Raw genomic sequence first — 92,956 nt, 5'->3', positions numbered from 1 at the left:
CGGGGCGGGGGGGCACCCCTCCCGCCGCGTACCCACCCCCGCGGGGGGGGGGGGGGTTTTTCCTCCCCCACCCGCCCCGCTCGCGTTGTCACAGCCTGCCGCGCCGGACCGCCGTCGGGGTGCTGCCCCACCAGCGGCGGCAGCAGCGGGTGAGCGTGGCCTGCTCGGCGAGGCCGAGCAGCGAGGCGATCTGGCTCATCGGCATGGCGGTCGTGGTCAGGTAGCGCTGCGCCTGCTCGCGGCGCACCTCGTCCAGGATCGCCGCGAAACTCGTTCCCTCCCCGGCCAGCCTGCGCTGCAGGGTGCGCGGGTGCACGGTGAGCAACTCGGCGACGACGCCGATCTCCGGCGGGGCGGTGCCGAGCAGCTGGCGGACCGTCGTCCGCACCCGCGGCGCCGCGGCGGCGCCGTCGCCCGCGGTCTGCGCGGCGAGGAAGGCCATCGCCAGCCGGTGCAGCGTCTCGTCGCCGCCCGCCAGCGAGCGGGTCTCCAGCCCGCGCGGCATGCGGAGCAGCGCGGCCGGCCGCCCGGCCCGCACCGGGGCGCCGAAGAAGCGTTCGTACTCGGCGAGCGGGGCGGGCGGGCGGTACGGCAGCTCCACCGAGCGCAGCCCGTAGCGCGGGGCGACGAGCCGCTGGATGGTCCGGTGCACGAAGCCGAGGCCGAGGTCGGTGCCCTGCACCGGGGCGGGCAGGTCGTCGCTGCGCACCTCGTAGCGCAGCGCGACCACGTGCTCGTCGCCGTACGGGTCCGGCTCCAGGCCGAGGCTGAGCGAGGGCGCGTGCACGAAGAGGTAGCGCGCGGTGCACTCCATGACCCCGGCGAGCGTCGGCGAGTTGCGGATGGCCAGCGCGAGCGGGCCGAGCATGTCCAGGTCCTGCCGGTAGGAGATGCGCAGCCCGAGGTCGGGGCAGCCGAGCCGGTGCGCGGCCAGCTCCAGCACCGTGGCGACGGCGGTATCCGGTACCAGCATGTCGTCGGTGTCCAGCGCGGCGGCGGGCAGCCCGGCGGCGGCGGCCAGCGCCTCGGCATCGCCGCCCAGCTCGGCCACGGTGGCGCGGAAACCGCGCAGGCCGGCCGAGCGGATGACGGACATGTCGTCCAGGATCAAAGTTTTGTCGCGTGAAAGCAAGAAGGCCCGGCCGCGGCCGGGCACACTGGGTGGCATGACCGAACACCTCGACGTCGTGATCGTCGGCGCAGGGCTCTCCGGGATCGGCGCCGCGTACCGGTTGCAGACCGAGTGCCCCGGCAAGAGCTACGCCGTGCTTGAGGCCCGCGCGGCGCTCGGCGGCACCTGGGATCTGTTCCGCTACCCGGGGATCCGCTCGGATTCGGACATGTTCACCCTCGGCTACCCCTTCAAGCCGTGGCGCGACGCCAAGTCCATCGCGGACGGCCCGGCCATCCTGCGCTACATCACCGAGACCGCGCGGGAGTACGGCATCGACCGGCACATCCGCTTCGGCACCAAGGTGCTCGGCGCCGACTGGTCGTCGGAAGACCTGCGCTGGACCCTGACCCTGCAGCGCACCGACGCCGACGGCCACTCCGTCGAAGCGACGGTGACCTGCGGCTTCCTCTACAGCTGCGCGGGCTACTACAACTACGACCGCGGCCACGCGCCGGAGTTCGCCGGGCTCGCCGACTTCACCGGGCAGGTGGTGCACCCGCAGTTCTGGCCGGAGGAGCTGGACTACACCGGCAAGCGGGTGGTGGTGATCGGCAGCGGCGCCACCGCGGTGACGCTGGTGCCCGCCATGGCCGCGGACGCCGATTCGGTCACCATGCTGCAGCGCAGCCCCACCTGGATCAGCGCGGTGCCCGGCCGGGACAGGATCGCCGACAAGCTGCGCGCGACGCTGCCGCCGCAGCTCGCGCACCGGCTCATCCGCACCAAGAACATCCTGTTCAGCATGGGTTTCTACCAGTACTGCCGACGCCGCCCCGAGGCCGCGCGCAAGCTGCTCACCGGGCTCACCACCCGCATCCTGGGCGACGAGAAGCTGGTGGCCGAGCACTTCACCCCGGAGTACGACCCGTGGGACCAGCGGCTCTGCGCGGTGCCGAACGCCGACTTCTTCAAGGCCATGAAGAAGGGGAAGGCGGAGGTCGTCACCGACCGGATCGACCGCTTCGTGCCGGATGGCATCCGGCTGGCGTCGGGCCGGGTGCTGCCCGCCGACATCGTGATCACCGCCACCGGGCTGGAGCTGCTCGCCTTCGGCGGCATCGCGCCCTCGGTGGACGGGGCCGAGGTGCCGCTGCCCGAGCAGTACGTGTGGCAGGGCGCCATGCTCACCGGGGTGCCGAACTTCGCCGTCTGCATCGGCTACACCAACGCCTCCTGGACGCTGCGCGCCGACCTGACCTCCCGGCTCGTCTGCAAGGTGCTGAACTTCATGGACCGCAGGGGGTACCGGGCGGTGGTGCCGGAGCCGGCGGGTGAGCTCGGCGAGCAGCCGCTGCTCGACCTGGCGTCGGGGTACGTCCAGCGCTCGATCGGCGACTTCCCGCGGCAGGGCGACCGGCACCCGTGGAAGGTGCGGCAGAACTACCTGCTGGACTCGGCCACCACGCTCCGCACCGACCTGGGCAAGACGTTGCGGCCGGTGCGGCCGCAGGTGCCCGTGCGGGTGTGAGGCTCAGTCCGGCATCTGCCGCAGCTCCAGCAGGGTGAGGCCGAGCGCGTCGATCCTGGCCAGCAGGCCGCGCAGCGCGGCGGCGTCGGTGACCGGGCCGTACAGCGTGGTCACCGCGCCCGGCGCCCGGTTCGATGCGGTCAGCTCCGGGAAGGCGGCGAGCGCGCGCTCGGAGAGGTCGCCGTCGATGATGAACTGGTAGCGCAACGGGCCCACCACCGCTCCTTCCGCCGATTCCCGTGCGCCGAGCCTGCCCGGCCCGGCGCGCCGCCGCGTCACCCGGAGCGGGTGAGATCGTGGGCCGGTAGCCTCGGGTCCGCGCGGACCCGCGCACCTGCCAGCGGAGGGAGCGGCTGTGGCCGAGGATTTCAACGCGAAGATCATCGCCGAGTTCCGGGCCAATCGGGGGAAGGTCGGCGGGCCCTTCGCCGGCGCCGAGCTGCTGTTGCTCAGCACGACCGGGGCGAAGAGCGGCGCGCGGCGGGTGAGCCCGCTGGCCCAGGCCAGGGACGGGGAGCGCTTCGTGATCGCGGCCTCGAAGGCGGGCGCCGACACCAACCCGGACTGGTACCACAACATCAGGGCCAACCCCGAGGTCACGGTGGAGTTCGGCACCGAGACCTTCCGTGCCGTCGCCACCCCGATCGAGAGCGGCCCGGAGCGCGACCGGCTCTACGGCAAGCTGATCGAGCTCATGCCGGGCTTCGCCGAGTACGAGACCAAGACCGACCGGGTGATCCCGGTGGTCGTGCTCGAGCGCGTCTGATCCTTCGAGCGACGAAGGCCCGCCCGAGAATTCGGGCGGGCCTTCGTCGTCGGAGCGGATCAGCTGTTCTCGCAGCCGATCCCGTTGCCGTCGCGGTCCAGGTCGTACTCGTCCGGGCCGATGACCTCGACCCGGCCGGTGTAAGCCGGGCCGTTGCCGCTGCCGCCCGCGCAGTCCACGTCCGAGGTGATCGGGACGCAGGGTCGGTAGGAGGCGTGGCAGCCGGACTGCGGCGCGGCCGATGCCGGGGCCGCGGCGGCGAGGAAGGCGGAGACGGCGGCGCCGGCGACGCCGAGCAGGAGTGCGTTTCGCATTGTGTCCCTTCGTGATTCGAGCCAGCGAAAGATATCAGCACACACCGGGCGAACGGGATGTTTCGGTGTCGATTAGGGGTGGGAACGGACCGGTTCGCAGTCACCCGGCAAATCGGCCGCACACCCGGGCGCGACGTCGATTGGAATCCGATCGCACTGGGTAACTCTGGTCGAGACCGTCAGGCCCGCTCGTCCCGGCACGCCGGGCAGCCGCTCGGCGACCGCCCGGACAACGCCAGAGGAAGGAACCTCCACCGATGACCGACAGCCCCCGGCCCGCACCCGCGGACCCGCGGCACGACGTGCTCGTGATCGGAAGCCTGCTGGTTGCCGGGGAGGCGGTCTCGGTGACGGTGCACCGACCGGCGCCGATTCCGCCGGTGCGCGGCTCCGGGTACTGGTGCAGGCTCGCGGTCGACCGGGCGCGGGCGGCGCCCGCCCAGTCGATCGTGGTCGGCCGGGATTCGGCGGGAGCGCTGGCCTCCGCGCTGACGCTGATCGAGACCAGGTTCGGGGTGAGCCCGGCGGAGTTCCTCGCCGACGCCACCATCGGCGCCGCGCGCTGACCCGCCCCAGGATTGGTGGCATGCCCGCCGCCCGCCCGCCGACCTAGAGTGACCGCCATCGGCGAACTCCGCCGGTGGGGCGGGCGCTGGAGGTCGGCATGGGGTCGTGGCCGGTGACCGTGCTACTCCCGATCGTGCTCGCGCTGATCATGTTCGGGCTCGGTCTCGGGCTGACCGTCGCCGACTTCACCCGGGTCGCCCGGTACCCGAGGGCGGTGCTGGTCGCGCTCGGCTGCCAGCTGGTGCTGCTGCCCGCCATCGCCTTCGGGCTGGTGCTGGCGACCGGCATCGCCCCCGCCTCGGCGGTCGGGGTGATGCTGCTGATGGCCGCGCCGGGCGGGGCCACCGCCAACCTGCTCAGCCACCTGTTCCGCGGCGACGTCGCGCTGAACGTCACGCTCACCGCGATCAACTCGCTGCTCGCCGTGCTGACCCTGCCGGTGGTCGCGAATCTCGCGCTGACGTACTTCGCCCCCGCCGGGCAGGAGCGGCTCGGGCTGCAATCGGGGAAGCTGCTCCAGGTCTTCGCGCTGGTGCTGGTCCCGGTGCTGGCCGGGATGCTGACCAGGGCTGCCCGGCCGCGCTGGAGCGCGCGGCTGGACCGGCCGGTGCGGGTGCTCGCGCTCGGCTTCCTCACCGTGGCCACGGTGGCGGCGCTGGTCGTCGAGCGCCGCAATATCGGCGGCTACCTGGCCGAGGTCGGGGTGCTGATCCCGGCGCTCTGCGCGATCGGCCTCGGCGTCGGCTACCTGGTGCCGAAGGCGGCCGGGCTGGCGCGGCCGCAGGCGCTTGCCTGCGCCATGGAGGTCGGGATCCACAACAGCGCGCTGGCCATGACGATCGCGGTGAGCGTGCTCGGCGACATCCGGATGGCGGTGCCCGCCGGGGTGTACAGCATCGTCTCGGTGCCGCTCGCGCTGCTCGCGGGGTGGCTGATCACAGCGGGCGGCGCGCGGCCGGCGCGGGCGTCGGCACCGCGATTCCGCGCACATTCGATTGCCCGCAACCGATCGGCTCGCTAACTTCGAAGCAGGAGGTGGTGCGGGATGCCGCGAACGGATGCGCTGGCACTGGACCAGCAGTTGTGCTTCGCCCTGTATTCGGCGTCCCGCGCGGTCACCCGGCTGTACCGGCCGCTGCTGGAGGCGCTCGGGCTGACCTACCCGCAGTACCTGGTGATGCTGGTGCTCTGGGAGCGCGGCACGGTCACCGTCAAGGAGCTGGGCAAGGCGCTCGACCTGGACTCCGGCACGCTCTCGCCGCTGCTCAAGCGGCTGGAGGCGAACGGGGTGGTGGCCCGGGTGCGCTCGGCCGCGGACGAGCGCTCGGTGCTGATCGCGCCGACCGAGGCGGGCGCCGCGCTGCGCGAGCAGGCGGCCACGGTGCCGGAGCGGATCGCCTGCGCCAGCGGAATGGACCCGCGCGACCTCATCGGCTTCCGGGATCAGCTCAAGGAGATGACCCGGATCGTCAACGAGACCGAGGTGGATCCCTAGGAGGCCGCGGACTTCTTCGTGGTCTGCAGCCGCTCGGCGAGCGCGGGGATCCGGGCCAGCATGTCGACGGCGAAGTCGGCGAGCAGGTCGACGAGGCCGTCCCGGTCGACCTCGAGCTGACCGTCCAGCCAGATCAGCACCAGCTCGGCGGCGCCCCCGGTGATGAGCTGCGAGGTGACGGCGACCGCGGCGTCCTGACCGTGCGGGAGGTCGAGCACCACCCTGGTCTGCTCGATGATCACCTCGGCCACCCGGCGCATGCCGTCGAAGCGGCTGCGCATCAGCGCCTCGCTGCCGTACGCCTGCGCGAAGACGATCTGCGCCCGCCGCGGGTCGTCGGTGAGCTCGGTGATCAGCGCGGCGACCCCGGCGCGGATCCTGGCCTCCGGGTCGGCCGAGGTCTCGGCGATGGCGCGGCGGGCGCGGTCCAGCCCGGCCTGCTGGATGCGCAGCAGCAGCTCGGCGGCGAGCGCGTCCAGGTCGGCGAAGGCCTCGTAGAAGAAGCGCGGCCCGACCTTGGCCTGCTCGCAGACCCCGCGCACGGTGAGCGCGGAGAGCCCCCTGGTGCCGATGATGCCGAGCGCCGCGTCCAGCAGCCGATTGCGCCGATCCTCGCGACGCTCCTCCGAGGAGGCGCCCCGGTAGGTGCCGGTCGATGCGCGGGTCATCCCGCCAGCTTGGCACAGCACCAATTGGGAAACAATCGTTTACGGAAACGAACGTTTCCTCTATCGTCGTCCCTGTTCGCAATGAAGCGAAGGGATGACCGGTCATGAGTCTTCTGCTTGCCCCGCCGACCGTCGACGGTCTCACCGAGAAGTACCGTCACGTCCGCGCCAGGGCCGCTTTCGAGGTCCAGCGGGCCGCCGTGCGGCTGGCCGATCGGATTCCGAGCCGGGTGCGGCCGCTCGCCGAGCCGCCGCCGGGCAGCGGGCTGAAACCGGTGCTCGGCGATTTCGGCCCGCCGGTGATCGGCTACACCTTCCACTCCATCGTCGACCCGCTCGGCTTCGGCCAGCGGCGCTACGACCGCTTCGGCGACGTGCAGTGGGTCGGGGTGCTCGGCCGCAAGGTGGTCTTCGTCGGCAGCCCGGCCGCCTTCGAGGCGGTGCTGCTGGACCGGAACAAGGTGATGTCGGCCGAGCGCGGCTGGGAGTACCTGATCGGCCCGTTCTTCCGCGGCGGGCTGATGCTGCGCGACTTCGACGACCACCTGCACCACCGCCGGATCATGCAGCAGGCCTTCACCCGGCCCCGGCTGGAGGGGTACCTCGCGCTCACCACGCCGCTGCTGGAGCGCGCGGTGGCGGACTGGGAGCCCGGCCCGCGGTTCCACGTCTACCCGGCGATCAAGAAGATGCTGCTGCAGCAGGCCACCGCGGTCTTCGCCGGCGCGGAGCTCGGCCCGATCGCGAACCGGCTGGAGCACGCCTTCGAGGACGCGGTGCATGGCGGCATGGCGATCATCAGGGCGAACGTGCCCGGCGGGGTCTGGGCGCGCGGGCTGCGCGGCAGGCGCACACTCTCCGAGTACTTCCGCAGCGAGCTGCCGGCCAAGCGCGCGGGCGACGGCGCCGACCTGTTCAGCGTGCTGACCAGGGCGCGCAGCACCGACGGCCACGCCTTCACCGACGAGGAGGTGGTGGAGCACATGATCTTCGTGATGATGGCGGCGCACGACACCAGCACCATCGCCTCCTCCATGCTGATCTACGAGCTGGGCAGGCACCCGGAGTGGCAGGAGCGGGTGCGCGCGGAATCGCTGGCGCTGGGCAAGGATTCGCTGGACTACGCCGATCTGGAGAAGTTGCCCTCGCTCGATCTGGCCTTCCGCGAGGCACTGCGAATGTGGGCGCCGGTGGGCCAGCAGGCCCGCGAGACCACCGAGGACACCGAGCTCTGCGGCCATTTCGTGCCGAAGGGGACGCTGGTGATGACCGGTCCGTTCGGGCTGATGCGCAACGCCGAGTTCTGGCACGACCCGGACACCTTCGACCCGGAGCGCTTCGTCGACGGCCGCCGCGAGGACAAGTCGCACCGCTTCGCCTGGCCGCCCTTCGGCGGCGGCGCGCACAAGTGCATCGGGCTCTACTTCGGCGGCATGACGGTCAAGGCGGTGCTGCACCGGATGCTGCTGAGCTACCGCTGGTCGGTGCCTGCCGGGTACGTGCCGCCGATGGTGCCGACCACCGGCCCGACCCCGGCGGACGGGCTGCCGATCCGGCTGGAGCGGCTGCCGTGACCAGGGTGCTCGCCGACACCGAGCGCTGCGAGGGCCACGGCATGTGCGAGGCGGTGGCGCCGGAGCTGTTCCGGGTCGGCGACGACGACGTGGTGATCGTGGCGCCGGGCGAGCTCGCCGCCGCCGACCTGGAGAACGCGAGGCTGGCGGCGGACAGCTGCCCGATGGCCGCGCTGCGGCTGGAGTGAGCCGCCGTCCGGGCCGGGTCCGTCGCCGGGCCGCGCCGCGCCCGAGCCGGGGCTGCGGCGCTGCGCGCGAGGCCGGGTGCGGGCGCCCGCTCCGCTAGGGTCGGGTTGCCCGCTCGGTGATCGGCGGGCGGTTCGCGCACACGAGGAGTTCGGATGAGCAAGACCGCCGTCGTCACCGGAGCGTCGTCGGGGATCGGCCGCGCTACCGCGGCCCTGTTCCTCGCGCAGGGGTACACGGTGATCGGCACCAGCCGCGATCCGGAGCGGATCCCGGCGGCGAACCGGATCGACGGCGTCGAGTACCGGGCGCTCGACCTCGCCGACGCCGAGTCGATCGAGGCGTTCGGCACCGGCCTTCCCGCGGTGGACGTGCTGGTCAACAATGCGGGCGAGAGCCAGTCCGGCCCGCTGGAGGAGCTGCCCGCCGACGCGCTGGACCGGCTCTTCCGGATCAATGTGCTCGGCCCGGTGCGGCTCACCCAGCTGGTGCTCCCCGGGATGCGCGAGCGCGGCGCGGGCCGGGTGATCATGGTCGGCTCGATGCTGGCCAGCTTCCCGCTGGCTTACCGCTCCTCGTACGTGGCGACCAAGGCGGCGCTCAAGGGCTTCGCGCACGCGGCGCGGCTGGAGGTCTCCCCGTTCGGGGTGGCGATCAGCACGGTGGAGCCCGGCTCGATCGCCACCGGGATCGGAGAGCGGCGCACCGCCTACATCGCCGCCGACTCCGCGCACCTGGCCGACTACCGGACCATGATCAGCAAGCTGGACCACAACGAGCAGAACGGCATCGCGGCCGAGCAGGTGGCCGCGCTGATCGTCAAGGTGGCGCGGGCCCGCAGGCCGAAGCCGCTGTACGCCACCGGAAGCCGGGCCCCGCTGGTCTTCGCGCTGCGCAGGCTGCTGCCCGCCGCGGCGATCCACCGGATCACCGCGCGGGCACACGGCCTGAAGCGCTGAGCGTCAGCGCTTGTAGCCGAGCCCGGCCACGATCAGCTGCTCCCAGATGGTGAGCTCGCGCTCGGTGCTGCCGATGGCGTCCGCGGCGGTGCTGTCCGGGCGCCACTGCACGGCGGGCACGATGCCGGGCTCGGCGACCTGGAGACCGTCGAAGAAGGCCGCGATCTCCTCGTCGGTGCGCCAGCGGCCGCGGCCGAAGGTCTCCTGCAGCTTGCCCTCGGCGGCCTTGGTCTCGTCGTTGTCGCCGGAGCGGAAGTGCGAGATGAACAGCGCGCTGCCCGGCGCCACCTGATCGCGCCAGAAGCGGACGATGCCGAGCGGGTTCTCCCGGTCCTCCAGGTGGTGCAGGATCGCGCTGAAGATCACCGCGACCGGCTGGTCGAAATCGATGAGCCGCTGCAACTCCGGATGGTTGCGGATGCCTTCCGGGTCGACCGCGTCGGCCTGGATCACCACGGTGTTGTCGTCGGTGGCGAGGATGGCCCTTCCGTGCGCGAGCACGATCGGGTCGTTGTCCACGTAGACCACCTTCGAGCCCGCGGCGTGCCTGGCCGCGACCTGGTGCACGTTGTCCGAGGTCGGCAGCCCGCTGCCGAGGTCGACGAACTGCCTGATGCCGTCGGCGGCGAGCTCGCGGACGGCGCGGACCAGCACGTCCCGGTTGGTCTTGGCGATGGCGACCGAGCCGGGCAGGTTGTTGATGAAGTGATCGCCGATCGCCTGGTCGACCGGGTAGTTGTCCTTCCCGCCGAGCACGTAGTCGTAGACGCGGGCAATGCTTGGCTTGCTCTGGTCGATCTCGACCGAGGGGGAATTGTCGGACACAGGCGGGAACCTCACGTTCGATGGACCGTAATCGCCCCTATCCTAGGGCGCGACGGGCCGCGATGACCGCGTGGTAGCTCGAAAGATACCGCGCGGTACCGTAATTCGGCCCGGCTGGGAGTTCAGCGCAGCCTGCGGATGTCGCCGCGCACCCGGTAGAAGCCGCCGCGGCCGGACTCGGCGATGGCGTCGACCACGTAGCGCGCGCCCGCCTCCCTGATGTCCCTGGGGAACTGCACGTTCCAGCCGTCCCGGTACCCCGGCGAGACCACCCGCACCCGCAGCCCGCCGCTCTGCTCGACGCACTCCACCACGATGCCGTCGCCCGCCTCGGCGGTCACCTCGACGGTGGAGCTCGGCGCCACCGCGGAGATCTCCGGCGCCTTGATCGAGACGGTGCGCGGCAGCACGCCCTCCTCGGCGCCGCGGATCGCGCTCTCGGTGACGTCCAGGCAGGCCAGCGCGCCGCTGGTGGTGACGAGGTAGAGCCGGTCCGCGTGGTACTGCATGGAGTACGCGGAGCCGCAGCCGGTGCCGAGCTTCCAGAGCCGCTGCCCGCTCGCGTCGAAGCAGTACACCGAGGAGTGGTTGTCACCGGCGAAGACGTAGCGGCCGTCCGGCGAGGTGGCGCAGGAGAAGACCGAGGCGTCGCAGCGGTAGGTGATCGCGTCGGTGCCGTCCTTGCCGATCATCCGCACGTTGTTGCTGGTGGTGCCCGCGTACACGGCGTCGGATTCCTGCCAGCCGAAGAGCACGTCGCCGGTCGGCACCTGCCAGAGCTGCTGCCCGCGTTCCAAGCCGTACTTGGTGACGCCGCGCGAATGCCCGTGGTAGACCCCGGTGTCGTCGATCCGCACCATCCAGGCGAAATCGCCGTTGCTGCGGTGCGACCAGAGCGACTCCTCCTCGTGGTCGATCACGGTGACGCCGCCCTCGCGGTCGGAGACGCCGAGGATGCCGTCGTGGATGTCGAGCCAGTAGATGTCGACGTCGGCGGCGATCTCGTAGGCGGCCCGCGGCACCTTGCCGGACAGGTCGTAGACCCGGCCGTCGTCACACCCGGCGTAGATCCAGAAATCGTCCGCGACAATGCACTTGACGGCGTCCGGGAGGCGGAAGCGGCCGGTGACGGTGCCGTCCGCGGTGAGCGTGAAGACGTCGCCGTGCTCGTTGCCGACCCAGCAGCGCTCGTCATCGACGAAGATGCCGAAGGCGGAGGCGCCGGAGTCGAAGCTCCAGAGCACCGGGGCCGCCTTCGCCGTGGAGCGGGTGCTGGTGATGGTGCGCCGTGTGCTCTGGCGCTTGGCGCGCTGACCTGGCACCGCGGACGCGTACCCCTTGCGCACCTTCTCGCCGATCTTCTTGGCCGCCGCGGCGCGCGCCTTGTCCTCGGTGGGAAAGCTGCTGACCTTGACCTGGCCCTGGTCGCCGATCCGGCCGTAGCGGATGGTCACCTGGGTGCCGGCCACGCCGACCTCGTAGAACTTGTGCGCCGAACCGTCGTCCTCGGACAGTTCCAGGTAGGTGCAGGCACCGGTCGTCATCGTCTTGCCCCGCTTCGTCGTTCGGTCGATCTCGAGCGAGAAGGTAGCAATGCGAACCGACAAGCCGGGTGCGGCGGCGGAAGTGTCGGTCGGATAGCGCAGACCGTTCGGTTTGCCACGCGGATGCTGGTCGTTGACTAGGTGCTGCTTCGCCGCGCATAATCCGAGGAGATCACTGTTTGCGCAACGGTTGCGGAATCCTCAGGGGAGCCCCACATGGTCTTCAGCACGGCGCACGACATGTTCCTGCTCGCTCAGGTGGGCAACCCGACCCCGGAGGCGCCGCCGCTCTCCGGCGAGATCCTGCAGATGGTCAGGTACGTCACCTGGTTCTCGATCCTCTCCGGGGTCGCCGGGATCACGGTGGCGGGCGGCAAGTTCGCCTGGGAGAAGTGGCACGGCAGCAGCTTCACCTCGCCGAAGATGATCGCGGGCGGCATGATCGGCGGGGTGGTGGCCACCAGCGCGGGCACCATCATGAACACGCTCATCTCCTGAGCGCGCACCCCGCTGCGCTAGCGTGGCGGGATGCGACTCCACGTGGGGTGTGCGATGTGGTCGCACGGGTCCTGGTTCGAGCGGCAGCCGCCCGCCGCCGAGCGGCTGCGCCGCTACGCGGAGCACTGCACCGCCGTCGAGGGCAACACCACCTTCTACGCCACCCCGGCGCGGCGGACCGCGGAATCCTGGGCGGCGCAGCTGACCCCGGACTTCCGCTTCTACGCCAAGCTGCCGCGCCCGGTCACCCACGAGCACCGGCTCGGTGGCGGCGAAGCCGAGCTCGCCGCCTTCCTGGACGCCATGGAGCCGCTCGGCCCGAGCCTGCACGCGCTCTGGGTGCAGCTGCCGCCGACCTTCGGCCCGAACGACCTCGGCGCGCTCGCCGCCTTCCTGCCCGCGCTGCCCGCGGGGCCGGGAATCGCCGTCGAGGTGCGGCACCCGGCCTTCTTCGAGGATGTCGAGCAGGCGCGGCGCCTGGTGCGGGTCTTGAACGTGGCAGGCGCCGAGTGGGTCACCTTCGACACCACGACGCTCTACGCCGCGCCCCCGCGCACCCCGGCCGAGCACGAGGCGTGGGGCAAGAAGCCGCGGCTGCCACGCCGCACCCCCGCGCTCGGCCCGCACCCGGTGGTCCGCTACCACGGCCGTGACGACGCAGAGGCCACCGCCGCCGGCTGGGCGCCCTGGCTTGAGACGGTGGCGGGCTGGTTGCACGAGGGGCGCTCGCCGACGGTCTTCGTGCACACCCCGGACAACGGTGACGCGCTCGGCCTGGCCAGGCGCTTCCACGCCGAGGTGCGGGATCTCGTCCCGGAGCTGGAGCCGCTACCCGAGCCGGAACCGACGGAGGCCCCCACCCTGTTCTGAGCGGGCCGCCGGTCGGCGCGGGCCGGGCGCGCGCCCCCGCTGAGCCCGGCGGCTCAGCCGAGCCGCTCGGCGAGCGCGGTGAGGACGGGGGAGCAGCCTGCGTCGACGGTGCGGGTGGCGCACTCGTCGCCCCTGGTGCTGCCGCGGTTCACGATCACCACCGGTTTACCCTGCTTGGCCGCGTGCCGGACGAAGCGCAGCCCGGACATGACGGTCAGCGAGGAGCCGGCGACCAGCACCGCGTCCGCGGCGTCCACCAGTGCGAAGGCCGCGGCGACCCGGGGCTTGGGGACGTTCTCGCCGAAGTAGACGATGTCGGGCTTGAGCATCCCGCCGCAGTGCGCGCAGTCGACCATGCGGAAGGTGTCGGTGCGCGCGATCACGGCGTCCGCGTCCGGCGCGACCTCCAGCCCGTCGGCAGCGGCGGCGGCCGCGAAGCCGGGGTTGGCCGCCTCCAGCCGGTCGGCCAGCGTCATCCGGGAGATCAGCCGCTCGCAGCCGAGGCAGCGCACCCTGGCGTAGGTGCCGTGCAGGTCGATCACCGCGCGGTGCCCGGCCTTGGTGTGCAGCAGGTCGACGTTCTGCGTGATCAGCCCGGTGACGACGCCCGCGCGCTCCAGCCGGGCCAGCGCGCGGTGGCCCGGGTTCGGCCGGGAGCCGTCCATGGTGCGCCAGCCGACGTGGTTGCGCGCCCAATAGCGCTGCCGGAACACCGGGTCGCCGACGAACTGCTGGTAGGTCATGGGGTTGCGGGGCGGGGAGCCGGGGCCGCGGTAGTCGGGGATGCCGCTGTCGGTGGAGATGCCCGCGCCGGTGAGCACGGCCAGCCTGCGCCCGGCGAGCAGCGCGGCAACGGGATCGACGGCTGTTCGCTCCAGGACATCGGACACGAAGTCCAGCGTACGACCTGTTTCGTCGCGGTCAGAGCGGTTCGACCGGCTCCGGCTCGCGCAGCGGGATCTCGTCGAGGAGCAGCAGTACCAGCGCGGCGAGGAAGGCGACGGCGGCGGCGGTGTAGAAGACCGGGTGCATGGCCTCGGTGAAGCCGATCAGCACCGGGGTGCGCACCGCCTCCGGCAGCGCGGCGATCCCGCTGGTGTCGCTGCGCAGCACGTCGAGCAGTGCCGGGTCGGTTCCGGCTGGCAGCGCCCCGCCCGCCGCCGCCAGGATCCGGGCGGGCAGCAGGCTGAACAGCACGGTGAGGAAGACCGCGACGCCGAGCGTGCCGCCGATCTGCCGGAAGAAGGTGGCCGATGCGGTGGAGGCGCCCATGTCGGCGCGCGGCGCGGCGTTCTGGATGGCGATGATCAGCGTCTGCAGGCTGGTGCCGAGCCCGATCCCGACCAGCCCGCCGACGGCGAGCGGGAACCACAGCGGGCTGTCGTGCGCCAGCTGGGCGAAGCAGAGCCCGCCGATCCCGACCAGCACGCTGCCGACGACCGGGAAGACCTTGTAGCGCCCGGTCATCCGGGTGACCCGCCCGGCCACCTGCGAGCCGAGCGTGATGCCGATGACCATCGGCAGCATCATCAGCCCCGCCATCGTCGGTGAGAGGCCCTGCACCACCTGGAGGTACTGCGGCAGCATGGCGAGCCCGCCGAACATCGCGATCCCGATCAGCAGCCCGCCCGCGATCCCCGCGCTGAAGGTGCGGTTCCGGAAGAGCCGCAGCGGGATCAGCGCGGCATCCCGCATTCGCCACTCGACCAGGATGAACAGCGCGGTGCCCGCGGCCCCGATGCCGTAGCAGAGCAGCGCCGACGGCGAATTCCAGCCCCAGCTCCTTCCCTGCTCGGCGACGAGCAGCAGCGGCACCACCGCGAAGGCCAGCGCGACCGCGCCGAACCAGTCGATCCGGTGCCGCTGCGGCCGGTGCGGGGTGGTGAGCACCTTGGAGACGACGACCAGCGCCACGATGCCGATCGGGACGTTCACCAGGAAGACCCAGCGCCAGCCGGTGAGCCCGAGCAGCGTGTCGTGCGCGGCGAAGAAGCCGCCGAGCACCGGGCCGAGCACGGTGGCGATGCCGAAGACCGTGGTGTTGTAGCCCTGGTAGCGCACCCGCTCCCGGGCGGGAACCAGGTCGGCGATGATGGTGAAGGCCAGCGACATCAGCCCGCCCGCGCCGAGCCCCTGGAAGGCGCGGAAGGCGGCCAGCTGGTGCATGGTGGCGGCGCAGGCGCAGGCCGCCGAGCCGAGCACGAAGATCCCGATGGCGAGCAGGTAGAGCGGCCTGCGGCCGTAGATGTCGGCGAGCTTGCCGTACAGCGGGGTGCTGATGGTCGCGGTGATCAGGTAGGCGGTGGTGGCCCATGCCTGCTGGTCGAAGCCGTTCAGGCTGTTCGCGATGGGCACGATCGCCACGCTGACGATGTTCTGGTCCAGCGCGGCGAGGAAGAGCCCGAGCAGTAGCCCGGAGAGCACGGTGAGGATCTGCCGGTGCTCGAGCTGCCCCGGCGTCCGCTCGATGGTGCCGGTCACCCGCGCGCCGCCGCGCCGGGCTCGGAATTCCTCGGGTCCGCCTCGATCCCGTCGTTCAGCCGGTCCAGCAGCACGGTGAGCTGGCCGACCTCGGCGGCCGACCACCCCGTCACCAGCCCGGCCAGCCACTCGCTGCGCCGCTGCCTGGCCTGCTCGAAGACCCGCACCCCGTCCTCGGTGGCGGCGAGCACGCTGGCCCGCCCGTCGTCCGGGTCGGCGCGCCGCTCGATCAACCCGAGCTGCACCAGCGTCCTGGTCTGTCTGCTGACCAGCGAGATCTCCGCGTAGAGCAGGTCGGCGAGGCGCCCGGTGCGCTGCGGTCCGTGCTCGACCAGCCGGAAGAGCATGGCGTAGGCGAGCTTGTCCAGGTGCCTGGCGTCGTCGGCGGCGGAGCGGTGCCGCACCCGGTTCAGCGCGCGGGCGAACCGCACCAGCTGCCTACCGAGCCGGTCGGCCGCCGCGAGTTCGGCGTCGCTCGGCGCGCCGGAGTCGGCAGAAGACATGTACTTGACCACCTCAACTAGTTGCTTCCGCCAACTATAGGGCGGCGCCCGCAGAAGCGGAAACGGGATTCTCGGACATGCCGTTTCAGGAGGTTTGTCCGATAGTTCGGGTCATCCGCGGTGGAGTGTTCACGTTGACGCGGTGGTGCGCGTGACCAACTATGGGGTATGGCCGTTTTCGCTTCGTGTCGCCGCTGAGCACCGCCGATGCCCGACGAATCCGATCGCGAGCAGGCTCGGCTGCTGTACACTCTGCTCCGGCGCGAAGCCGACGAACTCGCCAGGGTGCTGGAAGCGGATCTCACCCGCCGCGGTACACCCAGATCGACCACCGAGTCCCGGCGGCTGACGCGTGATCTGCAGGAAATCCGGCGTTGTCTCGCGAATCTCGCGACCCGCTTTCCCGAGGTAGTCGGGACGGATCGGCACTAGATCGCGACGTTCCATCGCACGATCGCACAATCGGACACATCAAGTTTTCCTGGCCTGAACTCTGCGAAGAATTCTGTGATGAGGGGAAAGATGACCAATTACCGCACCACTGGTGTGCGCATCGCCGGTGTCGGCGCCGCGGCGGCCGTGGCTCTGGGGCTGCTCTCGACCGGCGCTGCCAATGCCGACACCTTCGTGCCGCTGCCGGACGGCCAGAAGCTCGGCCCCGGCGTCACCGTCACCCGCCTCGGGGAGCACGCGATCGTCTCGCCGTCGCTCGCGGCCAATGGCGCGGGCCGGGTCGTGTGGGTCTCCGGCAATGCCGTCGCCGATGTCACCGCCACCCCCGAGGGTGAGATCGGGCCGTTCAACGGACCCGCCGACGAGCCGGGGAGCAACAACTCGTCCACCCACGGTGCCTCGCAGCTGAATACCGGTTACATCGTCGGTTGCCAGGTATCGATCAGCGACGAGGCCATCTCGGCCGGGCTCGGTGGCGGCCTCGGCTTGACCTTTCCCCTCGACGGTAGCGAAGCCACTGGCGACGGCGCCTTCGAAGGCTCCATCGGCCTGGAGCTCGGCCCTGGCGAGGTGAAGTTCGTGCAGATCGAGATCAAGGACATCACCGAGCCCGGTGTCTACTCGGTGGAGTACCAGGACGTGGAGATCGAGATCCAGGGCTGCGCCGGCTACGCGCAGGCCCGCGCCTACACCGTGGTCGAGATCATCGGCGACGACTATTCGAAAACGTCCCTCTACGGCCTCCCGTTCAGCATCGGCTGATCTGGTCCGTTCGGTCGAATCACACACTCGCTGAAGCGGTTTCAATCCAAGAGGGGTTACTCATGCTCAACAGCAAGTCACTGGCGCGGGTGGCGGGTATCGGCGCCGCCGCCACGGTCGCCCTCGGCCTGTTCTCCACCGGTGCCGCCAATGCCGACACCTTCGTCGCCCTGCCGGGCGGCACCATCACCAAGGTGCTCTCCGACGGCACCGTGGTGACGGTGAGCCTGGTCGGCGAGTCGGCCAACATCAACCCGTCGCTCGGCTCGACCCCGGCGCACCGCAATGCGTGGGTCTCGGGCTCGGCGCAGGTCAACGTCGAGGGCGGGGAGGATATCGGCGGCAAGATCTACCCCGGCTACGTCGTGGGCTGCCAGGTGAACATCTCCGGCGGTGGCGTCGAGGGCGCTCTCGCGGGAGGTTTCGACGCCGAGGAGTCCGTGCTCGGTGCCGAGACCGGCGGCAACCTGTCGCTCGGCCCCGGCCAGGCGACCTCCTTCTACATCCTCGATATCGAGAAGCCGGACGACTACGGCAGCGAGGACCACGCGACCAACAACTCGTTCAAGGGCAACAACGGCTCGGTGACCTGGGCCGACTCCACCATCGGGCTGACCGGCTGCGGCGGCTACGCCCAGGCCCGTGCCTTCGTGCGGGTCAAGGTGGAGACCGACCATGTGCAGTCGGTCGTGACCCTGTGGGGCCAGCCCTTCAGCATCGGCTGACCCACCGCTCGCAGCGAGGGGCCCGGCGCCTGCGCGCCGGGCCCCTCGTCGCGAGCGGGCTCAGTGGCCGCGGGCGATCCACTCCTCGAGGTGCGGCGCCTCGGCGCCGACGGTGGTGCCGCCGCCGTGGCCGGTGTGCACCCCGGTCTCCGCCGGGAGCGTGAGGATCCGCTCCCGGATCGAGCCGATGATGGTCGGGAAGTCGGAGAAGGAGCGGCCGGTGGCGCCGGGGCCGCCGCTGAACAGGGTGTCGCCGGAGAAGAGCACCCCGGCCTCGGGCAGGTACAGGACGACCGAGCCGGGGGAGTGGCCGGGCGTGCTGATCACCTGGAGGTCGGTGCCCGCCACCGGGATGCGCTGGTCGTCGGCGAGCGGCCGGTAGGCGGCTTCCGGGTGCGTCATCCGCCAGAGCGGCTCGTCGCCGGGGTGCAGCAGGATCGGGGCGTCCAGCCGCTCGGCGAGCTCGGGGGCCGCGGTGACGTGGTCGTTGTGGCCGTGCGTGCAGACCACGCCGAGCACCCGCCTGCCACCGACGGCCTCGGCGATCCGGCCCGCGTCGTGTGCGGCGTCGACGATCAGCACCTCGTCGTCGTCGCCGACCAGCCAGACGTTGTTGTCCACGTCCCAGCTGCCGCCGTCCAGGGTGAAGACCCCGGAGGTCACCACCTGATCGATCCGCAGCTCGCCGCTCACAGCACCACCACCGAGCGCAGCACCTTGCCGCCGTGCATGGTGTGGAAGGCCTGCTCGACCTGGTCCAGCCCGATCCGCTCGGTGACGAACTTCTCCAGCGGCAACCTGCCCTGCCGGTACAGCTCCACCAGCACGGGGAAGTCGCGCTCCGGCAGGCAGTCGCCGTACCAGGACGACTTGAGCGCGCCGCCGCGGGAGAAGAAGTCGATCAGCGGCAGCTCCAGCCGCATGTCCGGGGTCGGCACGCCGACCAGCACCACGGTGCCCGCCAGATCGCGGGCGTAGAAGGCCTGCTCGTAGGTCTCCGGGCGGCCGACCGCCTCGATCACCACGTCGGCGCCGAAGCCGCCGGTGAGCTCCTGGATGGCGGCGACCGGGTCGGTCTCGGCGGCGTTCACGGTGTGCGTGGCGCCGAGCTCCCGAGCCCACTCCAGCTTGGTGTCGTCCCGGTCAACGGCGATGATCGGCGTCGCGCCGACCAGCTTGGCGCCCGCGATGGCCGCGTCGCCGACGCCACCGCAGCCGATCACCGCGACCGAATCGCCCCGGCTCACGCCGCCGGTGTTCACCGCGGCGCCGATGCCCGCCATCACGCCGCAGCCGAGCAGCCCGACCACGGCGGGGTCGGCCTCCGGGTCGACCTTGGTGCACTGGCCCGCGTGCACCAGCGTCTTCTCCACGAAGGCGCCGATGCCGAGCGCGGGGGTGAGCTCGGTGCCGTCGGTCAGCGTCATCTTCTGGGTGGCGTTGAAGGTGTCGAAACAGTACTGCGGACGACCGCGCTTGCAGGCCCGGCAGCGGCCGCAGACCGCGCGCCAGTTCAGGATGACGAAGTCGCCCACCTCGACGGTGTCGACGCCACCGCCGACGCTCTCCACCGTGCCCGCGGCCTCGTGGCCGAGCAGGAACGGGAACTCGTCGTTGATCCCGCCCTCGCGATAGTGCAGGTCGGTGTGGCAGACGCCGCAGGCGGCGACCTTGACCACCACCTCGCCCGGGCCCGGGTCGGGAATCACGATATCGGTGAGCTCGACCGGAGCCCCCTTACTCCGCGCGACCACCCCGCGAACCTGCTGTGGCATGGCTGTTCATCCCTTCAGACGACGGTATGGACGCATGCGTGTACCCGCATGGCTACCTCGACCGTATCGGTGCGGAGGCCGGGGGTGTCCTGGCCGGACGGACAGGAAAACCTCGCCTTTCGGCCAGGTCGCCTAGACTCGGCCGCGATGGCCGAGCCCGCCGTGACCCCTGCTGACCTGCCCGCCCTGCGCGCGGTGATCGACGGCCCGCTGGCCGAGATCGCCCGCCGCTTCTCCCGATACCTGGCCGAGCGGTGGCCGCACGACGCGCTGGTGATCTTCACCAGGGAGTGCACCGGGCGGCCGCGCAAGGTGGCGGGCGCCCCCGAGGTGGTCGACCGGGTCGGCATCGGCGAGCTGGAGGCGGTGCGCTCGGCGCTCGCCCCCGGCGAGCACGCCGAGCTCACGGCGCGGCTCGGCGAGGCGGAGCGTCGCCTGTGGGCGGTGCTGGACCGCTCCGGAATCCTGCTCGTCCTGCTGCCGCGGGAACCGGCCCGGCCCGTGCGGGCCGTGCGGGCGACCGCCGGACGGGACCCCGTCGACCCGGCCGCGACCTTGCCGTGCGGAGCGGACGAGCGCTGCGCGCTGCCCGGCGCGGCCGAACTCGCGGCGCGATTCGGCATCGTCGCCACCTCGATCCGGCAGCAGGTGGCCCAGGCCAGCCCGGAGTACCTCACCGAGGCCCGCGCCGCCTCCGCGGAGCGGGCCCGCGCCGTCGCCGAGCTCACCGCCGCGCACGAGGCCACGCTCACCGCGGTCCTCGCCACCCTGCGCGCCACCGGGCTGGACGACCGGCAGGCACGGGCGGCCGCCGTCGAAACCGCCTCCGCCGCACTGCTCGCCGCCCGCGCGGGCCGCGCCACCGAGCGAGCGCTGGCCGAGGAGCCGCCCGCCGCCGCCTTCGACCGGCTGCGCGCCGAGCTCGCGCCGGTGCTCAGGGACACCGAGGTGCTCTTCGCCGCCCCCGGCGCGGGCGCCCCGCTGCCCGGCGAGATCGCCGTCGGCGCGAGGGCCATGACCACCGCCGTCGTGCTCGCCTTCGTCGGCCAGCCCGGGCTGCGCAGGCTCCGGGTCGGCTGGGAGCACGCCGACGCCGCGCTCCGCATCGATGTGCGCGACCAGGAATCCGGCGTCATCGACGCCGACGCCCTGCGCCGCGCCCTCGAAGGCCGGGTCCGCACACTGCGCGCCGCGCTGGAGATCGAGGCGCTGCCCGGCTGGGGCAGCCGGGTGGCGCTGCGGCTGCCGCTCGCCGCGCCCGCGGTGCGCAGGGAGCGCGGCGCGCTGGACCGGCTCAACCGGCGCGAGCGCGAGGTGCTCGGGCTGCTCGCCGCGGGCAGGCGCAACCGCGCCATCGCCGCCGAGCTGGGCGTCGCGGAGAGCACGGTCAAGTTCCACGTCACCGGCGTGCTGAAGAAGCTGGCGGTCTCCACCCGCGGCGAGGCCGCCGCGCTCGGCGTGCGCGCCGGGCTGCTTCCCGACGCGCCCTGAGCATCGATCCCTCGCTGCCGGAGCGGATTTCGGGGTGCGGCGGGGCAGACCCGCTGCCGCGCAACGCCGGTCGGTATTGACATATTCCGCCACCGTCTCCGGTGCCATGCCGAGGTGGCGATACGCTCTGCGCCGAAGTCGATCGCGCCCGCGCTCCGGGCGGGACCGTTCGGACCCGCGGGATTCCGCGGAATGAGCGATAGCGGAAGGGCATGAAAGCAATTCGGCCACGACGGTGCGACGAACGGCGAAGCCGGGTACCGTACCCACGCGTGATCACTTGTCTGCCATCGTATCTTCCCGGCAGGGAGTCGCAGTGACCATCGACCAGAACAACGAAGACGATGTCACCGCGCTGGCGAGGCGGGTCGAGCGGGCGAGAGGCCGTCTCGCGTACCAGTTCGATCCGGCGCTGACCCAGGCGCTCTCGGAGGACGAACTACGCGCCGAGCGCGAGCTCGCCGAGCGCATCCGCATCGAGGAGCGCGGGCAACGGTGGAAAGAGGTGCAGGCCGCCGCCTCGGCCTCGGACCGCGCCAGGCAGACCACCGAAGCCATCGAGAAGGCCGACATGCGAGATCTCCTGCTCGCCCGTAGAGCGATCGCCGCGCAGCGGCGCGAGTCGAGCCCGCACGCCAAACTCGCCTCGCTCTACCGGCATCGCGCCTGGTCGCTGCGGGCCCTCGCGGGCGTCGTCACGGCGGGCATGCTGTGGTCGGCGGTCAACGTCCAGCAGAACATCGCGCCCGGCGGCCCGTCCGACCCGCTCTTCTGGTTCAGCTACCTGCTGGAGGCGATGATCAGCGCGTGTCTGATCATCATCATGATCGGCACCAACAAGGTGGCCGAGTGGGGCGTCATCGACAACCGGCGCCAGGTGCTCGCCGCCGAGGCCGCGCTGCTGCTGCTCACCGTCTCGCTGAACACCTATCCGTATGTCCGGCTCGGCAACTGGTACGACGCCGCGGTGCACGCGGTGGCGCCGGTGATGATCGGCGTCGCGCTGCTCATCCACGACGCGGTGAGCGCCCGCTACGGCCTGGCGATCGCCAGGGCGACGGCCCAGGTGCGCGACCTGCCGGACGCCACCGACCAGATCCGGCTGCGGATGCCGGGCGCCTACCGCGGCAGCGCCATCACCGAACTCGGCAGGCCGCCGATCGACGAGCCCGCCGCGCTGCCCCCGATGGCCGAGGGCGAGTACGAGGTCGTCGAAGAGGACGAGCTGCCGCCGGAGGACCCGGACAACGATCCGGACGCCGCCGAGCAGCCGGACGAGGACGAGCGCACCGAGCTCACCGGCGGCGCTGAGGGGGCGAGCGCCTTCCGCTCGCCGAATCAGCCCGCGCGGCAGCCGGTGACGGCCGAGCTCGCCGAGGTCGAGGAGGAGGCGGCCGAGGAGCCGAAGCCGGCCCCGGTCAAGCGCACCAAGGCCGTCGTCAAGGCCACCAAGCCGGTGGCGGCGAAGCCGCAGCGCGCAGCGGAGGAGGTGGCCGCGGACGACGCCCCGACCGGCGTGATCCCGGCCATCGACGCCGAGGCCGACGCCCCCGTCGAGCAGCAGCCGGCCAAGCCGGTGCGGAAGACCGCCGCCAAGGCGGCTCGGCCTGCCGCGAAGACGGCCGCCAAGACCGTCGCCGCGAAGCAGGCCCCGGTCGAGGAGGCCGCGCCCGCCGTCGAGGAGCAGCCCGCGCCGAAGCCTGCCGCGAAGGTCGCCCAGCCTGCCGCGAAGGTGGCTCCGCCTGCCGCGGTGCAGGTTGCGGCCAAGCCGGCCGCGGTGCGGTCGAAGCCGACCGCTGTCCCGGAGCCAGCTCCGGAGCCTGCGGCCGCCGAGCCCGTCGTCCGGCCCGCCGCCGCCCGGGTGGCCGAGCCGATCGCCGCGCCCGCGGCGCAGCCCGCCGCCGCGCGGTCCGCGCAGCCGGCGGCGGCACGGTCCGCCCAGCCCGCGGCAGCGGCTCGGTCGGCGCAGCCTGCCGCGGCTGCTCGGTCCGCGCAGCCCGCCCGCGTCGCCCAGCCCGCCGCTCGGGCCGCGGGCCAGGGCAGGGCGGCCGCCGCGGCGCAGCCGGTGTCCAGGCAGGCCACGGCCCGCGCGACCGCGCCGGTCGAGGTTCCGGAGGCGGATCGCCCGGCCGCGCCGGTGATCAGCTTCGCCAGCAAGGCCGCCGCCAGGCCCGCCGCGGATCGCGACCCGATCATGATGCCGATCGAGCCGACCCCGTCCCGGCCGCGCTCCTCCGGCCCGCGCACCGGCCCGCTGGCCGCCGTCGGCAGGAAGAAGAAGGCCCCCGAGCCCGAGCCGGCGCCGATCCCGGCGACCTCGGACGTCTACGACACCGGCGCGCTCCGGGTCGCCGACATGCTGGAGCAGGAGCTCGCCGAGCTCCGCGAGAAGCGGCGCCAGGCGCGCGCCGCCGGTCGCAGCAGCCGCTCCTCCTCGAGCCGGGACTACTGAACCGGCCGCAACACCGAAGCCACAGGGCCCTGACCCCCACCCGGGGGCCGGGGCCCTGTTTTCGTCTCCGGACCTCGGGTAGCCGCGCCCCGACCTACCGAGAAGAGGAGAACGACGTGAAAGCAGTCGTCTGGCACGACGTCGGTGACATCCGCCTCGACGAGGTGAGCGACCCGAAGATCCAGGAGCCGACCGACGCGATAGTGCGGATCACCACCTCCGCCATCTGCGGCACCGACCTGCACCTGGTGCGCGGCACCATGCCCGGATTGCTGCCGGGCACGGTGCTCGGGCACGAGGCGGTCGGGGTGGTCGAGGAGACCGGCTCCGCGGTGCGCGGTTTCGCGAGGGGAGACCGGGTGGTGGTGTGCTCCACCATCGCCTGCGGCCACTGCGGCTACTGCCGGGCCGGTTACTACGCGCAGTGCGATGTCGCCAATCCGAACGGCCCGCAGGCGGGCACCAGCTTCTTCGGCGGCCCGGAGGGCACCGGCCCGGTGGACGGGCTGCAGGCCGAGTACGCGCGCATCCCGTACGCCGCGACCACCCTGGTCAAGGTGCCGGACGCGGTCACCGACGAGCAGGCCATCATGGTCTCCGACGTGCTGCCGACCGGCTGGTTCGGCGCGAAGCTGGCGCAGGTCACGCCGGGTGACACGGTGCTGGTGTTCGGCGCCGGTGTGGTCGGGCAGTGCGCGATCGCCTCGGCGCAGCGGCAGGGGGCGTCCCGGGTGCTGGTGGTGGACGGCCTCGCCGACCGGCTGGAGGTCGCCCGCTCGCAGAACGCCGAGCCGATCGACTTCAACGCCGAGGACCCGGTGGCCGCGGTGCGCGAGCTGACCGGCGGTATCGGCGTGGACCGGGTGATCGACGCGGTCGGCGTCGACGCCCAGCGCCCGAAGTCGGGACCCGCGGCGGCGAACCTGCCGGTGGACGCCGACACCTTCGACGCCGAGCGCGCGAAGGCGGCGCCCGATGGCAATACCGGCGACGGCCAGTGGCTGGCGGGTGACGGCCCGAGCCTGGTGCTGCGCTGGGCCGCCGACGCCGTCGCCAAGGCGGGCAGCATCGGCATCATCGGGGTGTACCCGCCGGACTTCGACGCCTTCCCGGTCGGCGCGACGGTGAACAAGAATCTCACGGTCCAGGGCGGCAACTGCAACCACCGCCGCTACATTCCGGGCCTGCTCGCCCGGGTGGCGCGCGGCGACATCGACCCCACCCGCTTCATCACCCAGCGCATCGAGACGGTGGCCGCCATCGATGCGTACCGGGAGTTCGACCTGCGCCACGACGGCTGGCTGAAAACCGTGGTGAACGTCTAGGAACAACGATGCGCGCCCGGCCGGGCAGGCGGGCGCGCATCGCGGGGTGCCGATCAGTCCCTGGTGAGGGAGCCGTCCACCCGCCGCCAGATGCCGAGCGGGTTCGCCGCGCGGATCTCGGCGGCGAGCAGGGCATCGGGCACGTTCTGGTAGGCGACCGGGCGCAGGAAGCGCTCGATGGCCAGGCTGCCGACCGAGGTGGTGGCGGGGGCGCTGGTGGCGGGGAAGGGGCCGCCGTGCACGACCGCGTGCCCGACCTCGACGCCGGTGGGCCAGCCGTCGAAGAGCACCCGGCCCGCGACCAGCTCCAGCTCCTCGAGCAGGGCGGCGGCCTGCTCGTGGTCGCCCGCCGCGGCGTGCACGGTGGCGGTGAGCTGCCCCTCCAGTTCGGCGGCGAGCGCGGGCAGCCGCTCGGGGCCCGCGACCCGGACCACGAGCGAGGACGGGCCGAAGACCTCGTCGCGCAGCGCCGGATCGGCGGCGAAGTGCTCCTCGTCGGTGACGAACAGGTGCGGAACGCCGGTGCAGGTATTGCTCGCGCCGGTGCCTGAGGCCGCGACGGTGACCCCCGCGCTCTCGGTCAGCCTGCGCACGCCGCCTGCGAAGGCGGACGCGATCCCGGTGTTCAGCATGGGTGCGGCGGCCGCCCCGCCGACCGCGGCGCTCGCCGCGGCCACGAACTCGTCCGCGCCCGGCCCGTCGGCCAGGAAGACCAGCCCCGGGCTGGTGCAGAGCTGCCCGACGCCGGTGGTCAGCGAGGCGACGAACTCCGCGCCGAGCTGCGCGCCGCGCTCGGCGAGCGCCGCGGGCAGTACGAAGACCGGGTTCACGCTGGACATCTCGGCGAAGACCGGGATCGGCACCGGCCGCGCCGCCGCGGCCGCGACCAGGGCGAGCCCGCCCCGCCGCGACCCGGTGAAGCCGACCGCGGCGATCCGCGGGTGCCGCACCAGCGCCAGTCCCGGCTCGACGCCGCCGTGCACCAGCGAGAAGGTGCCCTCCGGAAGCCCGTTGGCGCGCACCGCGTTCCGGATCGCGCGGCCGACCAGCTCCGAGGTGCCCGGGTGCGCCGGGTGCGCCTTGACGACCACCGGGGCGCCCGCGGCGAGCGCGGCGGCGGTGTCACCGCCCGCCACCGAGAAGGCCAGCGGGAAGTTGCTCGCCGCGAAGACCGCGACCGGGCCGAGCGGCACCCGGCGCTGCCGCAGGTCCGGCTGGGGCAGCGGGCTGCGCGCGGGGTCGGGGGTGTCCAGCCGGGCGCCGGTCCAGCTGCCCTCGCGCACCACGGCGGCGAAGAGCCGCAGCTGGCCGGTGGTCCGGCCGAGCTCGCCGCGCACCCGCGGCTCGGGCAGCCCGGTCTCCGCCATGACCCGCTCGAGCAGCGGGTCGCCGAGCGCCTCCAGCTCGGCGGCGATGCCATCCAGGAAGGCGGCGCGCTGCTCGAGGCCGGTGCGGCGGTAGAGCTTGAAGGCCGTGTGCGCGAGTTCGGCGGCCCGCGCGACGTCCGCGTCGGCCGTCGGCCGGAAGACCGGGCCCAGCGCGGCGCCGGTCGCCGGATTCACGGCGCGGAAGGGCGTGCCCCCGCCGGGCACGTCGGCATCGCCGATCAGCGCGGCGCCGGTCAGGAGGGTGTCGGTGGTGGTCAAGTCAGCTCACCCGCTTCACGAGATCGGCCAGCTCGGCCAGTTCCACGTCGTCCAGGTCGGTCAGCGGGCTGCGCACGGGGCCGGCCGGGCGGCCGATCACCGTCATGCCTGCCTTGATGATGCTCACCGCGTACCCGGATTTCCGGTTGCGCAGCTCGCAGTAGGGGATCACGAAGTCGTTCAGCGCGTTCCGCACGAACTCGGTGTCGTTCTCGCGGACCGCCCGGTAGAAGGCGAGCGCGAACTCCGGCACGAAGTTGTAGATGGCCGAGGAGTAGGTGGTGACGCCGAGCGCCAGGTACGGCAGCGCGAAGAGCTCCGCGGTCGGCAGCCCGCCCACGTAGGTGAGCCGCTCGCCGACCCGGGCGAAGATCCTGGTCATCTGCTCGATATTGCCGACGCCGTCCTTGAAGCCGACCAGGTTCGGGCAGCTGTCGGCCAGCTCGGCGACGGCCACGTCGGAGAAGACGGCATTGGCCCTGGAGTAGATGGTGACCCCGAGCCCGGTGGCGGCGCACACCTGTTTCACATGCTCGACCAGCCCCTCCTGGCTCGCCTCGGTGAGGTAGGGCGGCAATAGCAGGAGGCCGTGCGCCCCTGCCCGCTCGGCCGAGCGGGCCATCTCGACGGCGGTGGCGGTGCCGTAGCCTGCCGGTGCGATCACCGGAAGCCCGGCGGGCGCCTCCTGGACGGCGGCGGTGACGACCTGCTCGACCTCGCCGGGCGTCAGCGAGAAGAACTCGCCGGTGCCGCCCGCGGCGAAGAGCCCGGAGGCGTCGAATCGGCCGAGCCAGGCGATGTTCTCCCGGTACGCGGCCTCGTCGAACGAGCCATCGGCGCGGAAGTGGGTGACGGGGAACGAGAGCAGGCCCGAGCCGAGCTGCGCGGCGATCTCCTGCGGCGATGCGGTGGTCATGACCTCACGGTAGGAGCACCTATGATTCACGTCCAACACTGTTTTGCTCTCCATCAATACAAGGTCGGTATCGAGTGTTCACTTTCGTCCAGCTCACCCACTTCGTCGCGGTGGCCGAGGAGCTGCACTTCGGCCGCGCCGCCGAGCGGCTGCGGATGACCCAGCCGCCGCTCAGCAGGCAGATCCAGCTGCTGGAGCGGGAGGTCGGCGCGGAGCTCTTCGACCGCTCCAACCGCACCGTCCGGCTGACCAGGGCAGGCCGCGCCTTCCTCGTCGACGCCCGCAGGCTGCTGCAGCAGGCCGAGCGCGCGGCGCTGGCGGTGCGCCGGGTCTCGGACGGCACCGGCGGCGTGCTCCGGGTCGGCTTCACCGGCGCCAGCGTGCACTCCGGGCTGCCGCTCGTCCTCCGCACCACCCGCGAGCTCCTGCCCGACGTCGACGTGGAGCTGCGCGAACTGGTGACGATGGACCAGGTCGAGGCGCTCTCCGAGGGCTCGCTCGACCTCGGGCTGGTCCGCCCGCCGATCGCAAGGCCGGACCTCGCCACCCGGACCTTCGTGCGCGAGGGGCTGGTGCTGGCGCTGCCCGCCGGGCACCCGCTGACCGAATCCGGCGAGCCGGTGCCGGTCACCGCGCTGCACGGGGTCGAGATGGTGATGCACGCGCCGGTCGAGGCCCGCTACTTCCACCAGTTGGTGACCAGCGTGCTGCACGACGCGGGGGTGATTCCGCTGGTCACCCAGTACATGACCCAGGTGCACAGCCTGCTCGCGCTGGTGAACCTCGGCTGGGGCGTCGCGCTGGTGCCGGAGTCGGTGACCGGGATGCACTTCGACAACGTGGTCTACCGCGAGCTGCCCGAGGTCGCCGCGCGGGTGGAGCTGGAGCTGATCTGGCGGCAGGGCAGCGAGAACCCGGCGCTGGCCCGGCTACTGGCCGAACTCAGGCACGATACCTTTCCTGTATCGATTCACACCTAATTAGTGTTGGACGCGCATCGTGCCTGCTCTCTACATTCGGAATCTGTGAGGCGAGTCACTCGCCAGCCAGGACTCGAACGAAAGGAGTGGACGATGTCGTTCACTCGGCCGATGCCGGCGGAGCTGGAAACCGCGGTCGCCAAGTTCTTCCGCCGCGTCGTCCCGCTGTTCATCGTGATGTTGATCTGCAACCAGATCAACCGCTCCAATATCGGCTACGCCAGGGAGTACCTCGAGGCGGATGTCGGCATCGGCGCCGCCGCCTACGGCTTCGGCGCTGGCATCTTCTTCATCGCCTACGCGCTCTTCGAGCTGCCGAGCAACGTCATGATGGAGAAGTTCGGCGCTCGGATCTGGCTCACCAGGATCATGGTGAGCTGGGGGCTGATCTCCGCGGCCATGATGTTCGTGCAGAACGCGACCATGTTCTATGTGCTGCGCTTCCTGCTCGGCGCCGCCGAGGCGGGCTTCTTCCCCGCCGTGATCTTCTACCTCGCCAAGTGGCTGCCGAACTCGCACCGCGGCCGGGCCACCGCGCTCTTCGTCGCCGGGTCGTCGGTGGCGGCCGCGATCTCCGGGCCGCTCTCCGGCCCGCTGCTCTCGCTGCACGGCGCGGGCGGGCTGCACGGCTGGCAGTGGATGTTCGGCATCGAGGGGCTGTTCTCGGTGCTGGTCGGCTGCATCGCCTACTTCTTCCTCGACTCCAGGATCTCCGACGCCAAGTGGCTGACGGCGGGCGAGAAGCGCGCGCTCACCGAGACCATCGAGGCCGAGGAGGTGGAGAAGGCCGCCAACTCCGGCGTCGCGCACCGCGGCTCGCGCTGGAAGATGCTGCTCGACCCGAAGCTCATCCTGCTCTGCTGGATCTACTTCGCCATCCAGCTCTCGATCTACGCCAACACCTTCTGGCTGCCGTCCATCGTGCGCCGGATCGGCGGGCTCACCGACGTCACCGTCGGGCTGCTCTCCTCGCTGCCCTGGATCTGCGCGGTCTTCGCCATGTACCTCTCCTCCCGGGTCGGCGACCGGACCGGGAACCGCAAACCGCTGCTGATCATCGCGCTGCTCACCGCCGCCGCGGGCACCTACCTCGCGGCGATCGCCTCGCCCTGGCTCGCCCTGGTCTTCCTCTGCGTCGCCGCCATGGGCTTCAAGAGCGCGAGCCCGCTGTTCTGGTCGATCCCGCAGTCCGGGCTGCACCCGCTGGTGCTGGCCCCGGCGATCGCCATCATCAACTCGCTCGGCAACCTCGGCGGCTTCGTCGCGCCGTACGGCTTCGGGCTGATCAAGTCGGCGACCGGTGAGGTCACCTGGGGCCTCTACGCCCTGGCCGCCGCCTCCGTGCTCGCCGCGCTCTCGGTGCTGGCGGTCCGCAAGCCAAGCGGGCTGACCGCGCTGAACGCCGGCGGCGCTGTGCCCGCCGACGACCCCGCAGGCAGGTCCACCGAGCGCGACCTCGCCACCGCCGCATCCGCCCGACCCACCCTGGAGACCCGGTCATGACCAGCACCCCCCGCGTCACCGATGTGCGCGTCGTCCCGATCGCGGGCCACGACAGCATGCTGCTCAACCTGAGCGGCGCGCACGCCCCCTTCTTCACCAGGAACCTGGTGATCCTCACCGATTCCGACGGGCGCACCGGGGTCGGCGAGGTGCCGGGCGGCGAGCGCATCCGGGCCACGCTGGCGGAGGCCCGCGCGCTGATCGTCGGGCGGAACGTCGGCGACTACAACGCGGTGCTCGGTGACATCCGGCGCGCCTTCGCCGCCAGGGACGCGGGCGGCCGCGGCAACCAGACCTTCGACCTGCGGGTCACCGTGCACGCGGTGACCGCGGTGGAGTCGGCGCTGCTCGACCTGCTCGGGCAGCACCTGGAGGTGCCGGTGGCGGCGCTGCTCGGCGACGGTGTGCAGCGCACCGCCGTCCCGGTGCTCGGCTACCTCTTCTTCGTCGGCGACCGGGAGCGCACCGACCTGCCCTACCGCTCGGCCGCCGACGAGCCCGCCGGCGCCGACGCCTGGAGCCGGCTCCGGCACGCCGAGGCGCTCACGCCGGATGCCGTCGTCGCGCTGGCCAGGGCGGCCGGGGAGCGCTACGGCTTCCGCGACTTCAAGCTCAAGGGCGGGGTGCTGCCCGCTCGCGAGGAGGCGGCCGCGGTGCGCGCGCTGGCCGCGGAGTTCCCGGACGCGCGGGTCACGCTCGACCCGAACGGCGGCTGGCTGCTGGCCGAGGCGATCGAGATCGGCCGCGAGCTCAGGGACGTGCTCGCCTACGCCGAGGATCCGGTCGGGCCGGAGGGCGGCTTCTCCGGGCGCGAGGTGATGGCCGAGTTCAAGCGGGCCACCGGGCTGCCGACCGCCACCAACATGATCGCCACCGACTGGCGCGAGCTCGGCCACACCGTCCGCACCGGCGCGGTCGACATCCCACTGGCCGACCCGCACTTCTGGACCATGGCCGGTTCGGTGCGGGTGGCCCAGCTCTGCGACGCCTTCGGCCTCACCTGGGGTTCGCACTCGAACAACCACTTCGACGTCTCGCTGGCCATGTTCACCCACGTCGCGGCCGCCGCGCCGGGCCGCATCACGGCCATCGACACGCACTGGATCTGGCAGGACGGCCAGCGCGTCACCCGCGAGCCCTACCGCATCGCCGACGGCACGCTGACCCTCCCGGACCGCCCCGGCCTCGGCGTCGAGCTCGACGAGGAGCGCGTCGCCGCCGCCAACGAGCTGTACCTGCGCGAGGGGCTCGGTGACCGCAACGACGCGGCCACCATGCAGTACCTGGTGCCTGGGTGGACCTTCGACAGCAAGCGCCCCGCCCTGGTCCGCTGAGCCGTCAGCTCGCCCACTTCTCCGGGTTCAGGTGGTGGGCGGCGAGCGCGGTGGCGTGGCCGTGGCCGAGCCCGTGCTCACTCTTCAGCCAGTCGACCAGCGGCTTCTGCTTGTCGTGGCCTGCGGCGGCGATGGTCGCCAGCCACTCGGGGATGCTGCGGCCGTACTTCGCCTCGATGGCGGGGAAGTAGGAGGCCGGGCCCTTCGGCTTGTCGGTCATGTCGAATCTCCTGCTCGCGGATCGCTTCGTCAACGGTGACGGGGCGGCGGGAGGGAATTCATCGCAGCGGGTAGGCAAGGGCGAGGAAGGCGTGCACGGTGCTGAGGAGTTCGCGACCGAGGGCGCGGTCGTCGTCGTGCGCGGGGAGCTCGAGCGACCAGCGGGTGAGGGTCTGCTCGGCCTCGGTGGCGAGGTGCAGCAGGGGGAGGCGGTCGGGGCCGAGGCCGAGGACGACCAGGCGGGCGCAGCGGTCGGCGATGTCGAGGACGGCGAGCAGTTCGGCGGGGACCGCGGTGCCGGAGTGCGTGCCCGCCAGCGCGGCGGCGCCGTGGCAGCGCTGCGCCACCTCGCCGAGCGCCGCCGATTCCGGCCCGGCGAGGTTGGCGCGAACCGTCGATACGGCGGCTTCGATACCGCGCAGCCGGAGCCGGATCATCCGCGGATCGCGATCCGCGTCGAACTCGGCGCGAGCGGCGGCGATCGAGGTCGCGGCTGCTGGGGCTCCGATGCTGGTCGCTGCGGTCATCCGCCCCGCCTTCCGTTCCGCCCGGCCTTCCTGAACGAACGCCCAGGAAGGAATCGGACGTAACATACTCCCGGTCCAGTCGACCCGCCACCTGGGATTATGTGGAACAGCGATTCACATATTCCGCGCGCGGTGCGGCTGGTTCAGACCGCTTTGCGCAGCCCGGCGTCGACCAGCAGGTCGGTTCCGGTGGTGCTGGCCGAGCGCGGTGAGCAGAGCAGCACGACGGCGTCCGCGATCTCCTGCGGATCGATCAGCCGCCCGGTCGTGAGTGCCATCATGGCGGCCGCGCCGCCGCCGAGCACGGCGTCCCGATCCGAGCCGGTGGCCGCGGCGATCACCTCGGCCGCCCCGCCCGGGTCGGTCCACCAGGGCGTCACCACCGGCCCCGGCGAGACCGTGTTCACCCGGATTCCGCGCGGCCCGTACTCCTCGGAGAGCGCCTTGGTGAGGTTGTTGATCCCGGCCTTGGCCACCCCGTAATCGACATTGATCGCGCTCGGCACGTGCGCGTGCGTCGAGGAGATGTTGACGATCGCGCCGCCCCCGCGGGCCAGCATGAGCGGCACCGCCGCGCGCACCGCGCGCACCGTCGACATCACGTTGAAGTCGAACATGGCGAGCCAGTCGGCATCGTCCAGCGCGGTGAAGGAGAAGCGCGGGAGCACCGCGCCCGGCGGCGGGCCACCGGCATTGTTGACCAGCACGTCGACCCCGCCGAAGAGCTCGGCCGCGCGTTCGATCGCGCGGGCGGGGCCCGCCGGGGTGGCCAGGTCGGCGGCGACGTGCACCAGCCGGTCGCCGGCGAGTTCGGTCAGCTCGGGGGTCGGGCGGCGGGAGACCGCGATCACGAGCGCGCCCTCGGCGCGCAGGGTGCGCGCGGTGGCGAGCCCGATGCCCTTCGATGCCCCGGTGACCACCGCGACCTTGTCCTGCAACAGAAGATCCATGCGAGAAGCCTCGCCCGCGTGGCCCTCCGGTGCTGGCGGCTTCCGGCCCTCGCGCTGGCGGGTGGCGCGAATCGCACCCCCGAGTGAGCCCGCCGCGCGTGGGTAGCCTGTCGGGTGGACCGCACCGAACGACTACACGACAAGGAGTTCTACGCCTTGGAGGACGTCATCCGGCCGCTCATCGTCTTCGGCGTCACCGTCGCGATCACCGTGCTCGCCGGGCTGGTCATGGACCGCCTGCTGCGGTACAGCGCGACGCAGCGCCCGGAGAACCGATTGCCGCTCCTGCTGCGACGCCTGCAGTTACCGGTGCAGGTGCTGCTCGGAACGGTGGCCCTGCACCTCACGTACCCCCTCGCGGAACTGCATCTGAAGCAGGACGCGATGATCCGCAATATCCTCGCCACGATGGCCGTCATGGCCCTGGCCTGGACCGTCATCCGCTTCGCCGACGCGGTGGCGGAGAACACCCTCTCGGCCTACTCGCACCGCACCCAGGACATCGCCAGGGTGCGGCAGCTGCGCACCCAGCTCGGGCTGGTGCGCCGGATCATCACCTCGATCCTGGTGGTCACCACCGCCGCGGTGGCGATCCTGCTGCTCTTCCCGACCATGCGCACGCTCGGCACCTCGCTGCTCGCCTCGGCGGGTGTGATCGGCATCATCGCCGGTGTGGCTGCCCAGTCCACGCTGAGCAACCTGGTGGCCGGGCTGCAGATCGCCTTCGGCGACTCGGTCAAGATCGGCGACACCGTGGTGGTCGAGGGGGAGATGGGCACGGTCGAGGAGATCACCCTCGCCTTCCTCACCGTGCGGATCTGGGACGACCGCAGGCTGACCATGCCGGTCTCGTACTTCAACAACATGCCCTACGAGAACTGGTCGCGCGGGGGATCGGAGATCACCGGGACGGTGTTCCTGCACCTCGATCACTGCACCCCGATCGACGAGCTGCGCGACCATCTGCGGGAGTACCTGAAGCAGCGCCCGGATTGGGACCGCCGCAACTGGAATCTGCTGGTCACCGACAGCACGCCGACCAATATCGTGGTGCGCGCGTCGATGTCGGCCGCCGATTCCGACGATGTCTGGACGCTGCGCTGCGCGGTGCGCGAGGAGCTCATCGGCTGGCTCGGGGAGCACCATCCGCAGGCGCTGCCCAAGGTGGCGACCGCGGTGATCGGGGCAGGCGAATTGGAGCTGCCGTCGGCGGAGAAGCGGATGCTCGACGGGGTCGGGGCCGGGCGATAGATCGGCTCGCGGCCGACCCCGGATTCCGTCCGGGGTCCGGCTGAGCGGGCGAGCCGGAGTCCGGCTCGCCCGCGGGCCCGCGGGCGCCGGTCCGCGGCTCGCCGGTCGGGCTCACCCAGCCGGTCCGGCTCGGCGATCGGGTCAGTCAGCCCAGCTCGGCGAGGTGCGGGACGACCGGCGCCAGGCTGTCGATCCACGCCGCGGGCGAGCCGGCCGGCGGCATGACGATGGCCTGGTGCACGCCGATCCTCGCGTAGTCGGCCAGCCCGCGGACGAAGCCGTCGTGATCGTCCGGGTTCGGCGAACCGGCCATCACGGTCACCCGGATCTCGGCGAAATCCCGGCCGACGGTGTCGCAGTGCCCGCGCAGCACGTCGAGCTTGTGCTCGACATCGGCGGCCGAGGTGCCGAACAGGTTGCAGCGGTCGGCGTACTGCGCCACCAGCCGCAGCGTCTTCTTCTCGCCCCCGCCGCCGATCAGCACCGGCGGGGTGCGCAGCGGCTGCGGCGAGTTCAGCGTCTCCGCCAGCTGGTAGTGCTTGCCGTCGAACGGCCCGTTGTCCGCCGGGTCCCACATCTGCTTCGCGATCCGCAGCGCCTCCTCCAGCCGCTCGAACCGCTCCGCGATCGGCGGGTACGGCACGCCGAGGCCGAGGTGCTCGCGCTCGAACCAGGCCGCGCCGATGCCGAGCACCGCCCGCCCGCCGGAGAGCACGTCCAGCGTGCTGACGATCTTGGCGAGCAGCCCCGGGTGCCGGTAGGTGACGCCGGTGACGAGCAGCCCGAGGTCGATGGTGCTGGTGTGCGCGGCCAGGTAGCCGAGGGTGGTGTACCCCTCCAGCATGTTCGCCTCGGCAGGCAGCCCGGTCGGCTCGATCTGGAAGAAGTGGTCCATGAAGGAGAGCCAGGTCGCGCCGGACTCCTCCGCGGCCCGGCCGACCGCGGCCAGTTCACCGGCGATGGCCGCGGGCCCGCCGTCGATGTCGAAGATGGGAACGTGGATGCCGAGCTGCATGACGTGAACCCTCCAGGGTGTCGGTGACGAACTCGGTACCGACGCTATTACCTGGAGTGCACTCCAGGGCAAGTCGCCACCCACCCGGCCACCACCGCGAGCCCGCCGGCCCGGTGCACGAGCAGGAAACCGAAGGGGCGGTCGAACCGCACCCGCAGCGCGGTCGTCGTGCGCTTCGGCGGCAGCGCCGGCCTGGCCGACCCGGCCCGCATCCCGAACGCGCTCACCGCCGCCGCCGTGAAGCCGGTCGCGCCGAACTCGGCCAGCACGCCCTGCGCCCCCTGCTGCACCGCGAGCGGCTCCGGCGAGAGGCCGGGGAAGTGCCCGCGGGTCGGGTCCAGCGCCGCGCGCAGCCCGAACAGCTCCGGCCGCTCGAGCAGGTCGTGCTGCGAGCGGACCTGGAAACTCGGCAGCTCGGCCCGCAGCGAATCCCGCTGCTGGTGGCCGTACACCTCTTCCCTGATGAGCCCGGGGCCGTCGGCATTCAGCCCGGTGCGCACCGGGACCGCGTCGGCGAGTGCGGCGATTCCCGCGCCGAGCACCGCGCCGGGCTGCTCCGGGCCGAGCAGCAGGTGCACGTCGGCGTCGCCGACGCCATCGACCACCAGCCGCGTCACCGGCGTCTCGGCGTCGAGCACCGCGATATCGGTGACCCACGGGACCGTGCGGGTGAGCCCCGCCGTCCGCTGCCCGCGCCACGGGCCGTCCTCCGGGGAGAGCGTGGTCTTCTGGAATTCGTTGCGCCACCGCAGGTCAGCGGCGAGCGCGGTGGCCAGTACCAGCAGCGTGCCCCGGTCGACGGTGAGCGGGAAGCGCTCGATCAGCCCCTTCGTGTAGCGGCGGGCCCAGTCGTCGAGGGCCTGCTGCCCGGTGAGCGGCGCGACCGTCCCCGCGGGCACCGACGCGCGCCACTCCGGGCGCAGCGGCAGCCCGTCGCGCACCCAGAAGCCGAGCGCGGCGGAGAGGTCGAGCGAGTTCGCCAGCAGCTCCAGCAGCCGCAGCCCGCCCGCGTGCGCCACCGTCGCGGGAATGCCGAGCGCGGCCTCCAGCTCGGTGCGCGCCTGCCCCTCGGCGGCGCCGGTGAGCAGCGCCAGCAACGGCCACACCCCCGCTCCGGAGATCGCGAAATCGCTCGATCCAGCCGTAGCGGCCCAGCGTGCGGTCAGCTTGTTAGCGGCGGCAGACTCGGGTGAGTGGGTGCGCATGGCAACAGAATACGAAGCTATCCTCCCGGCATGCCCGACCCCATGCACGGCGTTCCGCTCGTCGAACGGGTGCTCGAGGTGGTGCGCTGCCACCCCACCGCCTCCGTGCTCGACCACTACCCCGTGCCGTGGGTGACCGGCGCACCCCGGCCCATGCCCGCCGACGAACTCGCCGACGCCGTCTTCCCCTCCGGCCGGCCGGTGAGCCCCGGCCTGCGCACCTGGCTCGGCTACGACACCGGGCTGCTGGCGCGGCACGGCTGGTTCGCCGCCGACGGCACCTTCGCCCCGCGCCCGCTGGACCGCTTCGTCGCCGACGAGATGGGCGCCGCCTGGGCGCCCGAATTCGCCGGTCTCGCCGAACGTTTCGACGAGTGCTTCCTGCTCCCCGGCGGCTCGGACTCCCGCCGCCTGCTCGCCGTCGGCCCGGTCGACGGCACCGGCGAGTACCCCGTCCTCGCGCTCGACTTCGACGACCTGCCCTACCTGGGGCTCATGTACCCCGGCTTCGACGTCTACCTCGGGGACACCGCCGGGGTGCTGGAGTTCGACTTCCCGGAGTACACCGCGCTGGTCGGGCACCCGGTGTACAGCAGGCGGATGCGGGAGCACGGGGCGCGGTGGTTCGGCGGGGAGCTGGAGGTGCAGTTTCCGTTCTGAGGGGTCAGGGGCGGGTGGTGCGGGCTCGGGCCAGGACCTCGTCCTCGGTGAGGGCGCTGGCGGGGTGGTGGCTCAGGCACATGGGCACCGCCAGCCGGGCGAAGCCGGTGCCCTCGGAGGTGCCGTAGAAGCTGCCCGCGCCGAGCCGGGCGATGTCGTCGACCTGGCCGCCCTTGGCCCTGGCCAGCTCCATGGCGGCCTGGATCTGGACCGGGGCGTTCAGCCTGCCGAAGAACTGGATGGCCGCATTGCCGGTGACCCGGTTGTCCAAACCCTTCGGCGCCTGCGTCGCGTACACCATGCCGAGCCCGTACTTGCGCGCCTGCGCCGCCAGCTGCAGCGTGCTCTCGCTGGAGACCACGGTCCTGCCCTGCGGGACGAAGGTCTGCGCCTCGTCAAGCACCAGCAGCCCGCCGAGCGGGCGATCCCCCGCCGGATTGCGCTTGATCCAGGCGAAGAGCGCGAGCTGGAGCTGGTTCACGAAGGTCTGCCGCTGCTCGTCCACCGGCAGCCCGATGCAGCTGATCACCGAGATCCTGGCCCGCTTACCCGGGCGCGGGGTGAGCAGCATGCCGGGGTCGAGCCGGGTGCCCGCGCCGCCGAAGACCGGGTCGTTGATGGTGGCGGCGGCGAGTTCGTCGGCGATGCCGCTCGCCAGCTTGGCCGCGTCCCGGATGGTGCTGACCCCGTCGGGCAGGTCGCCGAGAAGGTCGACGAACTCGCCGAGGTCGCTGCCGCCGTCCCTGGCGAACTTCGTCAGGGCCTGGATCAGCACCGCCTTCCCGGTCGCGGTGCGGCGTCCGGTGAGCCCGGTGCGGGGGAGCAGGCCGGCCACCGAGGCGTCGATGGCGATGCGGAACTCGTCCTGGTCGTCCAGGACGCCGGCGAAGTCGGGCAGTGGGTTCAGCGCGATCGGGTTGCCGGTCTCGCGCCTCGGGGTCCAGATCACCACGTCGGTGCCGTCCAGGTAGCGGGCCGAACGCTCGGCGTCGCCCTCGATCCAGCTCGCCGGTGGGGTTGGCCAGCTGTCGCCGAGGCGGGCGAGGTCGTTGTTGGTGTCGATCAGGATGGACGAGACGCCGTGCAGGGCCGCCTCTTCTACGAGGCGGCGGAGGAGGACGGTCTTGCCGGAGCCGCTGCCCGCGAAGACGGCGGTGTGTTTGCGCAGGAGGACCAGTGGGGTGCGGAGGTCTTTGCCCGTTTGAGTCTTGCGGCCGAGGAGCACGGTGGGCTCGTCCGGGTTGTCCGGCTCGACCGGGTTCCCGGTGCCCGACGGGTCGGTCACCGGCTCGTCGACGCTCTGCTGGACGGGTGTCGGTTCTTCGCGGTCCGGCAGCTCGGGTGTCCGGCCGCCGGCGTCCGGCGGATGGTGACCGTTTCCCGGCTCGCCGAAGATCCGCAGGAACAGCTCGGTACCGCTGGCCGGGCGCCGCGCCGCCAACCACCCCGCCAATCCGGGTGCGCGCTCGGCGAGCAGCGTCTCCAGCGCGGTGAACGTCTTGAGATCGGCGGCCGAGATCGGCACCGCCACACCGCGTGCCGCCTCGAAATCGGCCAGCGTGGTCGTGGTGACCGGCCCGGTGGAGAAGGTGGAGTTGCGCAGCACCACCAGGTGCCGCTTGGCCGCGTTCGGCTGGATCCCCGCCTCCAGCGAGGCCGAGCGCAGCCGGGCCAGCACGGCGCGGTGGTGGCTGTGCGCGATGGCCCGGAAGCTCCAGTGCTCCTCGTCCTCGCTGGCCTCGTCCAGGGTGCGGCGGAGGCGGGCGTGCAGGGCGGGGGAGACGGTGCGGTCCGGGTCGATGGTGAGTTCCTGGCTGCCGCGGTTCTGCTCCAGTACGTACGACTGCAGGGCGGCGTTGAGCAGGGCGACCATGCGCTCGTCCTCGTAGCGGGGGTCGAGGGGGCGGATCACGTCGGCGGACTCGTGCAGTGTGGCGAATCGGGAGTCCAGTGCTGCGAGATTTCCCGCATCGACCGTGGGCGGCGGCGCCTCGTCTCCAGCCGCGCCGAAGTCCGTGAGTTCGGTGATGACGTTCTGCGCCAGGCACTGTGCGACATGTCTGTCGAGTTGTTGGAGTAGCCGACGCGGGGTGTAGTTCAAAATCACCGGCTGGTCGAACGCCGTCGGCAGCACCGGCCATGTCGGGTGCGGCGGTTCGAAACCGATGTCGCCGTACAGTCCGCCCAGGTGCCGCTCGACGATGGCCCGGGCCATATCACCGCCCGGCATTCTCGTCGAGAGCCGGAGCACGCTGAAACGATCGGCGGCGGAATTCACTCCCCGCTGTGTGATGAGCTGCCAGGAATTGTGGATGCACGCGACCACGATGACGGTGCGGGTCGTCTCCTCCCGCATGCGCATCAAGCCGTCGGCGAGGCGGTTTGCCAGCGCATCTTCGTCGTCCTGATCCGATTGCGCGATGACAGTATCGATCTGGTCGATTGCGATCACGACCGGTCCGGCGAGCGCGAACAGCCGGCACAGGTCGCGGAAAACGAGCTGCGGGGGCTTGCTCCGCTGCCGGAAACCCCACTCGACGCGGGCGGATTCGTCGATTCCGTCATCGAGAGCGAGGTAGCTGAGCCCGATATCGCGGTGCCGGCGGGTGCGATAAAGCACCAAGGCCCGAAGCGTGTCCACGCACTCTGTCACCACCTGGATGTCGAGTTCCTCGACCCGTTCGAGAAAGGCGTCGAGGTGCGGGCGCTGTACCTCGAGATTGCCCCGCATGCGCATCGTCAGCTCTTTGTCGCACCCGGACCGTTCGGCGAGCTCACCGAGCATCCACGTGAGCCGGCCGCCCTCGGCACTCAACAGCCGGGTGACGATGCCGTGCACCGCCCCGGCCCAGTACGAGGCACCGTCGATGATCTTAGGCATGAAGAAGGTGCCGCCCATTTGCTGCTCGACGAGCTGGCGGAGCCATCCGAGCATGTGCGTCTTGCCGACACCGTGCTGGCCACTCAGTACCAGGCCGGTCGGCGGCCGATGGGGGTTCGTTGCGGCTGCGCGAACCGCTCGCTCCACTGCCGCACTCGCGTGTGGATGCAATCCGTCAACGTGATGACTTAGCGGACTCCAGATCCCATCCGGTGTCAGCGCGCTACTGAAGACCAGCGAGGCAAGAGCCTGATACTGCTCGTCGCTCACCGGGCCGCCTCGATGGTGAGCACATGGCGCGCGGTGCCACCGAGTACCACTGCGGCGTCGTGATCGCGGTCGGTCAGCGTCTTCTGGTCCGCTTCACCGTGCACGTGAACACCCGGGCGGCCGGCCAGTCGCTCGACCGCACCGTCGAATTCGGCCCGCGACACATCGGTCAACCGCTCGCGCAGCACCGCGAGCCGAATCGGGTTCTCCGTTCCCTTGGCCACCGCCGCATACGCCGCAACCACCCGGCTTGGCACATCCGGCCGGAAGATCTCGGCCACCACCTGACCACTCCCGTCCAGATGCCTGCGCAACCCGTTGAGCACCGCGTACAGCGCACCACCTGCGGGCCCGGAGCGCGCGGGCCTCGGCCCGGTCATCTCCTCGGCGCACCACACCGCCCCGCGATCGGTGAGCTCGTGCGCGTACGTGCGGCCCACCTTGGTGCTGGCGATCAACCCCCGCTCGTTCAGCTGCTCCCGCTGCGGCTTCTCCAACCGCAACCCGGCGAGCCCGTACAACTCGGCATTGGTGAGCTCCCTCGCCTCGGCCAGCAGGACGAGCAGGACGCAGCGCTGGGTGAGGGTCAACCGGTCGGACATGCGGGGTTCCGTTCTGTCGGGGTCAGGGGTGGTCGAGGACGGTGAAACCGCCGGGGGCGGCGGCGATGCCGCGGGTGCGGCCGTCGGTGACGGTGCCCTCGGCGCGCACGGACCGGCCGTCCCGGTGTGCGGCGAGGGCGCGTTCGTAGTCGGTCTCGGTGGCGAGCCGGACCGGGACGGTGCGGCGGCGTCCGGTGGCGGTGCCGTCCAGTTCGAGCACGCCGCGCACCCGGATCAGCCTGCGCTCGCCCTCCTCGTCGTCGAAGAGGCCGGTGACCGGCCCGGCGACGACGGCGGTCGCGGATTCGGCGACGGTGGCGGCGGCGTGGATGCGCGCGCCGGCCCCGGCCGGGAAGGTGATCACCTCGTGCGGGCGCGGATCGAGCGGCGACCATCGGAAGGCCAGCTCGAAGGCGCAGGCGCGCCCGGTTCCGGCCAGGTCGGCGACGGCGAGGCAGACCGGCTCCGGCACGCCGTCGGGGGCGGTTCCGGTGTCGGCTGCCCGCCGCACCGCAGTGCAGGTGCGCAGCAGCCGGAGCACGGTGCGGCGGCCGCTGTCGGCGGGGAGGACCAGGTCGACGCCGAAGAGTTCGTCGCCGACGGCGATCCGGGCGCGGTCGAGCAGGTCGCCGGCGGAGCCGTCGTCGCCGAGCGCCTCGCGCGCCGAGTGCGCGAGCAGGTCGCGCACGGCCTGGACCGCGCGCAGCCCGGCGGGCAACGATTCGGTGGGCTCGGCGCCGCGGTAGCCGATCACGTCGAAGCGGACCCGGCCCAGGTCGCGCCAGACCGCGGCGGGCGTCCGCCGCTCGGCGTCGGCGACGCAGCGGGTGAGCTCCCTGAGCCGGGCGGCGCTGTCGGGCAGCTCGCCCGCGGGCGGGATCAGCACGTCGAATTCGTCCCGGCTCCAGACCTCGGCGCCCCGCCACTGCCCGGTGCCGGTCCAGCCGGTGGCGCGCAGGTAGCCGGTGATATCGCCGATCGGCGGTGGCTGCACCGGCTACTCCGCCGGGACCACGGCGCTACCGGCGACGAGGCTGCGCAGGCTCTCCGCGGTCAGCACGTTGCCGAGCGGGATCCGGACCCGGATGCTCTGCCGCTTGTCGCAGGCGGCGAGCGGCGGCTGGTCGCTCAGCGGCAGGTAGTAGCCGATATTGCGGAGCAGCAGCCCGGCGCTGAGCACGGCGGCGTACTCGCCGGTCTTCGTCGGCACGTGCACGACGAACAGGTAGCGCGGCACGATCGACCCGGCCCCGGCCAGCCGGTTGTACTGCGGTGCGCTGAGCCCGTCGAAGGCGAGCACCCCGTTCTGGATCAGTGGCCTACGCACCGTCTTGACCTGCACATCGATCCGCGGCGAGAACCCACGCGGTGTGCGCCCCGGCAGTTTCAGGCACAGGTCGACCCCGTCCAGGTCCACATCGTCCTGGGTCCAGAGCAACCCCGCCGCCGAGGCGAGCACCCGCACGTAGTCCGCGCCGAACTTGCCCTGCTGGTTGTTCTGGTCGATCCCCTGTGCGCGGCTGGTGGCGAGCACCGGCATCCCCTCCCGACGGTCCGTCGAGAGACGGTAGCGATGCCGGGCCCGCCGCGGTGTCGGTCGAAAAGGGGACAGCTACGCGAGGAATTCCTCCAGCGCGGCGAACAGCTGCCGCTCGCGCTGCTCGTCGTAGGACTCGGGGGACGACCGCACCTCGCGATCGCGATCGATGTACCCGCCGGTCGGGGCGGTGACCTTGCCGAGCAGCACCGCCGCCAACTGTGCTCCGGCCGTGGTCATGTCGGTGGCGAGCGGGGTGCGGGCGAGGGCGGGGAGCGCGCGCCTGGCGACGAGGCGTTCGAAGGCTCCGGCGTTGCGGGCCAGTCCGGTGCCGGGAACGAAACCCGGGTTGTAGGAGACGATGTCGACGCCGGCGGGCAACCGGCGGGCCCACTCGTGCACGAGGTACTGCACGGCGAGTTTGCTGGTGGAGTAGGCGGTGCGGCCCGCGGCGGTGCTCGCCGGGCGGCGGAAGGCGGCGGGGCGGGCGAGGGTGGCCGGGTCCTGCCAGACCGGGGCCGGGACCAGGCCGAGGTTGTGCCTCAGGTCGCCGAAGTGGGTGTCGCTGCCGGTGAGCACGATGCGCGCCGGGGCGGTGAACCGCTTCTCCAAGAGCCGGAGCAGCAGGTGGTTGGCGAGCACGTTGACGGCGAAGGTGGCCTCGTAGCCGTCCTCGCCGGTGGTGGTCGCGTTCGTGTACTGGATGCCCGCATTGCCCGCGAAGCCGTGCAGCGGGGGCAGGTCGCCGCTGTCGAGCAGGGCGGTGATCCGCTCGGCGGCGGTGCGGATGCTCGCGAGCGAGCGGAGGTCGGCGGGGATCGCGGTGGCGCGCGGGTCGACGGTGGCGGGGTCGCGGGCGAGGACCACCAGGTGCAGGTCGGGCTCGGTGAGCATGTGTTCGGCGGCGATCCGGCCGATGCCGCCGGTCGCTCCGGTCATGACGAGGGTGTGCATGGGTCCACCTTCGGCGCGTGCCCGGCTCGCAACCAGGGTCCGGCGCAACGTACGGACCGGCGGTACCCAGGCTATTCGGCGCGACGCGCCCGGAAATCGGCCCGCGGCCGATCGCTCGGAACTGGCGCGTCTACCGAGTGGCCGGTTCAGAAGCATCGCCTAGGGGGAGATCAGGACGCCCGGTCAGCGGGCATCGGTCCAGCCGTCGCGGTTTCTGCGTTCGAAGTAGGCATCGTCGGCGGCCCGGATTTCCTCGTCCGAGAGTGATCGCCCGCGGTTATCGAGCGGTTGTCGCGCGTGCAGCCGTTGGATCTGGTCGTGAATGCGGGGGTCGGCCGTGTCGAGCAGCCGGTCGACTTTGCTTTTCGCATCGGCCCGCGCCCTACGGTGGCAGTCGAGCAGCGCGGCGGTGAGTTGGTTGCTACTCGAGCGCATGGCGCCGGGGGCGATCCGGAGATCGGTGATGTCGCCGCCGGCGTCGACCTCGACGAGGACACCGCGCCCGTCGCCGCGACCCCGCACGGCGGCGACGGCATCGGCCAGCCGGTCACCACTGCGACGGATCTCGGCGAGTTCCCGCTCGAGTCGGCGTTCCCATTCCTGTAAATCGGTCACCGCTGCGCACCTTCCCCACCCGAAATCGAACCGACCGAGTTCGAATCCATTCGCACGCTGTCATTCCCGACGCTGGATCACGGTGCCGACGGTGACGATGGAACGCAGGTCGGAATCCAACACGATCGTCGTCAGCCCGGGCCGGCTGTGCAGCTCGATCGATTTGATCGTCGTGATCGTCGACAGCTCGCCGTTCTGGATGGCCACTCGATCGCCGATATTGACCGGCTCGCCCGAGAGCACGCCGGTAACGAACATCCACCCGGCCCGGCTCGGGAGAACATCGACCCGCTCGACGACCAGTCGCGAAAGCTCTTCGGTCATGGTGTGTTCCTCCGCCAGGTCTCGACGAACGCGTCCTCGGCCGCGTATGCCTCGTCCTCCAGGCCGCTTGTCATCGAATTGATCTTGCCTTCCGCGTATTGACGGACATGCACATTTTCATGGGCCAGCGTACGTACCAGTGTCTCCGGATCCTGAAAGGATGCCGGTCCCAGCTGTACTCCCTGGGCGTCGGTCCTGGCTATCGCACCCTGGAAGTCGAGGTAGGAGATCGTATCGGCGTCGTCGAGGATCTCGATCTTCGCGCCGCGAAGGTCGATACCGGCCAATCGGGCGTATTCCTCGATCGTCTCCATAGTTCTGGGCAGACCGATATCGCCGTCCATCACTTCACGATTGGTCAACGCTCCGCCACGCGAGAACAGGGCGTTGGGGCCGCTGCGACCGAGGAACTTCCCCCGGGCTGCCTGGACCCACGACCGAACCTTGTCGACAAGCGGTTTCATTCGTTCGACGAGTGGCCTGACGACATCGGTGACGATCCTGGCTACCCGTGCCGCGAGCTCGCCGATGATCGTGGCGATCCGGCGGGCCTTGGCGGCTATGCGGACGGCCAGCGCTGTGTTGCCGACCCATTCCGAAACTGTCGCCGTGACCGGCGCCAATGCCAAGAAGACCGCTTCCGCGGCGACAGTTTCGACGGCGATGTCTCTGAGCTCTTCGAGGATCCGAGAATGAGCATCATCGAGATGGTGCGCGTACTCACCGCATGCGTCGCCCAGCGCCTGACAGGAGTCCGCCAACTCGTTGAGATCGGCTTGACGAGTGATACAGGTCTGTACCCCGATCTCGATCTCGGCGGACTGCTGATTTCTCAGCAGATCGACCGCGTTCGGGACCGTGCCGGCCACCGTCCGGAAATCCGACGAGGCCGTGTGCCACGCAGTCTTGACGGAATTCAATTGGTCCTGATGCCCGTTGGGCCACGCCCACCCGACCAGATCCTTGATGAGCGACCACCCGAACGGCTCCGGCATACCGTCCCCCGCCGCCGGAGCCGCGGTCTCGGGAAGGCACGGGTCCACCGACAGCGACGGTGCCGGAGGATCCGGCAGTGCTCGAAGGCTGGCGGTCGCCTCAGCGACCTGATGGTTGTAGGCACTGACAACGATCAGGTCTCTGGTCTGCCCACACGCGGTGGTCAGATTCGACGAGGTCGACAGCGCGAGCTGGGCGGCTTCGTCGTAGCCTGCCGCCCACTGCTCGCCGACGCTGTCGTTGCCGGCCATCCCCTGGTGTGCCGTCAGCACCCTGAACAATCCGGAGTGGGTGGTCGTACAATCGGCGGATATCTGGCCGAATACCTCCCCGGCGGAGGTGTACTCGTTCGCCCGGCACACGATGATCGGCACCGTGGGTGTCGGGGTCACTGCGGCCACATCTCCACGTTGGTCTGGACCGCGGTGGTGTAACTCGTATGCGCACGGCGGGCTACCGCACGCAATTCGTCGAGGTTCTCCCGCATCTCCTCGGCCCCGGCCATCCAACGATCATGCACGTCACGTTGTGCCTGTGCGGCTGGGCTCGACCACGACAGATGTAGCTCGGCAACCTTGGCGTCGACCTCCTGCAGCCACCCCTCGACCTCGGTGCCGAAGGCGGCCATCGTGGTGATCGCTTCATCGAGTTGTGTGAGATTCACCCGATAGCTGTTGTCGCCCGACATCCCCTACACCTGCTCGCCGGCGCGGTTGATCGCGTCACTGTTGGCGGAGTCGCGTGCTTCGTACTCGTCGGCCGCGACCAGTAGCTTCGTCGCGGACACCTCGAGGGCCGCGACGACCTCCTCGGCACCCTGCTTCCACTCCACCCACGATTCGTCGTAGACAGACGCCGCAATTCCCTGCCAACCATCCAACAACAATTCCCGCCCCACCGTCGCATCCAAGATCTGCAGCCTGTCCCTGATGACCTGGGCTCTCTCGGAGATGAACCGCGCCGCATCACGCAGCTGGCCCACATCGACCCGCAACTCGAACATGCCGCCCCCCTTGCGCAGTTCCTCCCACGCATCATAAGACAGCCTCCGACATCGTTCGTCTGCCGATCCGGCCGGTCTTGGTAGGTATCGGCGGTACCCAGGCTGTTCGCTCGAGGGCAGGCCAGAATGGGAGCCATGTCCTTCGGCCCGCTGTTACACGCTTGGCGCGACCGGCTCGACCCGGCAGACGCCGGGCTGCCGGCGGGCAGGCGCCGGGCCCCGGGACTCAGGCGCGAGGAACTCGCCCAACTGGCGGGAATCTCGGTCGACTACGTGCTGCGGCTGGAGCAGGGCCGCGCGACCAGTCCGTCGGCGCAGGTGGTCGGGGCCCTGGCCCGCGCACTGCAACTCTCCCGCGCCGAGCGCGACGAACTCTTCCGCGCGGCCGGGCTGCTCCCACCGCGCGACGGGACGGTCGGCAACCACGTCCCGGCGGGGGTGCAGCGGCTGGTGGCTCGCCTCGGCGACGTGCCGATCGGCGTCTTCACCGCGGCGTGGGGCCTGGTCTCCTGGAACCCGCACTGGTCCGCCTTGCACGGCGACCCCGCCCAGCTGCCGCCCGCCGAGCGCAACCTGGCCCGGCTCCTCTTCGGCCCGTACGCGGCGGCCCTGCACCCCATGCGCTCCGAGCACGGAACGGACGCCTTCGCCGCGTCGATCGTCGCCGACCTCAAGGACGCCGCCGCCCGGTACCCGGCCGACCCGCACCTCACCGACCTGATCCGCGACCTGCGCGCCGAATCGGCCGAGTTCGCCCGGCTCTGGTCCGCCCCGACCCCGCCGCAGCCGCACGCCAGCGAGCGCAAGACCATCACGCATCCCGAGGTCGGCGAGATCACCATGGACTGCGATGTGCTGCTGGTGCCCGGCGCCGACCTGCGACTGGTCACCTACACCGCGGCGGCGGGCTCGCCGGACGCGGGGAAACTCGAACTGCTCCGTGTCACCGGAGGGCATACGGCCATCCATCGCCGGGGCTAGGTTGAGCGGGTGGCAACCCCCGAGCTTCCCCGGCTGGCTTCGGTCGCAGGCCGCTGGATCGTGCTCGCGACCGTGCTCGGCTCGTCGGTCGCCTCGCTGGACGCGACCGTCGTCAATATCGCGCTGCCGCGGATCGGCGAATCGCTGGACACCGATGTCGCCGGGCTGCAGTGGACGCTGAACGGCTACACCCTGACGCTGGCCTCGTTCATCTTGCTCGGCGGCTCGCTCGGGGACCGGCTCGGCAGGCGCCGGGTCTTCGTCTGGGGCGCGATCGCCTTCGGCATCACCTCGGTGCTCTGCGGCGCCGCGACCAGTATCGAGATGCTGGTGGCGGCGCGGATCCTGCAGGGCGTCGCGGGCGCCATGCTGACCCCGGGCAGCCTGGCGCTCATCTCGGCCTCGCTGGACCGGAGGGACCAGGGCGCGGCGATCGGGCTGTGGTCCGGGTTCGGCGGGGTGGCGGGGGCGCTCGGGCCGTTCCTCGGCGGCTGGCTCATCGACCTCGCGGGCTGGCGCTCGCTCTTCTTCCTGAACGTGCCGCTGACCCTGGTCGTGGTGCTGGTCGCGCGCAAACACGTGCCGGAGAGCCGCGACCCGGACGCCCCCGCCCGGCTGGACATCCCCGGCGCCTTCGTGATCGCGCTCGCGCTCGGCGCGCTGACCTTCGGGCTGATCGAGACCCAGCCGCTGCTGCTGGTCGCGGGAGTCGCGCTGCTCGCGGCGTTCGTGGTGATCGAGCTGCGCAGCGACCATCCGCTGGTGCCGCCGCGGCTGTTCGCCTCCCGGGTGTTCACCGCGGCCAACCTGGTGACGCTCGCGGTCTACGCCGCGCTCGGCGGCGTCTTCTTCCTGCTGGTGCTACAGCTGCAGCTGGTCGCCGGGTACTCGCCGCTGCTCTCCGGCGCGGCAACGGTGCCGATCACGCTGATCATGCTGGCGCTCTCCGCACCGGCCGGGCGCTGGGCGCAGCGCAACGGCGCCCGGCTGCCGATGACCGCGGGGCCGCTGCTCGCGGCCGCGGGGCTGCTGCTGCTCATGCGGATCGGCCCGGACAGCCCGTACCTGCGCGATGTGCTGCCCGGCGTGCTGGTCTTCGGGCTCGGGCTGGCCGCGCTGGTCGCGCCGCTCACCGGGGCGGTGCTCGGCGCGGTGCCCGCGGGGGAGGCGGGGATCGCCTCCGGGGTGAACAACGCGGTGGCGCGCACCGCGCAGCTGCTCGCGGTGGCGGCGCTGCCCGGGCTGGCCGGGCTCTCGAACGCGCTGGACGACCCGGTCGCCTTCGACCGCGGGTTCGGCACCGCGATGGCCATCTGCGCGGGGCTGCTGGTCACCGGCGCGGTGCTGGCCGCCGCGTTGCTCCGGCCGCAGCACGCCGCGACCCTCGACGGGGTCGACTGCCTGCCGCAGTGCGCCGCCGCCTCCGGCCCGGCGCTGGCACCGGCCCGGAGCGGCGGGCCGGAGCAGGCGCCGCCGGACGGCCGCGGTGGCGACGCTCAGCCCAGGTAGCGCTCAGCCCAGGTAGACCGGGAGCCGCTGGTGCCCGTTGGAGACGAAGCTGCCCATCGGCACCAGCTCCGCCGGGTCGACCGCGAAGCGCAGCCCGGGGAACCGCTCGAACAGCGCGGGCAGCGCGATCGACGCCTCCAACCTGGCCAGCGGCGCGCCGATGCAGTGGTGCGCGCCGTGCCCGAAGGAGAGGTGCTCCTTGTTCGCCCGGTGCACGTCGAAGCGGGCCGCGGTGGCGCCGTGCAGCTTCGGGTCCCGGCCCGCGCCCGCGTAGGAGGCGAGGATCGCGTCGCCCTGCCGGATCGTGGTGCCGTCGACCTCGATCTCCGCGACCGCGTAGCGCAGCGGCAGGTGCGCGACCGGGGCCTGCCAGCGCAGCGCCTCCTCCACCACCTCCGACCACGGCACCCGCCCGGCCAGGACGTCGGCCTTCTGCTCCGGGTGCGTGAGCAGCGCGGTGATCGCCTGGTCGAGCAGGTTCACCGTGGTCTCGTGGCCCGCGTTAATCACCAGCATGAGGGTGTCCACGAGCTCCTTCTCGGAGAGCCGCGAGCCGTCGGAGTCCCTGGTGCCGATGAGCACACTGGTCACGTCGTCGCCGGGGTGCTCGGTGCGGTGCGCGACGAGCTGGGTGACCAGGCCGTACATCTCGATGTAGTTGGCCTGCGCGGCCTCCGGGCCGAGCGAGGTGTCGAAGAAGCCGTCCACGCACCTGTGCAGCGGCCCGCCCAGCTCGGCGGGCACGCCGAGGATCTCGGTGATCACCGTGATCGGCACCGGGTAGGCGAAACTCGTTCGCAGGTCGGCGATCTCACCTGCCGGGGTGGCCGCCAGCCGGTCCAGCAGCTCGGTGGTGATCTCGACGACGCGCTCGCGCATGCCGGTGCTGCGCCGGTGCGTGAACGCGGGCGAGACCAGCGTGCGCAGCCGCCGGTGCTCGCTGCCGTAGGCGGTGAACATGTTCTCCGCGGCCACCCACGGGTGCAGCGGCCAGGACTCGTCGATCGAGCCCTCCCGGAACGCCGTCCAGTGCTGCCTCGGGTCCTTGGAGACCCGCGGGTCGGCGAGCAGGCTCTTCAGCGCCGCCGCGTCGGTGACCGACCAGGCGGGCACGCCGCCGGGCAGCAGCACCGGCGCGACCGCGCCGCCCGCCCGGATCCGCTCCGACTCGCCCTGGATATCCGCGCCGGTCAGGTCGAGCGCGATCGCGTTCATGGTCGGGTAGCTCCTTGTCGGATGTGCATCGGTGGGGACGGCGGGAAGGTGACCGGGAGCCCGGCCAGCGCGCGGTGGAACGGGCCGGGGCGGCGCTGCAACTCCGCCTCCGGCACCGCGAGCTCGATATCCGGCAGCGCGTCGAGCAGCTGGTCGATGGCCTCCTGCACGACCAGGTAGGCGACCGACTTGGCCGGGCAGGCGTGCGGGCCCGCGCCCCAGGCCAGGTGCGAGCGGTTGCCGGTGTGGTCGGCGGCGCGGATCTGCGGGTCGTTGTTCGAGCCGGAGAGGCTGATCACCACCGGCTGGTGCGCGGGCAGCCAGGTGTTGTCGATCAGGATCGGCTGGCGCGGGTAGGAGGTGCAGAAGTTCGCCATCGGCGGGTCGTCGAAGAGCACCTCGTCCAGGGCGTCCCTCGTGGAGAGCGCGCCGCCGAGCATGTTCCCGCCGAACCGGTCGTCGGTCACCATGAGCAGCAGCGTGTTCGCGATCAGGTTCTGCTGCGGTTCGATGCCCGCGCCGTAGAAGCTGATCAGGTTGCTCAGCATCTCGGTGTCGTCCAGCCCGGCCGGGTGATGCGCGAGCCGGGAGGTGACGTCGTCGCCTGGCTCCCTGCGGCGCAGCGCGATCAGCTCCAGCAGCGCGGTGCTCAGCATCTCCATGCCGCGCGCCGCCTCGACGGTGTCGAAGAGCATGGCCATGCCCTGCGCCACCCGCGCGCCGAGCTCGGCCGAGCAGCCGACCATCCGGTTCAACACCTCGAAGACCAGCGGAAAGGCGTACTGCCCGATGAGATCCGCCGAGCCGGTGGTGCAGAACTGGTTGATCAGCGGGATCGCGATCGTCTCCACGGTGGCGTGCAGGGCGTGCAGGTCGATCCCGTCGATGGCGGCGACGTAGGCCTGCCGGTAGCGCAGGTGTGCCTGGCCGCTGTTGCGCAGCGCGTTCGGGTACCACTCCAGCATCGGCTTGACCGGGGAATCCGGCGGGATGCTGTCCTGCCAGGCGCGCGGGTCGGCCGGGAAGTGCTCCGGGTCGTTCAGGATCCGCACCGCGGCTTGGTAGCCGAGCACCAGCGTCGCCGGGACGCCGGGCGCCAGCTCGATCGGCGCCATCGACCCGTACTTCGCGCGCATGGTGCCGTAGGCACCGTGCGGGTCGGCCGCGAATTCCGCTGTGTGCAGCGGGATCCGGGGGCCGTCGGTCTCGACGGGCGAACCGTGCGCAACCGGGCAGCCCCCGGTCGGCGCGTCGGACAGCGGGGACGGGGCGGATCGGGGGGTGTTCACAGACGCGGCTCCAAGCAGGGGAACAGGACGACGCCAGGGACGGTCGGTGCGGAATCCGGCCGCGCCCGCGGAGCCGCCGGTGCGCACTCGCGACCGATCGACCCCACGCTTCCCCCAGCCTGCTGGCACCGCCTACCCCGGGAAACCCCGGGCGTGAATCCGGTGACGTGGCCGCGAAAAGCGGGCTTCGTCACAATGGACCCGCCTACGGTAACAGCGGGTCCGGATGAGCGCACTGGTCGGTATTCCCGGGCTCGAGGATGCGCGCCGCCCGCTTCGCGGCCCCGCACCGCGCGTGCTGCCGGATAGCTGGTGTCCGCGCACTCCGTACCCTGGGAACGGTGGATTCGGAACTGGTCACGTTCATCGCCCGCGAGCGCAACGAGCTCGAGCGGTTCCTGCTCGAGCACCAGTTCGCCGTCGACGAGCTGCTGACCAAGGTGAACATCCTGCGTCGGGAGTTCATGCACCTGCGGCACTACAACCCGATCGAGCACGTCACCTCGCGGGTCAAGACGCCGGCGAGCATGCTGCAGAAGGCGCTGCGCAAAGGCGTGCCCGCCGACCTCGACAGCATCCGCGCGCAGCTCACCGACATCGCCGGCATCCGGATCACCTGCAGCTTCATCGCCGACACCTACCTGGTGCTGGAGACGCTCACCGCGCAGAGCGACGTCCGGGTGCTGGAGATCAAGGACTACATCGCCAGGCCCAAGCCGAACGGCTACAAGAGCCTGCACGCCATCGTGGAGATCCCGGTCTTCCTCTCCACCGGCCCCAAGCACATGAAGGTCGAGCTACAGATCCGCACCGTGGCGATGGACTTCTGGGCCACGCTCGAGCACAAGATCTTCTACAAGTACGACGGCGACGTCCCGCCGCGGATCATCGACGACCTGGCCGAGGCGGCGCAGGTGGCGGGCGAGCTGGACCGGCGGATGGAGGAGCTGCACGAGGAGGTGCACGGCGCCGACGACCCGGTCCAGGCCGCTGTGGAGTAACGGGGAGCCCGCACGCCCTGGCTCACCGTGCGCTACGCGCTCCGAGTCAGCGCGCGCACCGCGGCGAGCAGGTCGTCGATATCGGCGGGCCGGTGCGCGAACGAGGTGACCAGCCGGACCACCCCCGGCTCCCAGCGGTCGGCGTAGAAGGCATAGCCGCGCTCGCGCAGCCCGGCGGTGAGCGCCGCCGGGAAGTGGCAGAACAGGATGTTGGCGCCGAGCTCGCCAGCCACCCGAACGCCGGGCGCCACCGCGAGCCCGGCGCGCAGCCGCTCGGCCATGGCGTTGGCGTGCGCGGCGCTGCGCAGCCAGAGGTCGTCGGCGAGGTAGGCGCCGAGCTGCGCGGTCTGGAACCGCATCTTGGCGGTGAGCTGGCCGCCGCGCTTGTGCCGGAAGGCGAGTTCGGTGGCGAGCGCGGGGTCGAAGCAGACGATGGCGTCGGCGGTCATGGTGCCGTTCTTGGTGGCGCCGAAGGAGAGCACGTCGACACCGCTGCGCCAGCTCAGCTCGGCCGGGGTGGCGCCGAGCGCGGCGAGCGCGTTGGCGAAGCGCGCGCCGTCCATGTGCACGCGCAGCCCGGCCGCGCGCGCGATGCCGGTCAGGGTCCTGAGCTCGGCCGCGCTGTAGACGCTTCCGGTCTCGGTGGCCTGGGTGACGCTCAGCACCGAGGGCTGCACGCTGTGCACGTCGCCGCGCTTGCGGCCGGCCGCGGCGCGCAGCGCCTCCGGGTCGATCTTCGAATGCGCCCCGCCGACCGGGACGATCTTCGCGCCGTTCGTGAAGAACTCCGGCGCGCCCGCCTCGTCGTTGTCGATGTGCGCGTCCGGGTGCGCGAGCACGCTGCCCCACGGCGGGGTCAGCGCGGCCAGCGCGATGCCGTTCGCCGCCGAGCCGGAGCTGACCGGGAAGACCGCGACCGGCCGCTCGAACAGCTCGTCGAAGCGCCGGTACACCGCCTGCGAGAGCGGGTCGTTGCCGTACGGCGCGGCGGGCCCGGCCGCGGCGGCGGCCACCGCGGCGAGCACCTCCGGCGCCGCACCGGCGGCGTTGTCGCTGAGGTAGCCGCGCAGGAGCTGCTCGGAGCCGGTCATCGGAGCCTTTCGGGACGCTGTGCGGTTGCCGGTTTGATCCTCGCGCATCGGGACATCCGGCGCTCAGCCGAGGGAGCAGGAGCAGGTCGCATGGATTCGGAAGATCTCGACCTGCCGACGGGTGCGAACGCGCGGCTCGCCGCCCTGCTCACCCGGCGGGCCGGCGTCGCGGTCGAGGTCGACGCGGGCGAGCCGGACGGCGAGCGCACGGTGCGCTGGGTCGACGGCCCGACCGTCGCGCAGCTGACCGAGCTCGTCGCCGAGCTGCGCGAGGACGAGCTGCTGCGGCCCGGAACGCTGAGCTACGAACACCGCCCGAGCAGCCACGGCCGCGCGGTGACGGCGCTGCTCTGGCTGGACGAGGCGCCGGAGCGCTGCGGGCTGCACGAGGCGGTGGTCGCGGACCGCGCGGAGCGCGACATCGGCTGCCCCGAGCTCGCCGAACACCACTGGCAGCGCCGCGCAGGCGCGCTGCTCGGCCTCGGCTCCGGCGGACAGCGCTTCACCCTGACCGCGCTGCGACTGCTGCTCGAGGTCTCGCGGACGTACGGCTGGGACGCCGGGCTCACCTGGCTGGACACCAACGCGAGCGCGCCGCGCACCCGATTGCGGGTCGTGCGCAGATGACACGCCCGCCGACCGGCGGCTGCGGGCGAACGGACGGCTGCCCTGGTTGGGTGGCAGCCGACACTCGGCAGGGGATCGCGAGGGGGTTGAACATGCACGCCGCAGGTACCCGGGCGCGTCGGCTGGACCTGCGCGCGGATATGCCGGTCCGGGAGTACGGCGCCGCCGGAATCGTGGACGAGCAGCTCAGGGCGGAGCTCGCCGCCCAGCTCGGGGCCGGGCTCGCCGCCCCGGTGCCAGAGGCCGCGCTGGTCTGGCTGCGCGCGGAAGACGCGGAGCCGGTCGACCCGGCCGAGGTAGCCGCCGCATTGCCGCCGTACGCGCCGATCTGGGTGCTCACCCCGAAACCCGGCCACCCCGGCCACATTCCGGCGGCCGAGCTCGGCGAGATCGCCGACCGGGCCGCCGTTGTGACCACCGACCACACCGGGATCACCGGCGGCTGGACCGCGACCTGCGTGCGCCGCCGCCGCGCGGAGCCGGGATCTTGACGCACCGGGAGTGAGCGGCAACACTACTGACCAGTAATCGGACAGTCTCGTCCGGTTGGAGCGCCGCTCGGGCGCGCCTCGACGAAGAGGATGGCAACGTGGGAACTGGGCGGGTAACCCTCGCGGTGGCTGCGGCCGCCGCCGCCGTGACGATGCTGGCGGGCGGCACCGTGCCGCCGGTCGCGAACGCGGCGCCGGACAACAGCTTCTTCTTCTCCGGTGAGCAGGCGCCGCTCGGCTCGTACGCGCCGGGAACGGTGCTGGCCAGCCGGGTGCTGCCCTACCACCTGCTCGGCATCCCGACGCCGCTCACCGCGGTGCAGATCCGCTACCGCACCACCGACGCGCAGGGCAGGCCGAGCGCCAACGTCACCTCGGTGCTGCTGCCGCCCGGCGGCGTCGACCCGTCCCGGGTCGTCACGTACGGGTCGGCCTACGACTCGCTGAACCCGGAGCACAGCCCGTCCCGCTCGATCGCGGGCAACGTGAGTTTCGGCGGCGCCATCGCCGATTCCGAGGGCGCCGTCATGGGGCTCTTCCTCGCGCAGGGCTTCACCGTGATCGTCCCCGACACCGAGGGGCAGTCGGCGAACTTCGCCGCGGGGCCGGAGTACGGCATGAACACCCTCGACGCCATCCGCGCCGCCACGAACACCGCCGCCACCGGGCTGAACCCGGCGTCGCGGGTGGGGCTCTTCGGCTACTCCGGCGGTGCGATCGCCACCAACTGGGCGGCGGCGCTGGCGCCGGAGTACGCGCCGGAGGTGAACGCCAACCTGGTCGGCGTCGCCGAGGGCGGCGTGCTGGCGAACCCGGCGCGCAACCTGCGCTACATCGACGGCAGCCTCGGCTGGGCCGGGGTGGCGGCCATGGCGATCATCGGGATCGCCCGCTCCTACGACATCGACTTCACGCCGTACCTCAACGATTTCGGCGCGCGGATCGTCGCGCAGCTCTCCTCGGCGTCGATCGCCAATGTGCTGTTCCAGTACCCGGGGCTGACCTGGGCGCAGCTGACGAAGCCGGAATTCGCCAACCCGAACAGCGTGCCGCCCTTCGTGGAGACGGTCGCCAAGATCGACCTCGGCCTGGCGCCGACCCCGACCGTGCCGATGTTCATCGGCCAGGGCGCCAACGGCATCCTGGAGGGCACCGAGGGCACGAAGCCCGGCGTCGGCCCCGGCGACGGCGTGATGATCGCGGGCGATGTGCGGGCGCTGGCCAGGCAGTACTGCGACACCGGCAACGCCACCATCACCTACCACCAGTACGACGCGCTCAGCCACATCCCGGCGCTGACGGTCTGGTCGCTGGAGGCGACCACCTGGCTGCTCGATCGGTTCGCGGGCAAGCCCGCGCCGAACAACTGCGCCTCGATCGCCCCGGGGAACTCGCTCGCCCCCGAGCTCTGAGCGCTACCGGATGACGGCGCGGCCTCGGCGGCCGTTACCCGTCGGGCCGCCCCGAAAGCGTTGTCAGCAGGTGATCTTCGCGCGGGCGTACCCTGCGGCCTCCGGTGTGTCGCCGTGCCGGAGTTCGGCCTCCAGCTCGGCGCTCGGCCCCGCCGCCGCGAGCAGCACCACGATCGCCTCCCTGGCGGCGGCTCCTGGCTCGGGGAGCGCGCGCAGCTCACCGAGGTAGAACTGCGGATCGGTCAGCTGGATGGCGCGGCGGGCGCAGGCGTGCACCCGGCGGGGGAGTTCGGCGCGGATGAGCTCGAGATCGCTCTCCAGCGCATGGCCCGGCTGCTCCGGGTCCAACCGCAGCGACCAGGGCGGATGCGGGTCGGCGAGCCGGACGATCTCGACCGCGGCGCCCCGCCACGTGACGTAGTCGCGCCAGGCATCCGGCACGGCGCCCGCGTGCAGCCCGAACCGGACGACCTGCTGCCCGTTCGTCCAGGTCCGGGTCACCCGGGTGCGCTCGACCAGCGCCACCCCCGCCCGCTCCGCCCGCGCCCAGCTCGGCTCCGACCCCGCGAACCCGTACGGCTCCAGCAACTTCCCGGTTGTCCGCCACAGGCGGCGCAGCGCCGAATCGGGTTTGACCATCGGGGAAGGGTAGCGGGCGGGGGTGACACGGCCGCCGGTCAGCGGCCGGACGGTACCGCGGCCAGGTAGTGCTCCCGCTTGCCCGGCTGGATGTTGGCGCGCCCGGCATCGCCGCCGTAGTGCGCGAGCACCCGGTGGTCCATGCACCGGCGCCAGAGCGGGGGGAGCGCGGCGAGCACGATCATCCCCGCGTAGCCGACCGGGAGCTGCGGGGCGATCTCGGTGCTGCGCAGGGTCTGGTAGCGGCGGCCGGGGTTGGCGTGGTGGTCGCTGTGCCGCTGCAGGTGGAACAGGAAGATATTGGTGACCAGGTGGTCGCTGTTCCAGCTGTCGCGCGGGGAGCAGCGGGCCCAGCGGCCGTCCGGGCGGCGCTCGCGCAGCAGGCCGTAGTGCTCGACGTAGTTCACCGTCTCCAGCAGCCCGGCGCCGATCACCGCCTGCAGCAGCAACCACGGCGTGATCTCCCAGCCGAAGCCGGCGATCAGCCCGCCGAAGAGCACCAGCGTCATGGCCCAGGCCTGCAGGATGTGGTTGCGCGGGCTCCACCACCCGAAACCGGTGCGCGCCAGCCGCTCCCGCTCCAACCGAAGCGCCGAGCGGAACCCGCCCGCCACCGTACGCGGCAGGAAGGCGTACAGCGATTCGCCGAGCCTGGCGCTGGCCGGATCGTCCGGCGTGGCCACTCGCACGTGGTGCCCGCGGTTGTGCTCGACGAAGAAGTGCCCGTACCCGGACTGGGCGAGCGCGATCTTGGCCAGCCAGCGCTCCAGGTGCTCGGCCCGGTGCCCGAGCTCGTGCGCGGCGTTGATGCCGATCCCGGAGACCAGCCCCAGCGTGGTCGCCAGCCCGACCTTGTCCCAGATCCCCAGCTCCGCGCCACCCCACATGGCGCAGGCGAGCAGCAGCCCGATGAGCTGGACCGGCAGGAACAGGTAGGTGCACCAGCGGTAGTACCGGTCTTCGGAGAGCAGCTCGTAGTCCTCCTCGCGCGGATTCGAGCCGTCCGCGCCGATCAGCAGGTCGAGCAGCGGAATGGCGGCGAGCACGATCACCGGGCCGATCCACCAGAACACCGGCAGCCCGGTCCGGTACACCAGCTGCGAGGGAAGCAGCGCGGAGGCGGGGGCGATCAGTCCGAGCATCCACAGGTGCCGTTTCGGGTCGTAACCCCGTTCGCGCGCCCACATCGTCCGGTCACCTCCTGCCCGCGTCTGCCCAGTCCGAACGCCTCGCAAACCCGTTGTTCCCGGTACATCGCCCGAAGCGACAGCAATGTTTCGGCAACGACACGCCGACGGATCGGCCGCGGTGTACGCGGCGCGCCGAACCTCAGGAATCCGGGCGCGCGGTCGCGATCATCGCGGCGTGCAGGTACCACCAGTCCCTCGGCTCGGTGGTGTTCAGCCCGGTGAGCTCGCCGACCCGGCGCAGCCGGTAGTCGAGGGTGTTGGGGTGCACGTGCAGCCGCTGCGCCGCGAGCCGGCGGTGCCGGTTCGCCTCGATGTAGACGCGCAGGGTGTGCAGCAGCTCGGGGTGCTCGGCCAGCGGGGCGAGGTGGGTGCGCAGCAGGTCGCGCCCGATGCCTGGCCGGGTGAGCTGGTACTCCAGCGCGAGCTCGTCGAAGCGGTGCACGCCCGGTTCCAGCCCGAGCTGCTCGACGGTGTCCAGCAGCTCGTGCGCCTGCCTGGCGGCGGTGGCGACGGTCTCCGGCGTCGCGCTGAACACGGTGGCGGTCAGCGGAACCCGCGCGGCCGCGGCCAGCTCCCGCACCAGCCCGTCGATCTCGGCCTCGGAGCAGTGGTCCTCGGGCACGAGGATCGTCCCGCCGTCCACCGAGAGCAGCGAGAGCGCGTGCTCGCCGAACCGCCCGGCCAGCGCGGACTGCAGCCTGCGCAGTTTGCGCCTGGCCACGACGGCCCGGTCCAGCCCTGGCCGGTGCTCGTCCGGGTGCGCCGCGACGGCGAGCGCGAGCACGAAATACCCCGGAGCCAGCGGAATCCCGGATTCCCGCGCCATGGCCGAGCCCCCGTGCCCGCCGAGCAGCGCCGAGGTCAGCGTGTGCACGGCGGTCTGGTGCCCGTCGGCGGCCCCGCGCAGCTCCCGGATGTAGGTCTTGCTGACGGTGCAGCTGATCAGATCGAGCAACTCCACCACCGCCGTGATGCCGACGCTGATGTCGAACCCCGCCGCCGGGCCGGGGAAGAGCGCGTCCAGCCCCGCCCGGACGCCGCGGTGCACGCCGCGCAGCACGGTGTCGATGGGAACGCCGTCCCGGGCCCACTCGGCCGCGGCGGGCTCCAGCCGCTCGATCCGCCCCTCCGGCGCCCGCCCCTGCTCCAGCCGCTGCACGAGCCAGCCGAGGCAGGCGCGCACGACCGCGGTGAGGTCGGCGCCCGCCGGCGCGTTCGGCGCGCCCGCGCAGGCGATGCCGGAGCGCGCCAGCTGCGCGGTCAGGTCGCGCGATATTCGGTGGATCTCCTGTCGGGCCGGTGATATCGGGGAATTTCCGGGTCCGGATTCGGGCCGGACGGTGCTCTCGGCCATCACGGCTGACCTCCTCGCGTCGAAACCGCCGCGTCGCCGTTTCTCCTCGACGAATACGGCGTTATCGAACGGTAATAGGCGCTGTCGCTCGCTTTCCACTCCGTTCTCCTCCGCTCCGGCCGATGGCTGTGAGCTGGGTGAACACGGCGTCAGGCGGGAGGGGGCGAGAGGGTCGGCGCCGCATTCCGCCGAGAGTGCTCATTTTCCGGTGTCCGAAAAGTCCGCTCCCGGAGGGGATTCGGGGCAGCTGTGGCGGGCCACCGCGCTTTCCGAACGAACTTCGTGAGCATTCCAGTAACCGCCGCTGACCCGGGTATTCGGCTCCGTTTCCACCGTAGCGTCAGCCCGCAGTCGCGGTCGGCGACGTCATCCGGAGAACGATGCCGTTCTCGCAGAAAGGCTCGGAATGAATCATCGTAGGTGTGGTCGGGTAGTTGGCTCGGCGGTGATGATGGTGGTCTCGGTGCTCGCGGTCGGGTTCACCGGGGTGGCGCAGGCGCAGCCGGTGGCGTCGGCGGACGAGCAGGTGCTCGCCGATTACATCGCGGCGGGGCGCACGGGTGCACCGGTGGCGGATTCGGGGAGCGCGTCGGGGTCGGCGTGCGACTCGGGTAGCGGCGCGGGGTCGGGGAACGGCTCGGGTGACTGCTACGGCGGGTCCGGCTCGAGCTCCGGTTCCTCGGGCGGATACGCCAGTGACACGGTGGGTTTCGGTCCGGAGCAGTCGGCGTGGGTGGCGGCGTTCGCGTACGGGCTCGGCAACCCCGATGTGGCCCCGCCCGGGACGAACGACTGGAACTGCAAGCCGACGGCGGCGCACCCCAAGCCGGTGGTGCTGGTGCACGGGACGTGGATGAACGCCTACAACGGGTTCGCCTACATGTCGAAGCCGATCACCGACGCGGGGTTCTGCACCTTCACCTTCAACTACGGGCGGTCGAACCTGCTCGAGGGCGGCGGCCTCGGCGCGGTGCTCCCGGGTGTGATGGGCACCGGGTACATCCAGGATTCGGCCAAGCAGCTGGCGACGTTCGTGGATCGGGTGCTGGCCGCGACCGGATCGAACGAGGTCGACCTGGTCGCCCACTCCCAGGGCGGGTCGATGGCGAACTGGTACACCAAGTTCGACGGCGGCGCGGCGAAGGTCGACAAGCTGGTCACCTTCGGGGCGACCCACCACGGGACCAGCCTGATCGGAATCGGCGCGCTCGGGCGGGCGATCAACAACCTCGGGATCGACATCCTCGGCTTCATCGAGATCTTCGTCGGCCACGCCGGGATCCAGCAGACGATCGGCTCGGATTTCGTGAATACGTTGAACGCCAACGGTGACACTGTCGCCGGCGTGGACTACACGGTGGTCGGGACCCGCTACGACGAGATCACCAACCCGTACGACCTGACGTTCCTGAAGGCGGGCCCGGGTGCCTCCGTCCGCAACATCACGCTGCAGGACGGCTGCGAGCAGGACGTCTCCGATCACCTGACGGTGATGTACTCCCCGCGGGCCCTGTCGATCACGCTGAACGCGCTCGATCCGCAGGCACACCCGGACCTGGTGTGCACGTTCAACCCCTGGGTGATCGGCGGCGGCGGCAAACTCTGACCACCGGAAACGACGGGGAGCCCGGGGCTTTCGCCCCGGGCTCCCCGCTGTCGTTCGTCAGGCCACGGCGGGCTCGGACAGCGCCTGCTCGCGCAGCGTGGTCAGCACCCGGGTGAGAATCCGGGACACCTGCATCTGCGAGATGCCGAGCCGCTTGGCGATCTCCGACTGGGTGAGGTTGTCGCCGAAGCGCCACATCAGCACCTGCCGGTCGCGCTCGGGCAGCGCCGCGAGCAGCGGGCCGACGGTGATCGCGTCCTCCAGCAGGTTGTAGCCGGGGTCGGGGGCGGCGAAGGAGTCGAGCGCCGAGGTGGTGCCGGAGTCCTCGTCGCCACCGCGCGGCTGCTCGATGGGCTCGGCGGCGTAGCCGTTGCGGGCGATCAGCGCCTGGGTGACCTCGACCAGATCGACGTCGAGGTGCGCGGCGATCTCACGCGCGGTCGGCATCCGGTGCAGCTTGTGTGAGAGCACCTCGATCGCGGGGGCGAGCCGCTGCTGCAGCTCCTTGGTCGCGCGCGGCACCCGGACCGCCCAGGTGCGGTCGCGGAAGTGTCTGCGCACCTCACCCATGATGGTCGGCACCGCGAACCCGACGAACGAGGCGCCCACCGTGACGTCGAAGCGGTCGACGGCCTGGACCAGCCCGACCATGGCGACCTGCACCAGGTCGTCCGCGTTCTCCCCGCGGCCGGCGAACTTCATCGCGATGTGCTCGGCCAGCGGCAGCGCCGCGGTGATGATGTCCTCGCGCAGCCGGGCGCGGGCCGGATCGGCCTGGTCCAGCGTGGCGAGTTCGGTGAAACGGGGCTCGAGGTTCTCATAGCCGCCTTTGCTGGTACGGCGGGCGACATCGCGGTAGGCGGTCATCGTCGTCGAGTTCATCGGGTACCTCTTCCGGCCGAGCAGGGCGAACGCACGTCCTAGCTGGTACCCGGAGTAGTTGACCGCAAACACTTCCGGGAAATTTTTTCATCGCCGGTCCGGTCCGGCCGCAGAAGCCCCGCTGACCAGGCAAACGGCATTTCGGACACCGACCGGGCTGCGTACGCCGCCGGACGGACCGCCCGGCATACTCGGAACTCCCGAAGCCCGATTGGAGCAGGCATGGACACCGCCGCCGCCGCACCCCCCGACAAACTGGATCGCGGCGTGATCGTCACCGGCCTGGTGATCGTGGCCGGGATGATCATGGTGGTGCTCGACACCACGATCGTGAACGTGGCACTGGATTCGCTGAGCACCGAACTCGGCGCGCCACTCTCCACCACCCAGTGGGTGGTCACCGGCTACCTGCTCGCCGTCGCCCTGGTCATCCCGCTGACCGGCTGGGCCATGGACCGCTTCGGCCCCAAGCCGACCTGGCTCACCGCCGTGACGCTGTTCGTGCTCGGCTCCGCGCTCTGCGCGACCGCCTGGTCGGTCGAGAGCCTGGTCTTCTTCCGAATACTGCAGGGGCTCGGCGGCGGCATGCTGCTCCCCGCCGGGCAGGCCATCATCGCCAGGGCGGCCGGGCCGAACCGGCTCGGCCGGGCGATGAGCATCATCGGCGTCCCCATGCTGCTCGGCCCGGTGCTCGGCCCGGTGCTCGGCGGGCTGCTCGTGGAGTACGCGGGCTGGCACTGGATCTTCCTGGTGAACGTGCCGGTCGGCGCCGTCGCCATCGCGCTCGCGGTGTGGAAGCTGCCCGCGGGCGATGCGCTGCCCGATCCGGGCAAGCTGGATCTGCGCGGGCTGGTCCTGCTCTCCGGCAGCCTGGTCTGCCTGCTCTACGGCCTCTCCGAGGCGGCCTCGCACGGCGGGTTCGGCGAGTGGGGCGTGCTCGGCTGGCTGCTCGCCGGCGCCGCCGGCCTCGCCCTTTACACCTGGCACAGCCTGAACCGCGGCTCCGCCTCGATCATCGACGTCCGGCTGCTCGGCAACCGGCTCTTCGCCGGCGCGACCTTCGCGGTGTTCCTGGTGGCCATCGCGCTCTTCGGCGGCATGCTGCTGCTCCCGCTCTACTACCAGACCGTGCGCGGCCAGGGCGCGCTCGGCGCCGGGCTGCTGCTCGCCCCGCAGGGGCTGGGCGCGATCGTGGCCATGGTGGTCGGCGGCAGGCTGGTCGACCGGATCGGCGCGGGCTACGTGGTGCCGGTCGGCGTGCTGCTCGCCCTCATCGGCACCTTCCCGTTCACCCAGGTCGGCACCGACACCTCGTACGTCTGGCTGAGCGTCGCGCTGTTCGTGCGCGGCATGGGGCTCGGCTCGGTCATGATGCCGACCATGGCCGCCGCCTACTCCAGCCTCGACCGCGACATCGTCTCCAGGGCCGCGCCGACGCTGTCGGCCATCCAGCAGGTCGGCGCATCGCTCGGCAGCGCCCTGCTGGTGACCGCGCTGACCCAGCGCCTCACCGAGCAGCTCGACGCCAAGGGCATCAGCGCGGCGGGCGGCGGCGCCGACCAGATCAGCACGGTGCCGCCGGAGGCGCTGCCGATCGTCGGGCCGCTGCTGGCGAACGCCTTCGGCTTCGCCTTCTGGGTCGCCTTCGCGCTGACCGCGGTGATCATCGTGCCCGCCATGTTCCTGCCAAGGCACCGCACCGGGGTACCGAAGGAGACCGCGGTCGCGCCGGGTGTCTAGCGAAAGCTCAACGCTTTCCGATTGATTCGAATCGGTGCGCACCCCGTCCGCGCCCGGTTACCGTTGACGACGGCGCTATCGCCGCGGCCGCGGCGCTACCGGACGTGCGGGGGGCCGATGGGGGAACCGCAGCAGTGGATCGTGCCGGTGACGGCGGCCCTGGTCGCGGTCTCGGCGCTGGCCCTCGCCTGCCCGCACCCCTGCGCGGGCCGCGGTCGGGTCGCGCACGGGGTGCTCTGCCTGGCGATGGCGGCCATGCTGGTCCCCGCCTACGACCCGCTGGGGCCGCTGCCGTTCGCGCTGCTGCTCGGCGGGGTCGGGCTGTGGCTGGCCGACACCCCGGTTCCGCTCGCCCTCCGGCTGCCGGTGATCGCGGATGTGCTGGTCATGGCGGTGTTGCTGCTCGCCGTTCCCGGTGCGGACGGCGCGGTGGCCACGCCGGGCGCGGCGCACCGGCACGGCGGGGGAGCGGGGCCGGGCTGGCTCTCGCTCCCGGTCCTCGCGCTGGTCGCGTGGGGCTGGGTGCGGCTGCACGTGTGGCGGGCCGGGCGCGGGGTGCGCGAACCGGCCCGGTCGATCACCGGCACCGTCGCGCACCTCTCGATGACCGCCGCGATGCTGCTCATGGGGCTGAGCCACCTGCAGCACCGGTGATTCAGCCTGCGAAGTCCGGGCAGAGGTTCGTCGACGCGGCGCTGACGAAGAGCGTGCCCTGGCCGAAGTGGTAGGTCTGCTCGACCGCGGAGATCTCGTCCAGGATCGATCCGCCCGCCCGCAGGTGGCCGCAGGTCTGGTACCCCGCCACCACCATCTCGTCCGCCGACTTCCCCGGCAGCGTGGCGTTGTTGATGCCGATCTCCTCCAGGAACGCCACCTCGGCGCCCCCGGTGTCGGCCGCCGCGGTGGCGACGGTGCCGCCGAGCGCGGCGAAGGCGATGGCGGCGGCGACGGTGAGGGTGCGGAGGTGGGTGCGGGTGGTGCTCATGGTCTGGTCCTCGGTTCGGGTGGTTCCGGCGGTGTGCTGTCAATGATTCCGCCGCGCGGCCAGGTGGAGAACCCACCCAAGGGGTGGAACGGGCAACCCTCGGACGCCGGCCCTGCCCTCCTGTAAAGTAAGGCTTGGCTTCGTGGTTCTCCCGCGGCCCGTAAGCTGCTGTGTCCGTGGTCGATTCATCCCACGTTCGGACTTTTCTCGCTTCCCCAGACCCGCATGAAATAGGCTAGGCTAACCTTGCATTCGCTAGGAGGGGGTCGGGTCATGCGTGAGCTGTCGTTCGAGCCCGAGATCGAGAAATGTGCGGCAGGCCCGGCCATTACGTGCGCGGGCCGCTCGGCGGCGGCCTGATCGTCGCGCCGGAGCGGAGGCGACGGGCCCCGCCCGCTCCCATCGGAACTCGCCGGTATTCCCCTGCCCGTTCGAACCGAGACAGTCGAAGGATGAAGATGGCAGACGACATTCTCGAGCGCCGCAAGCAGTTGCTCCAGCGCCGACTGCGGGAGCACGGCGTCGAGGCGTCGTCGCGGGAAGCCGCTGTCCCGGAACGTGTTCCGGGGGAGCCGGTCGCGCTCTCCGCGGCGCAGCGGCGGCTGTGGTTCGTGCAGCGGCTAGATCCGGCCGATGCCGCGCTGAACGTCGGAGTGGTCTACCGGCTGGCGGGCGAACTCGATCCGGAGCGGCTGCGCGCCGCCGTCGCGTCCGTGGTGGCCAGGCACGAGGTGCTGCGCACCACGTATCACGTCGGCGACGAGGGCGAGCCGTACCAGGTCTCGCACCTCGATCTCGGAATCGACTGGCAACGGCACGATCTCGATCATCTTCCCGAGCCGGAGCGGGTCGACCGCACCCTTTCCATCGCGGGGGAGCAGCTCGCCCGGCCGTTCGACCTCGCGGCGGACCCGCCGCTGCGCGCGACCCTCATCGCGCTCGGTGACCATGCCTGGGCGCTCGTGCTCGTGGTGCACCACATCGCCTGGGACGACGATTCCTGGCCGGTGTTCTTCACCGAGCTCGCCGCCGCCTACCGCGGCGCCGAGCTGCCCGCGCTGCCGGTGCAGTACGTCGACGTCGAACTGCGCGACCACACCGACGACGAGGCCGGGCTGGAGTACTGGCGCACCGCCCTGACCCCGCTGCCCGAGCCGCTGGAGCTGCCCGGCGGCGGGACCGGCGGCGGCGCGGACCGGGTGGTGCGGGAACTTCCCGCCGAGCTCGTCGAGCGGGTCGCCGCAGCCGCCAGGGAGCGGTCGGCGACGCCGTTCATGGTGCTGCTCGCGGGTTTCCAGGCGGTGCTGCAGCGCTACACCGCCGCCGCCGACTTCCTGGTCACCGTGCCGGTCACCGAGCGCCGCGACCCCCGCGCGGAGCCACTGATCGGCTACTTCGGCAACGCGCTGCTGGTGCGCGCGCGGCCGGACGCCGCCGAGCCGTTCGCCGCGCTGCTCGACCGCACCCGCGCCACCGTCTCCGGCGCCTTCGCCAACCAGGGCGTCGGCGTCGACCGGGTGATCGCCGCGGTCGCCCCGCAGCGGACCGGCGGCGGGGACGCGCTGCACCAGTTGGTGCGGGTGAGCTTCAGCGTGCGCAGCGCCGCCGACGGCCTCGAACTGCCCGGAGTGCGCAGCACCGAGCTGGCGATCCCACCGGTCGCGGCGCAGGAACCGCTCGGGCTCATGGTCGTTCACGACCGCGCCGGGGCCAGGATCGAGGCCACCTTCCGGCCGGGCGCGCTGGCCCGGCCGCTGGTCGAGCGGCTACTCGGGCACTACGTCCGGCTGCTGGAGAGCGCGCTGCGCGACCCGGCCGCGCCGCTGCGCACGCTGGACCTGCTCGGCCCGGCGGAGCGCGAGCTGGCGCTCGCCGACTCCCGCGGCACGCTCGTCGCCGAGCGGCCGGACACCATGATCGACATGGTGCAGCGGCAGGTCGCCGCGGGTCCGGAGCGCACCGCGGTCCGCTCCGACGAGGTCGAACTCACCTACCTGGCGCTGAACGAGCGCGCGAATCGGCTGGCACAGTGGCTGATCCGCGCGGGAGCAGGCCCGGAGCGGCTGGTCGCGCTGCGCATGGCCACCTCGGTGGAGTTCGTGGTCGCCGCGCTCGCGGTGCAGAAGGCGGGCGCCGCCTACCTGCCGATCGACCCCGCCTACCCGGCCGAGCGCACCGCCTACCTGCTCGCCGACGCCGCCCCCGCGCTGGTCATCGACCCGGAGGCGTTGGCGGCGGCCGAGCGGGAGGCCGCCGGGCTGCCCGCGCATGACCCCACCGACGCCGATCGGCGGGCGGCGCTGCACCCGTGGAACACCGCCTACGTCATCTACACGTCGGGCTCGACCGGGCAGCCGAAGGGCGTCCCGGTCCCGCACGCCGCGATCGCCGAGCACCTCTCCGGGTTCACCGCCGAGTGGAGCCTGACCCCCGACGACCGGGTGCTGCAGTCCACCTCGGTCAGCTTCGACGCCTCGCTGCTGGACATCTTCGTGACGCTCACCGCGGGCGCCTGCGTGGTCGTCCCGAAGCCGCACGCGTACCGGGACGTCCCGTACGTCGCGGAGCTGGTGCGGCGGCACGGCGTCACCGTGCTGCACATGGTGCCGTCCATGCTCGCGACCTTCCTCGTCCTGCCCGTGGCGGGCGACTGGAGCACGCTGCGGCACGTGCCGGTCGGCGGCGAGGCGCTGCCCGGCGAGGTCGCCGACCGCTTCGCCGCCCGGTTCGACGCCGAGCTGCGCAACCACTACGGGCCGACCGAGGCCGTGGTCTGCTCGGCACACACCGTGGTCACCGGGGTACAGGGCACCGGCGTGGTACCGATCGGGCGCCCCAACCGCAACGTGCACCTCCACCTGCTCGACGCGGCGCTGCAGCCGGTGCCGGAGGGTGCGACGGGCGAGATCTACCTGGGCGGCAACCAGCTGGCCCGCGGCTACCTGAACCGGCACGGCCTCACCGCCGAGCGATTCGTCGCCGACCCGTTCACCGCGGGCGGGCGGCTCTACCGCACCGGCGACCTGGCCCGCAGGAACGAGGCCGGGCTGATCGAATTCCTCGGCCGCGCCGACGAGCAGGTCAAGGTGCGCGGGCACCGGATCGAGCTCGGCGAGGTCGAGGCCGCGGTGGCCGCGGCGCCGGAGGTGGCGCACTGCGTCGTCGTCGTGGTGGAGCACGCCACCCTCGGCCCAGCGCTGGCCGCCTACGTGGTGCCCGCCGATGGCGCCGAACCGGAGCCGGGCGCGCTGCGCGAGCGGGTGGCCGCGGTGCTGCCGGAGTACATGGTGCCCGCGGCCTTCACCGTGCTCGACGCGGTCCCGCTGACCGCGCACGGCAAGCTGGACCGCCGCGCCCTCCCCGCCCCGGTCTTCGCCGAGGCCGGGACCTACCGCGAGCCCGCGACGCCGACCGAGACCCGGGTGGCCGAGCTGTTCGGCACGCTCTTCGACCGGGACCGGATCGGCGCCGACGACTCCTTCTTCGAGCTCGGCGGGCACTCGCTGCTCGCCGCGCGGCTGATCACGATGATCCGCGCGGAGTTCGGGATCGAGATCGACATGCGGGTGCCGTTCGACAAGCCGACGGTGACCGCGCTGGCCGGGCACCTGGTCGAGACCTTCCGCGCCGAGTTCGACATCGACCTGGACGAGATCGACCTGCTCGACGACGCCGACGAGCTGGAGCCCGTCCCGCTGCCGCACGCCGCGCCCGGCAAGCCCGCGCTGGTGCGCCGCGAGCGCCCCGCGCACGTCCCGCTCTCCTACTCGCAGCGGGTGTACTGGCTGCAGCGGCGGCTGGAGGGGGCGATCGACGGCGAGAACGTCAGCTACCCGGTGCGCTTCGACGGCGAACTCGACATCGCCGCGCTGCGCACCGCCATCGACGACGTGGTGGCGCGGCACGAATCGCTGCGCACCACCTTCCCCGAGCACGACGGCACGCCCTACCAGCTGGTCGCGCCGGCCGCGCCGGTCCCGGTGCCGGTCGTGGAGATCGCCGAGGCGCAGGTCGACGCCGAGCTGGCCGCGGACTGGGACTACGTCTTCGACCTCGCGGCCGAACCCATGGCCCGGTTCCGCATCCTGCGGCTCGGCCCGGACCGCGCGGTGCTCTCGATCCTCATGCACCACATCATCGCCGACATGCGCTCGTGCCAGATCTTCCTGGCCGACCTGACCACCGCCTACCGCGCCAGGGTCACCGGCGCCGCGCCCGGCTGGGCCGAACTGCCGCTGCAGTTCGCCGATTTCGCGATCTGGCAGCGCGAGATCTTCGACCGCGGCGCCGACCGCGCGGTCAGCCCGTACGGCCAGGCCGAGCTGGACTACTGGCGCGCCACCCTGGCCGGGCTGCCGGACGAGATCGCGGTCGCGCACGACCACCCGCGCCCCGCCGTGCTCGGCCGCAACGGCACCAGCGCCACCAGGGTGCTGCCCGCCGCGACCTGGGATGCGCTGCGCGTCACCGCCGATGCCGTCGGCGCCACCGAGTTCATGCTGTGCCAGGCGGTCAGCGCCGCGGTGGTGAACGTGCTCAGCGATATCGAGGACGTGGCGATCGGCGCCGCGGTCGCCAACCGGATCGGGCAGACCACCGACGAGCTCGTCGGGCTCTTCGCGAACGTGGTCGTGATGCGGCACAACGTCTCCGGCGGGCCGACCGCGCGCACCCTGCTGCAGCGGACGCGCGCCGCCGCGCTGGACGCCATCACCCACCAGGGGGTGCCGTTCGAGCGGCTGGTCGAGTCGATCAACCCGCCGCGCTCGCTCTCCAGGAACCCGCTGTTCCAGGTGATGATGCACTTCCGGCACCGCCCGGTGCCGGTGCCGTTCAGCGCCGACGGGGCGACCACGATGGCGGGCATCGCCGGCTACTACGACGTCTCCTTCATGGACTTCCACCTGGACTACTCGGTGGACACCACCGGCGAACTGGTGGCGCGGGTGGTGGTCAACCCCGACCTCTACGACCCCGCCACCGGCGAGATCTTCGCCGACGTGCTGACCGGCGTGCTGCGCGCCTTCGCGGAGGAGCCGGACCGCCCGCTGGCCGAACTCGGCATCCGCCCGCAGGGCTGGGACACCACCCGCTCGGTGGTGCGGCGCGGCCAGGCCGCCGTCGCCACGGTCTACGTCGAACCCGAGACCGAGACCGAGCGGGCGCTCGCCGCGTTGCTGGAGGAGCTGCTCGGGGTGCCGAAGATCGGCCGCGAGCACGGGTTCTTCGGGCTGGGCGGAGACAGCGTGATCGCCGTCAAGTGGGCCGCCCGCGCCGCCGAGGACGGGCTGCGGCTGAGCCCGCAGATGGTCTTCGAGCACTTCTCCATCGCCGAACTCGGCAGTGCGGTGGACGCGGCGCTCGCCGACCCGCCCGAGCGGCAGCCGGACGCGGCCGACGAGCGGCAGCACGCCCCGATGTCGGTCTCCGGGCTGGACGCCGAGGCACTCGCCGCGCTGCAGAGTTCCTGGTCGCAGCGCTGATTCGCGCGTGGAGGAGGAGAACCGGATGACCGAGGCCCCGGCCGAGATCGAGGACGTGCTGGCGCTGAGCCCGCTGCAGGAGGGGCTCTTCTCGCTGGCCCGGCTGGCGGGCGACGGCCCCGACGTCTACACGATCCCGTTCGTCGTCGACCTCGACGGCCCGCTGGACGCGGCGCTGCTGCGGCGCTGCCTGACGGCGCTGCTGCGGCGGCACCCCAACCTGCGCGCGGTGTTCTGGGACCGCGACCTGCCCCGGCCGGTGCAGATCGTCCCGCGCGCGGTGGCGCTGCCGTGGACCGAGCGCGCCGCCCGTGCGGAGGAGCTGGCCGGAATCGAGGCCGAGGAGGTCGCGCGCCCGTTCGACCTCGGCAGCGGGCCGTCGCTGCGCGCCACCCTGGTGACGCTGCCGCCCGGCCCGGACGGCAGGCCCCGCGCGCGGCTGATCCTCGCGGTGCACCACATCCTGCTGGACGGCTGGTCGCTCGGCGTGCTCTTCGGCGAGCTGCGCGCGCTGTACGCGGCCGGGGGCGCCGCGGAGGCGCTGCCCGCCGCCCGGCCCTACCGCGACTACATCGGCTGGCTGGCCGCCAGGGACATGTCCGAGGCGCAGCGCTGGTGGCGCGCCAAGCTGGAACTGTTGACCGGGCCGCTGATGGTCGCCGACGGCACCGTCACCGGCGGCATCGCCGAGGTCACCCGCTTCGGGCTCGGGGCGGGCGACACCGAGCGGCTGCGCGGGTGGTCCCGCGCGCAGGGGCTGACCGTGAACTCGGCGGTGCAGTTCGCCTGGACGTTGCTGCTGTCCCGGCTGACCGACCGGCGCGACGTCGTCTACGGCACCATCGTGACCGGGCGGCCGGAGAGCATCGCCGGGGTCGAGCGCATGGTCGGGCTGTTCCTGAACACCATCCCGGTGGTCTTCGAACTCGACCCGGCGGCCGCGGCCGGGGCGGAGTGCCTGCGCCTGCAGCGGGAATCGGCGGCCATGCGCGACGCCGGATTCCTGAGCCTGTCGGCGGTGCAGCGCGCGGCCGGGCACAGCGCGCTCTTCGACACCCTCTTCGTGTTCCAGAACGCGCCGATGACCGAGGTGCTCGGCGGGGGAGCGGCGGGCGGGGTCGGGTTCCGGCCGCAGATGGCCAAGAACCTCACGCACTATCCGCTCACCGTCGTCGCCTACTTGGAGGGCGACGAACTCGCGGTCGTTGTGGAGGCGGACGCGGCGGCGATCCCCTTCCCGCCAGCGGACATCGGCGCCGCGCTGCTCGCCGTGCTGCGCCGGCTGCCGGACGCGGCCGAGCTGCGCTGCGACGACCTGGACACCGCCGCCGCGCACACTGCCCGCGCCCTGGCGACTCCCGCGCTGCCGGAGCTGGAGCCGGCGGCCACGCTCTTCGCGCTGATCGAGCGGCAGGCCGCCGCCACCCCGGAGGCGATCGCGCTGAGCAGCGCCGACGGCACGCTCACCTATCGCGAGCTGACCGCGCGGGCCAGGGGCCTCGCCACCGAGCTGGTGGCGCGCGGCATCGGCCCGGACGACGTCGTCGCGCTCTACCTGCCGCGCTCCGAGCGCGCGATCGTGGCGCTGCTCGCGGTGCTCGCGGCGGGCGCCGCCTACGTGCCGGTCGACGTCGCCCTGCCCACCACCCGAGTGGCATCCATCCTGCGGCAATCGAACCCGGAGCTGATCGTGATTGCGGGAGGTGCCATCGCCCAGGCGCTACCGCTCGACCCGGGTGGCCCCGGCAGTGACCACCATCCGGCCCCGCCGCTCGACCCGGGTGGCCCCGGCAGTGACCGCGATCCGGCTCCGCCGCTCGACCCGGGTGGCCCCGGCAGTGACCACCATCCGGCTCCGCCGCTCGACCTGGACGGTCTCGGCGGGAATCTCGACCCGGCCTCGCTGCTCGACCTCGACCACTTCGACCTGCCCGGCCGCGCAACGGCAGACCCGGTGGCCGCGGCGCCACACCCCGCGAACCTCGCCTACCTCATCTTCACCTCCGGCTCGACCGGCGAGCCGAAGGGCGTGGCGGGCACGCACGCGGCGGTGGTCTCGTACTTCACCGACCACCGCGCCCGGGTCTACCGCCCGGCCACCGCACGCCTCGGCCGCACACTGCGGATCGCCCACGCCTGGTCCCTGAGCTTCGACGCCTCCTGGCAGCCACTGGCCGGCCTGCTCGACGGGCACACCGTGCACCTCGTCGACGAGCCCACCATGCGCGACGCCACCCGCCTGGTCGCCGAACTCCGCGAGCACGGCATCGACATGCTCGACACCACGCCCTCCATGTTCCGGCAGCTGGCCGCCGCCGGATTGCTGGAGCAGCCACCCGCGGTGCTCGCGCTCGGCGGCGAGGCCATCGACACCGAGCTGTGGGCCCGGCTACGCGCGCTCCCCGGGGTCGCGGTGCACAACTGCTACGGCCCGACCGAGACCACGGTGGAGGCGGTGGTCGCCGACGTCACCGCCGCCTGCCCGACGCCGACCATCGGCGCGCCCACCGCCGGAACGACCGCGCACGTGCTGGATTCCCGGCTCCGCCCGGCAGCGACCGGCGCGGTGGGAGAGCTGTACCTGGCGGGCGCACAGCTGGCCCGCGGCTACGCCGGACGGCCGGGGACCACCGCGGAGCGGTTCGTCGCCGACCCCACCGGCACCGGCGCGCGGATGTACCGCACCGGCGACCTGGTGCGCGGGCTGCCCGGCGGGGCCATCGGCTACCTGGGCCGGGCCGACGACCAGGTGAAGATCCGCGGCTACCGCATCGAGATCGGCGAGGTGGAGACCGCACTGCGCACCGCGCCCGGCATCACCGCGGCGGCGGCGACCGTCGTGCGGCGCGGCGACGCCGTCACCCTGGTCGGGTTCGTGGTGTCCGACACCGAGCCGGACACCGTCGCGCTCCGCGCCGAGCTTGCGGAGCGGCTCCCCGCCTACATGATCCCGGCCCGGCTGCTCCCGCTGCCCGAACTGCCGGTGACGAGCAACGGCAAGCTCGACGTCCGCGCCCTGGCCCTGCGCGCCGAAACCGCGCTCGCCGGTGACGGCGCGGCAACCCCGGAGACCGAGACCGAACGAACCCTCGCCACCGTGCTCACCGAGGTCTTCGACGGCCGCACCCCCGGTGTCGAGGAGGACTTCTTCGCCTTCGGCATGGACAGCATCGTCGCCATCTCCCTGGTGAACCGGGCACGCAGACACGGCCTCGCGCTCGACGTGCGCACGGTCCTGGCCGCGCCATCGATCCGGGACCTGGCCGCCGCGCTCGACCGGGCAGCGGCGCTACCGACGCCCGTCCCCGAGGAACCCGGCTACGGCCCGGTGCCGCCGCTGCCGATCGTCCAGTGGCTGCACACCCTCCCCGCCTCGCGCAGACTCGCCCAGAGCCTGCTCACCCGGCTCCCCGCCGGGCTGACCAGCGCGGATCTGGCGGCGGTGCTGCAGGCGGTGCTCGACGGCCACGACACCCTCCGCGGCTTCCTCGACCACACCCCCGACGGCCCGCTCCTGGTCACCCGCGAGCCCGGCACCGTCGCCGCGGCCGACATCCTCACCGAGGCCGACGCGACCGGCGACGCCCCCGCCACGCTGGCCGCGCAGAGCGACGCCGCGCTGGCGGCGCTCGACCCGGCGGCGGGCGCGCTGGTGCGCGCGGTCCGGCTGCGCGGCGCACCCGGCGGCGACCTGCTGCTGCTCACCGTGCACCACCTCGCCATCGACGTGGTGTCCTGGGGCATCGTGCTCGCCGACCTGGCCGCGGCGTGGGAGCAGCTGGAGGCGGGCGCGGTCCCCAAGGCCGTCGCCGAGGCGACCGGCTACCGGCACTGGTCGCGGCTGCTGTGGCAGCGCGCGGAGACCGCCGAGGTGCTGGCCCAGCGCGAATACTGGGCCGGGCAGCTGCACGGCCCCGACCCCGCGCTCGGGCGCCGCCCGCTCGCCCCCGGCGACACCTGGGCGACGCTGCGGCTCACCACCACCACCGTGCCGGCCGACACCACCGCGCGGCTGCTCGGCGCCGCCGCCCGCGGCGACGGCATGCGCGAACTGCTGCTCACGGCGCTGGCGCTGACCGTGGTCTCCCGGCGCCGCGAGCGCGGGCAGCCCGCCGACGGCGGCACTCTGGTCGGGCTGGAGAGCCACGGCCGCGCCGACGCGGTGGTCGGCGCCGACACCTCGGGCACCGTCGGCTGGTTCTCCGCGCCCTATCCGGTGCGGCTCGGCGCCGGCGCCGCGATCGGGGTCGAGGAGGCCGAGCGCGACCCGGATGCGGCGCGCGCACTGCTCGACTCGGTGGTCGCGCAGCTCGCGGCGGTCCCCGCGCAGGGGCTCGACTTCGGGCTGCTGCAGTCGGTGGCCCGGGTGCCCGAGCTCGCGGAGGCACCGTGGCCGCAGCTCGAGTTCAACTACCTGGGCCGCACCGACCTGCTCGGCGGCGGCGAGCGGGCCTGGGGGATGGTGACCGACCCCGCGCTCACCGCCGCGCTGCCGATCGCGCCGGAGCCCGAGCTGCCGCTGCGCTACGCGCTCGGGCTGATCGCCGCGGTCGGGCCCGGTCCCGAGCTGACGCTCACCTGGCGCTGGAGCGGCGAACTCTTCACAGACACCGAGATCGACGATCTCGCAGCACTTCTCGGCCGCGCCGTCGCGGCACTCTCGCGGAAGGTGGACCGATAGCATGCAGCACAATCAGGGGTGGATCAGGAAGTTCCACGAGGCGGACTCGCCGCACCGGCTGCCGCTGCTGATCTTCCCGCACGCGGGCGCGGGCGCCTCCGCCTACCGGGCGCTCTCCGCCGCGCTGGCCGCGCACTACGACGTCATCGTCTTCCAGTACCCGGGCCGCCAGGACCGCGCGGGTGAGCCCGCGCTCGGCTCGCTGCCCGACATCGCGGTCGGCGCCTACGGCGAGTTCCGGATGTCGCCGTACAACCGGGACACCCCGATCGTCGTCTTCGGGCACAGCATGGGCGCCTTCGTCGCCTTCGAATTCGCGCGGCTCGCCATCGCGGCGGGCGTCGACGTCAGGCAGCTCACCGTCTCGGCCGCGGTGGCGCCCTCGCGCGCGCAGTTCCGCGAACCGACCCCCGAGGGCGACGAGGAGCTGCTCGACCACCTGGTCTCGCTGGAGGGCATCGACGCCGACGTGCTCGCCAGCCGGGAGATGATGCGCTTCTCGCTGCCCGCGATCAGGGCCGACCACCGCGCCTCCGAGGCCTACCGCTGCCCGGCGAGCGTGCGGGTGGCGACCAGGGTGCACGCCATCGGCGGCGACCGCGACCCCATCGTCTCGATGGCCGACCTGCACGGCTGGAGCAGCCACAGCGACGACGTCGAGGTCACCCTGTTCGAGGGCGGGCACTTCTACCTGCAGCAACACCTCGAGGCGGTCACCGGGCTGCTGGCGGAGCAGGCGTACCCGGACCCGGCGGCGCGACGGTGACCGCCGCCGACCCGATCGTCATCGCCGGGTTCGCGGTCGAGGCGCCCGGCGGCATCGACACCCCGCGCGCCTACTGGGCGGCGCTGGAATCCTCGACCGAGCTGATCGGCGCCTTCCCTCGGGATCGCGGCTGGCCGCTCGACGAGCTGCTCTCGGTCTCCGAGCTGGACGACTGGGGCGCCGTGCAGGACGCGGGTGGATTCCTCACCGGCGCAGCGGATTTCGATCCGGCGTTCTTCGGGATCGCCCAGCGCGAGGCCATCGCCACCGACCCACAGCAGCGGGTCGCGCTGCGGGTGGCGTGGCGCGCGCTGGAGAACACCGGGCTCAACCCGGGTGCGCTGGCAGGAGCCGACGCGGGCTGCTTCATCGGCTGCTCGCCGATGGAGTACGGGCCGCACGGCGCCAAGGTCGACGAGTACAGCGGGCTGCGGATCATCGGCCACGGGCTGCTCAGCGCGGCGGCGCGGATCTCGCACTGCCTCGGGCTGATCGGGCCGTCCATGACGGTGGACGCCGCCTGCGCCTCCTCGATCACCGCCCTGCACCTGGCGGCCGCCGCGGTCCGCGACGGCGACTGCGAGTGGGCGCTGGCCGGGGCCGTCTGCGTGATGGGCTCGCCGCTGGCGTTCTACGAGTTCGCCAGGCACAACGCGCTCTCCGCCGACGGGCACTGCCGCTCGTACTCCGACGACGCGAGCGGCACGCTGTGGGGTGAGGGGGCCGGGGTGGTCGTCGTCGAGCGCGAGTCACGGGCGCGCGAGCTCGGGCACCGGATCCACGGCACCCTGCTGGCCTCGCACCACAACCACAACGGCGCGGGCAAGCCGATCCTGGTGCCGCGCACCGACGCCCAGGAGCGGCTGATCCGGCGCACCATCGCCAGGGCCGGGATCGACCCCGCCGACATCGGCATGATCGAGGGCCACGGCACCGCGACCCGGGCGGGCGACCCGGTCGAGCTGCGCGCGCTGCAGAACACCTACGGCGTGGCAGGCTCCGCGCCGCTGCTCGGCTCGGTGAAGTCGAACGCCGGGCACGCCCAGGCCGCGGCGGGGATGCTCGGCCTGGTCAAGCTGCTGCTGGCCGGGCAGCACGGCCGCATCCCGCCGACCCTGTTCGCCGACAACCCGACCACGAAGGTCGACTGGGAGCGGTCGAGCCTGCGCCTCGCCGCGAAGGTCGAGCCGTGGGAGCCGAGGGACGGCAGGCGCTACGGCGCGGTCTCCTCCTTCGGCGCGGGCGGTTCCAACGCGCACGCGATCCTCGCGCTGCCGGTCGACGAGGAGAACGACGATGCCTAGTCATCGCCTGCCCGACGGGTCGATCCCGGTACTGCTCTCCGCGGACAGCCCGGCGCTGCTGCGGGCCGAGGCCGCCGCGCTGCTCGGCTACCTCGCCGAGCACCCGGCCGTCGCGCCGGGCCGGGTGGCGGAGCAGTTGCTGCGCACCCGGGTCGCGCGCAGGTATCGCGCGCTGCTCGCCGTCACCGACGGGGCCGAGCTCGCGGCCGCGCTGACCGCGGTGCGGGACGGGGTCGCGCACAGCGCTGTTGTCACCGCAACCGAGCCCGGTGTGGAGCGGAGCGTCGCCTTCGTGCTGCCCGGGCAGGGCACCCAGCGGAACGGGATGGGCCGGGTCTTCTACGAGGGGGTCGAGGCGTACCGGAGCGAGGCCGATCGCTGCGCCGCGCTGTTCGAGGAGCAGTTCGGCGCGTCCCCGCTGCCCTACCTGCTCGGCACCGGCGACGAGGCGGAGGAGTCCGCCGCCGTCGTGCAGCCCGCGCTCTTCACCCAGATGGTGGCGCTCGGCGCGCTGTGGCGGTCGTTCGGCGTGCGGCCCGCCGCCACCGTCGGGCACAGCCAGGGTGAGATCGCCGCCGCGTACCTGTCCGGGGTGATGAGCCTGGCCGACGCCGTCGTCGTGGTCGGGACCAGGGCGCATGCCGTCGACAAGATCGCCTCCGATCGCTATGCCATGGCGGTGGTCGCCGCCGACCGCGAGGAGTGCGAGGACGTCATCGCCCGGCTGCCGGGCTGGGCCCAGGTCTCGGTGCGGAACGCGCCGCGCATGGTCGGGGTCTCGGGGGAGCGGCACACCGTGCAGGCCGTGGTCGAGGCGCTCGCCGGGCGCGGGCGCTTCGCCCGGGTCATCCGGGTCGGCTATCCGGCGCACACGGTGCTGCTCAACGAGTTCCGCGACCTGATCCACGACGCGGTGCACAGCCGGCTCGACAGCACCCGATTCCTGGAATCCGAGATTCCCTGCATCGGCTCGACGCTCGGCGCCGCCGTGACCCCCGAACTGCCGGTCGACGAATACTGGTTCTGGAACCTGCGCAACCCCGTCCGCTTCGACCGCGCGATCGGCGCCGCCGTCGCCGCGGGCGTCGACACCTTCATCGAACTCGCCGAGCATCCGACGCTGCATCTCGCCATCGAGGAGAACCTGGCCGAGCTCCCCTCCACCAGGACTTTCGGCACCTCGCTGCGCACCGCGACCGACCTGCGCGAGTTCACCCGCAACCTGGCCGAGCTCGCCGTCACCGACCTCGGATTCTCCTGGGACGGCCTGCGCACCGGCGACCGGACCCCGCCCGCGCCACCGCTGCTCGACTTCCCCAATGTCGCCATGAACGAGCTCACACTGTGGCTGCCGCACGACACCACCATCGGGCGCGGGCGCGCTGATCGCACCGACGCCCCCACCGTCGGGCGTGGTCAGGCTGATGGCACCGACACCCCCACCGTCGGGCGTGGTCAGGCTGATGGCACCGACACCCCCACCGTCGGGCGTGGTCAGGCTGATCGAGCCGACGCCCCCACCGTCGCGCTTGGTCAGGCTGATCGAGCCGGTGGGCACGGCGAGGCGCGAACCGTTGTGGCCGCGGGGCCGCAACCGCAGCTGCTGGTGGACAACTGGGTCCGTCTGAGCCGACGCTCGGTCACCGCGCCGCGACGGCTCGGCATCGTCGACCACACCGGCGAGCAGGCCGCACTCGCCGCCGAGTTGTCCGCGTACGCGAGCAGGCAGGGGCTCGACGGGCGGCTGCTCGCCCCGGACACCCCCGCGGACGATATCGACACCGTCGTGGTGCTGCTACCCACGCGCCCGGCACCGGACGCCGCGACGGCGGTCCGCGAACTCGCCGCCTTCCTCGGCGAACGCAGCTGGTGGACCCCACCCGGCGCGGCGATCGCCGAGTACTGGCTGATCACCACCGACGGCGAGGCGGTGCTGCCCGAGGACGCCCCACCACACCCGGTGCACGCCGCCGCGAGCGCCGCCTTCCGCTCCGCGGGCGCGGAGTACCCCGGCATCGCCTTCCGCCACCTCGACCTCGGCGCCGAGCACACCGCACCCGCCATCGTCACCGCCCTGCACACCGCGGCGGAGCCGGAACTGGCACTGCGCGACGGCAACCTCTACGCCAAGCGCCTCGTCGAGGCCGACCCGGCCACCCTGCTCGCCGGGCCGATCCGCGCCGCCGACGTCCTCGTGACCGGCGGCACCGGCAGCCTCGGCCTGGAGTTCTGCGAGCACGCGGTGCGCTCCGGCGCGCGCCGGGTGACGCTGCTCAGCCGCTCCGGCGAGACCTCGGCGGTGACCGCGCGGCTGCGCGAGCTGCGCGCGCTCGGCCCCGCCGAGATCGAGGTCATCGCCTGCGATATCGCCGACCCCGGCGCCGTGGCCGCGCTCGGCGATCGCCTCGCGAGGGTCGGGTTGCTGGTGCACGCCGCCGCCGACAATGCGGCGATCGGCCCGGGCGGGCTCACCGACATCACCCCCGACCAGGTCGAGCGGGCCATGCGCGGCCGGGTGCTCGGGCTCGAACCGGTGCTGGAGCGGCTGGCGCCGGAGTGCGAGATCGTGCTCTGCTCCTCGCTCGCCGCCACGATCGGCGGCCGCGGCACCGTGCTGTACGCGGCCGCCAACCGCCTGGTGGACGCGCTCGCCAAGCGGTACCGCGCGCGCGGCAGGCACTGCGTGGCCGTGCAGTGGGGTCAGTGGGCGGTCTTCCGCGGCAGCGGTGCCGCCGAGCCGGCCCGGCTCGCCGAGGTCGGCTACCTGCCGATGGAATCGGCCGACGCGCTCGCACTCGGCCTGGGCGGGCTGCGCACCGACGCCGCGGTCGCCGCCTTCGACTGGGAGCGCGGCCGAAACATACTCGCCGCCTTCGGATACGGTCCGCTGCTCGCCGACCTGAAAACCCCGGTCGCCCCCGCCCGGCGCGCACCCGCCGCCGCGCCCGCGGAGCCCGCACCGGTCGCTGGGCCTACGGGTGATGTCGCAGCGCGAGTTGCCACGTTGCTGGCCGGAATCATCGGGGCCGACGATCCCGGCTCCATCGACGGCACCCGCCCGCTGGTCGCCATCGGCCTCGACTCGCTGCAAGCGCTCGCCCTGCGCAGGCAGGTCGCGAGCACGTTCGACGCGGACATACCGGTGTCGGAGCTGATCGGCGGGGCATCGCTGAACGACGTCGTCCGGCTCATAGGCGTACCCGCCGCCGTCCCGGTGGCAGAGGCGAACGCCTCGGTCTCGGCCGGACCGTCCGGCGCCTCGGTTTCGCCGGTGCCACCACACGCTCCGGCCACCCCGGCACCACCTCACGTACCGACCCCGGTGGCCTCGGCAGCGCCGCCTCATGCCGCCCCGGACACCCCGGCCCTCACCCCCGCCGACCGCCTCGCCCGGGCGAAAGCGGCAGCCCAGCGCGTGATCCCGATCGACTTCGACGCGAACACCTTCCGCTCCGCCCGCCGCGACATGGACCTCTTCGGCCTCCGCGCCATGCTCAGCACCCTCCGCCCCCACCTGTCGCCAACCGAACCGCGCACCGCCGACGACCTCGCCGACCGCCTCCACTTCGCCCCGAGACACCGCTGGCTACTCCGCCAATGGCTGCAAGCCCTCACCACCGACGGCTGCCTCACCGGCGACCGGTCCACCGGCTACCGCTACGCCCGCGAGGTCGCACCCCCGGAACGCCCCGACCTGGCACAGGTCTGCGCCGACCTCGGCTACCCCCGCCCCCTCGCCGACTTCTTCCAGTCCTCCGACGACCACCTGACCGAGCTGGTCCAGGACACCATGCGGCTCCAGGAGCTGCTCTTCCCGGACGGCGACACGACCACCGCCGAAGCCGCCTACCGCAACAACCTGAGCAGCCGATACCTGAACCTCGCCGCGGGCCGCGCGGTCGCCGACCTGGTCACCGGCAGCACCCGCCACCACGCCCCGGCCCGCGTCCTCGAACTCGGCGCAGGCATCGGCGGCACCACCGACGAGGTCGCCGCGGCCCTGGACGGCCTCCCGGTCGAGTACCACTTCACCGACGTCTCCGACTTCTTCCTGACCGCAGCCAAGCACCGCTTCGCCCGCTACCCGTGGATGCGCTACGCCCTGGTCGACATGAACCGGGACCTGACAACCCTCGCCCCCGCCGACATCGTGATCGCCGCCAACGTCCTGCACAACGCGCACGACATCGGCGTCACCCTGCGGCACCTGCACGACCTGCTGCGACCCGGCGGCGCGCTGGTCGTGATCGAAACCTGCCACGCGCACTGCGAACAGCTCACCTCGGTGCACCTGCTCATGTCCCCGCAGCCCGGCCAGCCGCACGCCGGCCTGGCCGACGTGCGCGCGGGCACCGACCGCATCTTCCTCACCGAGGACGAGTGGCGCGCCGAACTCCGCGCGGCCGGCCTCACCCCCGACCTGGTCCTGCCGCAGCGAGACCACCCGATCGCCGCCCTCGACCAGCGCGTCTTCATCGCCATCCGCGACATCGAACCGGGCAGGAAGTGAGCACCATGGACAGCACCGGAACCCCCGCGGCCATCGACCGGACCGAGATCACCGCCGCGGTCGCGGCCGCCCTCGCCATCGAACCGGACGCGATCGACAGCGACGCCGACCTGATCGAACTCGGCCTCGACTCCATCCGCATCATGAAACTGGCTGGCGGCTGGCGCAAACGCGGCGCCGCGATCAACTTCGCCCAGCTCGCCGCCGCCCCCACCGTGGCGGCCTGGCAGGAGCTGCTCGGCGTCCACGAACCGGAGCCCCCGGCGCCGACCCCGCCCGGCCCCGGCGCCGACGACGAGCCCTTCCCGCTCGCGACCATGCAGCACGCCTACTGGATCGGCCGCGCCGACGAGCAGGAGCTGGGCGGCGTCGCCGCGCACCTCTACGTCGAATTCGACGGCGGCTCGATCGATCCCGCCCGGCTGGAGCGGGCGGTGGCCGACCTGGTCGCCGCCCACCCCATGCTGCGCACCCGCGTCCTCCCGGACGGCACCCAGCAGACGCTCCCCACCCCCGGCCGCCCGGTCTTCACCGTCACCGATCTCCGCGACCACCCGGACGCCGAAGCCGAGCTGAACCGGCTGCGCGACAGCAAGACCCACCAGCGCCTCGCCATCGAGGACGGCCAGGTGCTCGATGTCACCCTCACCCTGCGCCCCGGCGACCGCTGCCGCCTGCACCTCGACGTCGACATGATCGCGGGCGACGCCATGAGCTACCGCGTCCTCGTCGCCGAACTCGCCGAGCTGTACCACGGTGCCACCCTCACCGCCCCCGGCTACACCTACCGCCGCTACCGCACCGAGCACCGGGTGGACGAGGCGACCAGGGAGCGCGACCGCCGATGGTGGCAGCGGCGGCTCCCCGAGCTCCCCGGCGCCCCCGAGCTTCCGGTGGTGCCGGTGGGCGAACGCACCGCCCCGCACCGCACCGTCCGCTACGACCACTGGCTCGCCCCCGAGGCCAAGCGGCGGCTGCTGGCCGCCGCGCACGAGCGCGGTATCACCCCGGCCATGGCGCTGGCGGCGGTCTTCGCCGACACCATCGGCGGCTGGTCCGCGCAGAGCCGCTTCCTGCTCAATGTGCCGCTCTTCCACCGCGAGCCGGTGCACCCCGAGATCGACCGGGTGATCGGCGATTTCACCTCATCGATCATGCTCGACGTGGACGTCACCGCGGAGCTGACGGTGACCGAGCGGGCGCGGGCGCTGCAGCGCGCCGTGCACGAGAGCGGCGCGCACGCCGGCTGGTCCGGGCTGGAGGTGCTGCGCGACCTCGGCAGGCAGCGCGGCGAGCCGGTGCTCGCCCCGATCGTCTACACCAGCGCGCTCAACCTCGGCGAGCTCTTCGCGGAGCGGGTCACCGAGACCTTCGGCGACCCGGTCTGGATCATCTCGCAGGGCCCGCAGGTACTGCTGGACGCGCAGGTCACCGAGGTGCGCGGGGGACTGCTGCTGAACTGGGACGTGCGCGCCTCCGCCTTCCCGGCCGGGCTGGTCGACGCCATGTTCGCGCACTACACCGCCGCCGTCGCCCGGCTCGGCGCGGACGCCGAGGGCTGGGCGGCCGGTGCCGCCCCCGCGCTCCCGGCCGCGCAGGCCGCGGTGCGGGCCGCCGTGAACGCCACCGACGGCCGGGTCAGCGGCCGCCGCCTGCACCAGGGCTTCTTCGAACACGCCGCCGCGAACCCCGCCGCACCCGCGGTAGTCGGCGAGCCGGGCTGGAGCTACGGCGCGCTCGCACAGGCCGCGCTGGCCGTCGCGGGCGCGCTGACCGCCGCCGGGGTGCGCCCCGGCGACGCCGTCGCGGTGCAGCTGCCGAAGGGGCAGGACCAGATCCTCGCCGTGCTCGGCGTGCTCGCGGCGGGCGCCGCGTACGTGCCCATCGGCTTCGACCAGCCCACCGCGCGCCGCGCCGAGATCCTCCGCACCGGCGCTGTCGCCGTCGCGCTCACCGTGCCCGGCGCCGACCTCGGCTCCGATGTCACGACCGTGGCCATCGCCGACGCCCGCACCGCGCAGCCGCTCGCGCACCCCGTGTACCCGGCCCCCGAGGCCATCGCCTACGTCATCTTCACCTCCGGCTCGACCGGGAAACCCAAGGGCGTCGAGGTGCCGCACCGCGGCGCCATGAACACCATCGACGCGGTGAACGAGCACTTCGGCGTCGGCCCCGCCGACCGGGTGCTCGCGCTCTCGGCGCTGGAGTTCGACGCCTCGGTCTACGACATCTTCGGCATGTTCGCGGCGGGCGGCGCGATCGTCGCGGTCGACGCCGAGCAGCGCGCGGAGGCCACCACCTGGGTGCGGCTGCTGCGCGAGCACCGGGTCACCATCCTGAACTGCGTGCCGAGCATGCTCGACATGATCCTGGAGATCGGCGGCGACCGGCTCGGCGACGCGCTGCGCGCGGTGACGCTCGGCGGCGACTGGGTCGGCGCCGACCTGGCCCGCAGGCTCGCGAAGCAGGTGCCGGGGTGCCGATTCGCCGGACTCGGCGGCGCCACCGAGACCTCGATCCACAACACCATCTGCGAGGTGCGCGGCGAGCCGCCCGCGCACTGGGCGACGGTGCCGTTCGGGGTGCCGCTGCGCAATGTCCGCTGCCGCGTGGTCTCGCAGGCCGGGCGGGACTGCCCGGACTGGGTTCCCGGCGAATTCTGGGTCGGCGGCGCGAATGTGGCGGCCGGGTACCGCAACGACCCGGAGCGCACCGCCGAGCGCTTCGTCGAGTACGACGGGCTGCGCTGGTACCGCACCGGCGACCTGGCCCGCTACTGGCCGGACGGCACCATCGAATTCCTCGGCCGCGCCGACCACCAGGTGCAGCTCCGCGGCTACCGGGTCGAGCTGGGCGAGGTGGAGAGCGCGCTGCGCACCGTGCCAGGGGTGCGGCACGCGGTCGCCGCCGTGATCGGCCCGAAGCTGGTGGCCGGCGTCGCCGGAGCCGCCGATATCGGCGACCCCACCGCCGCCCTCGCCGAGCTGCTGCCCTCCTATATGATCCCGGCCCGGATCGAGCACCTGGCGCGGATGCCGCTCACCGACAACGGCAAACTCGACCGCCGCGCCGTACTCGCGCTGCTGGAATCGGCCGGGGACCCGGCCGAGCACGTCGCGCCGCGCGACGACCTGGAGGCCGCGCTCGCCGACATCGCGCGCGGCGTCCTCGACTCCGGCCCCATCGGCGTGCACGACGACTTCTTCGGCCTCGGCGGCGACTCCGTGCTCGCGACCGGTTTCGTTGCCCGGGTGCGGGAGTGGCTGGAGACCGACCACGCCCTGGTCTCCGACGTCTTCGCCACCCGCACCGTCGCCGAGCTCGCCGCCCGGCTCACCGCGCGCGAGGCCGACCGCGGCACCCCCGACCGGCTGCCGGTGGTCGCCCGGCTCTACCTCGAGGTCGCGGCCATGAGCGACGAGGAGGTCATGGCCGCGGGCTAGCCGCCGGGCAGCGGCGTCCCGACGATGATGCTGCCGACGCTGCACTCCTCGAGCTCGTCCACCCCCGCGGCGCGCACGAACGCCGCGGTGTCGCCGAACCCCTGGGCGCAGGCGCCGAGCCCCATGGCCGTCGCGGCCAGGTACACGGTCTGCATGAGCACCCCGACGTGCTTGAGGATCACCGCGTAGGAGACCTGCTCGTAGGTCCACATGACCCGCCCGGTGCGGGCCCCGAGGACCAGCAGCACCTGCGGCTCCGCGCCATCGGCGAGCGTCGCCGAAGTGGACTTGACCAGTGTGGACACCGCCGGGCTCGCCGCCTCCGCGATCGGCCGCAGCGCGTGCTCGTGCGCGTCGTAGTGGTACATGCCCGGCGCCAGCCCCGCGACATTGCGGACCACCGGATACAGCTCCAGCTCGTACACGCTGCCCCCGCTCGGGTACGGCTTCGAGACCAGCTCCTCTCCCGGCACCTCGGACCGCACCCCCCGACTCCGCGCGGTGCGGAAGAGCAGCTCGGCGAGCTGCCCGAGCGTGATCGGCGCGGCGTCGTCGAAGGCGCGGGTGGAGACCCGGTCCTCCAGCACGGCGGTGAGCGTGGGGTCGGCGGCGCGCAGGGCGGCCAGGTCGGGGCGCGGCAGCGGGATCGGGTCGGCCGGGTAGCCCGGCTTGCGCGCGGGTGGCTGCGGGAACTGCCCCTTCGCCCACTTCGTCGGCCCGAAGTGCTCCCAGGTCACGACGCGTTCGCCGAGCGTGCTGCGCCGGTGGAACCACAGGTCCGGCGCGCTCCAGCTGCGGCTGGTGAACGCCTGCTCCTCGGCGGCCGGATCGGCCAGGAAACCGCCGCGGTGCAGATCCGCCCGGAAGCGGTCCGCCGCGGGCAGCCCCAAGCCGGACGGCTCCAGCAGCGCGAGGAACCGCGGATCGTGGATCCGGATATCGCACCAGGACAGCGGGTGTTCGAGCACGAACCCGTCCGCATCGCGGTGCAGCACCGCGAATTTGGAGAGGGTGGCGGTCGGCGGCCGCGGCACCGGCTCGCCCTGCGGCGGGGTCCCGAACGGCAGCACCGTATACAGGTCGCGCCCCTCCGCGCGCACCGTGACCGCCAGCCAGCCCGCCCCCGCGAGCCGGTCCAGCAGCGGGGTGACGTCCTCGCCCGCGGCCGTCGCCAGCTCGGCGACCGTGGCCGGTCCGCGATTGAGCGTCTTGAGCGCGAGCAGCTGCCCCCGCGGCAACCCGCTGAGCTTCTGCTTCTGCGGCGGGTTCAGCAGCACCGCCCCCGCCGGGGTGATCACACAGGTGGCACCGGCCCGGAGCGCGAGCCGCGTCTCACCGGACGACATCAGAACTGGCACAGCGCGATTCCTACCGGCTGCCAACCGCGACCAGGGCCGGGTTCAGCTTGTCCAGGATGAACGGCACCGAGAGCACGGTCGGCTGGTTGACCGCGGTGATCTCCATCGTGTTCAGGAAGACCGTCGCGTTGTTCCGCACCGCGGGCAGCGCGCCGTAGCCGGGCAGCTGGCGGAACTTCTCCTCGTAGCCGGGGGAGTACCCCGCCAGCAGCAGGTCCGCGGTGACCTCGTCGATGCGCTCGGTGGAGAGTGCCAGCCTGCCGCCGGTGGCGGGCTGGTCGGCCAGGTTCTTCGGGATGGTGAGGCCGAGCGCCGTGAACACCTGCCCCGACCCGTCCGACGCGTCGGTGAGCACCATCAGCTGGGTGGGGGTGCCGAGCCAGGTGCTGGCATAGGTCTTCCCCTTCAGCCCCGGATTGGCCGCCACGATGCCGTCGATCTTGGACTGCACCCCGCCGATGATCGCCGTCGCGTCACCCTCCCGCCGCAGCACCTTGCCGAGCGCCGTCACCTGGTCCTGCCAGACCGCCGCGGAGTTCTTCGACAGCCCCGGAATAGTCGGCGCGATCTTGGACAGGCTGTCGTAGGTCGCCTGGTCGGCGATGAACGGGTCGGCCAGGATCAGATCCGGCTCCAGCGCCGCCACCTGCTCGGCGATCCCCGCCATGCTCGCGATGGACTTCGCCGAGCCGAGCTTGTCCGGCTGCCAGGGCGGCGTCGTGCGCGAGGCGATCGCCACGTTGTCCACATATCCGACCGGGATCACGTCGAAGGCCAGCGTGGTGTCCAGCCATTGATTCCCGAGCGCGACGACCTTGGCGGGCGTCCCGTCCACGGTGGTCTCGCCGAGCGCGTGCGTGACGGTGACCGAGCCGTCCCCGCCGCCCGACCCGGAGTCCGATCCGCAGCCGGCGATGCCGAGCGCGAGCACGCCCGCCACGGCGGCGATCACCGCGCGCCTGGCGACCCGCGGGGTCCGGACAGCGTGCATCGTCGTCTCCTTCATCGGGGTCAACCCCTCGGTCCGGTGCCGAAAGTCGCTCCGGCGCAATTGAGCCAAGGCTAACCTAGGTCGGGGCTCGCGGGTGGGAGTCCGCGAGTTCCAGGTGCCGCGATACCGTCCCCTCCCGTGCTCTGCCTCGCCGGCGTCGCGGTCATCATGTACGCCCCCCGCCCCACCTGACCCCGCCCCCGGATCTCAGCTCGCCGCCGCCAGCACCTTCCACACCTTCCGCGCCCGCGGCCGCCCCTGCGGAATCGCGAACTCGATCCGCCTGCGCGCCTCCTGAACGCTGATCCGCAGCAGATCGGTCAACAGCTCCGCCGTGTCCCGATACCCGGTGTCGACGGCGAGCCCACGCCGCTCGGCCTCGGCAACGGCCGCGCGCATGGCGGCGTCCAGCCGCCGCCTGCGGCGTTCGGTCTCGACGAGGGTGCGCAGCAGGTCGACATCGGCCAGTTCCGGCCAACCGGGTGCGGGGGCGTACTGCGCCGGAGCGGTCGAATGAGTGGTCACCGGGGGAGCGTACCGCAGAATAGAACATATGTTCGATAACCGACTCGCAACGAAATCTCGCCTAGGGCAGGGCGGTCGTGGTGGGCGTGGCCTGGGGGGCGGAACCGCTCAGGGTGGCTGTGAAGAGCTCGGCGATGTGCCGGACAGCCGGTGCGAAGGCGAGGCCGTTGTTGGCGAAGCCGTGGGTGTAGCCGTCGAAGCGGTGTTCGGTGACCGGGACTCCGTGTTCGCGCAGCCGCTGGGCGTAGCGCGAGCCTTCGTCGCGGAGGGGGTCGAATCCGGCGGTCACGATCAGCGCGGGCGCCACCCCGGTCAGGGTCGGGGCCGCCAGCGGGGACACGCCGGGGGCGGCGCGGTCGACGGCGGGCGGCAGGAAGCAGCGGGCGAAGAATTGCAAGTCGGTGCGGGTCAGGTCGAACCCGCGGGCCAGGGTCTCGCGGGAGGGGCACGCGCCGGTGAGGTCGGTGACCGGATACAGCAGCAGTTGCGCCAGCGGATCGGGGGTGTCCCGGTCCACCGTGTGCTGGGCGACCAGGGCGGCGAGATAGCCGCCCGCGCTGTCCCCGCCGACCGCGATCCGATCCGGCGCGGCTCCGAATTCGGCTGCGCGGGCGACGATGTCGGTGTAGGCGGCGCAGGCATCCTCGACCGGGGCCGGGTAGGGGTGTTCGGGTGCGAGCCGGTAGGCGACCGAGACGACCGTGGTGCCGGTGCCCGCGGCGAGGCTGCGGCACAGCCGGTCGTGGGTGTCGAGGTCACCGGCGACCCAGCCGCCGCCGTGGAACCACACGAGCACCGTGTCGCCTGCCGCCGCCGGTGTGTAGACGCGGGCGGGCAGCGGCAGCTCGGCGCCGTCGACGGTGATGTCGGTGACGGGCATGGGCTCTGCTCGACCGGCGCTGATGCCTGCCATGCGGCGCGCGGCGGCGCGCATGCGCGGCGGTGAGGTCACGGGGTCGAGGCGTGGGCGGGGCCAGGCGCTGCTGATCCGCAGCAGCATCTGGGTGTCGAGGTCCAGCTCCAAGCCGTCGCGGCGGATGGCGGGGCCTGCGATCCTGCGCTTCCATCGTGGTGGCAACCGGAGCAGCCTGCGCATCGTCGCGCTCGCGCTCCGCGCGCCCGTGCCCGCTGAACGGGATCTGTTGTTCCGCATCTGCCACCTCATCACTCACGACACCGCACCGGCCTCCGCACCGTTCGCGACCGGTTCCCGAGTTGGGTTCGGCAGCGCCGGTTTTCACGACGGAGGTCCGCGGCAGCGGGATACCCCCGCAGCGCGGTGGTACGCGGCGGGTCAGCGGGTGGTGAGGACGTCGATGACGACGTCGTCGTCGCGGTAGTGCGCTACGTGGTGGTGCGGCAGGGTGGTGCGGATGATGTGGTGGGCGCGGTCGCCGTCGAGGTGGTGGTCGGGTTCGGTGTGCCGCCAGTGCGCGGCCAGCACGGTGGTGCCTGGGTCGAGGTGGGTCCGCATGTCGGTGATGGTCGTGGTGAGGGCGGGGGCGGGCTGGTAGTAGGCGACTTCGCTGAGCACGACCAGGTCGAAGGGGTCCGTCCACTGCCAGGGTGCGCCGAATGCCCATCGGTGCTGGGTGACATGGGGAAGATCGCGGCAGCGGGCGCGAGCCAGCTCCAGTGCGTGGGGTGCGATGTCGGTCGCGGTCACGCGGTCGCAGCGCTGCGCCAGTGCCTGGGTGAGGTGGCCGTTGGCGCAGCCGGGTTCGAGCGCGTGGTGGTAGCGCGGGGCCGGGAGCATCGCGGTCAGGAGGGTGCGTTTGCGGATCTCGTACCAGGCGGTGTCGAAGCGCCACGGGTCGGGATCGGCGCGGAACATGGCGTCGAAGAACTCCGGGTCGCTGCGCGGGCTCACGCGAACACCACCTCCGGCAGGTCGAGTAGCCGGGCGAGGATGTGGGCGGGCAGCACCGCGCGGTCGGCGGGGTGCGGGGAGAGGGGCGCGATCTGGGAGGTGAAGGCCAGCGCGGCCCGGCGCTTGCGCTCGGCGCCGCCGGGGGTCGCGGGTAGCCGCCGGGCGCGGGTCCAGTCGATGTCCGGGTCGTCGGGGTGCGACCAGTGCCACAGCCAGATCGGGTACTGGAGCACGAGCAGACCGCGGGCACGGGCGGCGGCCGCCCCGGCGCGGGCGGTGGCCTCGTGGTCGGGGTGGCCGTCGGCGTGGAAGGGCACGGCCACGGTCGCGCCCGCGGGCAGGTGCGGGGCGAGGAGTTCGCTCAATCGGTCTTCGTGGTCGGTGACCGCGCCGTCGGGCAGGCCGAGGTGGACGATGTCGGTGACACCGAGTACGGCTGCGGCGGTGGCGGATTCGCGGCGGCGCAGCTCGGCGAGAGCGGCCGGGGTGTGGGTCGGGGATCCGGGATGGGAGGCGTCGCCGTCGGTGACGGCGATGATCGTGACCGGCACTCCGCGGTCGGTGAGCGCGGCGGTGAACGCTCCGAGTCCGAGCACTTCGTCGTCGGGGTGCGGAGCGATCAGGACCAGTGCGTCGATGTCGGGCTCGGCCACGGGCAGCCCCGCGACCAGGGGCTGCCAGGTCGCGGTCGGCGTTCCCGGTTCGGCGGGTTCGAAGTGTCGGGTGGTGATGGCTGCACCTCCGTGGTCAGGACCGGGCCACCAGGGCCCCGAGGTCGGCGAGGTCGTGTTCGGCGTGGCTCTGGCGCAGGTAGACCGTCAGGTCGGCGACCCGCTTGGCGTGCACCCGATCCTGGGCCAGCGGGGCGGCGCCGAGTGCCCGGCCCACCCGGTCGATGGTGTCGGCAGCGGCGGTTTCGACGATCGCGCGGACCCGCCTGGCCCGGATCCGGGCGGCGCGGATATCGGCCGGATCGGCGTCGATCTCGGCGGCGGCGCAGGTCAGCGCGGCGTGCGCCGAGTAAAGGGCGGCGTCGACGGCGCCGCGGTGCGCGCGGGTGATCGGGTCGTCGCGGCCGGAGGTCAGCAGGGGTTCGGCGACGGCCCGCGCGGCGCCGAGCCAGCAGGCGCTCACCCCGATCGCCCCGTGCCAGAACCCGGGCCGCCCCACATACGCGCCCGGCGCGCCGACGAGCAGCGCGGGCACAGCGTCGAAGTCGACGGACAGGGTCGCCGCTCCGGTCATACCCACCCCGTGCCAGCTCCCGGAGACCACCGCCACGCCCGGCGCCGACACATCCACGGCGAACAGGGCCGCACCGCTCCCGGTCTCGGCGGTCACCAGCGCGTGCGTGCAGATGCCCGCACCCGAGCACCAGGGTTTGCGGCCCGAGAGGAGTGTGCGGCCGCCCGCGGTGTGCGCGCGCAGGACCGGTTCCGGGGGCTCGGCCGCCCACACACCCCACACCTCGCCAGGGCGCGGCGGGGGTGCGCCCAGTTCGCTGGTGATCGCGCAGGCGTCGGCATGGGCTTCGGTCAGCCTGCCGATGACGATGTCCGCGCGGGCAGCTGTGGTCAGTGCCTGCCAGCGCGTGCCGGTGGCGCCGTGTCCGGGCAGCGGCCAGGTCGAGGCTTCGTCGGCGGGGATCTCGTCGCGGCCGGGTGCCTGCCCGGCGTTCACGCGCAGTCCGGCGTGGCGTCGGCCAGGTCCCGCAGGTGACCGCCGAACCCGCCTTCGACCCGGTTGTCGCTGCGGTCGCAGGTCAGGACCGCGGGATGCTCGGGCCAGACCGTGCGGGCGCCGGCGCGTCGCAGCCGCGCGACCAGGTCGACGTCTTCGTCCGCGGGCAGCGGCGCGAAACCGCCGACCGCGTGATAGCGGGAGGCGCGGAAGCCGAGGTTGGCGCCGTGCACGTGGCCGTGCGGGCCGGGAGCGCCGCGGCGGTGGCGGCGCTCGTACTCCGCGCGCACCGCGGGCCGCTGCTCGCGCCAGCGCACCGCGACGGTTCCGGCGACCAGGTCCGCGGTGCGCGCGTGGTGCAGCTGGGCGGTGAGCCAGTCGACGGGGACCACCGAGTCGGCGTCGGTGGTCGCGTACCACACGCTGCGTGGATCGAGGTGGCTCAATTCCGCTGCCGCGAGGTCGAATCCGGTGGCGCGGGCGACACCGACATTGCGCGCGCCGATCTGCAGGGCGCGTGCCCAGTCCGGCACCCGGCGTCGCGAGTCGTCGCTGCACGCGTCCAGCACCACGATCGTGGCCACCGGTACCTGCACCGTAGCGGCCGCGCGCCGCACGGCCCGCAGACAGTGCGGCAGCAACCGCTGCTCGTTGTGCACCGGAATCACCACCGCCACCGCGGCCGCATCGGCTTCCGACGTCACGCGAGCCCCTGCGACCTCACCGTTCACCATCCACCTCGCCTGTTCCGCACCGCCTCGCACTACCGCGTCAGCATCGGGGCTGTACCCGGCGCGGCGACTGCGCAAACGACCCGCACACGTGCGGACCGCAGCGTGCTCACACCGGGATGGTTCGACGAGGCCGCAGCGGGGTGTGGTCGCGGAACGCTTCGATCGCGGCGGCGACTTCGAAGGGTGAGGTCGCGTCGGCGATGGCATCGCGGTAGAGGACCCTGTTCGCGACGGCATCGAGATCGAACCCCCAGACCATCGACATCAGCGGCGAGATGAACAGTTCGGAGCCTTTCGCACGGGTGCGGGCCAGCGAATGGTGATCGCCGAATTCACCGCGGGCAGCGTCGGTGATCGAGGCGCAGACGATGCTCTCGCGACCGGGGGTGTGGTGCTGGACCCAGTCGACGGCCTCGAGCCAGGCATCGGTACACGAGATGCCGGGCAGCAGGGCGAACACACCGTGGTATGCCCCGAGTTCGGCGAGGGCAGCGACGTTTTCGAGGAAGTGTGCGTGGCAGACGCCGTGGAAGGCGTCCACACCGAATCCGACACAGACCGCGAGTTTGACCGGTAGCTCGAGCGCGTGCGCCGCCAGCAGGCTGGTGATGTCTTCGACCGGTGTTCCGAGTCCGGCCTCGTCACCGGTCATGAGCAGGTCGGTGCCGCCGTCGACCAGAACTATGGCGTCCAGGCGCAGCTCGCGGGCCAGCCATGCGTAGGCGGCTCGGATGTCGGCGGGGCCGCCCTTGCGGATCAGGAAGATCCGGTCGGGATAGGCGTGGTCGCGTAGCCAGACCGCGAGATGCTTCTCCGGGAAGTAGGACGTCGGCCCGCTGGTGTCGGCATCGATGGCGAAGAGGCCCGCGGCCACCGGCTGCGCACCGATGCGGGTAACCGGCGTGAAGGTCAGATTTGCCAGGAAGACCGTTTTGTGGCGTTCGTGCAGCGCGAAGGCCAGGGGCAGGCCACTGAGCAGGTCGAACCCGCCGCCGGCGCCGACAACCAGCACCCGCTCGCAGTCACGCAGGCGATGCAGCAGCGGGGTGTCGAAAAGGGTGGAAGCCGCCATCCACCGAAGTATGCGGCCAGCCGCAGGAAAGGGTCAGAGGGGATTCTGATCGGGCCGGGAGATGTCGCCGCGCCAAGCGCCGGTCTCGCCGGGCTGGTTCTCGACGAACTGCTTGAACCGGCGCAGGTCGCCCGCGACCCTGGTATCGAGCACGCCGAGCTTGTCGGCGACCTTCTCGGCGAACCCTTCGGGGTCGATGTCCATCTGCGCGGTGACGCGGGTGCGGGTGTCGTCGAGCCGGTGGAACGTGACAACTCCGGCGTG

At 72.4% G+C, this 92,956-nt stretch carries 83 protein-coding genes (1 of these 83 only partly in view); 37 read left to right on the top strand and 46 right to left on the bottom strand.

Translation table 11 applies throughout. From position 1 onward, the window contains the following. Positions 1 to 88: 88 nt before the first annotated feature. On the bottom strand, positions 89 to 1,096 hold the full coding sequence (locus tag ACFUJ1_RS11085) for an AraC family transcriptional regulator (protein ID WP_378644749.1): 1,008 nt from the start codon (positions 1,094 to 1,096) through the stop codon (positions 89 to 91). A 70-nt stretch (positions 1,097 to 1,166) separates the two neighbouring features. Here ACFUJ1_RS11085 and ACFUJ1_RS11080 point away from each other — a divergent pair, with 70 nt between their 5' ends. Then, the gene (locus ACFUJ1_RS11080) at positions 1,167 to 2,642 is read left to right on the top strand and encodes a flavin-containing monooxygenase (RefSeq protein WP_378644747.1); all 1,476 of its coding nucleotides are present in this window, start codon (positions 1,167 to 1,169) and stop codon (positions 2,640 to 2,642) included. A 3-nt stretch (positions 2,643 to 2,645) separates the two neighbouring features. Here the strand turns inward: ACFUJ1_RS11080 and ACFUJ1_RS11075 are convergent, their stop codons facing one another. After that, positions 2,646 to 2,861 carry a hypothetical protein gene (locus ACFUJ1_RS11075; protein WP_378644764.1) on the bottom strand — a complete coding sequence of 72 codons (216 nt, stop codon included), beginning with the start codon at positions 2,859 to 2,861 and terminating at the stop codon, positions 2,646 to 2,648. A gap of 136 nt (positions 2,862 to 2,997) precedes the next feature. Here ACFUJ1_RS11075 and ACFUJ1_RS11070 point away from each other — a divergent pair, with 136 nt between their 5' ends. After that, positions 2,998 to 3,408, top strand: a complete 411-nt coding sequence (locus ACFUJ1_RS11070; protein ID WP_378644746.1) for a nitroreductase family deazaflavin-dependent oxidoreductase — start codon at positions 2,998 to 3,000, stop codon at positions 3,406 to 3,408. Between the two features lie 59 nt (positions 3,409 to 3,467). Here ACFUJ1_RS11070 and ACFUJ1_RS11065 read toward each other — a convergent pair whose 3' ends face one another. Further along, positions 3,468 to 3,722 carry a hypothetical protein gene (locus tag ACFUJ1_RS11065; protein ID WP_357020553.1) on the bottom strand — a complete coding sequence of 85 codons (255 nt, stop codon included), beginning with the start codon at positions 3,720 to 3,722 and terminating at the stop codon, positions 3,468 to 3,470. A 257-nt stretch (positions 3,723 to 3,979) separates the two neighbouring features. Here ACFUJ1_RS11065 and ACFUJ1_RS11060 point away from each other — a divergent pair, with 257 nt between their 5' ends. The 3 genes from ACFUJ1_RS11060 to ACFUJ1_RS11050 all read left to right on the top strand — a co-directional run bounded on the left by ACFUJ1_RS11060 (position 3,980) and on the right by ACFUJ1_RS11050 (position 5,784). After that, the gene (locus ACFUJ1_RS11060) at positions 3,980 to 4,288 is read left to right on the top strand and encodes a hypothetical protein (protein WP_378644744.1); all 309 of its coding nucleotides are present in this window, start codon (positions 3,980 to 3,982) and stop codon (positions 4,286 to 4,288) included. 74 nt (positions 4,289 to 4,362) lie between these two features. Further along, complete coding sequence (locus tag ACFUJ1_RS11055; protein ID WP_378644743.1) at positions 4,363 to 5,310, top strand: bile acid:sodium symporter family protein; 948 nt, start codon at positions 4,363 to 4,365, stop codon at positions 5,308 to 5,310. Between the two features lie 24 nt (positions 5,311 to 5,334). After that, entirely contained in the window at positions 5,335 to 5,784 is a 450-nt protein-coding gene (locus tag ACFUJ1_RS11050) for a MarR family winged helix-turn-helix transcriptional regulator (RefSeq protein WP_378644741.1), read from the top strand. Here ACFUJ1_RS11050 and ACFUJ1_RS11045 read toward each other — a convergent pair. Then, complete coding sequence (locus tag ACFUJ1_RS11045; protein WP_378644740.1) at positions 5,781 to 6,452, bottom strand: TetR family transcriptional regulator; 672 nt, start codon at positions 6,450 to 6,452, stop codon at positions 5,781 to 5,783. The genes ACFUJ1_RS11050 and ACFUJ1_RS11045 overlap by 4 nt on opposite strands. A gap of 104 nt (positions 6,453 to 6,556) precedes the next feature. Between ACFUJ1_RS11045 and ACFUJ1_RS11040 the strand changes: the two genes are divergently transcribed. From ACFUJ1_RS11040 to ACFUJ1_RS11030, 3 genes are all read left to right on the top strand, one after another. After that, a complete protein-coding gene (locus tag ACFUJ1_RS11040; RefSeq protein WP_378644738.1) occupies positions 6,557 to 8,026 on the top strand; it encodes a cytochrome P450 in 1,470 nt (489 codons plus the stop codon). Next, positions 8,023 to 8,214 carry a ferredoxin gene (locus ACFUJ1_RS11035; protein ID WP_233016338.1) on the top strand — a complete coding sequence of 64 codons (192 nt, stop codon included), beginning with the start codon at positions 8,023 to 8,025 and terminating at the stop codon, positions 8,212 to 8,214. Before ACFUJ1_RS11040 ends, ACFUJ1_RS11035 begins: the two co-directional genes overlap by 4 nt. A 153-nt stretch (positions 8,215 to 8,367) precedes the next feature. After that, positions 8,368 to 9,171: an SDR family oxidoreductase gene (locus tag ACFUJ1_RS11030; RefSeq protein ID WP_378644736.1), complete on the top strand. Its 804-nt coding sequence runs from the start codon at positions 8,368 to 8,370 to the stop codon at positions 9,169 to 9,171. A gap of 3 nt (positions 9,172 to 9,174) precedes the next feature. Here ACFUJ1_RS11030 and ACFUJ1_RS11025 read toward each other — a convergent pair whose 3' ends face one another. Further along, positions 9,175 to 9,996: an SAM-dependent methyltransferase gene (locus ACFUJ1_RS11025; protein WP_378644735.1), complete on the bottom strand. Its 822-nt coding sequence runs from the start codon at positions 9,994 to 9,996 to the stop codon at positions 9,175 to 9,177. 122 nt (positions 9,997 to 10,118) lie between these two features. Further along, on the bottom strand, positions 10,119 to 11,540 hold the full coding sequence (locus tag ACFUJ1_RS11020) for a WGR domain-containing protein (protein WP_378644733.1): 1,422 nt from the start codon (positions 11,538 to 11,540) through the stop codon (positions 10,119 to 10,121). Positions 11,541 to 11,756: 216 nt separating this feature from the next. On the opposite strand from ACFUJ1_RS11020, the gene ACFUJ1_RS11015 reads away from it, so the two are divergent. Together ACFUJ1_RS11015 and ACFUJ1_RS11010 are read left to right on the top strand one after the other, a co-directional pair. Continuing rightward, positions 11,757 to 12,038 carry a hypothetical protein gene (locus ACFUJ1_RS11015; protein ID WP_357020581.1) on the top strand — a complete coding sequence of 94 codons (282 nt, stop codon included), beginning with the start codon at positions 11,757 to 11,759 and terminating at the stop codon, positions 12,036 to 12,038. A gap of 30 nt (positions 12,039 to 12,068) precedes the next feature. Further along, positions 12,069 to 12,908, top strand: coding sequence for a DUF72 domain-containing protein (locus tag ACFUJ1_RS11010; RefSeq protein ID WP_378644732.1), 840 nt, complete (start codon positions 12,069 to 12,071; stop codon positions 12,906 to 12,908). Positions 12,909 to 12,961: 53 nt separating this feature from the next. Here ACFUJ1_RS11010 and ACFUJ1_RS11005 read toward each other — a convergent pair whose 3' ends face one another. The 3 genes from ACFUJ1_RS11005 to ACFUJ1_RS10995 are packed head-to-tail and all read right to left on the bottom strand — an operon-like array spanning position 12,962 to position 15,892. Next, on the bottom strand, positions 12,962 to 13,798 hold the full coding sequence (locus tag ACFUJ1_RS11005) for an NAD-dependent protein deacetylase (RefSeq protein ID WP_378644730.1): 837 nt from the start codon (positions 13,796 to 13,798) through the stop codon (positions 12,962 to 12,964). 31 nt (positions 13,799 to 13,829) lie between these two features. Then, the gene (locus ACFUJ1_RS11000; protein WP_378644729.1) at positions 13,830 to 15,389 is read right to left on the bottom strand and encodes an MDR family MFS transporter; all 1,560 of its coding nucleotides are present in this window, start codon (positions 15,387 to 15,389) and stop codon (positions 13,830 to 13,832) included. Next, positions 15,386 to 15,892, bottom strand: coding sequence for a MarR family winged helix-turn-helix transcriptional regulator (locus tag ACFUJ1_RS10995; RefSeq protein ID WP_378644727.1), 507 nt, complete (start codon positions 15,890 to 15,892; stop codon positions 15,386 to 15,388). The genes ACFUJ1_RS11000 and ACFUJ1_RS10995 overlap by 4 nt, the downstream gene beginning before the upstream one ends. Before the next feature lie 207 nt (positions 15,893 to 16,099). Between ACFUJ1_RS10995 and ACFUJ1_RS10990 the strand changes: the two genes are divergently transcribed. The 3 genes from ACFUJ1_RS10990 to ACFUJ1_RS10980 all read left to right on the top strand — a co-directional run bounded on the left by ACFUJ1_RS10990 (position 16,100) and on the right by ACFUJ1_RS10980 (position 17,832). Continuing rightward, a complete protein-coding gene (locus ACFUJ1_RS10990; RefSeq protein ID WP_378617127.1) occupies positions 16,100 to 16,324 on the top strand; it encodes a hypothetical protein in 225 nt (74 codons plus the stop codon). A gap of 90 nt (positions 16,325 to 16,414) precedes the next feature. Continuing rightward, positions 16,415 to 17,107, top strand: coding sequence for an MspA family porin (locus ACFUJ1_RS10985; RefSeq protein WP_378644725.1), 693 nt, complete (start codon positions 16,415 to 16,417; stop codon positions 17,105 to 17,107). 62 nt (positions 17,108 to 17,169) lie between these two features. Further along, on the top strand, positions 17,170 to 17,832 hold the full coding sequence (locus ACFUJ1_RS10980) for an MspA family porin (RefSeq protein WP_378644724.1): 663 nt from the start codon (positions 17,170 to 17,172) through the stop codon (positions 17,830 to 17,832). 60 nt (positions 17,833 to 17,892) lie between these two features. Here ACFUJ1_RS10980 and ACFUJ1_RS10975 read toward each other — a convergent pair whose 3' ends face one another. Both ACFUJ1_RS10975 and ACFUJ1_RS10970 read right to left on the bottom strand, forming a co-directional pair. Beyond that, positions 17,893 to 18,525 (bottom strand): MBL fold metallo-hydrolase, encoded by a 633-nt coding sequence (locus tag ACFUJ1_RS10975; RefSeq protein ID WP_378644722.1) that lies wholly within the window; start codon positions 18,523 to 18,525, stop codon positions 17,893 to 17,895. Beyond that, positions 18,522 to 19,607 (bottom strand): S-(hydroxymethyl)mycothiol dehydrogenase, encoded by a 1,086-nt coding sequence (locus ACFUJ1_RS10970; RefSeq protein ID WP_378644721.1) that lies wholly within the window; start codon positions 19,605 to 19,607, stop codon positions 18,522 to 18,524. Before ACFUJ1_RS10970 ends, ACFUJ1_RS10975 begins: the two co-directional genes overlap by 4 nt. A gap of 147 nt (positions 19,608 to 19,754) precedes the next feature. On the opposite strand from ACFUJ1_RS10970, the gene ACFUJ1_RS10965 reads away from it, so the two are divergent. From ACFUJ1_RS10965 to ACFUJ1_RS10955, 3 genes are all read left to right on the top strand, one after another. Continuing rightward, positions 19,755 to 21,098: a LuxR C-terminal-related transcriptional regulator gene (locus ACFUJ1_RS10965; RefSeq protein WP_378644719.1), complete on the top strand. Its 1,344-nt coding sequence runs from the start codon at positions 19,755 to 19,757 to the stop codon at positions 21,096 to 21,098. 316 nt (positions 21,099 to 21,414) lie between these two features. Next, entirely contained in the window at positions 21,415 to 23,550 is a 2,136-nt protein-coding gene (locus ACFUJ1_RS10960) for a hypothetical protein (RefSeq protein ID WP_378644718.1), read from the top strand. A gap of 116 nt (positions 23,551 to 23,666) precedes the next feature. Further along, positions 23,667 to 24,875: an alcohol dehydrogenase catalytic domain-containing protein gene (locus tag ACFUJ1_RS10955; protein WP_378644716.1), complete on the top strand. Its 1,209-nt coding sequence runs from the start codon at positions 23,667 to 23,669 to the stop codon at positions 24,873 to 24,875. Positions 24,876 to 24,928: 53 nt separating this feature from the next. Here ACFUJ1_RS10955 and ACFUJ1_RS10950 read toward each other — a convergent pair whose 3' ends face one another. Further along, positions 24,929 to 26,521 (bottom strand): aldehyde dehydrogenase (NADP(+)), encoded by a 1,593-nt coding sequence (locus ACFUJ1_RS10950; RefSeq protein ID WP_378644714.1) that lies wholly within the window; start codon positions 26,519 to 26,521, stop codon positions 24,929 to 24,931. A gap of 1 nt (position 26,522) precedes the next feature. Further along, positions 26,523 to 27,437 carry a 5-dehydro-4-deoxyglucarate dehydratase gene (gene kdgD, locus ACFUJ1_RS10945; RefSeq protein ID WP_378644712.1) on the bottom strand — a complete coding sequence of 305 codons (915 nt, stop codon included), beginning with the start codon at positions 27,435 to 27,437 and terminating at the stop codon, positions 26,523 to 26,525. A 74-nt stretch (positions 27,438 to 27,511) separates the two neighbouring features. Here kdgD and ACFUJ1_RS10940 point away from each other — a divergent pair, with 74 nt between their 5' ends. The 3 genes from ACFUJ1_RS10940 (at position 27,512) to gudD (ending at position 31,254) form a co-directional block, all read left to right on the top strand. Next, positions 27,512 to 28,417, top strand: coding sequence for a LysR substrate-binding domain-containing protein (locus ACFUJ1_RS10940; protein WP_378644710.1), 906 nt, complete (start codon positions 27,512 to 27,514; stop codon positions 28,415 to 28,417). Positions 28,418 to 28,510: 93 nt separating this feature from the next. Next, positions 28,511 to 29,920, top strand: a complete 1,410-nt coding sequence (locus ACFUJ1_RS10935) for an MFS transporter (RefSeq protein WP_378644708.1) — start codon at positions 28,511 to 28,513, stop codon at positions 29,918 to 29,920. Then, positions 29,917 to 31,254, top strand: a complete 1,338-nt coding sequence (gene gudD / locus ACFUJ1_RS10930) for a glucarate dehydratase (protein ID WP_378644706.1) — start codon at positions 29,917 to 29,919, stop codon at positions 31,252 to 31,254. The genes ACFUJ1_RS10935 and gudD overlap by 4 nt, the downstream gene beginning before the upstream one ends. A 4-nt stretch (positions 31,255 to 31,258) precedes the next feature. Here gudD and ACFUJ1_RS10925 read toward each other — a convergent pair whose 3' ends face one another. The 3 genes from ACFUJ1_RS10925 to ACFUJ1_RS10915 form a co-directional block, all read right to left on the bottom strand. Continuing rightward, the gene (locus ACFUJ1_RS10925; protein WP_378644704.1) at positions 31,259 to 31,474 is read right to left on the bottom strand and encodes a DUF4287 domain-containing protein; all 216 of its coding nucleotides are present in this window, start codon (positions 31,472 to 31,474) and stop codon (positions 31,259 to 31,261) included. A 58-nt stretch (positions 31,475 to 31,532) separates the two neighbouring features. Further along, positions 31,533 to 32,000 (bottom strand): hypothetical protein, encoded by a 468-nt coding sequence (locus ACFUJ1_RS10920; RefSeq protein WP_378644702.1) that lies wholly within the window; start codon positions 31,998 to 32,000, stop codon positions 31,533 to 31,535. A 143-nt stretch (positions 32,001 to 32,143) separates the two neighbouring features. Then, a complete protein-coding gene (locus ACFUJ1_RS10915; RefSeq protein WP_378644700.1) occupies positions 32,144 to 32,950 on the bottom strand; it encodes an SDR family NAD(P)-dependent oxidoreductase in 807 nt (268 codons plus the stop codon). 114 nt (positions 32,951 to 33,064) lie between these two features. Between ACFUJ1_RS10915 and ACFUJ1_RS10910 the strand changes: the two genes are divergently transcribed. After that, complete coding sequence (locus ACFUJ1_RS10910) at positions 33,065 to 34,201, top strand: mechanosensitive ion channel family protein (RefSeq protein ID WP_378644698.1); 1,137 nt, start codon at positions 33,065 to 33,067, stop codon at positions 34,199 to 34,201. Between the two features lie 145 nt (positions 34,202 to 34,346). Here ACFUJ1_RS10910 and ACFUJ1_RS10905 read toward each other — a convergent pair whose 3' ends face one another. Both ACFUJ1_RS10905 and ACFUJ1_RS10900 read right to left on the bottom strand, forming a co-directional pair. Beyond that, complete coding sequence (locus ACFUJ1_RS10905; RefSeq protein ID WP_378644696.1) at positions 34,347 to 35,216, bottom strand: LLM class F420-dependent oxidoreductase; 870 nt, start codon at positions 35,214 to 35,216, stop codon at positions 34,347 to 34,349. A gap of 47 nt (positions 35,217 to 35,263) precedes the next feature. Next, a complete protein-coding gene (locus ACFUJ1_RS10900; protein WP_378644694.1) occupies positions 35,264 to 36,421 on the bottom strand; it encodes a serpin family protein in 1,158 nt (385 codons plus the stop codon). Between the two features lie 30 nt (positions 36,422 to 36,451). Here ACFUJ1_RS10900 and ACFUJ1_RS10895 point away from each other — a divergent pair, with 30 nt between their 5' ends. Further along, positions 36,452 to 37,081 (top strand): hypothetical protein, encoded by a 630-nt coding sequence (locus ACFUJ1_RS10895; protein ID WP_378644692.1) that lies wholly within the window; start codon positions 36,452 to 36,454, stop codon positions 37,079 to 37,081. Positions 37,082 to 37,085: 4 nt separating this feature from the next. Here the strand turns inward: ACFUJ1_RS10895 and ACFUJ1_RS10890 are convergent, their stop codons facing one another. Then, complete coding sequence (locus ACFUJ1_RS10890; RefSeq protein ID WP_378644690.1) at positions 37,086 to 39,296, bottom strand: ATP-binding protein; 2,211 nt, start codon at positions 39,294 to 39,296, stop codon at positions 37,086 to 37,088. Between ACFUJ1_RS10890 and ACFUJ1_RS10885 the strand changes: the two genes are divergently transcribed. Continuing rightward, positions 39,270 to 40,154: a hypothetical protein gene (locus tag ACFUJ1_RS10885; protein WP_378644688.1), complete on the top strand. Its 885-nt coding sequence runs from the start codon at positions 39,270 to 39,272 to the stop codon at positions 40,152 to 40,154. The two genes, ACFUJ1_RS10890 and ACFUJ1_RS10885, sit on opposite strands and share 27 nt — an antisense overlap. A gap of 74 nt (positions 40,155 to 40,228) precedes the next feature. On the opposite strand, the gene ACFUJ1_RS10880 is transcribed toward ACFUJ1_RS10885, so the two are convergent. From ACFUJ1_RS10880 to ACFUJ1_RS10840, 9 genes are all read right to left on the bottom strand, one after another. After that, positions 40,229 to 40,834 carry a hypothetical protein gene (locus ACFUJ1_RS10880; RefSeq protein WP_378644686.1) on the bottom strand — a complete coding sequence of 202 codons (606 nt, stop codon included), beginning with the start codon at positions 40,832 to 40,834 and terminating at the stop codon, positions 40,229 to 40,231. A 22-nt stretch (positions 40,835 to 40,856) separates the two neighbouring features. Then, positions 40,857 to 41,828, bottom strand: a complete 972-nt coding sequence (locus tag ACFUJ1_RS10875; RefSeq protein ID WP_378644685.1) for a hypothetical protein — start codon at positions 41,826 to 41,828, stop codon at positions 40,857 to 40,859. A 3-nt stretch (positions 41,829 to 41,831) separates the two neighbouring features. Continuing rightward, positions 41,832 to 42,368, bottom strand: coding sequence for a DUF4365 domain-containing protein (locus tag ACFUJ1_RS10870; RefSeq protein ID WP_378644684.1), 537 nt, complete (start codon positions 42,366 to 42,368; stop codon positions 41,832 to 41,834). A 78-nt stretch (positions 42,369 to 42,446) separates the two neighbouring features. After that, positions 42,447 to 43,325 carry an SDR family NAD(P)-dependent oxidoreductase gene (locus ACFUJ1_RS10865; protein ID WP_378644682.1) on the bottom strand — a complete coding sequence of 293 codons (879 nt, stop codon included), beginning with the start codon at positions 43,323 to 43,325 and terminating at the stop codon, positions 42,447 to 42,449. Between the two features lie 183 nt (positions 43,326 to 43,508). After that, entirely contained in the window at positions 43,509 to 43,940 is a 432-nt protein-coding gene (locus ACFUJ1_RS10860) for a hypothetical protein (RefSeq protein WP_378644680.1), read from the bottom strand. Positions 43,941 to 44,000: 60 nt separating this feature from the next. Next, on the bottom strand, positions 44,001 to 44,264 hold the full coding sequence (locus tag ACFUJ1_RS10855; RefSeq protein ID WP_378644678.1) for a hypothetical protein: 264 nt from the start codon (positions 44,262 to 44,264) through the stop codon (positions 44,001 to 44,003). Continuing rightward, positions 44,261 to 45,661 carry a hypothetical protein gene (locus ACFUJ1_RS10850; RefSeq protein ID WP_378644676.1) on the bottom strand — a complete coding sequence of 467 codons (1,401 nt, stop codon included), beginning with the start codon at positions 45,659 to 45,661 and terminating at the stop codon, positions 44,261 to 44,263. The genes ACFUJ1_RS10855 and ACFUJ1_RS10850 overlap by 4 nt, the downstream gene beginning before the upstream one ends. Further along, positions 45,649 to 45,948, bottom strand: coding sequence for a WXG100 family type VII secretion target (locus ACFUJ1_RS10845; protein ID WP_378644674.1), 300 nt, complete (start codon positions 45,946 to 45,948; stop codon positions 45,649 to 45,651). The genes ACFUJ1_RS10850 and ACFUJ1_RS10845 overlap by 13 nt, the downstream gene beginning before the upstream one ends. Before the next feature lie 3 nt (positions 45,949 to 45,951). Further along, the gene (locus ACFUJ1_RS10840) at positions 45,952 to 46,263 is read right to left on the bottom strand and encodes a WXG100 family type VII secretion target (RefSeq protein WP_378644672.1); all 312 of its coding nucleotides are present in this window, start codon (positions 46,261 to 46,263) and stop codon (positions 45,952 to 45,954) included. 135 nt (positions 46,264 to 46,398) lie between these two features. On the opposite strand from ACFUJ1_RS10840, the gene ACFUJ1_RS10835 reads away from it, so the two are divergent. Further along, a complete protein-coding gene (locus tag ACFUJ1_RS10835; RefSeq protein ID WP_378644670.1) occupies positions 46,399 to 47,244 on the top strand; it encodes a helix-turn-helix transcriptional regulator in 846 nt (281 codons plus the stop codon). Positions 47,245 to 47,253: 9 nt separating this feature from the next. Then, on the top strand, positions 47,254 to 48,753 hold the full coding sequence (locus tag ACFUJ1_RS10830; RefSeq protein ID WP_378644668.1) for an MFS transporter: 1,500 nt from the start codon (positions 47,254 to 47,256) through the stop codon (positions 48,751 to 48,753). A gap of 3 nt (positions 48,754 to 48,756) precedes the next feature. Here ACFUJ1_RS10830 and ACFUJ1_RS10825 read toward each other — a convergent pair whose 3' ends face one another. Both ACFUJ1_RS10825 and ACFUJ1_RS10820 read right to left on the bottom strand, forming a co-directional pair. Beyond that, positions 48,757 to 49,968, bottom strand: coding sequence for a cytochrome P450 (locus ACFUJ1_RS10825; protein WP_378644666.1), 1,212 nt, complete (start codon positions 49,966 to 49,968; stop codon positions 48,757 to 48,759). Next, positions 49,965 to 51,257, bottom strand: a complete 1,293-nt coding sequence (locus ACFUJ1_RS10820; protein ID WP_378644664.1) for a cytochrome P450 — start codon at positions 51,255 to 51,257, stop codon at positions 49,965 to 49,967. Before ACFUJ1_RS10820 ends, ACFUJ1_RS10825 begins: the two co-directional genes overlap by 4 nt. A gap of 341 nt (positions 51,258 to 51,598) precedes the next feature. Between ACFUJ1_RS10820 and ACFUJ1_RS10815 the strand changes: the two genes are divergently transcribed. Then, positions 51,599 to 52,258, top strand: a complete 660-nt coding sequence (locus tag ACFUJ1_RS10815; RefSeq protein WP_378644662.1) for a GTP pyrophosphokinase family protein — start codon at positions 51,599 to 51,601, stop codon at positions 52,256 to 52,258. Positions 52,259 to 52,290: 32 nt separating this feature from the next. Here ACFUJ1_RS10815 and ACFUJ1_RS10810 read toward each other — a convergent pair whose 3' ends face one another. Next, positions 52,291 to 53,349 carry a threonine aldolase family protein gene (locus ACFUJ1_RS10810; protein ID WP_378644660.1) on the bottom strand — a complete coding sequence of 353 codons (1,059 nt, stop codon included), beginning with the start codon at positions 53,347 to 53,349 and terminating at the stop codon, positions 52,291 to 52,293. A gap of 90 nt (positions 53,350 to 53,439) precedes the next feature. On the opposite strand from ACFUJ1_RS10810, the gene ACFUJ1_RS10805 reads away from it, so the two are divergent. The 3 genes from ACFUJ1_RS10805 to ACFUJ1_RS10795 all read left to right on the top strand — a co-directional run bounded on the left by ACFUJ1_RS10805 (position 53,440) and on the right by ACFUJ1_RS10795 (position 55,879). Beyond that, the gene (locus ACFUJ1_RS10805; RefSeq protein WP_378644658.1) at positions 53,440 to 53,976 is read left to right on the top strand and encodes a hypothetical protein; all 537 of its coding nucleotides are present in this window, start codon (positions 53,440 to 53,442) and stop codon (positions 53,974 to 53,976) included. Between the two features lie 92 nt (positions 53,977 to 54,068). Then, positions 54,069 to 54,467, top strand: coding sequence for a DUF3052 family protein (locus ACFUJ1_RS10800; protein WP_378644656.1), 399 nt, complete (start codon positions 54,069 to 54,071; stop codon positions 54,465 to 54,467). A 98-nt stretch (positions 54,468 to 54,565) separates the two neighbouring features. Then, positions 54,566 to 55,879, top strand: a complete 1,314-nt coding sequence (locus tag ACFUJ1_RS10795; RefSeq protein ID WP_378644654.1) for a lipase family protein — start codon at positions 54,566 to 54,568, stop codon at positions 55,877 to 55,879. Between the two features lie 63 nt (positions 55,880 to 55,942). On the opposite strand, the gene ACFUJ1_RS10790 is transcribed toward ACFUJ1_RS10795, so the two are convergent. The 3 genes from ACFUJ1_RS10790 to ACFUJ1_RS10780 form a co-directional block, all read right to left on the bottom strand. Beyond that, positions 55,943 to 56,518, bottom strand: coding sequence for a hypothetical protein (locus tag ACFUJ1_RS10790; RefSeq protein WP_378644652.1), 576 nt, complete (start codon positions 56,516 to 56,518; stop codon positions 55,943 to 55,945). Between the two features lie 38 nt (positions 56,519 to 56,556). Beyond that, a complete protein-coding gene (locus ACFUJ1_RS10785; protein WP_378644650.1) occupies positions 56,557 to 57,705 on the bottom strand; it encodes an alkane 1-monooxygenase in 1,149 nt (382 codons plus the stop codon). Between the two features lie 142 nt (positions 57,706 to 57,847). Further along, on the bottom strand, positions 57,848 to 59,062 hold the full coding sequence (locus ACFUJ1_RS10780; protein ID WP_378644648.1) for a PucR family transcriptional regulator: 1,215 nt from the start codon (positions 59,060 to 59,062) through the stop codon (positions 57,848 to 57,850). 448 nt (positions 59,063 to 59,510) lie between these two features. Between ACFUJ1_RS10780 and ACFUJ1_RS10775 the strand changes: the two genes are divergently transcribed. Next, on the top strand, positions 59,511 to 60,668 hold the full coding sequence (locus ACFUJ1_RS10775; protein WP_378644646.1) for an esterase/lipase family protein: 1,158 nt from the start codon (positions 59,511 to 59,513) through the stop codon (positions 60,666 to 60,668). Between the two features lie 57 nt (positions 60,669 to 60,725). On the opposite strand, the gene ACFUJ1_RS10770 is transcribed toward ACFUJ1_RS10775, so the two are convergent. Continuing rightward, complete coding sequence (locus ACFUJ1_RS10770; protein WP_378644644.1) at positions 60,726 to 61,550, bottom strand: SigB/SigF/SigG family RNA polymerase sigma factor; 825 nt, start codon at positions 61,548 to 61,550, stop codon at positions 60,726 to 60,728. Between the two features lie 222 nt (positions 61,551 to 61,772). On the opposite strand from ACFUJ1_RS10770, the gene ACFUJ1_RS10765 reads away from it, so the two are divergent. Then, positions 61,773 to 63,290, top strand: coding sequence for an MDR family MFS transporter (locus ACFUJ1_RS10765; protein WP_378644642.1), 1,518 nt, complete (start codon positions 61,773 to 61,775; stop codon positions 63,288 to 63,290). A gap of 117 nt (positions 63,291 to 63,407) precedes the next feature. Beyond that, complete coding sequence (locus ACFUJ1_RS10760; RefSeq protein ID WP_378644640.1) at positions 63,408 to 63,944, top strand: DUF5134 domain-containing protein; 537 nt, start codon at positions 63,408 to 63,410, stop codon at positions 63,942 to 63,944. Position 63,945: 1 nt separating this feature from the next. On the opposite strand, the gene ACFUJ1_RS10755 is transcribed toward ACFUJ1_RS10760, so the two are convergent. Next, complete coding sequence (locus tag ACFUJ1_RS10755) at positions 63,946 to 64,275, bottom strand: DUF732 domain-containing protein (protein WP_378644638.1); 330 nt, start codon at positions 64,273 to 64,275, stop codon at positions 63,946 to 63,948. 458 nt (positions 64,276 to 64,733) lie between these two features. Here ACFUJ1_RS10755 and ACFUJ1_RS10750 point away from each other — a divergent pair, with 458 nt between their 5' ends. The 6 genes from ACFUJ1_RS10750 to ACFUJ1_RS10725 are packed head-to-tail and all read left to right on the top strand — an operon-like array spanning position 64,734 to position 84,462. Then, entirely contained in the window at positions 64,734 to 69,758 is a 5,025-nt protein-coding gene (locus ACFUJ1_RS10750) for an amino acid adenylation domain-containing protein (RefSeq protein ID WP_378644636.1), read from the top strand. Between the two features lie 25 nt (positions 69,759 to 69,783). Further along, the gene (locus tag ACFUJ1_RS10745) at positions 69,784 to 74,439 is read left to right on the top strand and encodes a condensation domain-containing protein (RefSeq protein ID WP_378644634.1); all 4,656 of its coding nucleotides are present in this window, start codon (positions 69,784 to 69,786) and stop codon (positions 74,437 to 74,439) included. 1 nt (position 74,440) lies between these two features. After that, positions 74,441 to 75,205: a thioesterase II family protein gene (locus ACFUJ1_RS10740; protein WP_378644632.1), complete on the top strand. Its 765-nt coding sequence runs from the start codon at positions 74,441 to 74,443 to the stop codon at positions 75,203 to 75,205. Further along, positions 75,202 to 76,509, top strand: a complete 1,308-nt coding sequence (locus ACFUJ1_RS10735) for a polyketide synthase (RefSeq protein WP_378644630.1) — start codon at positions 75,202 to 75,204, stop codon at positions 76,507 to 76,509. The genes ACFUJ1_RS10740 and ACFUJ1_RS10735 overlap by 4 nt, the downstream gene beginning before the upstream one ends. After that, the gene (gene nbtC, locus ACFUJ1_RS10730; protein WP_378644628.1) at positions 76,502 to 81,019 is read left to right on the top strand and encodes a nocobactin polyketide synthase NbtC; all 4,518 of its coding nucleotides are present in this window, start codon (positions 76,502 to 76,504) and stop codon (positions 81,017 to 81,019) included. The genes ACFUJ1_RS10735 and nbtC overlap by 8 nt, the downstream gene beginning before the upstream one ends. Positions 81,020 to 81,024: 5 nt before the next feature. Then, positions 81,025 to 84,462, top strand: a complete 3,438-nt coding sequence (locus ACFUJ1_RS10725; protein WP_378644626.1) for an amino acid adenylation domain-containing protein — start codon at positions 81,025 to 81,027, stop codon at positions 84,460 to 84,462. On the opposite strand, the gene ACFUJ1_RS10720 is transcribed toward ACFUJ1_RS10725, so the two are convergent. The 10 genes from ACFUJ1_RS10720 to ACFUJ1_RS10675 all read right to left on the bottom strand — a co-directional run. Next, positions 84,459 to 85,808, bottom strand: a complete 1,350-nt coding sequence (locus tag ACFUJ1_RS10720; protein ID WP_378644762.1) for a SagB family peptide dehydrogenase — start codon at positions 85,806 to 85,808, stop codon at positions 84,459 to 84,461. The genes ACFUJ1_RS10725 and ACFUJ1_RS10720 overlap by 4 nt on opposite strands. A 22-nt stretch (positions 85,809 to 85,830) precedes the next feature. Continuing rightward, the gene (locus ACFUJ1_RS10715) at positions 85,831 to 86,811 is read right to left on the bottom strand and encodes an ABC transporter substrate-binding protein (protein ID WP_378644624.1); all 981 of its coding nucleotides are present in this window, start codon (positions 86,809 to 86,811) and stop codon (positions 85,831 to 85,833) included. Between the two features lie 207 nt (positions 86,812 to 87,018). Then, complete coding sequence (locus tag ACFUJ1_RS10710; RefSeq protein ID WP_378644622.1) at positions 87,019 to 87,336, bottom strand: DUF222 domain-containing protein; 318 nt, start codon at positions 87,334 to 87,336, stop codon at positions 87,019 to 87,021. A gap of 61 nt (positions 87,337 to 87,397) precedes the next feature. Further along, entirely contained in the window at positions 87,398 to 88,489 is a 1,092-nt protein-coding gene (locus tag ACFUJ1_RS10705) for an alpha/beta hydrolase (protein WP_378644620.1), read from the bottom strand. Positions 88,490 to 88,630: 141 nt separating this feature from the next. Continuing rightward, positions 88,631 to 89,206 (bottom strand): class I SAM-dependent methyltransferase, encoded by a 576-nt coding sequence (locus ACFUJ1_RS10700; RefSeq protein ID WP_378644619.1) that lies wholly within the window; start codon positions 89,204 to 89,206, stop codon positions 88,631 to 88,633. Continuing rightward, on the bottom strand, positions 89,203 to 89,859 hold the full coding sequence (locus tag ACFUJ1_RS10695) for a PIG-L deacetylase family protein (protein ID WP_378644617.1): 657 nt from the start codon (positions 89,857 to 89,859) through the stop codon (positions 89,203 to 89,205). The genes ACFUJ1_RS10700 and ACFUJ1_RS10695 overlap by 4 nt, the downstream gene beginning before the upstream one ends. 94 nt (positions 89,860 to 89,953) lie before the next feature. After that, positions 89,954 to 90,886: an acyl-CoA dehydrogenase family protein gene (locus ACFUJ1_RS10690; RefSeq protein ID WP_378644615.1), complete on the bottom strand. Its 933-nt coding sequence runs from the start codon at positions 90,884 to 90,886 to the stop codon at positions 89,954 to 89,956. Then, on the bottom strand, positions 90,883 to 91,590 hold the full coding sequence (locus tag ACFUJ1_RS10685) for a glycosyltransferase (RefSeq protein WP_378644614.1): 708 nt from the start codon (positions 91,588 to 91,590) through the stop codon (positions 90,883 to 90,885). Before ACFUJ1_RS10685 ends, ACFUJ1_RS10690 begins: the two co-directional genes overlap by 4 nt. Positions 91,591 to 91,726: 136 nt before the next feature. Continuing rightward, entirely contained in the window at positions 91,727 to 92,692 is a 966-nt protein-coding gene (locus ACFUJ1_RS10680; RefSeq protein ID WP_378644612.1) for a DUF1152 domain-containing protein, read from the bottom strand. A 33-nt stretch (positions 92,693 to 92,725) separates the two neighbouring features. Continuing rightward, a protein-coding gene (locus ACFUJ1_RS10675) for an SRPBCC family protein (RefSeq protein ID WP_378644610.1) crosses the window boundary here: on the bottom strand, positions 92,726 to 92,956 show its end. Its footprint extends 240 nt past the window's final position; 231 of the gene's 471 nt are visible here — the last part of the coding sequence; the start codon falls outside the window, past its right edge; its stop codon occupies positions 92,726 to 92,728.

Source organism: Nocardia sp. NPDC057227, from assembly GCF_042669725.1.
Taxonomy (GTDB): Bacteria; Actinomycetota; Actinomycetes; order Mycobacteriales; family Mycobacteriaceae; genus Nocardia; species Nocardia asteroides_A.
Note: the sequence above shows the minus strand (reverse complement) of the source record. Positions and strands in the feature narration are given on the sequence as shown.

Excerpts from the sequence above, each read along its gene's own strand:
- ACFUJ1_RS11085 (WP_378644749.1), bottom strand. The coding sequence starts at position 1,096 with ATGTCCGTCATCCGCTCGGCCGGCCTGCGCGGTTTCCGCGCCACCGTG.
- ACFUJ1_RS11080 (WP_378644747.1), top strand. The coding sequence starts at position 1,167 with ATGACCGAACACCTCGACGTCGTGATCGTCGGCGCAGGGCTCTCCGGG.
- ACFUJ1_RS11065 (WP_357020553.1), bottom strand. The coding sequence starts at position 3,722 with ATGCGAAACGCACTCCTGCTCGGCGTCGCCGGCGCCGCCGTCTCCGCC.
- ACFUJ1_RS11060 (WP_378644744.1), top strand. The coding sequence starts at position 3,980 with ATGACCGACAGCCCCCGGCCCGCACCCGCGGACCCGCGGCACGACGTG.
- ACFUJ1_RS11050 (WP_378644741.1), top strand. The coding sequence starts at position 5,335 with ATGCCGCGAACGGATGCGCTGGCACTGGACCAGCAGTTGTGCTTCGCC.
- ACFUJ1_RS11045 (WP_378644740.1), bottom strand. The coding sequence starts at position 6,452 with ATGACCCGCGCATCGACCGGCACCTACCGGGGCGCCTCCTCGGAGGAG.
- ACFUJ1_RS11040 (WP_378644738.1), top strand. The coding sequence starts at position 6,557 with ATGAGTCTTCTGCTTGCCCCGCCGACCGTCGACGGTCTCACCGAGAAG.
- ACFUJ1_RS11030 (WP_378644736.1), top strand. The coding sequence starts at position 8,368 with ATGAGCAAGACCGCCGTCGTCACCGGAGCGTCGTCGGGGATCGGCCGC.
- ACFUJ1_RS11020 (WP_378644733.1), bottom strand. The coding sequence starts at position 11,540 with ATGACGACCGGTGCCTGCACCTACCTGGAACTGTCCGAGGACGACGGT.
- ACFUJ1_RS11015 (WP_357020581.1), top strand. The coding sequence starts at position 11,757 with ATGGTCTTCAGCACGGCGCACGACATGTTCCTGCTCGCTCAGGTGGGC.
- ACFUJ1_RS11010 (WP_378644732.1), top strand. The coding sequence starts at position 12,069 with ATGCGACTCCACGTGGGGTGTGCGATGTGGTCGCACGGGTCCTGGTTC.
- ACFUJ1_RS10995 (WP_378644727.1), bottom strand. The coding sequence starts at position 15,892 with ATGTCTTCTGCCGACTCCGGCGCGCCGAGCGACGCCGAACTCGCGGCG.
- ACFUJ1_RS10990 (WP_378617127.1), top strand. The coding sequence starts at position 16,100 with ATGCCCGACGAATCCGATCGCGAGCAGGCTCGGCTGCTGTACACTCTG.
- ACFUJ1_RS10985 (WP_378644725.1), top strand. The coding sequence starts at position 16,415 with ATGACCAATTACCGCACCACTGGTGTGCGCATCGCCGGTGTCGGCGCC.
- ACFUJ1_RS10980 (WP_378644724.1), top strand. The coding sequence starts at position 17,170 with ATGCTCAACAGCAAGTCACTGGCGCGGGTGGCGGGTATCGGCGCCGCC.
- ACFUJ1_RS10970 (WP_378644721.1), bottom strand. The coding sequence starts at position 19,607 with ATGCCACAGCAGGTTCGCGGGGTGGTCGCGCGGAGTAAGGGGGCTCCG.
- ACFUJ1_RS10965 (WP_378644719.1), top strand. The coding sequence starts at position 19,755 with ATGGCCGAGCCCGCCGTGACCCCTGCTGACCTGCCCGCCCTGCGCGCG.
- kdgD (WP_378644712.1), bottom strand. The coding sequence starts at position 27,437 with ATGACCACCGCATCGCCGCAGGAGATCGCCGCGCAGCTCGGCTCGGGC.
- ACFUJ1_RS10935 (WP_378644708.1), top strand. The coding sequence starts at position 28,511 with ATGTCGTTCACTCGGCCGATGCCGGCGGAGCTGGAAACCGCGGTCGCC.
- gudD (WP_378644706.1), top strand. The coding sequence starts at position 29,917 with ATGACCAGCACCCCCCGCGTCACCGATGTGCGCGTCGTCCCGATCGCG.
- ACFUJ1_RS10925 (WP_378644704.1), bottom strand. The coding sequence starts at position 31,474 with ATGACCGACAAGCCGAAGGGCCCGGCCTCCTACTTCCCCGCCATCGAG.
- ACFUJ1_RS10920 (WP_378644702.1), bottom strand. The coding sequence starts at position 32,000 with ATGACCGCAGCGACCAGCATCGGAGCCCCAGCAGCCGCGACCTCGATC.
- ACFUJ1_RS10915 (WP_378644700.1), bottom strand. The coding sequence starts at position 32,950 with ATGGATCTTCTGTTGCAGGACAAGGTCGCGGTGGTCACCGGGGCATCG.
- ACFUJ1_RS10905 (WP_378644696.1), bottom strand. The coding sequence starts at position 35,216 with ATGCAGCTCGGCATCCACGTTCCCATCTTCGACATCGACGGCGGGCCC.
- ACFUJ1_RS10900 (WP_378644694.1), bottom strand. The coding sequence starts at position 36,421 with ATGCGCACCCACTCACCCGAGTCTGCCGCCGCTAACAAGCTGACCGCA.
- ACFUJ1_RS10895 (WP_378644692.1), top strand. The coding sequence starts at position 36,452 with ATGCCCGACCCCATGCACGGCGTTCCGCTCGTCGAACGGGTGCTCGAG.
- ACFUJ1_RS10890 (WP_378644690.1), bottom strand. The coding sequence starts at position 39,296 with ATGGCCCGGGCCATCGTCGAGCGGCACCTGGGCGGACTGTACGGCGAC.
- ACFUJ1_RS10880 (WP_378644686.1), bottom strand. The coding sequence starts at position 40,834 with ATGTCCGACCGGTTGACCCTCACCCAGCGCTGCGTCCTGCTCGTCCTG.
- ACFUJ1_RS10865 (WP_378644682.1), bottom strand. The coding sequence starts at position 43,325 with ATGCACACCCTCGTCATGACCGGAGCGACCGGCGGCATCGGCCGGATC.
- ACFUJ1_RS10855 (WP_378644678.1), bottom strand. The coding sequence starts at position 44,264 with ATGACCGAAGAGCTTTCGCGACTGGTCGTCGAGCGGGTCGATGTTCTC.
- ACFUJ1_RS10845 (WP_378644674.1), bottom strand. The coding sequence starts at position 45,948 with ATGTCGGGCGACAACAGCTATCGGGTGAATCTCACACAACTCGATGAA.
- ACFUJ1_RS10840 (WP_378644672.1), bottom strand. The coding sequence starts at position 46,263 with ATGTTCGAGTTGCGGGTCGATGTGGGCCAGCTGCGTGATGCGGCGCGG.
- ACFUJ1_RS10835 (WP_378644670.1), top strand. The coding sequence starts at position 46,399 with ATGTCCTTCGGCCCGCTGTTACACGCTTGGCGCGACCGGCTCGACCCG.
- ACFUJ1_RS10825 (WP_378644666.1), bottom strand. The coding sequence starts at position 49,968 with ATGAACGCGATCGCGCTCGACCTGACCGGCGCGGATATCCAGGGCGAG.
- ACFUJ1_RS10810 (WP_378644660.1), bottom strand. The coding sequence starts at position 53,349 with ATGACCGGCTCCGAGCAGCTCCTGCGCGGCTACCTCAGCGACAACGCC.
- ACFUJ1_RS10805 (WP_378644658.1), top strand. The coding sequence starts at position 53,440 with ATGGATTCGGAAGATCTCGACCTGCCGACGGGTGCGAACGCGCGGCTC.
- ACFUJ1_RS10800 (WP_378644656.1), top strand. The coding sequence starts at position 54,069 with ATGCACGCCGCAGGTACCCGGGCGCGTCGGCTGGACCTGCGCGCGGAT.
- ACFUJ1_RS10790 (WP_378644652.1), bottom strand. The coding sequence starts at position 56,518 with ATGGTCAAACCCGATTCGGCGCTGCGCCGCCTGTGGCGGACAACCGGG.
- ACFUJ1_RS10785 (WP_378644650.1), bottom strand. The coding sequence starts at position 57,705 with ATGTGGGCGCGCGAACGGGGTTACGACCCGAAACGGCACCTGTGGATG.
- ACFUJ1_RS10780 (WP_378644648.1), bottom strand. The coding sequence starts at position 59,062 with ATGGCCGAGAGCACCGTCCGGCCCGAATCCGGACCCGGAAATTCCCCG.
- ACFUJ1_RS10775 (WP_378644646.1), top strand. The coding sequence starts at position 59,511 with ATGATGGTGGTCTCGGTGCTCGCGGTCGGGTTCACCGGGGTGGCGCAG.
- ACFUJ1_RS10770 (WP_378644644.1), bottom strand. The coding sequence starts at position 61,550 with ATGAACTCGACGACGATGACCGCCTACCGCGATGTCGCCCGCCGTACC.
- ACFUJ1_RS10765 (WP_378644642.1), top strand. The coding sequence starts at position 61,773 with ATGGACACCGCCGCCGCCGCACCCCCCGACAAACTGGATCGCGGCGTG.
- ACFUJ1_RS10760 (WP_378644640.1), top strand. The coding sequence starts at position 63,408 with ATGGGGGAACCGCAGCAGTGGATCGTGCCGGTGACGGCGGCCCTGGTC.
- ACFUJ1_RS10755 (WP_378644638.1), bottom strand. The coding sequence starts at position 64,275 with ATGAGCACCACCCGCACCCACCTCCGCACCCTCACCGTCGCCGCCGCC.
- ACFUJ1_RS10750 (WP_378644636.1), top strand. The coding sequence starts at position 64,734 with ATGGCAGACGACATTCTCGAGCGCCGCAAGCAGTTGCTCCAGCGCCGA.
- ACFUJ1_RS10745 (WP_378644634.1), top strand. The coding sequence starts at position 69,784 with ATGACCGAGGCCCCGGCCGAGATCGAGGACGTGCTGGCGCTGAGCCCG.
- ACFUJ1_RS10740 (WP_378644632.1), top strand. The coding sequence starts at position 74,441 with ATGCAGCACAATCAGGGGTGGATCAGGAAGTTCCACGAGGCGGACTCG.
- nbtC (WP_378644628.1), top strand. The coding sequence starts at position 76,502 with ATGCCTAGTCATCGCCTGCCCGACGGGTCGATCCCGGTACTGCTCTCC.
- ACFUJ1_RS10725 (WP_378644626.1), top strand. The coding sequence starts at position 81,025 with ATGGACAGCACCGGAACCCCCGCGGCCATCGACCGGACCGAGATCACC.
- ACFUJ1_RS10720 (WP_378644762.1), bottom strand. The coding sequence starts at position 85,808 with ATGTCGTCCGGTGAGACGCGGCTCGCGCTCCGGGCCGGTGCCACCTGT.
- ACFUJ1_RS10715 (WP_378644624.1), bottom strand. The coding sequence starts at position 86,811 with ATGCACGCTGTCCGGACCCCGCGGGTCGCCAGGCGCGCGGTGATCGCC.
- ACFUJ1_RS10705 (WP_378644620.1), bottom strand. The coding sequence starts at position 88,489 with ATGCGGAACAACAGATCCCGTTCAGCGGGCACGGGCGCGCGGAGCGCG.
- ACFUJ1_RS10680 (WP_378644612.1), bottom strand. The coding sequence starts at position 92,692 with ATGGCGGCTTCCACCCTTTTCGACACCCCGCTGCTGCATCGCCTGCGT.